Source organism: Pseudoclavibacter sp. AY1H1 (genome assembly GCF_002931055.1).
Classification (GTDB): Bacteria; Actinomycetota; Actinomycetes; order Actinomycetales; family Microbacteriaceae; genus Pseudoclavibacter.
Window position 1 is genome coordinate 1 of record NZ_PSXX01000014.1, and the last position, 104,883, is coordinate 104,883.

At 68.3% G+C, this 104,883-nt stretch carries 97 protein-coding genes; 43 read left to right on the forward strand and 54 right to left on the reverse strand.

Annotation, left to right across the window (positions count from 1 at the left end):
- The 9 genes from C5E05_RS16985 to C5E05_RS17025 all read right to left on the reverse strand — a co-directional run.
- The coding region (locus C5E05_RS16985) for a GntR family transcriptional regulator (RefSeq protein ID WP_104342588.1) at window positions 1–756 on the reverse strand (756 nt) is incomplete at its 3' end.
- A gap of 9 nt (window positions 757–765) precedes the next feature.
- Window positions 766–2,139, reverse strand: a complete 1,374-nt coding sequence (locus C5E05_RS16990) for an MmgE/PrpD family protein (RefSeq protein ID WP_104342589.1) — start codon at window positions 2,137–2,139, stop codon at window positions 766–768.
- Window position 2,140: 1 nt separating this feature from the next.
- Window positions 2,141–3,292, reverse strand: coding sequence for a CaiB/BaiF CoA-transferase family protein (locus C5E05_RS16995; RefSeq protein ID WP_104342590.1), 1,152 nt, complete (start codon window positions 3,290–3,292; stop codon window positions 2,141–2,143).
- Window positions 3,289–4,128 (reverse strand): CoA ester lyase, encoded by an 840-nt coding sequence (locus tag C5E05_RS17000; RefSeq protein ID WP_104239752.1) that lies wholly within the window; start codon window positions 4,126–4,128, stop codon window positions 3,289–3,291. Before C5E05_RS17000 ends, C5E05_RS16995 begins: the two co-directional genes overlap by 4 nt.
- Window positions 4,125–4,655 carry a MaoC family dehydratase gene (locus C5E05_RS17005; RefSeq protein WP_104342591.1) on the reverse strand — a complete coding sequence of 177 codons (531 nt, stop codon included), beginning with the start codon at window positions 4,653–4,655 and terminating at the stop codon, window positions 4,125–4,127. The genes C5E05_RS17000 and C5E05_RS17005 overlap by 4 nt, the downstream gene beginning before the upstream one ends.
- Before the next feature lie 8 nt (window positions 4,656–4,663).
- Window positions 4,664–6,109: an aldehyde dehydrogenase family protein gene (locus C5E05_RS17010; RefSeq protein ID WP_104342592.1), complete on the reverse strand. Its 1,446-nt coding sequence runs from the start codon at window positions 6,107–6,109 to the stop codon at window positions 4,664–4,666.
- 91 nt (window positions 6,110–6,200) lie between these two features.
- On the reverse strand, window positions 6,201–7,331 hold the full coding sequence (locus tag C5E05_RS17015) for a zinc-binding dehydrogenase (protein WP_104342593.1): 1,131 nt from the start codon (window positions 7,329–7,331) through the stop codon (window positions 6,201–6,203).
- On the reverse strand, window positions 7,328–7,777 hold the full coding sequence (locus tag C5E05_RS17020) for a zinc ribbon domain-containing protein (protein WP_181059705.1): 450 nt from the start codon (window positions 7,775–7,777) through the stop codon (window positions 7,328–7,330). Before C5E05_RS17020 ends, C5E05_RS17015 begins: the two co-directional genes overlap by 4 nt.
- Window positions 7,774–8,592, reverse strand: coding sequence for an N-acyl homoserine lactonase family protein (locus C5E05_RS17025; protein ID WP_104342594.1), 819 nt, complete (start codon window positions 8,590–8,592; stop codon window positions 7,774–7,776). The genes C5E05_RS17020 and C5E05_RS17025 overlap by 4 nt, the downstream gene beginning before the upstream one ends.
- A gap of 214 nt (window positions 8,593–8,806) precedes the next feature.
- On the opposite strand from C5E05_RS17025, the gene C5E05_RS17030 reads away from it, so the two are divergent.
- Together C5E05_RS17030 and C5E05_RS17035 are read left to right on the forward strand one after the other, a co-directional pair.
- Window positions 8,807–9,973: an acyl-CoA dehydrogenase family protein gene (locus C5E05_RS17030; RefSeq protein ID WP_104239746.1), complete on the forward strand. Its 1,167-nt coding sequence runs from the start codon at window positions 8,807–8,809 to the stop codon at window positions 9,971–9,973.
- A gap of 55 nt (window positions 9,974–10,028) precedes the next feature.
- Entirely contained in the window at window positions 10,029–11,138 is a 1,110-nt protein-coding gene (locus tag C5E05_RS17035; protein ID WP_104342595.1) for an alcohol dehydrogenase catalytic domain-containing protein, read from the forward strand.
- A 203-nt stretch (window positions 11,139–11,341) separates the two neighbouring features.
- Here the strand turns inward: C5E05_RS17035 and C5E05_RS17040 are convergent, their stop codons facing one another.
- From C5E05_RS17040 to C5E05_RS17050, 3 genes are all read right to left on the reverse strand, one after another.
- Window positions 11,342–12,532, reverse strand: coding sequence for a hypothetical protein (locus C5E05_RS17040; protein ID WP_104239744.1), 1,191 nt, complete (start codon window positions 12,530–12,532; stop codon window positions 11,342–11,344).
- A 103-nt stretch (window positions 12,533–12,635) separates the two neighbouring features.
- Complete coding sequence (locus C5E05_RS17045; RefSeq protein ID WP_104239743.1) at window positions 12,636–13,163, reverse strand: hypothetical protein; 528 nt, start codon at window positions 13,161–13,163, stop codon at window positions 12,636–12,638.
- A gap of 234 nt (window positions 13,164–13,397) precedes the next feature.
- On the reverse strand, window positions 13,398–15,569 hold the full coding sequence (locus C5E05_RS17050) for an ATP-dependent Clp protease ATP-binding subunit (protein ID WP_104239742.1): 2,172 nt from the start codon (window positions 15,567–15,569) through the stop codon (window positions 13,398–13,400).
- 188 nt (window positions 15,570–15,757) lie between these two features.
- Between C5E05_RS17050 and C5E05_RS17055 the strand changes: the two genes are divergently transcribed.
- Entirely contained in the window at window positions 15,758–16,309 is a 552-nt protein-coding gene (locus C5E05_RS17055) for a methylated-DNA--[protein]-cysteine S-methyltransferase (RefSeq protein ID WP_104239741.1), read from the forward strand.
- Window positions 16,310–16,312: 3 nt separating this feature from the next.
- On the opposite strand, the gene C5E05_RS17060 is transcribed toward C5E05_RS17055, so the two are convergent.
- Window positions 16,313–17,401, reverse strand: a complete 1,089-nt coding sequence (locus C5E05_RS17060; protein WP_104342649.1) for a substrate-binding domain-containing protein — start codon at window positions 17,399–17,401, stop codon at window positions 16,313–16,315.
- 240 nt (window positions 17,402–17,641) lie between these two features.
- Here C5E05_RS17060 and C5E05_RS17065 point away from each other — a divergent pair, with 240 nt between their 5' ends.
- Both C5E05_RS17065 and C5E05_RS17070 read left to right on the forward strand, forming a co-directional pair.
- Window positions 17,642–23,044 carry a fibronectin type III domain-containing protein gene (locus C5E05_RS17065; RefSeq protein WP_181059707.1) on the forward strand — a complete coding sequence of 1,801 codons (5,403 nt, stop codon included), beginning with the start codon at window positions 17,642–17,644 and terminating at the stop codon, window positions 23,042–23,044.
- 188 nt (window positions 23,045–23,232) lie between these two features.
- Entirely contained in the window at window positions 23,233–24,087 is an 855-nt protein-coding gene (locus C5E05_RS17070) for a hypothetical protein (protein ID WP_104342597.1), read from the forward strand.
- A gap of 16 nt (window positions 24,088–24,103) precedes the next feature.
- Here the strand turns inward: C5E05_RS17070 and C5E05_RS17075 are convergent, their stop codons facing one another.
- The gene (locus C5E05_RS17075; RefSeq protein ID WP_181059709.1) at window positions 24,104–24,481 is read right to left on the reverse strand and encodes an META domain-containing protein; all 378 of its coding nucleotides are present in this window, start codon (window positions 24,479–24,481) and stop codon (window positions 24,104–24,106) included.
- Window positions 24,482–24,610: 129 nt separating this feature from the next.
- Window positions 24,611–25,198, reverse strand: a complete 588-nt coding sequence (locus tag C5E05_RS17080; RefSeq protein ID WP_104239738.1) for a TetR/AcrR family transcriptional regulator — start codon at window positions 25,196–25,198, stop codon at window positions 24,611–24,613.
- Between the two features lie 23 nt (window positions 25,199–25,221).
- Here C5E05_RS17080 and C5E05_RS17085 point away from each other — a divergent pair, with 23 nt between their 5' ends.
- Window positions 25,222–26,496 (forward strand): MFS transporter, encoded by a 1,275-nt coding sequence (locus C5E05_RS17085; protein ID WP_104342598.1) that lies wholly within the window; start codon window positions 25,222–25,224, stop codon window positions 26,494–26,496.
- Here C5E05_RS17085 and C5E05_RS17090 read toward each other — a convergent pair.
- Window positions 26,432–27,382 (reverse strand): hypothetical protein, encoded by a 951-nt coding sequence (locus C5E05_RS17090; RefSeq protein ID WP_104342599.1) that lies wholly within the window; start codon window positions 27,380–27,382, stop codon window positions 26,432–26,434. The genes C5E05_RS17085 and C5E05_RS17090 overlap by 65 nt on opposite strands.
- A gap of 145 nt (window positions 27,383–27,527) precedes the next feature.
- Here C5E05_RS17090 and C5E05_RS17095 point away from each other — a divergent pair, with 145 nt between their 5' ends.
- Window positions 27,528–28,307 (forward strand): L-threonylcarbamoyladenylate synthase, encoded by a 780-nt coding sequence (locus tag C5E05_RS17095; RefSeq protein ID WP_104239735.1) that lies wholly within the window; start codon window positions 27,528–27,530, stop codon window positions 28,305–28,307.
- Between the two features lie 88 nt (window positions 28,308–28,395).
- On the forward strand, window positions 28,396–29,733 hold the full coding sequence (locus C5E05_RS17100; RefSeq protein ID WP_104239734.1) for a hypothetical protein: 1,338 nt from the start codon (window positions 28,396–28,398) through the stop codon (window positions 29,731–29,733).
- Window positions 29,734–29,752: 19 nt separating this feature from the next.
- On the opposite strand, the gene C5E05_RS17105 is transcribed toward C5E05_RS17100, so the two are convergent.
- The 6 genes from C5E05_RS17105 to C5E05_RS17130 form a co-directional block, all read right to left on the reverse strand.
- Window positions 29,753–30,907, reverse strand: a complete 1,155-nt coding sequence (locus C5E05_RS17105) for a zeta toxin family protein (RefSeq protein WP_104342600.1) — start codon at window positions 30,905–30,907, stop codon at window positions 29,753–29,755.
- Window positions 30,904–31,164, reverse strand: coding sequence for a hypothetical protein (locus tag C5E05_RS17110; protein ID WP_104342601.1), 261 nt, complete (start codon window positions 31,162–31,164; stop codon window positions 30,904–30,906). The genes C5E05_RS17105 and C5E05_RS17110 overlap by 4 nt, the downstream gene beginning before the upstream one ends.
- Window positions 31,165–31,213: 49 nt before the next feature.
- A complete protein-coding gene (locus tag C5E05_RS17115) occupies window positions 31,214–31,552 on the reverse strand; it encodes a hypothetical protein (protein ID WP_104239731.1) in 339 nt (112 codons plus the stop codon).
- Between the two features lie 130 nt (window positions 31,553–31,682).
- On the reverse strand, window positions 31,683–33,233 hold the full coding sequence (locus C5E05_RS17120) for an aminoglycoside phosphotransferase (protein ID WP_104305634.1): 1,551 nt from the start codon (window positions 33,231–33,233) through the stop codon (window positions 31,683–31,685).
- 77 nt (window positions 33,234–33,310) lie between these two features.
- Window positions 33,311–34,432 (reverse strand): class I SAM-dependent methyltransferase, encoded by a 1,122-nt coding sequence (locus C5E05_RS17125; RefSeq protein WP_104342603.1) that lies wholly within the window; start codon window positions 34,430–34,432, stop codon window positions 33,311–33,313.
- Window positions 34,433–34,434: 2 nt separating this feature from the next.
- Entirely contained in the window at window positions 34,435–34,875 is a 441-nt protein-coding gene (locus tag C5E05_RS17130; RefSeq protein WP_104239728.1) for a pyridoxamine 5'-phosphate oxidase family protein, read from the reverse strand.
- Window positions 34,876–35,029: 154 nt separating this feature from the next.
- On the opposite strand from C5E05_RS17130, the gene C5E05_RS17135 reads away from it, so the two are divergent.
- Window positions 35,030–35,278, forward strand: a complete 249-nt coding sequence (locus C5E05_RS17135) for a DUF6458 family protein (protein ID WP_104239727.1) — start codon at window positions 35,030–35,032, stop codon at window positions 35,276–35,278.
- A 37-nt stretch (window positions 35,279–35,315) separates the two neighbouring features.
- Here C5E05_RS17135 and C5E05_RS17140 read toward each other — a convergent pair whose 3' ends face one another.
- A complete protein-coding gene (locus C5E05_RS17140; protein ID WP_104342604.1) occupies window positions 35,316–36,692 on the reverse strand; it encodes an aldehyde dehydrogenase family protein in 1,377 nt (458 codons plus the stop codon).
- A gap of 128 nt (window positions 36,693–36,820) precedes the next feature.
- Here C5E05_RS17140 and C5E05_RS17145 point away from each other — a divergent pair, with 128 nt between their 5' ends.
- Complete coding sequence (locus C5E05_RS17145) at window positions 36,821–38,383, forward strand: CoA-acylating methylmalonate-semialdehyde dehydrogenase (RefSeq protein WP_104342605.1); 1,563 nt, start codon at window positions 36,821–36,823, stop codon at window positions 38,381–38,383.
- A 193-nt stretch (window positions 38,384–38,576) separates the two neighbouring features.
- Window positions 38,577–39,056 carry a hypothetical protein gene (locus C5E05_RS17150; RefSeq protein WP_146081158.1) on the forward strand — a complete coding sequence of 160 codons (480 nt, stop codon included), beginning with the start codon at window positions 38,577–38,579 and terminating at the stop codon, window positions 39,054–39,056.
- 13 nt (window positions 39,057–39,069) lie between these two features.
- On the opposite strand, the gene C5E05_RS17155 is transcribed toward C5E05_RS17150, so the two are convergent.
- The gene (locus C5E05_RS17155) at window positions 39,070–40,680 is read right to left on the reverse strand and encodes a PucR family transcriptional regulator (RefSeq protein WP_104342607.1); all 1,611 of its coding nucleotides are present in this window, start codon (window positions 40,678–40,680) and stop codon (window positions 39,070–39,072) included.
- Window positions 40,681–40,788: 108 nt separating this feature from the next.
- Here C5E05_RS17155 and C5E05_RS17160 point away from each other — a divergent pair, with 108 nt between their 5' ends.
- Entirely contained in the window at window positions 40,789–42,108 is a 1,320-nt protein-coding gene (locus tag C5E05_RS17160; protein ID WP_104342608.1) for an aspartate aminotransferase family protein, read from the forward strand.
- A 202-nt stretch (window positions 42,109–42,310) separates the two neighbouring features.
- Here the strand turns inward: C5E05_RS17160 and C5E05_RS17165 are convergent, their stop codons facing one another.
- From C5E05_RS17165 to C5E05_RS17180, 4 genes are all read right to left on the reverse strand, one after another.
- Window positions 42,311–42,892 (reverse strand): hypothetical protein, encoded by a 582-nt coding sequence (locus C5E05_RS17165; protein WP_104342609.1) that lies wholly within the window; start codon window positions 42,890–42,892, stop codon window positions 42,311–42,313.
- A 56-nt stretch (window positions 42,893–42,948) separates the two neighbouring features.
- Complete coding sequence (locus C5E05_RS17170; protein WP_104342610.1) at window positions 42,949–43,626, reverse strand: CE1759 family FMN reductase; 678 nt, start codon at window positions 43,624–43,626, stop codon at window positions 42,949–42,951.
- A 116-nt stretch (window positions 43,627–43,742) separates the two neighbouring features.
- A complete protein-coding gene (locus C5E05_RS17175) occupies window positions 43,743–44,909 on the reverse strand; it encodes an LLM class flavin-dependent oxidoreductase (protein ID WP_104244763.1) in 1,167 nt (388 codons plus the stop codon).
- Window positions 44,910–45,003: 94 nt separating this feature from the next.
- Entirely contained in the window at window positions 45,004–45,987 is a 984-nt protein-coding gene (locus C5E05_RS17180) for a DMT family transporter (protein ID WP_104342611.1), read from the reverse strand.
- A 70-nt stretch (window positions 45,988–46,057) separates the two neighbouring features.
- On the opposite strand from C5E05_RS17180, the gene C5E05_RS17185 reads away from it, so the two are divergent.
- Window positions 46,058–46,945: a LysR family transcriptional regulator gene (locus C5E05_RS17185; protein WP_104244759.1), complete on the forward strand. Its 888-nt coding sequence runs from the start codon at window positions 46,058–46,060 to the stop codon at window positions 46,943–46,945.
- Window positions 46,946–46,952: 7 nt separating this feature from the next.
- Here C5E05_RS17185 and C5E05_RS17190 read toward each other — a convergent pair whose 3' ends face one another.
- The 7 genes from C5E05_RS17190 to C5E05_RS17220 all read right to left on the reverse strand — a co-directional run bounded on the left by C5E05_RS17190 (window position 46,953) and on the right by C5E05_RS17220 (window position 53,678).
- On the reverse strand, window positions 46,953–47,516 hold the full coding sequence (locus tag C5E05_RS17190; RefSeq protein ID WP_258064907.1) for a gluconokinase: 564 nt from the start codon (window positions 47,514–47,516) through the stop codon (window positions 46,953–46,955).
- Entirely contained in the window at window positions 47,513–48,583 is a 1,071-nt protein-coding gene (locus C5E05_RS17195) for an L-idonate 5-dehydrogenase (protein ID WP_219819574.1), read from the reverse strand. Before C5E05_RS17195 ends, C5E05_RS17190 begins: the two co-directional genes overlap by 4 nt.
- 34 nt (window positions 48,584–48,617) lie before the next feature.
- Window positions 48,618–49,355 (reverse strand): fumarylacetoacetate hydrolase family protein, encoded by a 738-nt coding sequence (locus C5E05_RS17200; RefSeq protein ID WP_104342613.1) that lies wholly within the window; start codon window positions 49,353–49,355, stop codon window positions 48,618–48,620.
- A complete protein-coding gene (locus C5E05_RS17205) occupies window positions 49,355–50,152 on the reverse strand; it encodes an SDR family oxidoreductase (protein ID WP_258063559.1) in 798 nt (265 codons plus the stop codon). Before C5E05_RS17205 ends, C5E05_RS17200 begins: the two co-directional genes overlap by 1 nt.
- Window positions 50,149–51,606, reverse strand: coding sequence for an MFS transporter (locus C5E05_RS17210; protein WP_104305620.1), 1,458 nt, complete (start codon window positions 51,604–51,606; stop codon window positions 50,149–50,151). The genes C5E05_RS17205 and C5E05_RS17210 overlap by 4 nt, the downstream gene beginning before the upstream one ends.
- Before the next feature lie 133 nt (window positions 51,607–51,739).
- Window positions 51,740–52,552 (reverse strand): IclR family transcriptional regulator, encoded by an 813-nt coding sequence (locus C5E05_RS17215; protein WP_258064908.1) that lies wholly within the window; start codon window positions 52,550–52,552, stop codon window positions 51,740–51,742.
- A gap of 67 nt (window positions 52,553–52,619) precedes the next feature.
- Window positions 52,620–53,678, reverse strand: coding sequence for a D-2-hydroxyacid dehydrogenase (locus C5E05_RS17220; RefSeq protein WP_104244749.1), 1,059 nt, complete (start codon window positions 53,676–53,678; stop codon window positions 52,620–52,622).
- 111 nt (window positions 53,679–53,789) lie between these two features.
- Here C5E05_RS17220 and C5E05_RS17225 point away from each other — a divergent pair, with 111 nt between their 5' ends.
- A complete protein-coding gene (locus C5E05_RS17225; protein ID WP_104342651.1) occupies window positions 53,790–54,686 on the forward strand; it encodes an NAD(P)-dependent oxidoreductase in 897 nt (298 codons plus the stop codon).
- Here C5E05_RS17225 and C5E05_RS17230 read toward each other — a convergent pair.
- Together C5E05_RS17230 and C5E05_RS17235 are read right to left on the reverse strand one after the other, a co-directional pair.
- Window positions 54,683–55,750, reverse strand: coding sequence for a hypothetical protein (locus C5E05_RS17230; protein ID WP_146081159.1), 1,068 nt, complete (start codon window positions 55,748–55,750; stop codon window positions 54,683–54,685). The two genes, C5E05_RS17225 and C5E05_RS17230, sit on opposite strands and share 4 nt — an antisense overlap.
- A 119-nt stretch (window positions 55,751–55,869) precedes the next feature.
- Complete coding sequence (locus C5E05_RS17235; RefSeq protein WP_219819575.1) at window positions 55,870–56,265, reverse strand: GreA/GreB family elongation factor; 396 nt, start codon at window positions 56,263–56,265, stop codon at window positions 55,870–55,872.
- A 600-nt stretch (window positions 56,266–56,865) separates the two neighbouring features.
- Between C5E05_RS17235 and C5E05_RS17240 the strand changes: the two genes are divergently transcribed.
- On the forward strand, window positions 56,866–57,219 hold the full coding sequence (locus C5E05_RS17240; RefSeq protein ID WP_104342616.1) for a hypothetical protein: 354 nt from the start codon (window positions 56,866–56,868) through the stop codon (window positions 57,217–57,219).
- Between the two features lie 11 nt (window positions 57,220–57,230).
- Here the strand turns inward: C5E05_RS17240 and C5E05_RS17245 are convergent, their stop codons facing one another.
- Window positions 57,231–58,208 (reverse strand): YafY family protein, encoded by a 978-nt coding sequence (locus C5E05_RS17245; RefSeq protein WP_181059713.1) that lies wholly within the window; start codon window positions 58,206–58,208, stop codon window positions 57,231–57,233.
- A gap of 142 nt (window positions 58,209–58,350) precedes the next feature.
- On the opposite strand from C5E05_RS17245, the gene C5E05_RS17250 reads away from it, so the two are divergent.
- A complete protein-coding gene (locus C5E05_RS17250; protein WP_104342618.1) occupies window positions 58,351–59,829 on the forward strand; it encodes an MFS transporter in 1,479 nt (492 codons plus the stop codon).
- Here C5E05_RS17250 and C5E05_RS17255 read toward each other — a convergent pair.
- Entirely contained in the window at window positions 59,826–60,194 is a 369-nt protein-coding gene (locus C5E05_RS17255) for a nuclear transport factor 2 family protein (protein WP_104244737.1), read from the reverse strand. The genes C5E05_RS17250 and C5E05_RS17255 overlap by 4 nt on opposite strands.
- A 121-nt stretch (window positions 60,195–60,315) precedes the next feature.
- Here C5E05_RS17255 and C5E05_RS17260 point away from each other — a divergent pair, with 121 nt between their 5' ends.
- The 3 genes from C5E05_RS17260 to C5E05_RS17270 all read left to right on the forward strand — a co-directional run bounded on the left by C5E05_RS17260 (window position 60,316) and on the right by C5E05_RS17270 (window position 62,268).
- Complete coding sequence (locus tag C5E05_RS17260) at window positions 60,316–60,774, forward strand: Lrp/AsnC family transcriptional regulator (RefSeq protein ID WP_104342619.1); 459 nt, start codon at window positions 60,316–60,318, stop codon at window positions 60,772–60,774.
- A gap of 28 nt (window positions 60,775–60,802) precedes the next feature.
- The gene (locus C5E05_RS17265) at window positions 60,803–61,468 is read left to right on the forward strand and encodes a VOC family protein (RefSeq protein ID WP_104342620.1); all 666 of its coding nucleotides are present in this window, start codon (window positions 60,803–60,805) and stop codon (window positions 61,466–61,468) included.
- A 137-nt stretch (window positions 61,469–61,605) separates the two neighbouring features.
- Window positions 61,606–62,268 (forward strand): hypothetical protein, encoded by a 663-nt coding sequence (locus C5E05_RS17270; protein ID WP_146081160.1) that lies wholly within the window; start codon window positions 61,606–61,608, stop codon window positions 62,266–62,268.
- Window positions 62,269–62,296: 28 nt separating this feature from the next.
- Here C5E05_RS17270 and C5E05_RS17275 read toward each other — a convergent pair whose 3' ends face one another.
- Window positions 62,297–62,758, reverse strand: coding sequence for a VOC family protein (locus C5E05_RS17275; protein ID WP_104342621.1), 462 nt, complete (start codon window positions 62,756–62,758; stop codon window positions 62,297–62,299).
- Window positions 62,759–62,868: 110 nt separating this feature from the next.
- Here C5E05_RS17275 and C5E05_RS17280 point away from each other — a divergent pair, with 110 nt between their 5' ends.
- From C5E05_RS17280 to C5E05_RS17290, 3 genes are read left to right on the forward strand one after another with little or no spacing between them, the layout of a single operon-like run.
- Window positions 62,869–63,858, forward strand: a complete 990-nt coding sequence (locus C5E05_RS17280; protein ID WP_104342622.1) for a YafY family protein — start codon at window positions 62,869–62,871, stop codon at window positions 63,856–63,858.
- A gap of 34 nt (window positions 63,859–63,892) precedes the next feature.
- Window positions 63,893–64,492 (forward strand): NAD(P)H-dependent oxidoreductase, encoded by a 600-nt coding sequence (locus C5E05_RS17285; protein ID WP_104342623.1) that lies wholly within the window; start codon window positions 63,893–63,895, stop codon window positions 64,490–64,492.
- Between the two features lie 24 nt (window positions 64,493–64,516).
- On the forward strand, window positions 64,517–64,792 hold the full coding sequence (locus tag C5E05_RS17290) for a DUF1905 domain-containing protein (RefSeq protein ID WP_104342624.1): 276 nt from the start codon (window positions 64,517–64,519) through the stop codon (window positions 64,790–64,792).
- Between the two features lie 7 nt (window positions 64,793–64,799).
- Here the strand turns inward: C5E05_RS17290 and C5E05_RS19895 are convergent, their stop codons facing one another.
- The 3 genes from C5E05_RS19895 to C5E05_RS17300 form a co-directional block, all read right to left on the reverse strand.
- Window positions 64,800–64,991, reverse strand: coding sequence for a glycine zipper family protein (locus C5E05_RS19895; protein WP_146081161.1), 192 nt, complete (start codon window positions 64,989–64,991; stop codon window positions 64,800–64,802).
- Window positions 64,992–65,163: 172 nt separating this feature from the next.
- Window positions 65,164–65,601: a hypothetical protein gene (locus C5E05_RS17295; protein ID WP_104342625.1), complete on the reverse strand. Its 438-nt coding sequence runs from the start codon at window positions 65,599–65,601 to the stop codon at window positions 65,164–65,166.
- A gap of 115 nt (window positions 65,602–65,716) precedes the next feature.
- On the reverse strand, window positions 65,717–66,397 hold the full coding sequence (locus C5E05_RS17300; protein WP_104342626.1) for a hypothetical protein: 681 nt from the start codon (window positions 66,395–66,397) through the stop codon (window positions 65,717–65,719).
- Between the two features lie 170 nt (window positions 66,398–66,567).
- Here C5E05_RS17300 and C5E05_RS17305 point away from each other — a divergent pair, with 170 nt between their 5' ends.
- From C5E05_RS17305 to C5E05_RS17345, 9 genes are all read left to right on the forward strand, one after another.
- Window positions 66,568–68,763 carry a hypothetical protein gene (locus C5E05_RS17305; RefSeq protein ID WP_146081162.1) on the forward strand — a complete coding sequence of 732 codons (2,196 nt, stop codon included), beginning with the start codon at window positions 66,568–66,570 and terminating at the stop codon, window positions 68,761–68,763.
- Window positions 68,760–70,382, forward strand: coding sequence for a class I SAM-dependent DNA methyltransferase (locus C5E05_RS17310; RefSeq protein WP_104342628.1), 1,623 nt, complete (start codon window positions 68,760–68,762; stop codon window positions 70,380–70,382). The genes C5E05_RS17305 and C5E05_RS17310 overlap by 4 nt, the downstream gene beginning before the upstream one ends.
- Complete coding sequence (locus C5E05_RS17315) at window positions 70,379–71,551, forward strand: restriction endonuclease subunit S (protein WP_104342629.1); 1,173 nt, start codon at window positions 70,379–70,381, stop codon at window positions 71,549–71,551. The genes C5E05_RS17310 and C5E05_RS17315 overlap by 4 nt, the downstream gene beginning before the upstream one ends.
- Complete coding sequence (locus C5E05_RS17320) at window positions 71,548–74,817, forward strand: type I restriction endonuclease subunit R (RefSeq protein ID WP_104342630.1); 3,270 nt, start codon at window positions 71,548–71,550, stop codon at window positions 74,815–74,817. The genes C5E05_RS17315 and C5E05_RS17320 overlap by 4 nt, the downstream gene beginning before the upstream one ends.
- Before the next feature lie 38 nt (window positions 74,818–74,855).
- Window positions 74,856–75,833 carry an EcsC family protein gene (locus C5E05_RS17325; RefSeq protein WP_258064909.1) on the forward strand — a complete coding sequence of 326 codons (978 nt, stop codon included), beginning with the start codon at window positions 74,856–74,858 and terminating at the stop codon, window positions 75,831–75,833.
- A gap of 55 nt (window positions 75,834–75,888) precedes the next feature.
- Entirely contained in the window at window positions 75,889–77,319 is a 1,431-nt protein-coding gene (locus tag C5E05_RS17330; protein ID WP_104342632.1) for a DUF2130 domain-containing protein, read from the forward strand.
- 70 nt (window positions 77,320–77,389) lie between these two features.
- Window positions 77,390–78,577, forward strand: a complete 1,188-nt coding sequence (locus tag C5E05_RS17335; protein ID WP_104342633.1) for an ATP/GTP-binding protein — start codon at window positions 77,390–77,392, stop codon at window positions 78,575–78,577.
- Window positions 78,574–78,918 carry a hypothetical protein gene (locus C5E05_RS17340; protein ID WP_104342634.1) on the forward strand — a complete coding sequence of 115 codons (345 nt, stop codon included), beginning with the start codon at window positions 78,574–78,576 and terminating at the stop codon, window positions 78,916–78,918. The genes C5E05_RS17335 and C5E05_RS17340 overlap by 4 nt, the downstream gene beginning before the upstream one ends.
- A gap of 61 nt (window positions 78,919–78,979) precedes the next feature.
- Window positions 78,980–80,044 (forward strand): hypothetical protein, encoded by a 1,065-nt coding sequence (locus C5E05_RS17345; protein WP_146081163.1) that lies wholly within the window; start codon window positions 78,980–78,982, stop codon window positions 80,042–80,044.
- Window positions 80,045–80,127: 83 nt separating this feature from the next.
- On the opposite strand, the gene C5E05_RS17350 is transcribed toward C5E05_RS17345, so the two are convergent.
- The 4 genes from C5E05_RS17350 to C5E05_RS17365 form a co-directional block, all read right to left on the reverse strand.
- Window positions 80,128–80,823: a hypothetical protein gene (locus C5E05_RS17350; protein WP_146081164.1), complete on the reverse strand. Its 696-nt coding sequence runs from the start codon at window positions 80,821–80,823 to the stop codon at window positions 80,128–80,130.
- A 1,065-nt stretch (window positions 80,824–81,888) separates the two neighbouring features.
- On the reverse strand, window positions 81,889–82,296 hold the full coding sequence (locus C5E05_RS17355; protein WP_258064910.1) for a cupin domain-containing protein: 408 nt from the start codon (window positions 82,294–82,296) through the stop codon (window positions 81,889–81,891).
- Window positions 82,293–83,726, reverse strand: a complete 1,434-nt coding sequence (locus tag C5E05_RS17360) for an FAD-binding oxidoreductase (protein WP_104342637.1) — start codon at window positions 83,724–83,726, stop codon at window positions 82,293–82,295. The genes C5E05_RS17355 and C5E05_RS17360 overlap by 4 nt, the downstream gene beginning before the upstream one ends.
- 43 nt (window positions 83,727–83,769) lie before the next feature.
- Window positions 83,770–85,230, reverse strand: coding sequence for an APC family permease (locus C5E05_RS17365; RefSeq protein ID WP_228496656.1), 1,461 nt, complete (start codon window positions 85,228–85,230; stop codon window positions 83,770–83,772).
- Between the two features lie 197 nt (window positions 85,231–85,427).
- Between C5E05_RS17365 and C5E05_RS17370 the strand changes: the two genes are divergently transcribed.
- The 4 genes from C5E05_RS17370 to C5E05_RS17385 all read left to right on the forward strand — a co-directional run bounded on the left by C5E05_RS17370 (window position 85,428) and on the right by C5E05_RS17385 (window position 89,360).
- Window positions 85,428–86,888: an aldehyde dehydrogenase gene (locus C5E05_RS17370; protein WP_258064911.1), complete on the forward strand. Its 1,461-nt coding sequence runs from the start codon at window positions 85,428–85,430 to the stop codon at window positions 86,886–86,888.
- A gap of 124 nt (window positions 86,889–87,012) precedes the next feature.
- The gene (locus C5E05_RS17375) at window positions 87,013–87,465 is read left to right on the forward strand and encodes an Lrp/AsnC family transcriptional regulator (RefSeq protein WP_258064046.1); all 453 of its coding nucleotides are present in this window, start codon (window positions 87,013–87,015) and stop codon (window positions 87,463–87,465) included.
- 129 nt (window positions 87,466–87,594) lie between these two features.
- The gene (locus tag C5E05_RS17380; protein WP_104342640.1) at window positions 87,595–88,227 is read left to right on the forward strand and encodes a DUF937 domain-containing protein; all 633 of its coding nucleotides are present in this window, start codon (window positions 87,595–87,597) and stop codon (window positions 88,225–88,227) included.
- 206 nt (window positions 88,228–88,433) lie between these two features.
- Window positions 88,434–89,360 carry a hypothetical protein gene (locus C5E05_RS17385; RefSeq protein WP_104342641.1) on the forward strand — a complete coding sequence of 309 codons (927 nt, stop codon included), beginning with the start codon at window positions 88,434–88,436 and terminating at the stop codon, window positions 89,358–89,360.
- 45 nt (window positions 89,361–89,405) lie between these two features.
- Here the strand turns inward: C5E05_RS17385 and C5E05_RS17390 are convergent, their stop codons facing one another.
- Window positions 89,406–89,738: a nuclear transport factor 2 family protein gene (locus C5E05_RS17390; protein ID WP_104301405.1), complete on the reverse strand. Its 333-nt coding sequence runs from the start codon at window positions 89,736–89,738 to the stop codon at window positions 89,406–89,408.
- 202 nt (window positions 89,739–89,940) lie between these two features.
- Here C5E05_RS17390 and ectB point away from each other — a divergent pair, with 202 nt between their 5' ends.
- Together ectB and C5E05_RS17405 are read left to right on the forward strand one after the other, a co-directional pair.
- Window positions 89,941–91,266 (forward strand): diaminobutyrate--2-oxoglutarate transaminase, encoded by a 1,326-nt coding sequence (gene ectB, locus C5E05_RS17395; RefSeq protein WP_104342642.1) that lies wholly within the window; start codon window positions 89,941–89,943, stop codon window positions 91,264–91,266.
- An 811-nt stretch (window positions 91,267–92,077) separates the two neighbouring features.
- Complete coding sequence (locus tag C5E05_RS17405) at window positions 92,078–92,302, forward strand: hypothetical protein (protein ID WP_104342644.1); 225 nt, start codon at window positions 92,078–92,080, stop codon at window positions 92,300–92,302.
- On the opposite strand, the gene C5E05_RS17410 is transcribed toward C5E05_RS17405, so the two are convergent.
- Complete coding sequence (locus C5E05_RS17410) at window positions 92,280–93,014, reverse strand: SDR family oxidoreductase (RefSeq protein WP_104244697.1); 735 nt, start codon at window positions 93,012–93,014, stop codon at window positions 92,280–92,282. The two genes, C5E05_RS17405 and C5E05_RS17410, sit on opposite strands and share 23 nt — an antisense overlap.
- A 178-nt stretch (window positions 93,015–93,192) precedes the next feature.
- On the opposite strand from C5E05_RS17410, the gene C5E05_RS20400 reads away from it, so the two are divergent.
- Window positions 93,193–93,978 carry an HNH endonuclease family protein gene (locus tag C5E05_RS20400; RefSeq protein ID WP_219819576.1) on the forward strand — a complete coding sequence of 262 codons (786 nt, stop codon included), beginning with the start codon at window positions 93,193–93,195 and terminating at the stop codon, window positions 93,976–93,978.
- A 61-nt stretch (window positions 93,979–94,039) separates the two neighbouring features.
- Here the strand turns inward: C5E05_RS20400 and C5E05_RS17420 are convergent, their stop codons facing one another.
- On the reverse strand, window positions 94,040–95,581 hold the full coding sequence (locus tag C5E05_RS17420) for a serine hydrolase (protein WP_104342645.1): 1,542 nt from the start codon (window positions 95,579–95,581) through the stop codon (window positions 94,040–94,042).
- 184 nt (window positions 95,582–95,765) lie between these two features.
- Here C5E05_RS17420 and pdxY point away from each other — a divergent pair, with 184 nt between their 5' ends.
- On the forward strand, window positions 95,766–96,617 hold the full coding sequence (gene pdxY, locus C5E05_RS17425; RefSeq protein WP_104244693.1) for a pyridoxal kinase PdxY: 852 nt from the start codon (window positions 95,766–95,768) through the stop codon (window positions 96,615–96,617).
- Between the two features lie 147 nt (window positions 96,618–96,764).
- Here pdxY and C5E05_RS17430 read toward each other — a convergent pair whose 3' ends face one another.
- The 3 genes from C5E05_RS17430 to C5E05_RS17440 are packed head-to-tail and all read right to left on the reverse strand — an operon-like array spanning window position 96,765 to window position 99,876.
- Window positions 96,765–97,973 carry an amidohydrolase family protein gene (locus tag C5E05_RS17430; protein WP_104299977.1) on the reverse strand — a complete coding sequence of 403 codons (1,209 nt, stop codon included), beginning with the start codon at window positions 97,971–97,973 and terminating at the stop codon, window positions 96,765–96,767.
- On the reverse strand, window positions 97,970–98,479 hold the full coding sequence (locus C5E05_RS17435; RefSeq protein WP_104299980.1) for a hypothetical protein: 510 nt from the start codon (window positions 98,477–98,479) through the stop codon (window positions 97,970–97,972). The genes C5E05_RS17430 and C5E05_RS17435 overlap by 4 nt, the downstream gene beginning before the upstream one ends.
- Window positions 98,476–99,876, reverse strand: a complete 1,401-nt coding sequence (locus C5E05_RS17440) for an MFS transporter (RefSeq protein ID WP_104244687.1) — start codon at window positions 99,874–99,876, stop codon at window positions 98,476–98,478. The genes C5E05_RS17435 and C5E05_RS17440 overlap by 4 nt, the downstream gene beginning before the upstream one ends.
- Window positions 99,877–100,047: 171 nt before the next feature.
- On the opposite strand from C5E05_RS17440, the gene C5E05_RS17445 reads away from it, so the two are divergent.
- Window positions 100,048–100,944 (forward strand): MurR/RpiR family transcriptional regulator, encoded by an 897-nt coding sequence (locus C5E05_RS17445; protein ID WP_104305591.1) that lies wholly within the window; start codon window positions 100,048–100,050, stop codon window positions 100,942–100,944.
- An 85-nt stretch (window positions 100,945–101,029) separates the two neighbouring features.
- Window positions 101,030–101,764, forward strand: coding sequence for a VIT1/CCC1 transporter family protein (locus tag C5E05_RS17450; RefSeq protein WP_104342647.1), 735 nt, complete (start codon window positions 101,030–101,032; stop codon window positions 101,762–101,764).
- A gap of 3 nt (window positions 101,765–101,767) precedes the next feature.
- Here the strand turns inward: C5E05_RS17450 and C5E05_RS17455 are convergent, their stop codons facing one another.
- Window positions 101,768–102,139 (reverse strand): nuclear transport factor 2 family protein, encoded by a 372-nt coding sequence (locus tag C5E05_RS17455; RefSeq protein ID WP_104299986.1) that lies wholly within the window; start codon window positions 102,137–102,139, stop codon window positions 101,768–101,770.
- A gap of 213 nt (window positions 102,140–102,352) precedes the next feature.
- On the opposite strand from C5E05_RS17455, the gene C5E05_RS17460 reads away from it, so the two are divergent.
- Window positions 102,353–103,825, forward strand: coding sequence for a sensor histidine kinase (locus tag C5E05_RS17460; RefSeq protein ID WP_104342648.1), 1,473 nt, complete (start codon window positions 102,353–102,355; stop codon window positions 103,823–103,825).
- 107 nt (window positions 103,826–103,932) lie between these two features.
- Window positions 103,933–104,559 (forward strand): response regulator transcription factor, encoded by a 627-nt coding sequence (locus tag C5E05_RS17465; RefSeq protein ID WP_104342654.1) that lies wholly within the window; start codon window positions 103,933–103,935, stop codon window positions 104,557–104,559.
- Window positions 104,560–104,883 lie beyond the last annotated feature (324 nt).

Below are 104,883 nucleotides of genomic sequence, written 5' to 3' on the forward strand. Positions count from 1 at the left end.
GGCGTGGATGCTCGCGCTAGTTGAGTGCCGGGGTGTCGGTCGGGATGACCCCGTTGCCGTACAGGTCGAAGCCGAGGCCGTCGCCGACCTGAAGTGCGCGGCCAGCAGCTCCCCGGAGTGGATGATGTGCTCGCTCGCGGCATGCCTCGCCGCCTCCGCGTCCCTGGCCTTGATGGCGTCGATGATCTGCGTGTGGTCCGCACGGGTCGCCTCGGGCCACCCCTCGATCTGCGCGTAGAAGTTGCGGGGCACGTACTTCGAGAAGAGGGCGACGAGCCAGCGGAGCCTCGGAGCATCCACGATGTGGTTGAGCAGGTGGTGGAACTCGTTGTTGCGGGCCTCGAGCGCTTCGACGTCCCCGCGCACGGCCGCGGCGAGCAGCTCGTAGTGCAAGGCCTCGAGCACTCGCAGCTGCTCATCGGAGATGCTGCGCGCGGCACGCGCGGCGAGCTCTCCGGCCACGTTGGCGTGCACGAGGAAGACGTCTTCGATGTCCGCAGCCGTGATCGGGTGCACGCGGAACCCCTGGCCGCGCACGCCGTCGACGAAGCCCTCCACGCGGAGCGACTGCAGCGCCTCGCGAACCGGAGTCGCCGACACCTTCAGCCGCTGCGCGATCTCGTCGATCTGCAGGGATTCCCCGGGCAGAAGCACCCCGGAGATGATGCGCTCTCGGAGGTACTCGGCCGCGAACGAGCGCATGCTGCCGTAGCGACGGGCTGCGTCTTCGAGGCGTTCGTCGGGTGGGAGCGGCACGGGGACATCTTACTGAGCGGGCAATTCGGGCCGCGGCATGGCTTCCATGAGCCCCGCGACGGATGCGGTGCGGTCGCGTTCCACGAGCGCCCAGAGCGCGTTCGCGCACGTCTCGCCGACGAGCCCCCTCGCCTTGGCGTGCAGGTCCTGTCGGGATGCGCGTGCGCCGGGCGAGCCGCGATAGGCGCTCGTCGAAGCCTCGTGCACGGTGCCGTCCGTGAAGGTGACCCGCACTTCGGCGGTCCAGTCTGCCGGGAACGCCGCTTCGACCGCAGGCGAGGTCACACATCTCACCTTCCTCATGAGCGGGAGCAGCTCGTCCGCGAGCTCCGCCGCCCGGTCGAACTGGTCGACGGTCGCGGTGCCCGTGGTGAGCGCGAGCGCTGCGCCGAACGGCATGTTGAACTGCGCATCCACGGCCGATTCGACGCGCAGCTTCGCGTCTGCTGGCACGCTGACGAGGCGCGCGCCCGCTTCGATAACGGCCACCTCGACGTCGTCGACGTCGTCCGCGGACAGGCCTGGCCGCTGCGAGGCGACGTCGAGGAGCAGGTCGATGTTGCCGTGCATGTAGCGGCAGCAGGGGTAGAGCTTGATGCTCGTCCGCCAGGCGTATTCGCCTGGCGTGATGGTGCGCACACGATCGGGGTGGAAGCCGTCGCCGTAGTTCGCGAGGAACCCGTCGCGTCCTTCGAGGGCCGCGGCCGGCGCGACGAAGCCGACGGCGGCGAGCCGGGTCGCGCGGATTCCGACGGCCGCGGCGTGACCCGCGTTGAGGCGCTTCGTCCAGGCGCCGTCGGAGAGGAACTCGAGCGAGCCCGCCGCGAGGTTCGAGGCGAGGCCGATGGCGTCGACCGTCTGCGACTCGTCGAAGCGGAGGAGGCGGGAGACGGCTGCGGCGGCTCCGATGGCGCCTGCGACTCCGGTCGGGTGGAAGCCGCGGCCGTAGCTCTCGGCGGCTCCGAGGACGACCCCGATGTCGCACATCACGTCGTACCCGACGACCGCGGCATCGAGGAGGGCACCGTAGCTCGCCTCGTGCTCTTCCGCCGCGGCGAAGAGGGCCGGGAACAGCACAACGGCGGGATGCAGTGACGCTTCCTCGAAGGTGTCGTCGAGCTCCAGCCCGTGGGCGGTGATGCCGTTGACGAGCGCCGCATCCTCAGCGGACAGCCGGATCGCAGCCCCGAGCACGGACGACGGCGCAACGTCCGTGGCGAGCCCTGCGTAGGCGTCGCGTGCAGCTCGGGCCGACTCGCGTCCGCTGCCTCCGAGCGTCACGGCGAGGGCGTCGAAGAGCAGCGCGCGCATCCACGCGGAGCGCTCCCCGCCGAGGTCAACGGGGCCGAGGGCATGCTGCGCGTAGCTGCGGGCGAGTGACATGTCAGTTCCGTTCTTCGGTGGCGGCGAATTCGTGCCGGATGCGTTCGGTGTGCTCGCCCGTGTCGGGCACTGGCTTCATCGCCGGCCGGTAGGAGCCTGCTGTCACGGGGGGAAGGAGCGAGCGGGCTGACCCCCCAGGGGTCTCGACCTCGACCCACCTGTCTCGCTCCGCGAGCTGCGGATGCGCGGAGAACTCCGCCATCGTCCGCATACGCGCGTTGGCGATCGCCAGGGAGTCGAGGCGTCTGATCACCTCATCGCTCGGGGTCTCGGCGATCGCCGCTCCGATGAGCTCGCTGAGCGCGTCCCGGTTCGCGACTCGATGCTCGTTGAGGCTGAACCTCGGGTCGTCGGCGAGCTCCGCCGCCCCCAGGACGTCGCGGCAGAAGCCCGCGAACTCCGTCTCGTTCTGGATGCCGATGAACACGGTCCCGTCGGAGGCTTCGAACGGGCCGTATGGGGCGATGGTGGCGTGGGATGCACCGTGCCGCTGGGGCGGGTGGCCGCCGTACTCGGCGAACAGGTAGGGCTGCTGCATCCATTCGCCGAGCGCCTCGAGCATGGAGACCTCGATGCGGTCGCCGACGCCGGTCCGTCCGCGCTGGATGAGCGCGGCGAGCACACCGGAGTACACGTACATGCCCGCCGCGATGTCGGCGACGGAGGCCCCGACCTTCGACGGCTGCTCCGGGGTGCCGGTCACCGAGAGGAGGCCGGCTTCGCACTGCACGAGGAGGTCGTAGGCCTTCTTGCGCGTGTAGCTGCCGCCCGTGCCGTATCCGGAGATCTCGGCGTAGATGAGTCGGGGGTTGCCTGCCGCGAGTGCGTCGTAGCCGAGGCCGAGGCGGTCGAGCGCGCCTGGTGCGAGGTTCTGCACGACGACGTCGGCGGTCGCGGCGATGCTGCGGAACAGCTCGGCGTCCGCCTCGTCCTTGAGGTCGAGCACAACCGATTCCTTGCCGCGGTTGAGCCAGGCGAAGAAGCTCGACGTGCCGTGCACGGTGGAGTCGTAGCGGCGCGCGAAGTCGCCACCTGCACGCTCGATCTTGATGACGCGGGCGCCGAGGTCGGCGAGCTGTCGCGTCGCGAAGGGGGCGGCGACCGCCTGCTCGACGCTGAGCACGGTGATGCCGTCGAGCGGCCTGCCGTTCATGATGCTTCCCCGAGCGCGGCGAGCAGGCGCCGCGCTCGCCGCAGCACGGGTGCGTCGACCATGGCCCCGTCGACCTGCACGGCGCCGGAGCCTGCGCCGACCACGCGGCGGGCCCAGTCGATCTGGGCGTCGGTCGGCCGGAACGCCGAGGCGATGGCGGGCAGCTGGGCGGGGTGGATGGCGAGCATGCCGCCGAAGCCGAGGGCGACGGCGTGCGTGGCGGCGGACTCGACGGCCGCGACGTCGCGGATGCTGGCGCTCGGGGATTCGACTGGGGCTGGTGCCCCGGTGAGGCGCGAGACGAGGACCAGCTCGACGCGTGCCGCATCGAGCAGCGAGTCCGCGTCGCCGCCCGCATCGACCGCGAAGTCGAGCGCCCCGAAGGCGAGGCGCACGTCGAGCTCGGGCTCACCCGGGCCGCGGGTGACGAGCGTCTCCGCCACGCGAAGGCCGCGCACGGTCTCGACGAGCGCGAGGAGCGGCGCGCCACCCGAGGCGTCGCTCACCTGCCGGAGGTAGGCCCGCGACTCGGCCTTCGGCACGGCGACGCCAGCGAGGGCGCCGGGCGACCTGGCGGACACATCCTCCAGCAGCGCGAGGTCGGGCGCGCTGTCGCCCGTGTCCGCCGGGTTGACCCGCACGAGCACACGACCGGGTGCGGCCGTGGCCAGCAGATCGCGGATGGCGGTCCGCGCCCGTTCCCGGTTGTCGGCCGCGACCGCATCCTCGAGGTCGAGGATCACCAGGTTGGCCCCGGAATCCAGCGCCTTCGAGAAGCGGTCGGGCCGATCCCCCGGGACGAAGAGCAGCGTCTGCGCTGCCGCGAGGGCGCTCATCGCTCGACCGCGTCGGGCAGCGACGACTCGTCGGGGCGTGGCGTCGGGGAGACGGGCAGGAACCCGCGTCTCGAGACCATGAACGTGCGTCGGAAGCTGATGACGACGACGCCCTCCTGGTTGTACCCCTCGGTCGCGACCTCGACGATGCCGACCGAGGAGCGCGAGCGCGACTCCCGGAGCGAGAGCACCTTGGAACGCGACGAGATCGTGTCTCCCACGAAGACCGGATGCGGGAGCCGGACCTCGTCCCAGCCGAGGTTCGCGAAGACGTTCATGGACAGATCGATCGTCGACTGCCCGGTGACGAGGGAGAGCGTGAAGCAGGAGTTCACGAGGATGCGCCGGAACTCGGTGCTCTCCGTGAGGCGCGCGTCGACGTGCACCTTCGCGACGTTCTGCGTCATGAGGGTCGACGTCATGTTGTCGTCCTCGGTGACGGTCTTGGAGAACGGGTGGTAGTAGAGGTCTCCCGGGGTGAAGTCCTCGAAGACCCGCCCCGTCCACCCTTCGACGATCTGCGTCATGATGCTCCCTACAGTTTGACGATGACGGTCTTGGTCTCGGTGTATGCGTCGAGCGACTCGACGCCCTTCTCTCTGCCGTAGCCGGACTTCTTGAAGCCGCCGAACGGGTACTCGACGCCGCCGCCCGCCCCGTAGGCGTTGACATACACCTGCCCGGCCTCGACGCGCGCGGCGAGGCGGTGTGCCCTGGAGATGTCGCGGGTCCAGATCGCCGCCATGAGCGCGTAGTCGGTTCCGTTGGCGATGCGGACCGCCTCGTCCTCGTCGGCGAAGGTCGTGGCGACCAGCACGGGGCCGAAGACCTCCTTCTGCGCGATCTCGGAGCTCGGGTCGACGTCGGCGATGAGCGTCGGGGCGAAGAAGGCGCCGGCCCCGTGCCCGTCTGGCACGTGCCCGCCGGTGATGACGCGGCCGTCGGCGCCGTCGACGAGGCCGCGTACCCGGTCCTGCTGCTTGACGGACACGAGCGGGCCGAGGTCGCGGTCGTCGGAGCCCGGGCCGATGGTCACCCGCTCGAAGGAGGTCTTGAGCTTCGCGAGAAGCTCGTCGGCGACATCCTCGTGGACGATGAGTCGTGAGCCCGCCGAGCAGGTCTGACCCGCGTTCTGCAGGATGCCCTTCGTGATGAACATCATCGCCTCATCGAGGTCGGCGTCGGGGAACACGACGTGGGGGCTCTTTCCCCCGAGCTCGAGCACCGCCGGGATCACGTTCTGCGCGGCCGCGGTCGCGATCGACGTACCGACCGCAGTCGAGCCGACGAAGCCGATGTGGTCGATGCCCGGATGCTCGGCGAGCGCGGCACCGACCTCGACGCCGATGCCGGTGACGATGTTCAGCACCCCGGCGGGGATGCCGACCTCGACCGCGAGCTCCGCGATGCGCACCGCGGTGCGGGGCGTCTCGTCGGCCGGCTTCAGCACCACGGTGTTGCCCGTGGCCAGGGCGGGCGCGACGGCCCGACCGAAGAGCTGCATGGGGTAGTTCCAGGCGATGACGCTGCCGCAGACGCCGAGCGCCTCCCGCCGCGTGTACACGTGGAACGCCGGATCGACGGGCAAGGACAGGCCGTAGTAGGAGTCGATGGCCCTGCCGTAGAAGGTGAAGTACCGAGCAGCGACCGTCGCATCCGTTCGCGCCTGGGTGAGCGGCTTGCCCGTGTCCTGCGATTCGAGCAGCGTGAGCTCCTCGCGGTTCGCGATGATGGCCGCCGCGAGCGCCTGCAGCAGGTCGGCGCGCACCTCCGGCTTGGTGGCGGCCCATCCGGGTTGCGCGGCCCGGGCGGCTGCGACCGCGGCATCCACGTGGGAGGCATCGCATCGCGCGGTGAGGCCGAGCACCTCCCCCGTCGCCGGGTCGATGTTCTCGTAGCTGCGCTCGGAAGCTACGCGCTCGCCGCCGATGTAGGCCGTCGTCGTGGCAGCTCCCGACGCGGTGTGCACTGATTGGGACATGTCTCTCCTGGAATCTCTGCTGGCCTGGAATCTCTGCTGGCCAAAAATCTCTGCTGGTCGTCGGCGGATGTCGACGTGGTGTCGCCGGTGATCAGTCGTCGATGACGATGCCGGCGCGGGTCACCTGCCGCGCCTCTGCGGCGGCGAGGGCCTCTGGCACCTGATCGAGGGTGTAGTCGGCGTCCACGAGCGACTCCCACGGGAACTGCGGCGTCGCCTCGATGAAGCGCACGGCCTTGCCGAGCACCTCGAGCGGGTAGCGGATGGCGGCGCGGATCTGCACGCCGGTCCGGGTGAAGAGGCCAGGGTCGAAGTCCGTGAACTTGTTCGGAGAGATGTTGCCGATCTCGACGACGATGCCGCCGGATCTCGCCGACCGCACCGACTCCGAGAACGCGGACGGCACGCCGGTGAGGTCGATCACGACGTCACCGCCCCCGCCCGTCGCGTCGCGGACGAGCTGCACGCGTGCCGCGCCGTCAGCGGCCTGCGAGAGATCGATCGTGTGGTGGGCGCCGAAGTCCTTGACCTTCTCGAGGCGACTCGGCGTCATCTCCGCCACGTAGACCTCCGCCCCCAGCACCGAGGCGACGGCGGAGGCGCAGACACCGAGCCCGCCGGCGCCGAAGATGACGACCTTGTCCCCGTAGGAGACCTCCCCGAGGAGGCACCCGTAGTAGACCTGCGACAGGGCGCAGTTGGCGGAGGAGGCAGCCTTCGAGGTGACGCCGTCCGGCACCTTGTACACGGCCTGGTTCGGGCCCACCGCATAGTGCGTGCCGAACGTGCCGAAGAAGTGCGGGGCCTCGTCGGCCTGCTTCGACCATCCCGTGTAGGCGTTGCGGCAGATGTTGCCGTGCCCGTTGTTGCACTCGGGACAGCGGCGGCATGCCTGGAAGTACGTGGCCACGACTCGGTCTCCCACGGCGAGCGGCTCCCCCGCGAAGTCGGTCGTGACGCCGTCTCCGAGGGCGGCGACTCGGCCGACGCCCTCGTGTCCCATGACGCAGCCGGGTCGAACCAGCGGGTGGCTGCCGTGCAGGATGTGCACATCGGAGCCGCACACGTTGGCGCGGATCATGGACAGCACGACCCCGCCCGGCACGGGGGAGGGCACCTCGTAGGACCGGGACGCGGTGCGGTCGATGTCGTCGAGGATCGTCGTCGTGCCGTGCGCCTGCTGCGCATCGGTCTGGGCGTGCGTGGAAGCTGTCGCAGTCATGCTCCGGCCCCTCTCCTGGTGGTTGTGTTCGCCGTCGAGGCTTGCGATTCCGTTGCGCGAGCCGCGGCGGCCGTCGCGGAGGCGACCGATGCGCCGATGTCGTCGCCCGCACGCAGCGGGCGCCCCTGGAAGATCCCCTCGTGGGCGAGGATCGGGCGCCGGTCACCGGCGAGCTCCGGGTACTTGGCCTCGAGCTTCTCGCGCTTCTCGATCTTGGAGCGCCAGTGGGCGACCGCTTCGGGGCGGCCGCGATCGATGCCCTGCCAGCTGTGCGGCATCTCGGCGCGGCTGGGTCCTGCGTCGGCGGCGCCCCCGATGCGCACCGCGGAGGGGACACGGCTGGTCGCCGTCCCGCATCCGGGGCAGGCGGGGTTGTCGGCAAGCATCGACTCGATGCCGGCCTCGAAGCGATGGCCTTCCTGGCAGCGGAAGTCGTAGAGGATCATGAGTAGAACCCGTTCGGCGCGAAGGTGAGCTCCTTCTTCTGCTCTTCGTCGTGGCCGAAGATCACCTGGGCGTCGGTCTCCTGGGCGATGCGGCGGAGCTTCTCGACCGACTCGAGCCACGCGAGGTTGTTCCACACGATGGCCGCTCCGACCGCGGGCGGCCCCCAGGAGTCGGCGAGGTAGACGGCGTCGGAGGTGAAGATCTTCGTGCCGTCGTTGGGCAGGTCGACCTTGAGCGACATGGTTCCCCACGTGTGGCCCGGCGTCTGGATGACGCTGACGCCCGGCAGGATCTCGTCGTCACCGGCGATGCCGCCGATGTTGAGGCCCTTGAAGTCGTCGGGGATGTGCGCGCCCAGGTTGTACCCGGTGATGGTGGCGACTCCGTCGAGCTCGGCCTGGCTCGTGACGATGCGGGTCTTGCCGTTGTCGAACATCCTGGCGTTGGCGGCGTGGTCGAAGTGCAGGTGCGAGAGCACGAGGATGTCGATGTCGTCCGGGGTGAGCTCGAGCTGCTTGAGGCTGGAGTCGAGGTAGCCGGTGTCTGCCTGTGGGTCGTCGATGACGGGGAAGAACTCGTCGAAGCCGGTCGGGGCCCAGTGCTCAGCCCAGTTGCGTGGGACGCCGGTGTCCCACAGGATGCGCCCGTCCGGGTGGTCGATGAGCACGGCGTGCGTCGGCACCTGACCCCATGCGCGTTCGTCGTGGCGGTGGTCGCGGGTCTTGATGACCCTGCCTGGCTTGAGCAGCAGCCAGGTGAGGTCGGCTTCCATGGTTCCTGACTCCAGGATGTGGAGCTTGATGTCGTTCGTCACTTGCCATCTCCTTTGATTGGCCCAGCGGGGGAAGGCGCTCGGGCTCTGGGTGGCGAGCGTGAGGAGCGCTTCCCGATTACCGTAAGCGAATATATTCAAGGGGTCAATACCTTGTAGCCCGCTCTCAGCCTTGCTATGTTGGCGAACATCCTAAAAATATTTGACGGCCTGTCGCCCTGTCGCGAGTGCCGCCCCTGATCGAAGGAGAGCCGCTGTGACAAGCCGGACTGCCAGCGACGACAGAACAGCCCTGCGTGCGCGCACTGAAGCGGTCTGCGACGAATTCGACGACACCTACTGGCGTGAGACCGACCGCGAGCGCCGCTATCCGCAGGAATTCGTGGACGCCATGGGAGCTGCCGGCCTCCTCTCGGTCATGATCCCCCGCGAGTACGGCGGTGGCGGCTACGGCATCGACGCCGCCACGGGAGTCATGGAGGCGATCAACCGCTCCGGAGGACACTCCGCCGCCTGCCACGCGCAGATGTACACGATGGCCGCACTGCTGCGGCACGGCACCGACGCGCAGAAGGACCGCTACCTCCCCGGCATCGCGGACGGCAGCATCCGCCTCCAGGCGTTCTCGATCACCGAGGACGCCGGCTCGGACACCCTCGCCATCACGACCACCGCGACGCCCGACGGCGACAGCTATGTGATCGACGGCCACAAGACCTGGACGAGCCGGTTCGAGGAGTCCGACCTCGCACTCGTGCTCACCCGCACCTCCGAGACCCCGAAGGGAACCACGGACGGCCTCACGCTGTTCCTGCTCGACCTTCGCGAGATCCGCGCACAGCAGCCGGATGCCCTGCTCGTCACCCCCGTGCGCACCATGTTCAACTACGCCACCAACCAGGTCACCTACCGAAGCGTCCGCGTGCCCGCCGACGCGGTCATCGGACGCGTCGGCAACGGCTTCCGGCACGTGCTCGACGGCTGGAACGCCGAGCGCATCCTGCTCGCCTCCGAAGCCATCGGCGACGGCTACTGGTTCATCGAGCGCGCCGTCTCCTACGCCAAGTCCCGCCACGTGTTCGGACGCGCCATCGGCACCAACCAGGGCGTCCAGTTCCCCATCGCCGACGCCTACATGAAGGTTCGCGCGGCCGAGCTCATGCGGGACGAGGCGACCGCACGCTTCGATGCGGGTGAGCCCGCCGGCGCGGAGGCGAACATGGCGAAGCTGCTCAGCTCCGAAGCGTCCTGGGCGGCCGCCAACATGTGCCTCGACACGCACGGCGGCTACGGATTCGTCGACGAATACGACGTCGAACGCAAGTTCCGGGAGACTCGGATGTTCTCCGTCGCACCCATCAACAACAACCTGGTCCGCAGCTTCGTCGCCACGAAGGTGCTCGGGCTGCCGAAATCGTACTGAACCGAGCCCACCCCGGGCCGCAGCATCCACCGCATGTATCGACGAAGGAGTCAGCATGAACATCCAGGGAGCAGTTCTCGAGGAGATCGGCCTGCCGCGGCCGTACTCGGAGTCGAAGCCGTTGAAGGTCGTCGAGCTGGAACTCGACGATCCGGGACCCGACGAGGTCCTGATCCGCATCAGGGCGGCAGGGCTCTGCCACTCCGACCTGTCCGTCGTCGACGGGAACCGGGTACGGCCGACGCCCATGCTGCTCGGCCATGAGGCTTCGGGGATCGTGGAGAAGGTGGGTTCGAACGTCACCGACCTCGAGATCGGCGAGCAGGTGACGACGGTCTTCCTCCCCCGCTGCGGTAAGTGCGACAACTGCAAGACCGACGGGAAGCTGCCGTGCACTCCCGGCAGCGTGGCCAATAACGCCGGCTACCTGGTCGGCGAGCACTTCCGGCTGCACCGCGACGGGAAGGACATCTTCCACCACGTCGGCGTCTCCGGATTCGCGACGCACGCGGTGCTCAACCGCCAGTCGGTGGTGCCCATCGGGCACGACGTGCCCCCGGAGATCGCCGCCGTGCTCGGCTGCGCGGTGCTCACCGGTGGCGGCGCCGTCATCAACGCGGGCAAGCCGCAGGACGGCGACACCGTGATGATCGTCGGCCTGGGCGGCGTCGGGATGGCGGCGCTCCTCACGGCCGTCTCGCTGGAGAAGGGCAAGGTCATCGGCGTGGACGCGAACCCCGAGAAGCTCACCCGAGCCCTGGAGCTTGGCGCGAGCGAGGTCTACACGCCAGCGGAACTCGCCGAGAACGGCGTGAAGGCCCCCATCGTCATCGAGGCGGCTGGCCATCCGCGCGCCTTCGAGACCGCAGTCGCCGCTACCGGCGTCGGCGGCACGACGGTCACGGTCGGCCTGCCCTCACCGGATGCGCGTTCATCGATCGCTCCGCTCGGGCTCACCGGGGAGGCACGGACCATCGTGGGCTCCTACCTGGGATCGGCAGTCCCGGCTCGCGACATTCCCGTCTACGCGCAACTCTGGCGCGACGGGAAGCTGCCCGTCGAGGAGCTCATCTCGGGACGCATCCGACTGTCGGAGATCAACGATTCCCTCGACAAGCTCGCCGACGGGCAGGCCGTGCGACAGGTCATCATCTTCGACGAGTAGAGCGATCGCCGCCGGGCTCCGACCGGGGCGAGCCCCAGAGCTGACTTGTGGTCGTCAACCCTCAAGGTTGACGACCACAACTCAGCTCTCGGCGTTCAGGGGGACGCGAGCGCCGGGTGCCGGGTGCCGGGCGGCGGGCGGTGGCCCGAGGAGTTACGCGTCACTCGGACGCGGGCCCGGACGGCGGACCGCGGGGTTACGCGTCACTCGGGCGCGGGCGCGGACGCGGGCTGGAGAGCCTCCGCGGCGGCCACGAGGTCGGGGTGCCCCGCGAGCCCACGGACCCCGTGCATCGAGTACGTCGCCATCATGATCGCGACCGGCACGTGATCGCCGACGAGCATCAAGGGCTCCGCCCCCTCGAACTGCAGCACCAGCGACCGCTCGCGCAACGACGGGTAGCTCGCGACGACCCCCGAGTACCAGAACGACAGCCACCGCCCGCCCGCGAAGCAGATCAGTCGCTGGTTCGAGACCAGGACCCTCGCCGTCTGCCACTCTCGCCACTGCTCCGCGGCTTCTCGCTCAGCGCTCGACCGGGCGGATGCGTTGCCGAGCGCATTCACTGCAAGCCCGGCCGCGACGAAGGCCGGGCTGCCGAAGAAGAAGCCGGAGGTGGTGGAGTAGCTGACGTCTCGCCCGTAGTAGCGGGCGTAGGTCGCTGGCGCATCCTGGAAGAACACCTCGTCAGGTGAAGCGCGGAAGTCCCACACTTCGACGGTCTGCGGGATGCGCTGCTCGAGCAGCTCATCCCGGAAGCGAAGCGCAGCCGTGAGCCGGTCGTGGGAGTAACGCTGCGCGTCGAGCCGCTCGCGCTCTCGGCTCGTGTACTTGCCGCGGCGGTGCCTGCTCTCGCGGCGATTCACGGCGGCCCCTCGGAGCGCCGCGCGGCCAAGGCCCAAGAGGAGGAGGACAGCGAAGAGCATGCATGCCCAGAAGAGCAGCGAAAGGCCGAGTCCCGTGAAGGAGCGGCCGACCTCGTCGTCCGCTGACGGAGCCCCCTCGAATCCGGAGAGCACCGGGGTGACGATGGCCGCGATGAGCACGAACACGGCCCCGAGGACGAGCAGCGGCACGAGCCAGCGCCCTCGCCGCTTCCACCGCTCGGCCTCACCACCCTCACCGTGCTTCCGCGCTGCCCAGCGTCGTTCGACGGCGCGCAGGAGGTCGACTCGGACGACGTACGTCGACAGGATCACCAGGGCGAGCAGCGCGGCAGGGAGGAGCAGGAAGTACGCGAGTGTGGCGAAGCTGAACGCGAGCTCGTCCGCCGATTGCGCTATGTGGAGCCGTTCGAGCGACTGGGGTGCAGCACCGAGCCCGAATGCGACCAGGGCGACGAGCAGCCCGAGCCAGATGAAGCGGCCTACCTGTGAGCCCCGTTTCGTCGTCATGACGCCAACGTACGACGATCCACCGACGTTCGGCCAGGTCAGTCCTCCCCCGCCAGGCCGCAGAAGCGAACGCACCGGCCGAGTGCGGGATCGAGGACGAGGGTCAGGCGGTGACGCCCACCTCGCCGGTCGCGGTCGCATCGGCGACGGCGCGCCTGCTGGCGCGGGCACCGAGGGTACCGCGGAACCACAGCGCGCCCGCGACCGCGAGGCAGACGAGGAAGGCGCCGAGTGCACTCACGACGGGCACGAGCGCCTCGCTCGGTCCTGCCACGAACGGCATGAAGGCGACGACGAAGAACACGACGACGGCGATGGGCGGCGAGAAGAGCAGCGGCAGCGTCCAGGTCGCGAAGAGCGGTGTCTCGCGCAGTGCGATCCACCCGAACGTGGTGCCGACGGCGTACACGGCGTAGGCGATGAGACCGACGATGAACGCGAGGAGCACAAGCGGCACGAGCGTGCCGAGGAAGAACTGGTAGGCGTCGCGCCCGAACAGCACCATGACGTCGTCGCTCGCGACGGGCGTGGACGTGAGCCGTCGCAGCGAGAGGGCGATGACGCCGACGATGCCGAGCACGGCGACGACGGGCGCGGCGATGAGTGGCAGTATCCAGCGCAGGTGCTCCATGCCGCTCAAGATAAGCGCGGTTGCGGATGCGCGCGGCGAGCGACGCGCCCGAGTTACCCACCAGAGACCTCCCGACTGCGTCTCCCTGCCGCCTCACTCGGCGCTCACCCGGCGCAAGAGTGAGCCAGATGCAGGCTCCAGCGAACTGGAACCTGCATCTGGCTCACTCTTCTGTCACCGGCGCCGGCGCCGGCACTGATACTGGCGCCAACGCAGGCGCCAGGCGCCAGCGCCCTACTCGATGGCCGCGGAGTGCGGCGTGGTGGACTGCACGTTGAGAGACTCGCCGTCGCTCGCCACGACGACGGAGATCGTGTCGCCGTCGCGGACCGTGCCCGCAAGGAGTGCCCTCGCGAGGCGGTCGTCGATCTCGCGCTGCATGAGCCGACGCAGCGGCCTGGCCCCGTAGATGGGGTCGTAGCCTCGCTCAGCGAGCCAGGCCCTGGCGTCGTCGTCGACCTTGATCGTGAGGCGACGCTCGCCGAGCCTGCGCTGCAGCCGCTCGATGTACAGCGCCACGATCTGCGCCAGCTCATCCTGCGAGAGGGCGCTGAACACGACGATGTCGTCGAGTCGGTTCACGAACTCCGGCTTGAACGAGTGCCGGACGGCTGCCATGACGCTCTCCTCCCGATCCTCGGGGGTGAGGAGCGGGTCGATGAGGTACTGCGAGCCGAGGTTCGAGGTGAGGATCAGGATGACGTTGCGGAAGTCGACCGTGCGTCCCTGGCCGTCGGTGAGGCGCCCGTCGTCGAGCACCTGCAGGAGGATGTCGAAGACCTCGGGATGCGCCTTCTCGACCTCGTCGAACAGCACGACCGAGTACGGCCTGCGTCTGACGGCCTCGGTGAGCTGCCCGCCCTGCTCGTAGCCGACGTACCCGGGAGGGGCGCCGACGAGCCGGGCGACGGAGTGCTTCTCCCCGTACTCGGACATGTCGATGCGGATCATGGCCTTCTCGTCGTCGAAGAGCAGCTCGGCGAGCGCTCGCGCGAGCTCCGTCTTCCCGACTCCGGTGGGACCCAGGAAGAGGAAGGAGCCCGTGGGGCGGTCGGGGTCTGCGATGCCCGCGCGCGTGCGGCGGATCGCATCCGCGACCGTCGCCACGGCCTTCTCCTGCCCGACGAGTCGCTTGCCGAGTTCGGCCTCGAGGTGGAGGAGCTTCTCCATCTCGCCTTGCAGCAGCCTGCCCACGGGGATGCCGGTCCACGCGGCCACAACCCCCGCGATGTCCTCGGCGGTGACGTGGTCGTTGACGAGCTTGGGCCCGCCGCCTTCCGTGGCCTCAGCCTCGTGCAGCTGCTTCTGGATGCCGGGGAGCTCCCCGTAGAGCAGCCGGGAGGCGAGCTCGAGGTTGCCCTCGCGCTGCGCACGGTCGGCGCGCACGCGGATGTTGTCGAGCTCCTCGCGGAGCTCGCCGATGCGGTTGAGGGATGCCCGCTCGATGCTCCAGCGCTCCTTCAGCTCGCCGAGGCGCGCGTTCTTCGTGTCGAGGTCGGCACGGAGCGTGGCGAGGCGCTGCCGCGAGGCGTCGTCGTGCTCCTTCTTGAGCGCGAGCTCCTCGAGGCGGAGACGGTCGACCTGCCGCTGGAGGGTGTCGACCTCGACCGGCGAGGAGTCGATCTCCATCCGCAGGCGCGAGGCCGCCTCGTCGATGAGGTCGATCGCCTTGTCTGGCAGCTTCCGGCCCGTGATGTAGCGGTTCGAGAGCGCGGCTGCGGCGACGAGCGCCTGGTCGGCGATCGACACCTTGTGGTGCGCTTCGTACCGCTCCTTCAGACCGCGGAGGATCGCGATCGAGTCCTCGACGCTTGGCTCACCGACGAACACCTGCTGGAAGCGTCGCTCGAGCGCCGCATCCGATTCGATGAACTGGCGGTACTCGTCGAGTGTCGTCGCGCCGATGAGGCGCAGCTCGCCACGAGCGAGCATGGGCTTCAGCATGTTCGCTGCCGAGATGCTCGACTCTCCGCCCCCAGCACCCATGAGGGTGTGGAGCTCGTCGATGAACGTGATGATGCGCCCGTCGGATTCGGTGATCTCCTTGAGGACGGCCTTGAGCCGCTCCTCGAAGTCGCCGCGGTACTTGGCGCCCGCGATGAGCGCCGACATGTCGAGGCTGACGAGCTCCTTGTCCTTGAGGGATTCGGCGACGTCGCCGGCGACGATGCGCTGGGCGAGGCCCTCGACGACCGAGGTCTTCCCGACGCCGGGTTCGCCGATGAGCACTGGGTTGTTCTTGGTGCGCCGGGTCAGCACCTGGCTGACGCGTCGGATCTCGGAGTCGCGGCCGATGACCGGGTCGAGCTTGCCCGAGCGGGCGATGTCGGTGAGGTTGATTCCGTACTGTTCGAGTGCGCTCTTGGCCTCTTCGTCTGGTGCCTGAGCGCCTTGCATGTTTGCCATGGGGCTCCTTCGTCAAAGTTGCTTCCGACCCAGATGGATCAAAAGTTGAGTCGGAATGGCTCAAGTTTAGATTCCGAGACGGAATAACACCACCCAAAGCTGGGTGGCTCAGCCAACTCCCAGCGCAACCTCGACGCCTCCGCACCGCCTCTGACCAGGACTTCTCCTAACGTGGCAGAGTTCCTGTTATGCCAGAAGCACCCGAAGAGTCGCCGCTCGACGTCAACGCACTCCGCGTCGGCAGCGTCGAGCTGCTCGGCGAGCGATTCTCGATCGTCAAGGCCGGGCCGTCGGAGGCCGTGCGCGCCTCAGGATTCGGGAGCCCGAACTCGCTCGCCTACGCGGTCTTCGGCCGCCGATCCGAGCTCCTCGAGGTGCAGGAGCTCGATGACGCCGACGCCGCACTCGCCGCCGTCCGAGCCTTCGATGACGGCGACCCGTCGCTCCTCGACGCCATCGACGTCCACCAGGACGGCACCGAGCTGCGCCGCGCCATGTGGAGGGCGGCCAGGCTCGTCGAACCCGGCACCCTCGCGAGCTACGGCGACGTCGCGACCATCGCCGGGCATCCACGCGCCGCCCGCGCCGCCGCGAGCGCGTGCGGCGCCTGCCTCGTGGGCCTCTTCGTGCCCGTGCACCGCATCGTCCGAGCCAGCGGCAAGCTCGCGGGGCACGCTGACGACATCGCCGTCCGGCAGGCGCTCATCGACCACGAACGCGCGACGGGGATGCGCGGCTGACGGTCAGGAGCGCGCCGCGGTGGAGCTCCGCGCGTGCAGCACGGGGAGGACACGCGTGCGCTGCACGGGTCGACGGGGACCCTCCTCGAGGCGCGACACCATCGTCTCGACGGCCAGCCGGCCGATGTGCTGCTTCGGGGGACGCAGCGCCGTGATGGGCGGCTCGGCGTTCTGCGCCACCTCGTCGTCGTAGGCGATGACGGCAAGGTCGTCGGGGATCGACCAGCCGTGATCGCGGGCGTACTGCTGCACGAGCACCGCTTGAGGGTCGGAGTGGATGAGCAGGGCCGTCGCCGATGCCCGGCGGCAATCATCGAGCACTCGAGCGATGAACGCCTCCCTCGACTGCCCGTCCATGTCGTCGAGGTTCGCGTCGACGTCGACCACCGATTCGAGGCCGAGCTCCTCGACGGCACCGCTCCAGCCCTGCCGGAGCTGCGCGGAGGTCGGGGAACCGGTCGAGGTGAGGATGCCGACCCGGCGGTGCCCGAGCGCCGCGAGGTGGTCGGCAGCGAGTGAGCCGCCGAAGACGTGGTCCGTGGTGACCCATTCGAGGCTCGTGAGCGTGGCGACGGAGGAGGCGTGGCGCTCGGCGAGCACGACGGGCACCGGGAGGGACTCCAGCCAGTGCAGCAGCGCCCGTCCGTCTGCACCGCCCGTCTCCGGTGCGGCGATGATGCCGTGGAGGCCGCCCGATTCGACGAGGGAGGAGATCTGCCTGCGCTGATCGTCGACGGAGTAGCTGGCACCCCTGAGCACGAGCTGCACGCCGAGGTCAGTGGCCGCGGCCCGTGCGCCGACGATCACCTGCGGCCAGTAGTAGCTCAGAGACGGCGTGACCATGCCGACCCTGAAGCGAATCGCGGTCGCCTGTGCGGCGACCGATGGCACCGAGGTGTCGAGGCGGCTCCGCAGCGTCGCGCCGCCGTGGACTCTGGTCAGGAGACCGCGATCGGAGAGGTGCGTGATGTCGCGGCGGATCGTGAGCTCGGACACCTCGAGCTGCCGCGCGAGCGCGGCGACGCGGACGGACCCTGACCGCCGCAGTTCGTTGAGGATCCGCTCTCGACGCAGGAGACCGAACGGCGGCATGTCGTCCACGGATCCGAGCGTACAGACATGTTCGCATCGCGTCGAGCATGAACGGTTCTGTTCGCTTTGCTGGCCTTTTCACCGACCCCACTCCAAGATCAGCTCGGAAGCACACAGTCGTGCCCGCCGCGCACTCAACGAACGAGCCCGCGCGGACAGCGCACAGAACGGAGAGCGCACATGCCTCAGGACCATCGGCTCGGTCGAGTCACGAGCACGAGCAGGGTCCGCAGGCGGCGGATGAGTCTGGCATTCATCGCGGCCACGGCGGTGGCGATGATCGCGCCGGTTCTCGTCGCCCCCACGTCCGCGCAGGCCGCGGGATCGGATCCCGTCTCGGTGACCGTGGACGGCGCAGACGTCGCGGCAGCCGCAGAGAACGTCAACGGCCTCACGTTCAAGGGCTTCGGCGTGCTCACCGCCAACTCGACGAGCGCTCTGCTCCTCGACTACAAGGCGCAGCATCCGGAGAAGTACTGGGAGCTGATCGAGACGCTGTTCGGGGGCGACCGCCCGATCATGAACACCATCAAGATCGAGATGGGCAACGACCGCAACACCTCCACCGGGCCGAACGCAGCCACGATGCGCACTCGTGACGAGTACCCGAACGTGCAGCGCGAGCCCGGCTTCCAGCTCGCGGCCGACGCGCAGCTCGTCGCGCACGGCGACGTGCACGTCAGCATCCTGCGCTGGAATCGGCCGGCCTGGGCCACCACGCACGCCGCCCAGTACATCTGGTTCAAGAACACCGTGCTCGCCGCGTACCGCGAATACGGCATCATGGTCGACTCGATCAACCCGGACGCCAACGAGACGAGCAACCCCGAGGTCCAGCTCTACAAGGACTTCTCCGGGTGGCTCCGCGGCGACGACAAGGGCTACGAGAGCGCGAGTGCGGGCGACCCGAACAGCGGCTTCGCCTCGGATCAGGAACGGGACCTCTACCGATCCATCGAGACGGTCGCCGCCGACACGGTCGGGACTCCGCCGGTGTCCTTCGGCAACCAGATGACTTCCCCGAGCGACTCCTCGCTGCGTGACGCCGTCGACATCGTGGGCTTCCACTACTCGAGCGCCGACGACAACGCGGGCAACCTCAAGAAGGTTGCAGAGGAGCTGGACAAGGAAGTCTGGAACTCGGAGGGCCAGTCCACGTTCTCCAACTCGGCCGACCGGCCGAACAACACCAACAGCGACGAACGGGGCGGAACGGGCACCGAATTCGGCGGCCCGAACAGCGCCCTCGAGATGGGCAACTGGGTCACGACCGGATTCGACGAGTCCCGACGCACCCTCAACATCTTCCAGCCCGCGATCGGCTCGTTCTACGACGGGTTCCAGTACTCCTCCAAGGAGCTCGTGAGCGCGCGCGACCCGTGGTCCGGCTGGCTGTACTACGACGGCGGCCTCGCGATGATCGAGCAGTTCACGAAGTTCGCGAAGCTCGGCTGGGAGAACGACGACAACACGGCGGGAATCTGGCGGGCGATCCCCCAGGCGTCCGACAGCGAGCTGGGGAAGGGCAATCCGCCGAGCGGTGCCCGCCTCGGTGGCGCATCCTTCACGACCCTGGCGGCACCCGACGCCAGTGACTTCTCGACCGTCATCATCAACGACAGCAGCTTCACGAAGACGTACCGCATCACGGCCAAGGACATGGAGCTCGGGGCCGACCGCACGGCCGAGCTCTGGGAGACGCGCGCCGCGGACGACGGTCAGGCCTACAACGACAACTACCTCACCCCCATCGGCGAGATCTCGCCGGATGGGGACGGGCTCTACACCGTCGAGGTCAAGCCCTGGTCGTCGTTGACCCTCACGACGCTCGACCAGGCGACAGCAGCAGCCGACGGCAGCCTCGCGCCCAGGGACGGCTACGCCAGCTCGCTGCCGACATCCCCCGAATACACCGACCAGGACGGGGGCCGCGACGTTCTCGACACCGACCCGACCGGCGCCCAGAACGGTGTCACCGATGACGAGGTCCTGTACGCCGACGACTTCGAGTACGCCGGCGCAGGCAACATCAGCGGCTACGACCCTGCCACCGGAGCGCTGGTCGATTCCGGAGCGTCGTTCCTGGACAGCCGCGGCGCCAAGCAGAAGCCGAGCGGAACCCCAGCGCTGCAGCCGGAGGACCAGGGCGTGACCCCGCGCTACACCAACGACACCAACGGCGCATTCGAGTCGGTTGCCACATCCGATGCGACGCACGGCCGGGTGCTCAGGCAGCAGGTCGGCCCCGGCATGGCCGGCGGCGCGTGGAACAGCGGCGACCCCAAGACGACGATCGGCGACGCCCGGTGGGCGAACTACACCGTCTCGACCGACGTGCTCTTCGAGGCGGCGGGAGCGCAGTACGCGACCATCGGCGCCAGGGAGCAGGGTGGCACGGCGAACGGGCAGAACGTCTCGGCGGCCGAGCTCAAGGTCGACCCCACCGGCGCGTGGACCTTCAGCCGCTACGGCGCGACGCTCGCGAGCGGCACCGTGGCAGGCAACGCGGAGGTTGCGTTCAATGCTGGTGCCGGCGTCTGGAACAGCATCGCCGTGACCGTCGCAGGCGACACCTCCACTGCCTCGATCAACGGCGTGCAGATCGCGTCGCACACGGATACCGCGCCGCAGGCCGCAGGGCGCATCCAACTCGGGTCCAGCTTCAACTTCGTGCAGTTCGACAACCTGCGGATCCAGACACTGCCCGGGTACACGCCCTACTACACGCAGATCATCGACGGGATGCACCAGAGCAGCTGGTCGAACACGTCGACCCCGGTGCTCGAGTTCGACGCCAACTGGAGCCACGTCAACGGACAGGGCATGTTCGAGTGGCAGCGAACCGCATCCAAGAGCACGGCCAAGGGAGCCGCACTGAGCTACTCCTTCACCGGAACGGGCTTGGACATCATCGGCGCCAACCCCGGCACCGCGACGCTCGATGTCGAGGTGGACGGGATCCCCGTCGCGCTCGCAGCTCCAACCTGGAGCGCCGGCAGCGCCCGAACGACCTTCACGCTCCGCGGGCTCGCGAACGGCGCCCACACGGTGGTCATCAGGACCGCCAACGACAGCGCACTCAACGTCGACTCGGTCGCCACGATCAGTGCGGTCGCCGACTCCGCGCGCGTCGACACGGGAGCACTCACCGAAGCCGTCTCCGCCGTCGCGCAGCTCGTCGAGGCAGATTACGGCCCCCAGTCGTGGGCCCCGTTCGCTGCCGCACGGACGGCCGCGCAGGCCGCGATCGCCGACCCGGTCGGCTACGGACTCGACGTCGAGGGCGCCACAGCGCTCGAACGGCGTCTTGACTCCGCGGCAGACGCGCTCACCCCCAAGGATGTGAGCGCCGACGTGACGGACCTCGGCTCCCTGGCCATCACGACCGCCGAACGTGCCCTGCCCGGCACACTCCTCCTCTCGGGTAGCGAGGAAGAGGTCATCTGGACTGCCGCGTCGAACGCCGGCGCCACGACCACCGGCGAGCTCGCGAGCTTCGCCGCCAGCGGGCGCACCTCGGAGAAGACCGAGGCCGGCGTCTACCAGCGCTTCTCGGCGACGGTGCTCGTCGTCCCCGCCGATCTCGACTACTTCATCGACTCCGGCTCGAGCGGTTCGGAGGCAGGCTCGGCCCACGCGGCCGCGGCAGGCGTCTCGCCTGAGCTCCGCAACGAGACCGCCGACGAGAAGTGGGACGGCACCGCCCCGGGCAGCACGTGGGGGTACTCGACCGCGGCGACCACGCTCGCGAGCGGAGCACCGCAGGATTGGGGTTCCTCCTACATCGGCGCCGACTTCAACAAGCCGGTTACCTACCACCTGACCCTCCCCGCCGGTTCCTACAACGTCGTCGGAGTTCAGGCGCCCCGTGCTGGACTCACGACGAACCTCTCCGCGAAGCTCACGGCGAACGGCGAGACCGTCTCGAAGACGGCGACCTCGACAGGGTCGGCGACGCCGATCGCGCAGACGCTCACGCTCGACGAGGAAGCCGTCGTCCAACTGGAGTTCGGCACCAACGGAACGAGCGGCTACAACGCACGACTCGCACTCGTCTACGTGCAGACGCTGCCACGCGACCTCGGCGTGCAGGGCGTGCTCGACACCGACGATCCGCTCCCGAGCACGGTGAAGGTCGCAGACGCCGAACGCGCCGTCACGTGGGAGCCCGCAGCCCACGAGCAGCCCCGCACCGAATACGAGACGATCACGGCCAATGGACGCCTCGACGAGAGCGACGCACCGGTCGTCGCGCAGTTCGAGATCGTGCCACCCGGGCTCGTGTACTTCATCGACGCCGGAACGGACGGCGCCGCCTCGCCCCAGTACTCGGCAGTGTCAGCCGCCGTCGATGGACTGCGCAACGACAAGGTCGACCAGGTCTCCACATCCGCCACGCAATGGGGGCACCTCTCTGACGGCATGAAGCTGAAGACGGGGACCGATATCAAGGACAAGTACTCGACGGGGCTCTACCAGGACACCACCAAGCTGAGCTACCGGCTTCCTCTCGAGGCTGGCACCTACACGCTGACCGGCGGCTTCACCGAGTGGTGGAACCTCAGCAGGACCATGTACCAGACCGTGTCGGTCGACGGCACGGAACTCGCGAAGGGGAGCATCCCCCTCTCCGGTTCAACACCCAAGCTCTCCGCCGGCCTGACCTTCACGCTCTCGGAGGCGGCGACGGTCGACTACCTCGTGACCAACGAGGGCGCGGGCGGCGAGAAGCCGGTCATCTCCTGGCTGGCCGTCGCCGACGAGACGCTGCCGGGGACTCCGCAGAACGCCGTCGCGACGCAGGAGGGCGACACCTCCATCGCCGTCTCCTGGGATGACCTCGCCAACCCCGGTGCGGGCTTCGCGGGCTACCGCGTCTACGAGGCAGGGGAATCGGAACCGGTCTGTGCAGCGACCGAGACGAGCTGCACCGTCACCGGACTCGCTCCAGGTTCGACCCACTCCTACGAGGTGACCGGCGTCAACGCCTCCGGCGAGGGTCCTCGCTCGGCGGCGACCGCACCCGTGACGCTGCCGGAGGCGCCGACGGACGACGGCGCGACGAAGGCGCCGGGAAAGGGAGTGCTCTCCTCCAACGACGGCTGGAACACCGGTCTCCGTGACGGCGAGTTCCAGCTGACGATGAACCTGTGGTGGGGCGAGAACGGCTCCACCTTCCGGCTCTACCAGGACGGCCAGCTGGTCAGCACGACACCGCTCAGCACGAACTCGCCAGCGGCGCAGTCAGCCGTCGTCGACATCGCCGGCCTGGCGAACGGAACCTACGTCTTCACCGGCGAGCTGGTGAACTCGAAGGGAACGACCGCAACGGAGTCACTCACGGTGACGGTGACGAACGCCTCCCCCGGCGCCCCGTCCCTCTCCTCGGACAACTGGGACGGCGACGGCACCTACACCGTGACGGCGAACCTCTGGTGGGGTACGAACGCCACCGCCTACCGCTTCCTCGAGAACGGCGTCGAGGTCGGCACCGGCGAACTCACCGCGGCGAGCCCCGCCGCCCAGAAGGCGACGCTGCAGGTCGAGGGCAAGGCGCCGGGGCAGTACGCCTACACGGTCGAGTTCATCAACGCCGCAGGCACCACCGTGAGCACAACCCACGAGGTGTCGGTCACGAAGTAGCTGCACGCCCGAGTGGGCTCCGCGTCGGACACGAACGCGGCGCCCGCTCGGCGGCGTTCGCCGGGCCCGCGGCCGAAGCGCTCACCGAGGGCACCACCCAGTTCCCGGCCGTGCCCGTTCGATAGCGTCGTCGTCGACCCAGAAGCCGGCAGCGCCTGCCGAAACGCGACGCGACAACGGGGGCCTCGATGCCAAAGAACCGCAACCGCAAGGGAGTGCTCGCAGTCCTCGCGAGTGCTCTCCTGCTCATCGGCCTCGTGACCGCTGCTGCGCTGCTCGGCCTCCCGACCGGCTGGGTGATCTTCATCGCCATCGCTGGTCTCCCGCTCGTCCTCGTGCTTGCCGCTTTTCTCGGGCTTCGCTGGGGCGACGCCCGGATGGCCAAGGCTGGGCCCGGCGTCCTGACTGCCCTCGGCCCGGGGGAGATCCACGAAGTGGACATCGCTGAGACGTCCGTCGCGAAGCTCGGCTGGCGGGCCGCCGTGCAGCATCTCCCCGCTCAGCTGCCGCCGGCACGCATCCGCACCCTGGTGGTCGCTGGAGTCGTCGGCGCGGTCGCGGGCGTGTGGTTGACCGTGACACTCACCGAGGCCCCCGAACCGTGGCAGACGACCCTCGGGGCAGCGCTCCTCGGCGTGACCGGGTCAGCGGCCCTCTGCCTCGCACTGCTCCTCGCCTGGCTGGTCATGACTCGCCGAGACACCCCACTTGATCGGAGCTCGCGCAGGCTCCTGGAACAATCGATCAACCCGGTGAATGATCGAATCCGCATCAACATCGCGAGGATCGATGAGCTGCAGGAGGCGATCGATCAACGACGCACGGTCACCCCACTGCTCCTACCCATCGCAGCCGGCACGACGATAGCCTTCTTCACCGCTGCCGCCGCCGAGCTCGTCCTCACGGGCGGCGAGCAGTTCCCCCGCCTGGCGTCATTCGCATCACCGCCGATCATGCTCTGGATGGGCCCCACGGTTCCCGGCAGAGTCGAGCAAATCGCCCTGGCGCTGGAGGAGCTGCGGTCGCGCGAGGGGGCCGCCTGACGTCCGCACCAGGGGTTCAGCCCTCGCGAATGAAGCGAGCTTCTCCAGCAGACGTCGGCATGACGATCTCCTCACCATCGACAGACAAGCCCGTGAAGCCGCTGTAGAGCAGGTCCTCCACTTCGTGGAGATTCGGATCGCAGCCGACCTCGGACGCGGCCCAGAAGTCGATTCGGATCCGGTTCCCAACCACGGAGTACGGGCCGGATGCACCGTTGCAGCCAGCTCCGGCGAAGGCGTGCTCGTCGGTGAACTCGATCGTCGCCGAACCGAACTCCGCAGGGACGTCGGCTGGCGACTGGCTCACGACCCAGGTGCCGATCAGCTCCTCCTGCGAGAGCGTCGGTGCCGTGCAGGCTGCAAGAGCGAGAACGACGAGGGCAAGCGACGACAAAGCCACTCGGGTGCGGCGGGACGTGTGCTGCAAGATACCTCCGGTGTGGTCGAGTGCTCGTCGAGCATCCGCTCACCATCACCCTACGAAGACCACGCGCTGCAGACCAGGCCGACTGAGCCTCAGCCGCTACGCCGAGTCGCGCCTCGAGTCGGGTTCGGTCGTGGCGGCACGGATGAGGCCCGACGCCATCCGCCGTGCCGTGGCCGTCGAGTACCGCTCATCGCGGAGACGCATCGCGAGGTAGCCCGTGACGAGCAGCAGCAGCTCCTCAGCGAGGGACGCTGACTCGTCGAACGGGCTCGCGAGGTGCGTGAGCCGCGACCGCAGCGACTCGGTGTCAGTCTGCACCGCTGCACGGACCTCGGCGGGAGCGTCGGCGTACTCGGCGGAAGCCCCGAGGAAGGCGCACCAGCGAGAGCCGAGAGGCTGCTGCCGAAACGCGTCCAGGGCATCGAAGACGGCGAGCAGCTGCTGCTCGTCATCGCGATGCTTGGCGATCTCCGCATCCCACAGCTCGATCCAGGCACGGTGTCGGCGCTCGAGGGCCGCCGCGACGAGGGCCTCCTTGCTGGCGTATCCGCGATAGAGCGTGGCCGCCGAGACCCCCGCGCGCTCGAGGACGGCGTCGATCGGCGTCGCGTGGATGCCCGCCGTGAAGAACAGCTCGTCCGCGGCGTCGAGCAGCTTGGTCTCGGTCCTGGAGCGGATTGCCATGCCAACACTCTAGAGTCGTAAATATGAAACGATCGTTTTCGTTACGGGGTCGCCGCCCACTCCTGCTGGCCGCCTCGGGGACCGCCCTGATCGCAGCCACCTACGGGCTCGTCCGCCTCGCCTACGGACTCTTCCTCCCCGATGTCCAAGCGGAGCTCTCACTGAGCGCATCCGCCGCCGGACTCATCTCGAGCGGCGCCTCCGCCGCCTACTGCGCAGCCGCGCTCGCCAGCTTCCTGCTGGCGGCCCGCGCCCCGCACCTCTTCGCGGCCCTCGCGACCGTTACCGCTGCCGGCGGCGCGCTCGGCATGGCCCTCGCCGCTGACGGAGGCGTCTTCGCGGCCTCGGCGATCCTCGCGTCGAGCGGAGCCGGCTTCGCGTCACCCGCCCTGGTGGAGCTGCTGCACAGGACAGTCAAGAAGGAGCACGTGGGACGGATGCAGGGCGTCGTCAACGCGGGCACCGGCCCCGGCCTCGTCGCAGCAGGCCTCCTGGCGCTCGTCCTGCTGCCCGACTGGCGACTCGCCTGGACGCTCGCCGCGGGGGCCAGCATCGTGGCCGGCGGCTTGGTCATCGCCTCGACCTGGCGAGGAACCACCGCCACCACCGCGCGACCGGATGCTGCGCCCCGCCTCGCCCCCGTTCCGCCGCGATCGTGGTTTCGCCAGCACCTGCCCGTCATCGCCGCGGCGCTCTTCCTCGGCGCAGGCTCAGCCGCCGTCTGGACGTTCGGGCGCACCGCGCTCGTCGACGCAGGCGCAAGCCAGGAACTCTCCGCCGGGGCCTGGATCGCGCTCGGTGTGGGAGGAGCGGCGGTCATCGCCTCAGCCGGCAGACTCCAGAAGCTGACCTCTCGACGGGCCTGGCTCATGACCAGCCTGCCCGTCGCCGCGGCGACGGTCCTGCTCGGCACCTCCGCGGGGGTGTGGCCACTCGCCTTCGCCGCCTGCATCGCCTTCGGCTGGGGGTACACGGCCGGCACCGGCGTGCTCATCTGGTGGACGACGCGACTCGATCCCACCCGCGCGCCGGCAGGGACGGCGCTGCTGTTCGTTGTCCTCGTCCTTGGCCAGGCGCTCGGCTCGGCACTTGTCGGGCAGGCCATCGAGCTCGTGGGCATCCCTGGCAGCTTCATCGCATCCGCCCTGCTCGTGGTGATCGGCATCCTCGCCGCCTCGAAGCAACCGGCAGCGAGCTCACCGGCGCGCGCCTCGGACGCGCCTCCCGCGCAGGTCAGTCGTACTGCAGGCGCAGACGCAGCCGCTCACCGACCTCGAACTGCGCATCCGCCAGCTTGAGCGGATCGAGCTGCAGGTCACGGAGATCGATCGGGTCCTTGAGCTCCTCGCGGATCTGACTGCGGACCGCCAGCAGCAGCAGGCCGATGAGCGGGTTGCGGCTCGTGAGGCGAGGGTTGATGAGCTGCAGCTTCAGGTCGTCGCCGAGCTGCGCCTCCGTCGTGAACAGCAGACTCGCGCGCAGGAAACCCCGCCGGACCTTGCCGGACGCGTGCAGGTGCGCGCCTCGGGGGCCGGCCTGCGTGAGCTCGAGATCGACATCGGACACGTGGATGCCCTGGCTCTCCCCCGACTCCGTGACGATGGACACGAGCGCATCCACCACCTCCCGCTGCCTCGCGGAGACGTCGATCAGCAGCGTGTCGACGGGGAAGACCGTCGCGGCCTCACCACCCGCGATGCCCTGCCTCAACGCCAGCGCGAGCTGCCCGCGATCATCCTCCGCCCAGTCGACGTGCACACCGGCGGCAGTGATCGATGCCTCGACTTCGGCGCCCTGGATGCGAACCGGGAGGCCCCGCACCCGCACCTCGGCGACGCGGGCGTCGGTCCTCGCGACCTCGGTGCCGAACTCGGGGAACTCCGGGAGCGGCGGCGCCTCCTCGACCGTGGCGTCGAAGGTGACCTCGATGCCCGTGAGATCGATGTCGATGCCGAGGAGGTCGCCCGCGAGCGGATGCGCGGTGACACGCGCCAGGTCAAGGCCGCGCACGTCCATGGTGTTGTCCGCATCGAAGATCGGCGGCACCACCTCGCGCACGAAGCGCTCCAGCACTCGGGAGACCGCCTCAGGCGTCGTCGGCCGCGGGGTCGTTGCGATGACCAGCGCCTCGGGTTCGACCTCGGAGGATGCGTCGCCTTCTGGGCCCTGCTGAGGAGTCTCCATGCCCTCAACCCTACGGGCGAGCGGGTGCACGACCCTGGCTGCGGGCCAACACCAAGTAGGATCGATCCTCGACGCGACCCAAGCGGACGCGACAGTTCACTCCGGCTCGACGAGCCCGAGCACCAATTTCGAGAGAAACGCAGCTATGGACAGCAAATTGATCGCGTGGAACGGCGACGTGCAGCCAGAAGCCGTCGAGATCCTCACGGGAGACGGCGGACTCGTCGTCGTCCCGACGAAGGTCGGCTACATCATCATGACCTCCGACAAGGAGGGACTCGAGCGGAAGTTCGAGGCGAAGGAGCGCAACCGCAACAAGCCTGGCGTCGTGCTGTGCGGTTCCCTCGAGCAGCTGCGCGAGCTCGCGCAGCTCACGCCGGAGATCGACGCGTTCTACGAGCGCCACTGGAACGACGACATCCTCCTCGGCTGCATCCTCCCGTGGAAGGAAGAGGCCGTCGCGGCCCTTCCCGACGACGGCACGAAGGAGCTCATGATGGACGGGCGCGGCACGAGCTGCTTCGTCATCAAGTTCGGCGTCCCCGGCGAGAAGCTCGCGAAGGAGCTGTACGAGAAGCACGGACGCTTCGCGTTCGCGAGTTCCGCGAACCCGTCCGGCAAGGGCAACCGTGGACTCGTCGAGGGCATCGGCGAGCGCATCCACGACCGCGCCGACCTCATCATCGAGGCGAACGACTACGTCGCATCCATCCAGCCTGAGGCCACCACGGAGACGCGCCACGAGCAGGGCGTCATGATCTCGATGGTCGACGCCGACGGAACGCTCATCCCCGAGCAGGGCGGCCAGCGTTCCATCTCGCCGGCTCCCGTCGTGATCCGCAAGGGCCTCGACATCAACCGCATCATGGCGATCCTCGCTGAGTCGTTCAACAGCTGGGACTTCCGCCAGGGCGAGTACTACTGATTCCGGCTCGCACCGGGGGCTGAGCGCCTCTTGTGCGTACGGCAGATTCACGACGTGATTTGTCGGACGGGCTCGCTACGCTTTCCGCGTGCGAGCCCGTTCTTCGTCTGCTGACCTCACCCGCCTCATCGCGTCGCGGCCCATCTCGCGTGGGCGCCTGCGTCGTGTGCTGAACGCGCCTCCCACGGCCGCGACGACGCGGGAGTGGTGGGGCGCCTTGTCGGAGGCCGAGCGCGCGCGTCTCCTGAAGCAGGTTCCGCTGCTTGTCGGCAACCTCGATGGCATCCCGTGGTCGGTTCGCGTGCGGGCCAACCGGGAGTCGCTCGGGCGTGCGATCGGTGCTTTGGAGTCGGGCGCCTCCATCGAGCGTGCGCTCGGCAGTGCGAGTGCGTTCGCGGGTGGTGAGATCAAGAGCATCCTGGCGGATGCGAGCCGCGGGGAGCTGCGCGACCGCGAGCGGCTCGTGCACCAGCTGCGGGAGCTGCACGGGGGCCGTGGCTTCGTCGACCGCGGCGGGAAGCCGCGCTTCGTGCTCGCGTTCGATCCCGAGCGGGACTCGATCGTCGAGTACGTGGGCGCGGCGATCTCGGAGTCGGAGGACCCGTTCGCGTCTCCGTTCGCGGAGGGGGTCACGTCGGTGGGGGTGTTCGTGCCCGGCAACGAGTCGCGGCTGCTCGACTTCGAGGGCAAGGCGCACACCATGTCGGAGCTCATCACGCTCGCGCCCGCTGGCACGGCCGGGCTCGTCGTGTGGCAGGGCGGGCGGTTCCCGCGTGGCCCGTTGGCGTTGTCGGCGGCGATGGCGGATGGGCTGGCGCGCAAGCTGGGTGGGTTCGTGAACTCGATCCCCCGTGACGGGCGCGTGGAGCTGACGGCGTTCGGGTTCAGTTTCGGCGGCGGCGTGACGGGGCGGGCGATGGCACTCGGGATGCGGGTCGACCGGGTCGTGCACGTGTCGAGTGCCGGGCTGGGGCACGGTGTGGCGTCGCTCGACGATCTGCCCGTGTCGGCTCGCGTGCCGCATTACTCGCTGCTCGCTCCCGTCGATCCCTCCGTCGGTCCGATCCTGGGCATCAACGTGCACCTGCCGTTCCTGGGGCGGGTCGGCCATTTCGGGCATGGTGTGGATCCGGCGCATGCGCCCGGGGTGGTTCGATTGGAGACGGGGGTGCTCGGTGCGGCGCAGGGGAAGCGCGCTGCGGGTGCGGCGCTGTCGCTCGGTGACGTGCTGACGGGGCACTCGGCGGTTCTGGAGCAGTGGGGGACGACGGCGAAGCGCAACATGGTGGCGGTTCTCATGGGTGGTGGCGCTGAGGTCGAGTTGGCGGCCGACGGCGGCGTGCTCGGCCGCATCGCGCAGCGTCTCGTCGTGCCGTACGTGCCGTTCCTGCGGGTGCGCGAACCGGAGCTGCGCAGCGTCGCCTGAACGGGTGCGGTGCCGGAGGTCAGCGTTCGTCGCGTTCGTGCTGCGGGGAAGCCTGCTGCGTGCGCGCACGGGTGGACGTGTGGGAGCGGGTTGGGTCGGCGAGTGGGCTGGTGGTGTGTCCGAGCGCCGTGGCGAGCTCGGTGGTGAGGCGCGGGCCCTGCGCGCGCTCCTCGACCGCGCCCGCTCGAGTGGGCCGCTCGCCGTGGCTGAGGGCTTCGCGTGCGGCGCTGGTGCGGGCGCCGAGGGCCGCGAGCGCTGCCGACGTCTCCGCGTGGGCGGGGCTCTGCGTGGTGTGGGCGCGGGCCGCGATGTGGGGTGCGTCGGCTCGGAGGTCATCGATGGTGGCGAGCACGTCGCCGCCGAGATCGGCTTGTCTGAGCACGAAGTTCGCGTCTCGGTCGAGTGCTGCGAGCCAGGTGTTCGCGTCGCTCGGGGTGAGGTTGTCGAGGCCCCTTCCGGCGATGACGGCTGCTCGGGCGTCGGCGCCGTCGCGCGCGCCGGTTGTGCTCGCAGCGTTCGTGTCGATGTCGGCTGCGTGGAGGGCACGACCGCCGCGGTCGACGACAAGCACCCGGTCGACGCGCCCCTCGGCGATGACCCGTTCGAGCGACTTGGGCATCTGCTCGGCGGCGACGTCGTGGAATGCCTGTGGGGTCCACCTGCCGGCCCCTTGGTCGCGGACCTGTTCCGCGTACCGCGAGAGCACGCCGAGCCGCGAGACCGCTTCGGGCACGGCAAGCGCGCGCACTTCGACGCGGTAGCCGGCATCGCGAAATTCCTTGGCCGTCGCGACGACGGCGTCCGGCTGTCGGAACGTCGTCTCGAACACCACGGATGCCTGACGTTCCCGCAGGTAGTCGCTCGACATGCGCGCCCACGCGCCAGCAGCCTGCGCCGTCACCTCCGGCATGCGAAGCGGGTCCTCCCGCATCACGCTCACGTAGTCGGGATGAAAGACTCGCAGGTCGTCCCCGATAACCGGGATAGCCCCTCGGAAGTCCTTCTGCACGCGACCCACCGTTCGCGTTTTCCCGGCACCGGGTTGTGCTCCAACAAGCACGAGCGTCGGCTCCGAGGCTCGTTGGGAAGATCGGAGAGCATCGAGTTCCGGCCGAATGGACTTCTCAAAGATCTCGCGCAGTTGCTCGCGGGTGACCTCTGACTCCGAGCTCAATGGTCCTCCGCCTTGAGCCGTGCGACGAACGACGCCCGGAGAGCTTGCACCGCATTGAGCGAGTACGTGTCGACTTCATCCGCCTCGATCCTGACGGCGATCTGCTTCTCCAGCCAGTGCTGTCGCTGTTGTTCAGAGGCGGCTTCATTCTGTCGAGCAACATAAAGACCCCTGAGCCGGTTCGCGGCTTCGCGCATGGCGTCGTAGATCATCGGGTCGTAGTCGTCGATGGGCTCGTCGCTGGGCATGTCGGTCATGTTCGTCCTCTCGTGGTGCGTGTCTGCCGTGGCGCAATCACCGTCGCGTTCATCCGGTGCCCCGGACTGCCCTGCCGCTGCCGCGCCCGCTGGCGACGATGCTCGCCTCTGCCCGGTGCCGCTCCAGCAGCTCGTTGCGCTTCCGGACGACGCTCACGTTCGACTGGGCGTCGACGCCCGCGACCTCCTCGCGGAGTTCGGCGAGCTTCCCCAGCCACCGCCTGGACTCGAGGTCGCTGCGGGCACGCGCTGCTCGCGCGGCATAGAAGGCGGCCAGCCTGCCGCCAGCATCCAGCAGGAGGTCGTACACCTCAGGCGAGTAGCCTCCCGTGCTCGGCACCCCTCGCGGGTCGCCGGGTGAACTGTCGAACGTCGTGGTGCGCGGCACGTGCATCCTCCCGATTGCGTACTCGCGAACCTACTCGCGGCGCGGCGCCCGAAACGGTGGAGGGGCGAATCTGTGGACAACGGCAGCCGACCACGCATCGCGGTCGGCTCCGTCGAGACCGGCAGCGCCCCTAGGCGAGGATGCGCTGCACCGCGCGCACGGGAATCCTGAGCCAGGCCGGCCGCTGAGATGCCTCGTAGATCACTTCGTACAGTGCCTTGTCGAGCTCGAAGACCCTGATGAGCGCGGCTGACTCCGCAGCGCTCAGCGGCAGCGAGCTCGACTGACCCCCTTGCGAGAAGGGACCAGACCCACCTCTCGCGTCGCGCGTGCCCCTGGCATCGTCGAAGTCACGCGCCTGCCTGCGCGCGGCCCGGCTGTCGAGCGTGATCGCGCCCGTGTGACGCCCGATTCGCTCCTGGCCGCTCACGGCCGCGGCGTAGCCGTTCAGGAACGACTGCCGAGCACGGGCGGCCCAGTCACCGGCGACATCCCGCCCAGTCGTCATCTCCAACGACCCGGCGACGTAGTCGAACGATCGCAGGATGCCGGCGATGTCGCGTTGCGGGGCATCCGCCGTATTGCGCTGCTCGATGCTGCGCAGCGGCTCTCCCTCGAAGTCGAGGAACACCCAGCCGCTGCCCTCCACGGCAAGCACCTGACCCAAGTGCAGGTCGCCATGCACCCGCTGCAGCGTCGGCCAGTGCATCTCGGCGGCGTGCGCGTAGACCTCCTCCGCTGCACCCCGCAGGCGCTCGAGGGCCGGGGCGACGGCGATGGCCGCATCCAGGCGCTGCCGCATCGCGTCGACCTCAGCCTGCACCTTCAGGGCGCTCGCCTCGACGCTCGGCAGCACCTCGCGGAGCGTGCGGTGCACCTCAGCGGTCGCCTCCCCGAGCGTGTACGCGGCGTCACCGAAGTCGTCCCCAGTCTCGGCGGCGCGCAGCGCCACCCGCCACGCATCCTCGACCCCGGGGAGGAACTCCTGCGCGAACACGAAGTTGCCAGAGGCGCGCCCGCTGCTGACGCGCGGGTCGGGCCAGTAGCCCGACAGGTGGCCGATGGCGGGCGGCACACGCACGGAACCGGCCGCGGCGAGCGCCGACTGCAGCGTCACCTCCGGGTTCTCGCCATCGTGCAGCATGCGGAAGACCTTGAGGATGAGCGGGGCAGCGGCGCCCCCATCTGGCATGCGCATCTCGCAGATGATCGACGAGTTCGACTGCTCCCCAGACAGCACCCGACTCGTCACGAAGCTGCCGAGCACGGCCCCGGGCATCGGCAGTCCGTACGCAGCGATGTCCGTCCGCCCACCGGCCCCCGCCGCGTGCCCCTCGCGCTCGAGCAGCGCCAGGAGCGCCCGAGCGAACGCGATGTCGTGCGGACCATCGACGACGGCGCTCACACGCCCGGCTGCGTTGCTGATCGACCCGATGTACCCGAGCGCGGGAACGCGCGCATCCACCTCGCGGAGCACGATCGGCACCTGGTACACGACCGGGACATCGCCGGAGGAATCGAGGATGCACGGCACCGTGACGAGATGTACCCCGGCCTCCCCGTTCGGGTTGGCGAGCACGTAGCTGCCGAGGTGCGTGAGCTGCGGCGTCCGACCCTCACCGCCCGAGTACCAGCGCTGCTTCGGCATCCAGTCGCGAAGCATGTGGATGAGATCGGTCATTGCGCCTCCGGTTCAGTTCCCCAGCCTACCGACCGGATGCCCGCCCGGAGGCGCGAATCCGCCACTTCTCGTCGCGATCAGCCGCGCCTGCGACTGAGCACCACCGTGAACTTGGCACCGCGCGAGATCTGCGTGCTGGGGCCGACGATCCGCTCGAGCGCCGCACGGTGGGCCAGACCCGAGTTGAACACCGTGAGCATGCTGGCGCCGGGCTTCAGCATGCGCGCGGCCTGCTCGAACAGCGGATGCGCCATGTCCTCGACCACCTCGTGCCGGTCGTGGAACGGCGGGTTGAGGAGCAGCACATCCACCGAACCGGTCTCGATGCTCGACCCCGCGTCCTCGCGGCGCACCTCGACCCTGTCTTCGACGCCCGCGATGCGCACCGTCTCGCGAGCAGAGGACACGGCAGCCCAGGATCGATCGCTCGCGATCACCTCGAGCTCCGGTCGGAGCCTCGCGAGCGCGACGGCAAGCACGCCCGTGCCGCAGCCGAGGTCGACGGCGAGGCCCGCCTCCGGGAGCTCGTCCGCGGGGAGGTCACGCAGGGCTCCGAGCAGCTCGCGCGTGCCCAGATCGAGGCGCGGGCCCGCGAACGCACCACCGTGGCTCGCGATCGAGAAGCCGAGCTCGTCGGAGCTCTGCACGATCGGGTACGCCGACGCCGCGCCTCGCAGCTCCGCCTTCGGGGCGCTCGCGTGCAGCACCCTCGACTTCTGCCTGCCGAGGCTCGCCGTCACACTCTCGAACGAGCGCTCGAGGGTCTCGTTCATTCCGCGGCTCATGTGCTTGATGCGTCCGCCAGCGACGATCCGCACCTCTGGATGCGCGTGCGCCGCGACGAGGCGCGCGATCTCATCGAGTTCCGCGAGCGACTTCGGCAGGCGCAGCAGCACGAGGCGAGCGCCGTCGAACAGCGCCGGCTCCAAGCCGAAGCGAACGGCCTTGAGCGAACGGAAGCTCGCCCGCACTGCATCGTCGCTGGCCCGCTCCTCCGAGACGGCGTCGTGGAAGGTGCGCACCGTGTCCAGGTCGAAGCGCTCAGCGGCCGCAACGGCCAGCGCACCCGTGGCGTCGCCGACGACCGCGAGCGGCACATCCACCACACCCAGCTCGGCGGCTTCATCGAGGATGAGCCGGTCGACGGGGTCGGGCTCCGTGACGCCGGAAGCTGCGGCACTCAACAGGGGATCCGGCATGCCTAGGCGATGGTGTCGATGAGGGGCTCGGCCTCTTCACCGGTGATGTAGCGGCGGCCAGAGACCTCGACGACCGTGATCGCCACGTACTCGTTCTTGGGTGCCGCGATGAGCGGGCGCACGCCGAGCGCTTCCGCCTTCTCGAGCTCAGCCTCCGTGCTGAGCACCCGGGCTCCCCCGCGTGCCACGAGGCTCGTCGCGAACCCGTCGCCGAGGGCGTCGGATTGGAACACGACCTCCTTCGCGATGGAGGCCCCCGCGAGCTTGAAGCCGGGCGCCGACTTGAAGACGATCTCACCATCGCGCTCGCTGAACACGACGTTGATCGGATAGATCTCCACACGGCCGTTCACGGCGAACGCGATGCGACCGAACGTCGTCGCGCGCAGCAGAGCGCGGCTTTCCTCGTCACTCAGGACGGTGATCAGTTGCTCGTCTTCCATGCGTCCATCATGGCCTGATCGGCGCCCCCTCGCCTGACCGATTCTCGTCGCCGCGCACGAATCGACATCTGGGAGTCGAGTTACGACGCGAGCGGTGCGAAACTTGAGGCATCCCCCGAGCGACGTCCGCTCGATCCGACACGGAGGTCATCCAATGGGCTACGGCAGCGGCATCGCACTCATCGTCATCGGCGCCATCCTGGCGTTTGCCATCAACATCGACCTCGACGGCTTCGTCGACCTCAAGACCATCGGCTACATCCTCATGGGTGCTGGCGTCGTCGTCTTCATCCTGAGCCTCGTCACGGCGCTGCGCCGCAAGCAGTCCACGTCGACGACCCGGAAGGTCATCGACCCCAACACGGGCCAGGAAGTCATCGAGCGCACGAACCGCAGCAACTGACCTGAACGGTCAGCGCTGAGTTCGGCACCCGCTGCGCTCAGGCGGAGACGAAGAACAGGCGCTTGTTGGCGAACTCGCCGATCCCGATGGGGCCCATCTCGCGTCCGAAGCCCGAGTTCTTGACCCCGCCGAAGGGCAGCTCTGCCGCCTCCGCCGCGATCGTGTTGACGTGCGCCATGCCCACCTCAAGGCGCTGCGCGATACGGGTCGCGCGCGCTTCGTCGCTCGAGAAGACCGAGCCGCCGAGGCCGAGCGCGCAGTCGTTCGCAAGGTCGAGCGCCTCCTCGTCACTCGACACTCGGTAGACCGTCGCGACGGGACCGAAGAGCTCGACGCCGTACGACTCGGAGTCGCGTGGGACGCCGGTGAGCACGGCCGGCGAGTAGTGGGCTCCCGGGCCGTCGGACAGCACTCCGCCGATCTCGAGCGTCGCGCCCTCCGCGACCGCCTTCTGCACCTGAGCATCCACGGTCTCGGCCGCCGTTCGGCTGGACATCGGCGCGAACTGGCCCTCGGCCATCTCGAGCTGGTCGCCGGGGACGAGTCCCGTCGCGAGCTTCTTCAGCTCCTCGACGAACTCGTCGTAGATGTCGTCCATGACGATGAGACGCTTGTTCGAGTTGCAGACCTGGCCCACGTTGTAGACGCGGAAGTCCCACGCCTGCTTCGCGACAGCCGCGACGTCATCCGAGTCGAGCACGATCATGGGGTCGATGCCGCCGAGCTCGAGCACGCACTTCTTCAGGTTCCGGCCCGCCTGCGCCCCGATGATCGCCCCAGCACGTTCGGAGCCCGTGAGCGAGATTCCCTGCACGCGCGAGTCGGCGATGAGTGTCGCGATCTGATCGTGCGACGCGAAGACGTTCTGGTAGCCCCCGACCGGGACGCCGGCCTGCTCCATGATCTCCTGAATGGTCAGGGCCGACCGCGCGCAGATGTCCGCGTGCTTGAGCAGGATGGTGTTGCCCAGCACGAGGTTCGGTGCCGCGAAGCGCGCCACCTGGTAGTAAGGGAAGTTCCACGGCATGACGCCGAGCAGGGTGCCGACGGGACGATGCTCGATGAACGCCTTGCCGGGAATGGTGCTGGGGATCTCGGCGTCGGTGATGAGGCTCGGGCCGTGCACGCCGTAGTAGTCGATGATCGACGCAGCGAACTCGACCTCGTCGATCGACTCCTGCACGGACTTGCCCATCTCGACGGCGATGAGGTGGGCGAGCTCGTCCTTGCGCTCGAGGAAGATCGCGGCGACGCGTCGCACGACAGCGGCCCGCTCTTGCACGCTGCGCTCACGCCATTCCCGGTACACGGTGTCGGCGCTCGCGACGGCCTGCTCGATCTGCGCATCCGTCGCGTCGTCGAACGTCTCGATGATCTCGCCGGTCGCGGGATTCTGCACTCGGTACTCGGACATTTCGCTCCTCGGTCGCACGGTTCGTCGGTGCCAGTCTGTCGCAAAACCCGCTGCCAGTTTGGTCGAATACCGGGACGCGGCTCTACAAAGCCGCCATTCGAACGTCGGTGCCCGTCCGTAGGCTGACCATGTTTTCAGCCAGAACAAGCCCGCACCCCGAGGAGCATCACGTGGACTCTGCCCTTCCCACGATCCAGCACTGGATCGACGGCGCCTGCTCGACCTCGACGCCCGCGCGCACCTCGCCGGTCTTCAACCCCGCACTTGGCGTCGCCACCAAGCAGGTCGCGCTCGCCGAGCAGGCGGAGATCGACGCGGCGGTAGCGGCGGCGAAGGCGGCGTTCCCTGCGTGGTCGAACGCCTCCGTCGCGAAGCGCCAAGGGGTGCTGTTCCGCTTCCGTGAGCTGTTGAACGAGCGGAAGCTCGAGCTCGCGCGCATCATCACCTCCGAGCACGGGAAGGTCGTCTCCGACGCCGCTGGCGAGATCCAGCGGGGCCTCGAGGTCGTGGAGCTCGCGACCGGGTTCCCCCACATCATGAAGGGCGACTTCACCGAGAACGCCTCGACCGGCGTCGACGTGTTCTCCATCAAGCAGGCCCTCGGCGTGGTCGGCATCATCAGCCCGTTCAACTTCCCCGCCATGGTCCCGATGTGGTTCTTCCCCATCGCGATCGCGGTCGGCAACACCGTCGTCCTCAAGCCGAGCGAGAAGGACCCCTCCGCAGCGATCTGGCTCGCGGAACTCTGGAAGGAAGCGGGCCTGCCCGACGGCGTCTTCAACGTCCTGCACGGCGACAAGCAGGCCGTCGACGGCCTCCTCAACCACGACGACGTCGCCGCGATCAGCTTCGTCGGCTCGACCCCCATCGCGCAGTACATCTACGAGACCGCCTCCAAGAACGGCAAGCGGGTGCAGGCCCTCGGCGGCGCGAAGAACCACATGCTCGTGCTCCCCGACGCCGACCTCGACCTCGTCGCCGACCAGGCCATCAACGCCGGCTACGGGTCCGCGGGCGAGCGCTGCATGGCCATCAGCATCGTCCTCGCGATCGAACCCGTCGCGGACCAGCTCATCGAGAAGGTGAAGGAGCGCATCACGAAGCTCCGCATCGGTGACGGCACCCCCACCGACACGCACGCCGAGCCCGACATGGGCCCCATCGTCTCGGAAGTGCACCGCGACAAGATCGCCTCCTACATCCAGATCGCCCACGACGACGGCGCCGACGTGCTCGTCGACGGGCGCGAGATCAGCGCAGAAGGCGCCGAGGGCGGGTTCTGGCTCGGCCCGACCCTCATCGACAACCTCCCCACCACCAGCCGCGCCTACACGGAAGAGATCTTCGGCCCCGTCCTGGGCATCGTGCGCGTGAAGAGCTTCGAGGAAGGCGTGGAGCTCATCAACACCGGCCAGTTCGGCAACGGCACCGCGATCTTCACCAACGACGGCGGCGCCGCCCGCCGCTTCCAGAACGAGATCCAGGTCGGCATGATCGGCATCAACGTGCCCATCCCCGTCCCCGTCGCCTACTACTCCTTCGGCGGTTGGAAAGACTCCGCGTTCGGCGACTCCAAGGCCTACGGCCTCCAGGGCTTCCACTTCTACACCCGCGAGAAAGCCGTCACCAGCCGCTGGCTCGACCCCGCCAAGCACGGCGGCATCAACCTCGGCTTCCCCGAAAACGACTAGGAGGCGGAGGAGGCGGGGCGCCCGCCCCGTGGGCGCCCTGTGTCCGCTTCGCGCCCGCCCCGTGTCCGCTTCCCCGCGCCGGAGTTGTGGCGAGATGCGCTTCGGTACCGCGGCAGCAGCATCAGGCCACAACGCTGTCGCGGACAGGCGAGACGTGCAGGTGCCGCGCGGAGACACGAGGGAGGATGCACACGTGCGAATCCTCCTCAAGCTCAAGCTCGACTGCCCAACCGAACTGCTCGCCGACGCCCTCCAGCGGCCGGAAGCCTTCCGCGCAGTGGCGGGCCCACTCGCGGAAGTGCGCTCGCTCGAACCCGGCGGCTTCCCCGAACGCTGGTCACCCGAGCGCCCGCACCGCGTCGAGATCCGCCTGCTCGGCGTGGTTCCGCTCGGCACGCAGATCATCGACGGCCAGTACCGCGACCTGGGAGACGGGATGCACGAGCTCCGCGACCGCGGGTACCCGGAGTCGGGACTCATGGCCGTCATGACGACGTTCGAGCACACGATGGTCGTCTCGCCGCTGCCCGGCGGTCGCACGCTCTACCGCGACCAGCTCAAGCTGGGTGCTGGCCTCCTGACCCCGTTCGTGTGGTTCGGGATGTGGACCTTCTGGCAGAAGCGCGCCCTCAGCATGCGGCAGCTCGCAGACCGGCTCCGGAACGGGCAGTAGCCGCCGCGCTGAGTCAGGCGTCGTCGAGGAGGCGCATCGCCGACCACACCTCGGCCCGCCCCGCGAAGGACTGCAGGTCGATGCCGAGGAGCTGCTCTGCCGTGGTCACGCGGCTGCGAAGCGTGTGCCGGTGGATGCCGAGTGACTTCGCGACCGGGTCCCACGCGCAGTTCCCCTCCGTCCAGGCGGCGAGCGTGTCGAGCAGCAGGCGGCCCTGCTCCCCATGCTCGAGCAGGGGCTGCAGGACGCGGCGCGCGGTGACTCGGCCGTCGGCCGCCTCGAGCGCGCCGAGCATCCCCGTCGTGGCGAGGTCCTCGAACCGCACGGACGGCCGGTTCGGCGTGCTGCGCTCCGCGGCCTTGCGCGCCTCCGCGAGCAGTCGCGGCAGCTCGGGCCAGTCGCCGGGCGCGGAGGCGCCGGCCGAGAAGCCAGCCTCTGTGAGCGCCTCGAGCAGTGCCGCGCCCCCTCGTGCTGGCACGATCGCCACGAGGTCGTGGTCCCGTGCGGCGAAGAAGATCGGCTCGGGACCGGACCCCGCGAGCCGCTCGAGCCGGTCGAGCAGCGCCTGCCCGGGTTCGCCGCCCCGCGCCTGCATGACCCGGATCGGAGCCGCGGGGAGCTTGCCCCACACCGTCTCGGCAGTGCGCGTCGCCACCTCCATCTCGCCGGCGAGGAGCAGCTCGAGGAGGCCGACGCGCAGGTGCCCGCGGGCCGCATCCAGCTCCCGATTCTGCTCGAGCGCGATCGACGCGTGACCGATCGCGCTCGCGACGAGGTCGTTGCCCGCCAGATCAAGCGGGGCTCGCCCGCCGACCGCGAGCACCCCGCGGAGCTGGCCGTGCTGGCCGACGGTCTGCAGGGTCACGTCACCGCTCTCGCCGTGCAGGTGCGCCCCCGAGCGACCGCCGCGCGCGAGGAGGCTCTGCACCATCCGCTCGATCTCAGGGGCTTCGTTCTCCGGCACCCGGATGCGCGTCTGCGCGTCCACGCGGAGCCCCGTCGAGTCGTAGAGCGCCACCCAGCTCTCCAGCTGCCGTTCGAGCTCGACGAGGATCGCGCCGAGACCGCCGGGCCTGAGGGCGGCCCTCGCGAGCTTGCGCTGCGCCTGCAGCGACCATTCGAGCCGTGCTCGCTGCTCAAGGGCGCGCTGGTCCGCGAGGTAGCGGATGATGCCGATGAACGGGGTGCGTTCGGCGACCTCGACGAGCGTCAGGCCGTGGCGCTCGCAGGCGGCGACGAGGTCAGCGGGCACCTCCGCGTGGATGACCTCGGTCGCGAAGCCGAGCGCCGCGATGTCGGCCGCCCGCAGTCGGGCGACATAGGCGTCGAAGACGTCCTCGCTGGCGAGCGCTTGGAATCGAACGGTCGCGGTCGCGGAGACCGGCGAGCGCAGTCCGTTCGCGGCGCTCTGCGGCTGCGCTCCGGGGCCCGGCACCTCGGACACCGCGAACTGCATGCCATCGGTGAGCAGGAGCTGGCCGGCTTCGAGCCACGGTGTCGGGTCGCCGAGGTCGGAGCTGTGCGCCCACACGAGCTCGCGGTCCAGTGCGCTCGCGTCCGCGGCGTGCAGCACCCGCAGCTTGAACTCGGTCTCCTCCACGAGCTCGCGCAGCGTGACACTCACGCCAGCCCCCTGGGCGCGGAACCATGCTGACGCTTTTGTCGAGTCATGGCACCCATTCTCACCGATTTGACCACGAACGCGACGCATTCCGGGCCGCAGAGTGGAGACATGACCGCTCCCACCCTCAGCCCCCACCTCAGCAACACGGACGTTCGCGAGCGCGACCTCGCCTCGGTGTTCCACTCCTGGTCAGCTCAGGGGAAGATCTCGCCGCTGCCCATCGCCCGCGGCGAAGGCGCGAGACTGTGGGACTTCGACGGCAACGAGTACCTCGATTTCTCGAGCCAGCTCGTGAACGTCACGATCGGCTACCAGCACCCGAAGGTCATCGCGGCCATCCAGGAGCAGGCCGCGAAGCTCGTGACGATCGCCCCGGCGCACGCCAACGAGACCAGGGCGAAGGCGGCGGAGCTGATCCTGTCGCACGCCCCAGAGAGCTTCTCGAAGGTGTTCTTCACGAACGGCGGTGCGGATGCGGTCGAGAACGCGACTCGCATGGCCCGCCTCTCGACGGGGCGCGACAAGGTCGTGTCCCTGTACCGCAGCTACCACGGCAACACGGGAGCCGCGATCGTCGCGACCGGCGACTGGCGACGCATCCCCAACGAGTACGCGCGCGGCCACGTGCACGCCTTCGGCCCGTACCTGTACCGCTCGGAATTCTGGGCCGAGACGCCCGAGCAGGAGAGCGCACGGGCACTTCGACACCTCGAGCGCGTCGTCCAGGCGGAGGGCCCCGCGTCCGTCGCGGCCATCCTCATCGAGAGCATCCCCGGAACCGCTGGCGTGCTCGTGCCGCCGCCCGGGTACCTTGCCGGCGTGCGGGAGATCTGCGACCGCTACGGCGTCCTGCTCATCCTCGACGAGGTCATGGCCGGGTTCGGGCGGACCGGCGAGTGGTTCGCGTTCGATGCCTACGATGTCCGTCCCGACCTCATCACCTTCGCGAAGGGCGTCAACTCGGGCTACGTGCCGGTCGGCGGGGTCATCATCTCCGAGGAGATCGCCGCGCGCTTCGACGAGGAGGTCTTCCCAGGCGGGCTCACGTACTCGGGGCATCCACTGGCCGCCGCATCCATCGTCGCGACCCTCGAGACCATGGAGGAGGAGGGCATCGTCGAGAACGCGGCCCGCCTCGGACGCGAGGTCATCGGCCCCGAACTGCACGAGCTTGCCGCACGTCACGACGTCGTCGGCGAGGTGCGCGGCAAGGGTGTCTTCTGGGCGGTCGAGCTGGTCAGCGACCCGCTGACGCGCGCCCCGCTCGCCGCGGCCGACATGGCGACCATCAAATCGCAGCTCGTGGCCCGCGGCCTGCTGCCGTTCGTCGCCGACAACCGCATCCACGTCGTGCCACCCGCCGTCATCACCGACGCCGATGCGCTCCGCGGCATTGCCATCATCGACGAGGTGCTCGCCGGATTCTGAGCGCTGGGCCTCGGCGCCGCCGCGCTCCTGCACGACTGGACTGCTGCGGCAATGGGTGTCGCCGCGAACGGAATCGCGTTTCCTGTCCAACTTCCGTGACGATTCGGCACCGGCGGACCGCCGGGGCGTCAGCGCAAGCACGGCGTCACGGAAGTTGGACAGCCGCGGCTTCGCGCCGCAGGGAACGCCCGCGGCCGAGGGCCTACTTGTCCTCTGGCGGCGGAATCAGCGCCATGAGCGCAGTGAGGCCGCCGATCACGAGGCCCGTCTTGGTGTGCGCGGCCGTCACCCCGCCGTTGGCGCGACGCTCGCCGAAGCGGTAGATCCACCGCTCGCCGGCGACAGCGGCGAGGATCGCCCCGGCTCCAGCAGCCGTGGCGAGCCCGCCGAGGGCGACCCGGCTCGCCGGAGAGAGCGAGATCCAGAACTGGGAGAAGCTCTGCGGCTTCCCGTCTGCACCGTCTTCACCGTTCGGTCGCTCGCCCGACGCCGGGTGTGGCGCATCAGCCTGCTCGCCTGGGCCGCCGATGAGCTCGCCCGGTGCCTGCGCCGCCGGCTGCACGAGCAGGTCGGTGTCTTCGGCGCGGCCGCGCTTGCCGATCTTCAGCTCGTCGTACTCCGACGCCGCGAGCCCGCCGACGCCGAGGGCCAGCATCGTCTTCGCGACTCCGCGACCAGCCCTCGACGAGATCACGTCAGGGGTGGCGTAGTAGAGGGCGGTCAGCGCGCCCTGTCCCGCTGCCAGGATCGCGCGCTTGCGGAGGTCGGTTCTCGGAGAAGTCATGCCCCCATTGTCCCGACTCGGTCTGATCAGAGCCTCAGCGGCGAACCGCAGCGCGGCTAGGCCGCGCCTCCACCTGCGGCCATGCGCATGAGGTCGGAGTTCAGCTCGATGCCGAGCTCGGTTCCGCCTGCGCTGCCGAGCTCGTGCTGGTAGCCGCCCCAGTTGTCGCCGCGGATCGTCTGCTCGACGCCAGCCTCCATCAGGGCGAGGAGCTCGACGGATGCGCGCTCGATGCGGGACCCGAGGCCCGCATCCTGCCAGTCCTCGGTTGAGGCGAAGAGCGACGTGGGCGCGGTCATGGTGCGCAGGTACGCGAACATCGACCGCATCTGCTCGTCCACGACAAGCGCGTGACGCGCAGTGCCGGCGGTTGCGGCGAGCACGACGGGCTTGGCGATGAGGAGGTCGTTGTCGAGGGTCTGGAAGAACGACGTGAAGAGTCCGCTCGGCCCGGCCTTGTAGACGGGGGCGGCCGCGATGATGCCGTCGGCGTCGCGGAGCGCCGCGATGGCGCGCTCGAACTGGGGGCCGAAGCTCTGCGAGCCGAGGGCTGCTGGCAGTTCGGGGAGGAGCATCCGCAGATCGATGTGCGTCGATACAACGTCACGGCCTCGTGTCGCCGCGAGCTTGGAGACGCCACGCTCGATGCGGTCTGCGAGCAGCTTCGTCGACGACGGGTCGCTGATACCGGCGTTGACGACGGCGACGCGGTAGGCGCCTTGTGCGTTGGTCATGGAAGTCCTTCCGAACGGGTTGGAGCTGAGGAGAGAGCGAAAAGCAGAGGCGAGGAGCCGAACGGATGCGCGGGGCCGGTCGAATGGGCCGGCCCCGCGCACTCGCTTCGCGGTCGCTAGGCGACGAGCGCGGTGTCCTGGTAGGGCGAGGAGCCGGTGACGTTGTCGCCGCGGTTCTCGTTGGGGCGCGGTTGGCGCGGCGCGGCGTCGCCGTACTTCGCGAGGACAAGCGACTCGTGCGTGGGCGCGTCTGGGACCTCGGCGGGGCGGAGCGCCTCGAGCTCGCGGCGCAGCACTGGAACCACTTCGGAGCCGAGGAGCTCGAGCTGGTCGAGCACCATGCCGAGCGGCAGGCCGGCGTGGTCCATGAGGAACAGCTGGCGCTGGTAGTCGCCGAAGTGCTCGCGGAACGTCAGGGTCTTGTCGATGACCTCCTGCGGGCTGCCGACCGAGAGCGGGGTCTGCTGCATGAAGTCCTCCATCCGCGGCCCGTGGCCGTAGACGGGTGCCTCGTTGAAGTAGGGGCGGAACTGGTCCTTCGCATCCTGCGAGTTCTTGGCGATGAACGCCTGCCCGCCGAGGCCGACGATCGCCTGCGATGCCTTGCCGTGGCCGTAGTGCTCGTAGCGCTGGCGGTAGAAGTCGATGAGGCGCATGTAGTGCTCCTTCGGCCAGAAGATGTTGTTCGCGAAGAACCCGTCGCCGTAGAAGGCGGCCTGCTCGGCGATCTCCGGGGTGCGGATGGAGCCGTGCCACACGAACGGTGCCACGTCGTCGAGGGGGCGGGGCGTCGAGGTGAAGCCCTGCAGGGGGGTGCGGAACTTGCCTTCCCAGTCGACGACGTCCTCGCGCCAGAGGCGGTGGAGCAGATTGTAGTTCTCGAGGGCGAGGGGCAGGCCGGAGCGGATGTCCTTGCCGAACCACGGGTAGACGGGGGCGGTGTTGCCGCGGCCGAGCATGAGGTCCATGCGGCCCTTGGAGAGGTGCTGCAGCATCGCGTATTCCTCGGCGATGCGCACGGGGTCGTTGGTCGTGATGAGGGTCGTCGACGTGGAGACGCGCAGCGTCTTCGTGAGTGCCGCGATGTGCGAGAGGAGCACGGCGGGCGAGGAGGAGAAGAAGGGCGGGTTGTGGTGCTCGCCGATGGCGAAGACGTCGAGGCCGACCTCTTCGGTCTTCTGGGCGATCTTGACGATCGCGTCGATGCGCTCGGCCTCGCTCGGCGTCTCGCCGGTGACCGGGTTGCGTGTGATGTCGCTGACGGAGAAGATTCCGAACTGCATGTTCAGCCCTTTCGTTGTGGATGCACGGGCCGGGTCGGTCCTGGTTCTGGATTCCCAACTCCATGCATATGCATACAACGTAGCGCGTTCGGATCTATTCCCGCGTGCTCGACTCCACTGGCAGCACACCTTCGCCGGGAGCAGCGACAGGGGCGGCGACGGCGGTTCGAGCCCGCATCCCGGGCACGCGCCCCTGGCTCGCGAGCACCCCCACCACAACGATCAGACCGCCGAGCGGCTGGTTCCAGTGCACCGACTCCCCCAGCACCACGACCCCCAGGATGACGCCGACAACTGGCGAGAGATAGGTGACGGTGGATGCGCGGGCCGGGCCCCAGTCACGCAGGATGCGGTTGTACCAGATGTAGGCGAGTCCGGTCCCGAGCACGCCGAGCCCCGCGACGGCCAGGAGCACCGGCAGGTCGATCGCGACCTCGCCCCGCGCGGTGAGGGGCGCGAGGAGCCACACGATGACGGCGGCCAGGCCGATCTGGACGGTCGACAGGGTGATCGTGTCGTATCCCGAGCTCGTGAGGAACCGGCGCATGTAGAGCCCGGCGAATCCGTAGGAGATGGTGGCGCCGAGGCAGGCGAGCTGGGCTGGCAGCAGCTCGGGTACCTGGCCCGTGCCGATGAGCTGCCAGGGAGCCGCGAGCACGACGACCCCGCTCAGGCCGACCACGAGGCCAACGACCTGCGTGCGCGTGAGCCGCTCGCCGACGAGCACAAGCGGCATGAGCAGGAGCGTCATGATGGGTGTCGTCGCGTTGTAGATGCTCGAGAGGCTGCTCGGCATGTACTGCCCAGCCCAGGCGAAGAGCGAATAGGGCACAACCGCGAGCGCGAGGGACACGACGAGCATGTGCACCCAGATCTTCCGCCCCCTGGGCCAGCGTCGCCGAGTGACCAGCATGATCGCGACGAGTGCCGCGGCCCCCAGCGTGAGGCGTCCCAACACGAGCTGCGCTGGACTGAGCCCCTCGAGCCCGACTTTCATGAAGAGGAAGCTCGCACCCCAGACGAGGGAGAGGACGACAAAGGCGGCGACGGTGCCGCGGGTGTTGCCGGTAGGTCTCATGGGACTTATTGTTGGCGGCACCCCCACATGAGGCAAATGCATCTGCTTCATCCCCACATGAGGAGACCTCATGAGCGTCACCATCGCCCAGCTCCGTGCGCTGGTCACGGTCGTGGATCGCGCGTCCTTCACCGTTGCCGCCACCGAGCTGGGGGTCAGTCAGTCGGCGATCTCGCACTCCGTGACGGGCCTCGAGAAGGCTGTCGGCGGCCGGGTCCTGCGCCGCGACGGCGGGATCACCCTCACCGCGCTCGGCCTCGGCGTGATCGAGCACGCCCGAGCCGCACTGGCCTCCGTCTCAGCGCTGGAGAGCGCCGTGCGCCGCGACGAGACCCTGTCCGGCACCGTCCGACTCGGGGCGGTCGCGACGGTCTGCCAGGGACTGGTCCCTGACCTGCTGGCCCTGTGGTCCGCGCGGCTGCCCAACATCGCCGTGTCGATCTACGAGGGCGACGACGAGGAGATGCCCGAGTGGCTCGAAGCGGGACTCGTGGACGCTGCGGTCCTCGTCGAGCCATCCCCCGCGCCGCCAGGCGGGCTCCTCGTCGCCACGGACGAGTTCGCCGCGCTCGTGCCTGCCGACCACCCGCTCGCGCAGCAGGACTCGATCCCGCTCGACGAGCTCGACGACGACGGCCTCATCGTGTCGACGGGCGGATGCGAGACGCACGTCAGGAAGATGCACGACGAGCTCGGGCTCCCCTACGTCTTCTCGCACCGCGTCCGCGAGATGAGCACGATGTTCCGCATGGTGCAGCAGGGCATGGGTGTCGCCGTCATCCCGTCCCTGGGGCGCGGGATGCTCCCGGACGACCTCGTGATGCGCCCGCTCACGGCACGCAGGCCGCGGCAGCTCGTGCTGTCCGGGCCCAACACTCGCCCATGGCACCCGCTTGTGGGGGCACTCGTCGATGCGACTGGCGTCGACTTCGCGAGCACGGTGAAGGTCGAGCTCTGATGGCCCCTCAGGCCTCGGAGGGTTCGGCTCCTTCGAGGTACGCGACGATCGCGTCCACGATCTCGACTGGCGTGCCCGCGACGGGAACCACGACCCCCGCCTCCCAGGGCGCGAGCGGTTCGAGCACCTCGAACTGACTGTCGAGCAGCGTCGTTGGCATGAACTCGTGCTGTCGCGTTGCGAGGCGTGAGGCGACGAGGTCGCGCTGGCCTGACAGGTGGATGAAGCGCAGCTCTGGCACGCTCGAGCGCAGCAGCTCCCGATACCAGCGCTTGAGCGCCGAGCAGGCGACGATCGTCACGCGCCCTTCGGCGGCGTTGGCGGCGATCGTCGCGCCGATGACCTTGAGCCAGGGCACACGGTCTTCGTCGTCGAGGGGGTTCCCTGCCGCCATCTTGGCCTTGTTGGCGGGCGGGTGCAGGTCGTCGCTGTCGATGAAGGTCACGTCGAGTCGCGTTGCCAGTGCCGAGCCGATCGTGGTCTTGCCCGTGCCCTGCACCCCCATGACGACCATGGGCGGATGCGCAGGAGCGGGACGCGCGGCGCCTTCGGCGGCCTCCGCAGCGCTCACGACGCGGCCCCGTCCACGCGAGCGTCGGCGTCGGCGAACGAGAGCAGCACCTTCGACGATCTGGAGGCGTCGCCTGCGACGGCAAACGCCTCGAGCGCCTGCTCGACCGAGAACTCGTGCGTGAGCACTGCATCCACGACCAGTGAGCCGTCGGCGAGCGCGCCGATCACGGCGTCGATCTCGTCGGTGAAGCGGAACGAGCCGACGAGGGTCAGCTCGCGAGTGATCGCGAGCGACAGCAGGGCGGGGACCTCACCGCTGCGCTGCAGACCGAGCAGGACGACGCGGCCCGCGCGACCGGCGCCACGGATGGCACTGGCGAGCCCCGGCACCGTGCCAGACGACTCGATGACGACGTCGGCGTGCACGGCGGCGATCGCCGCCGCATCGCGCGCGTCGATGACGCGATTCGCCCCGAGCTCGGTGGCGACGGCGAGCGGCAGCTCGTGGAGGTCGCTCGCGATGATCTCGGCGGCGCCGTGGTGCTTCATCACGGCGACGACAAGCGCACCGATCGGGCCGGCGCCGATGACGAGCACCCGCTTGCCTCGCACGTCTCCAGCCTGCCCGACTCCATGCCAGGCGACGGAGGCCGGCTCGGCGAGTGATGCCAGCTTGAGGTCGAGGCCCGCTGGCAGCGCGCGGAGCATGCGTGCTGGCAGGGCGACTCGACGCGCGAATGCCCCCTGGGTGTGCGGGATGCGCGCGGCGGAGCCCAGATAGGTGCCGGCAGGAGAGAGGTTCGGTCGCTCGGCCGGGTAGGGCGTCACGCCATCGTCACCCTGCGTGGCGGGGTGGACGGCGACTCGCTGGCCGACCCGAGGGCCGCTCCCGTCAGCCGCTGCCTCGAGCACGGTGCCGACGATCTCGTGGCCGAGGAGGAGCGGGTCGCGCAGGATCGACTCCCCCGCGGCCCCGTGCATCCAGTAGTGCAGATCCGATCCGCACACGCCGCCATACGCGATCGCGACGACGGCCTGATCCGGGGTCGGCTCCGGTTCCGGCAGCGCATCGAGCCGCAGGTCGTCCTTGCCGTGGGCGACGACTCCGAGGTTCTCCTGGGTCACTTGCGATCTCCTTGCACGTCGAATGGTTCGTGAGTCAGACGCACGGCGTCACCAGCGGCACGCCCGCGACGGTGATCTCGATGAGGTCCCCGGGTTCGGCTGCGAACCCCGACTTCGGGGCGCCCGTCATGATGATGTCGCCGGGGCCGAGCGGCACCCAGCTCGTGACGTAGGCGACGCACTCGGCGATGCCCGCTGGCAGCTCCTGGCTTCCGGTGAGCACCTTCCGCTCGCCGTTGATGCGCACCTCGAGCTCGGCGGCGGCGAAGTCCGCTCCTGTCTCGATCCAGGGGCCGAGCGGCGTGTAGCCGACGCCGCCCTTGCCCTCGAAGTTCCGGGGGTCGATGCTGCCCCGGTCTGGGTTCGAGATGTCGTTCACGGCGGTGAGACCGAGGATCACGGTGTGCGCGTCCTCCGCAGACACGTCGACCGCGCCACGGCCGATGACGACGCACACCTCGCCCTCGATGACGACCTTGCCGACGCCTCGGCGCAGCGCCACCGGGGTTCCGCTCGGCACGACCGTGCGGGGGCTCTTCAGCCAGGCCTGCACCGGAGAGGGATGCTCTGGGCCGTTCTGCGCGATCCCGACGACGATGCGCGGCTCGCTCGGAGCGAGCAGCGTCGCATCCGCGACACCCCCGCCTTTGCGCGTCGGCTCGACGCCGCGTGCGAACGCCTCGTAGGGGTCGCTGCAGGGCACCCACGAGTCGCCATCGGCGAACGCGTGCGTGACGGTGCCGTCACTGGTCTGGATCCTGGAGATTCGCATCACACAACCGCCGTCATTCCGCCATCGACATAGATCGTCTGGCCGTTCACGAACGCCGAAGCGTCACTGGAGAGGAACACGAGCGTGCCGACGAGCTCGTCGACCTGCCCCCAGCGCCCGGCGGGCGTCCTCTGGGCCACCCAGGCCGAGAACTGGGCGTCGTCGACGAGCGCCTTCGTGAGCTCGGTCGCGAAGTAGCCGGGTGCAAGCGCGTTCACGGTGATCCCCGCCGGCGCGAGGTCGGCGCAGAGCCCCTTCGTGAGCATCACGATGGCGCCCTTCGTCGCACTGTACGGCGCGATCGAGGGGCGGGCGATCTGCGACTGCACGCTCCCGATGTTCACGATCTTGCCGGTGCCGCGCTCGAGCATGCCGCGAGCCACGCGGCGCGAGAGCAGGAACGCGCTCGTGAGGTTCGTGGCCAGCAGCTCATGCCAGTCGGAGTCGGTGAACTCGGCGATGGGGGCGCGCCGCTGGATGCCCGCGTTGTTGACGAGGATGTCGACCGTTCCGATGCTCGCCTCGAGTTCGCCGATGCCGGCATCCACGGCTGACGCATCCGTCACGTCGAAGGTCGAGACGATCGGCTCGGCCGTCGTTCCCTCGAGGCCGAGGGCCTCGGCGATGGACGCCGCCGCGCGCTCGGCTTTCGCCCGGTCCCGTCCGTGCACCACGACCCTGGCCCCCGCGGCGGCGAGACCGCCCGCGAGTGCCCGGCCGATGCCCTGGCTCGACCCCGTGACGAGGGCTGTCCGACCCGTGAGGTCGAACGCCTTCAGCCCGGCGGGGAGGCTCACGACTTGGCCCCCACCGCGGCGGATGCGCTGCTCGCAGTGCCTGCGGCAGGTGCGGCCTCGTAGATGTCCTGCAGGTCGATGAGGCCGGTGTCCTCCTCATCGGTGGAGACGCGAATGGCGTCTTCCTTGCGGAGCAGGTCGCGGCCCTTCGTCTCTGGAACGAGGAACGTCGCTGCAGTGGTGATCGCGGCGAGCGTCGCGAGGTAGAGCCCCATGACCACCCAGTTGCCGCCGGTGAGCGTGAGCAGCCACGTGCCGACCACGCCGGCCAGGCCGCCGGCGAGCACGGCAGAGAGCTCTCGGGCCATGGCCACGCCGAGGTAGCGGTGCTTGTTGCCGAACAGCTCAGGGAGCATGGCGCACTGCGGCCCGAGCATCGAGTTGACGGCCACACCGATACCGACGGCGATGACGGCGATCGTGAGGGGTCCGTTGCCGAGCGAGAGCATCCACCATGCGGGGAATGCGAAGAGCAGCATGAAGACGGCGCCGAACCGGTAGACGGCGCGGCGGCCGAGCTTGTCGGAGAGGTGCCCGGAGAGCGGCACCGAGAAAATGCCGATGAGCGAGCCGATCGTGACACCCCAGGTCGCGATGCCGCGGTCGACGGGGTTCGCGATGAACGTGCCGGCGACGAACGCGAGCGACACGTTCTGGAAGATGTACGAGCCGCCGTTCTCGGCCATGCGCAGGCCGATGCCCGTGATGACGCCCGGCATGCCGCGGGTGAAGATCTCACGGATCGGGTGGTCGGCGACCTGGTCGCTCTTCTCGAGCTCGACGAACGTCGGGGTCTCACGGAGGCGCATGCGGATGAACAGTGCGACGAGGATGAGGGCGAACGACCCGAGGAACGGGATCCGCCAGCCCCACGACAGGAACGCCTCATCCGGCATGAGCGTCAGCAGGCTGAAGACCACGGCGGCGAGGAGCGTGCCGGCCTGGATGCCGACGAACGGGAGCGCGGAGAAGAACCCGCGGCGCTTCACGGGCGCGTACTCGGCCATGAGCACCGTGGCACCGGCCTGCTCGGCGCCGGCACCGAAGCCCTGCGCGAGTCGGAGGAGCACGAGCAGCGCTGGGGCCCACAGCCCGATCGTCTCGTAGGTGGGGAGGAGGCCGATGGCGGTGGATGCGCCGCCCATGAGCACGATCGTGATGACAAGCACGCCCTTGCGGCCGAGGCGGTCACCCATCGTGCCGAAGAAGAGCCCGCCGAAGGGTCGGGCGACGAAGCCGACGCCGTAGATGGCGAAGGCCCCGATGACGGCGACGGCCGGGTCGCTCTGGTCGAAGAAGAGCTTGTTGAAGACGAGCGCGGTCATGAGGCCGTAGAGCGCGAAGTCGAAGTACTCGAGGGCGGAGCCGATGCTCGAGGCCAACGTCGCGCGGCGCAGGTTGTCTGCGTACTCCGGGTCGTCGGTCGGCACTGGAGGCCGGGTGTTCTCAGTCACGAAACATCTCCTTTGATGTGCGGTGCACCGAGGCCGTGGTGAACCCGTCGGTGCATGCTTGCTGACCACAAGCTAACACTCCAGTGGACGACGTTCAACACTTTGAACGCACGAGATGTTGCCGAGGCCTGAGCTACCGCCCTGCCAGCGGGTTCGTGAGCTCCCGCGCAGCCTCGATGAGCGCCGCACCGACGCGAGCGACGTGCTCAGCATCCGCGAGCTCCGTCGGCAGAGCCGCCCCGAGCGCAAACGGGGGATCACTCGGCGACCAGGAGGCGAGCGGCACCGCGACGCCCGTCACTCCCCCGACCGAGCCGTTCGAGTCGATCGAGTAGCCGCGCTCCCGAGCGACGGCGAGGCAGTCGAGCAGCTCCCTCGTCGTCCCGATGCTCTGCGGCGTCAGCTTCGGGAAGGAGGCGGAGGCGCCGACGAGCTCCACGACCTCCTCGTCGTCGAGACGCATGAGCAGCGCACGACCCGAGGCCGTGAGCGCCGCCGGCAGGCGCGAACCCAGCGGCGTGCCCAGCTGGTAGCGCCGTCGACCCTCGTGACGAGCGAGGTAGACCGTGTCCGGGCCGTCCAGCATGACCACCTGCACGAGCTCGCTGCGAAGCACGGGAGACGCATCGCATACCCCGAAGAACTCTCTGATCTGGTTGAACTGCTGCGCGAACGCGCCGCCGAGCTCGGCCGTGCGCCTGCCCAGCTGGTACCCCTGCGGCACACGCTGCAGCATCCGCCCGTCTTCGAGCACGGCGACCAGATTGGCGGTCGACGATTTCGCGATACCGAGCGCCCTGGCGATATCGCTCAGCGTCATGGGCGCGCCATCAGCGTCGGCCAGCAGCGACAGGATGCGCAGCGAGCGCGTCACCGCCGGCGCGAGGTCGCGCTCCGGCGCGTCCTGCGCGCCCGCCTTCGTTGATGCATCCGCAGCTTCTGGCACGGTGCCGCTCCTCGCCTCGTCACGCCTGCCGGCCCGTTGACGTCGCAACGGGCCCACAGGTGGGAAATCAGTAGAACTCGACGATATCGACAACGTTCTTGAGCGGCTCACCGTCGAGGAGCCGGCGCGCGTTCTCGGCGAAGAGCTTCGCGATCCGGGGCTCCTCCGCGCTCGAGAGCGCGGCCGTGTGCGGGCTGACGAGCACGTTCGGGTGCGCCCAGAGCGGGCTCTCGGCTGGCAGCGGCTCCACCTCGAAGACGTCGAGGGCCGCGAACCCGACGCGGCCGTCGTCGAGGGCCGCGAGAAGCGCGGATTCGTCGATGACCGTGCCGCGCCCGACGTTGGAGACGATGACACCCGGCTTCACGTTCGCGAAGACCTCCTCACCGAGGAGTCCCGTCGTCGCATCGGTGCCGGGGAGCGTGACGACGATGGCGTCAGCCTCGGACACAGCCGAGGCGAGCTGGTCGATGGGCACGAGCCTGTCGACACCCTCGACGGCCTCGCCACTGCGCGTCGTGCCGAGCACGGTGGCACCGAGGGCCGAGAACTTCAGCGCCGCCGCCTTGCCGATGCCGCCGAGGCCCACGATGAGCACGGTCATCTCATCGAGCTGGCGCATCTCCCAGCGGCCCGTCCACTGCCGGGCCGACTGCTGCTGCTGCAGGCGCGGAAGATCCTTCGCCCCGGCGAGCACGCCGAAGAGCGCGAACTCGGCGAGGGTCCCGCCGTGGACTCCGGCACTCGTCGTGAAGACGATTCGCTCGAGCGCATCTTGGCCGAGGCCCGCCGCCTTCACCTGCCCTCCACCGCCCGCCGCCGTCGCATGCACCCAGCGGAGTCGCGGGTTGGCCGCGACCGTGCGCGCGAGGGAGGCGGAGTCGACATCCGGGAGCCCGAAGAGGACGTCGGCCGAGTCGATCAGCTCGTCGAACGCGGCCTGCTGCTCGGGAGTTCGAGTCACGCTCGGATCTCCGGACCAGTCGGCGGGCCCTCGCATAGGCCGGTAGAACGTGTGGTCCCGCACGACTTCGAGTCGAGGCTCGAGGCGCTCGACGAGCTGGCAGAGCTCCTCGCTCAGGTCGACGGCGACGACCGCGCGCAGTTTCTGGGGGCTGTCAGTCATGGGATCCTCTTCGATTCGTGGCGACAGGTGCAGTCTCTCGTGGTGAAGTCTACGTCGATTCAACACTGTGGACACTGTCCCACACAATGATCAGCAGGCTAGGGTGTGCTCATGACCACTGCTGCTCACACTCCTCGCGTCGGCGTACTCGGCCTCGGCGCCATGGGTCTCCCGATGGCCGGCCACCTGCTCGCCGCGCACGGCACCCTCCAGCTCACGGGGCGCCACCCCGACCGGGCAAGCGCCCTCATCGAAGCGGGCGCCACCTGGCACGAGTCGCCACGCGAACTCGCCGCGGCCAGCGACGCGATCCTCGTCATGCTCCCCGACCTCCCAGAGCTCGAGGCCGTGCTCGCCGGGGACGACGGCCTGCTCGCTGGCGCAGGAGAGCTGCTCATCATGGTCGGCTCCACCGTGTCGCCAACCGGGCTCCGCGGGCTCGCGGAGCGCCTCACCATCGAGACCGAGGGCCGCGTTCGCGTCATCGACTCCCCTGTCTCCGGAGGCGAAGATGGCGCGAAGGCTGGCACGCTCTCGATCATGCTCGGCGGAGGTGACGACGAGGTCGCGACGGCCACGAGCATCCTGAATGCCTGCGGACGCCCCGTGCATCTCGGGCCGCTCGGCGCCGGCGAGGTCGCGAAGGCCTGCAACCAGATGATCGTGTCGTCCACGATCCTGGCACTCGGCGAGGCGAGCGTGCTCGCCGAGCGCAGCGGCATCGATCTCGCCGTGCTCTGGGACCTGCTCGGCGGCGGCTACGCCGGATCCAGGCTGCTCGAGAGCAGGCGCGAGAAGCTCGTCACGGGAGACGACTCCCCCTCCGGCGTCGCCAAGTACATGGTGAAGGACCTCACCTTCGCAGCCGACGTCGCCGACGCGACCGGCACGCATCCAGTGCTGCTCCCCACCCTGCGGGCCGCCTTCGACGAACTCGTGGATGCTGGCCTGGGCGAGCGGGACATCGCCGTCACCAGACGCTTCGTCGCGGAACGCTCCGAGAACTAGACCGCGAGCGACGTCCGCGGCGCGAGGAACTGGATGTCCTCGCGAGGAACGCGCTGCTTCCCGCCGCGCAGGTACCCGTAGGCGAGCGAGGTGACCACGCCCTCCTCGGCGTTCGGGCCTGCTGAGAACGTGAAGTCGAGGGTGAGCGTCGAGCCGACGGGAATCTCCTGCGTCGTGGTCCACACCTTGCTCGGCGCCGTGGCCCAGTCCTCTTCGTTCAGGAAGCCGGGGCGAGCAGCCCCGTCGATCGCCACCGTGGCGACGTCGAACGCGGTGATGAAGTCGGTCGGCTGGCTCGCGAACGAGTACTCGATGGTCTCGCCGGCAGGGATCGGGTTGGGTCCGGTGGACGTGATCGTGAGCTGCCGCGGGAAGGAGTAGCTGTACTCGCTTCCATCGATCGTGACCGGATGCACTCCCCACACGGTCGAAAGCGTCGCATCCCACGGCTCGATGTCCTCGATCTGGGACGTGTACGTGACGGTGTTGTTGCTCAGGTCCGGGTCTCCGCTGGTGATCACCTCGACCTTCCAGGGGGCGAGGTCGGGGAGCATCTCCGTCAGCGCGCTCGGTTGAGTGGGAAGGACACGGAGCCGGCCCTCCGCCCCAGCCGCGATCGACTCCGGGTGCTCGGCCGACTGGGTCGAGACGTTCCCGACCGTCGTGATCGGTCCCGGAACCGAGCCTTCGGTCCATTCGACTGCCGTCGCCCAGCGGGCGTCCCAGCTCGCGCGCGCCGTGAATCCCGTCGGCGCTGGCGCCGTGCTCAGATTCGTGACGGAGAACATGGTCCCGACCGTGAGCGACTGGAGCTGCAGACCGTCCTCGCTGTACCAGGAGTCGGTGTAGCCAGCTCCGTTCGTGAGCTGGAGGTCTGCGCCGGTCGCGCCACTCGCGGAGGAGGCCGGGGCGGCACTGGCCAGAGCGATGACCGGAAGAGACCAGGCTGCTCCGGTGAGGATGCTGCGGCGGCCAATCTCGCGTCGCTCGCTGTTCGAGGCGCCGGCGGCGTGTGTGGAGGGTGTGGTGCGGGGCATGGCGGGGGTCCAATCTGCGGAAGCCATCGGGGAGGTCGTACGGCTACGGCTCTCGCACCGAGGTGCGGAGAAGAGGCGCTTACGATACCCGGATTTCCCCGGTGAATTCCCGCTATCGCCCGGGGAGTTCTCCCCGGGCGAGAGCACTACCAGGAGAACGGCACGGCAGACAGAATGGTGACGCGCTGCTGACCGGCCGGTGGCGTGAAGGTCACCGTGCTGCCGACTCGGCTCCCCAGGATGGCCTCCCCGAGGGGCGAGTCCGACGAGTAGACGTCGATCGCGACGCTCGGGTCCAACCCGGCGAGCACTCTGCTTCCGAGCAGGAAGGTCGCCTCGCGCCCGGCGTCGTCGAAGCGAACCGTGACCTGCATACCGGCCTCGACGAGCCCATCGTCGGGCTTGGCGGTGACCTCGGCATGATCGATGAGCTTTCGAATCTCCCTGCCGCGCGCCGACGAGTCGGCGCCCACGCGCAGCAGCGCCTCGAGCTCGTCCTGCAGGGCACGCAATGCCGTCGGCGTCATCCAGACCGTTTCCACGGGAACCTCCTCTTTCATGTCGCGAGGCGACAAAAGGGTAAACGATCATGATAGCCCAAAAGCCCCCTGAAAAGCCATTTACCCCGAGGATGAGAACGCGCAGGAAATGGACTATGGTCGTCCGGATACCCGCCAGCTGAGAAAAGGGAAGCGAGTAAGAGAATGGCAGACAGAAAGTCCAAGGAAAACGCGAAGAAGGCACCACAGCTCACGCTGAAGGAGCGACGCGCACTCAAGCGAGACAAGACCCAGGCAGAGGACCCGTTCAAGCGAAAGAGCTAGAACGACAGGCCACACGGGACACCTGAGACCACCGGAGGCTCCCATGCGCCTCCTTCGCAGCTCTGAACGAGGTATCAAGCCATGTTTTCGTCGAACCCCGGCGCCTTTTCGGCGCCGGGGCATCGTCACGCAGGAAAAGCAGCCAAGAAGATCGTGCCCAAGCTCATTCTTCGGGGCGACGCGTTACCATGCCTTGCCGCCCTTGATCCACGTTTTCGGACAGATGAAAACGAAGCCTCGACATTCGAGGGACTGGCGGATTCTCCTGTCTCCCTGGTTATCGGAAGGGACGCCTCTCGAAGAGAGAATCGCCGAAGCTTGTCCGACCTCCTCCAGGAGGTCATGCACGACTGCGTCGCGCTCTCCTCGAAGCTGCCGAAGCTGCGCCACGTCATCGTGGTGCTCGCGGACCCGGGCCTCAGTGATTCGATCGTTCTCACCGCCTGCGAGCAGGCCGCCTCGCGACTCTGCGAACGGGTCGCGAGAGAACACGGCGACTACCTGGTCACGACATTTCTCCTCGTCGCCGATTGCGACGACCCTGAGTTGCTCGCTCGACGCATCCGCGACCGAGCCGCGCAGCCACCGGCGACCGATTCCGCCTGCGCACTCACCTGGGACGACATCAGGGACGTCTCCATCGAGTTCGCGGCCATGAATCGCTACGTCTGACACCGGCGCAGTCACTCAGGGGCGTCCGCCTCCTCTGGGAGGCCGACGCGCAGCAGCCGGCGACCCCAGGCTCGCAGCGCGTCGACGAGTTCAGGTGGTCCGACGACCTCGCACCGGGCATCGAGCCTGGCGAGGAGGTAGACGACGTAGTCGAGGTCGTCCGTGCGCATCCGCACCTCGCTCCACCCTTCTTCGAGCTCGAGGACCACACCCCACTGGCCAACCTCAGCCCGTGCGTCCTCGGCTGGCACCTCGACTCGCACGACCGCCTCGTAACGGGTGGGCAGGTTGCGGATGCTCGACTGCACGAACGCGTCAGCATCGCCTCCCGGAATGGGCCGCGAGCCGAAGCTCTTCGGCAAGGACTCGACGCCGCGCATCCGGTCGAGGCGGAACGTGCGCCAGCCGCCCGCCCCCTCGTCGAACGCGACGAGGTACCAGCGGCGGGCGACCGGAACGAGCGCATGCGGCTCGACGAGCCGACTCGAGAGGGCACCATCACGCTTCTCGTAGTCGAACGCCAGCATCGTGCGGTCCCGGCAGGCCGTCGCGACGCTGGCGAGCACGGCGACCTCGACCTGGGGCGCCCCCTCGCGCGCCTGCCCGGCACCGACCGTCGAGCCGATACCAGCAGCGAGCTTGCGCACGTGCATCGGCAGCACTGGCACGATCTTCGCGAGCGCGCCGACCGCCGCGTCCTGCACCCCTTGGACCCCACTGGCAGTCACGGCCCTGAGTCCGAGCACGATCGCCAGGGCCTCCTCGTCGCTGACCATGAGTGGCGGCAGCGAACCGCCAGCGCTCAGCCGGTACCCGCCCCCGACGCCGCGCGTCGTCTCAACCGGGTAGCCGAGCTCCCGGAGCTGCTCGACGTCACGCCGCAGCGTGCGCGGGCTCACCCGGAGCCTCGCGGAGAGCTCATCGCCGGTCCAGAACCGGTGGTTCTGGAGGAGCGTGAGCAGCGTGAGCATGCGGGATCCGGTGGACATGGTCTCATCGTAGAGAGATAGCGGCCAGTATCCGTCCGCAATTACCGTCATCGTGAATCCTGCAAGCATCACCCGACCCGCTTCCGAATGTCGGAGGACAGGTGGATGATGAGAACACCGATTCAGGAAATCAGGGATACGCATGGCCGACACCACACCCCCGTCCACACCTGAAGAACGCTCCTCGGCTCCAGAGGCCTCGCCGCGAGCGCTGCCACATCAGGACGTGCCGACGCTGGCGACCCTGCGCAGCTTCTACCAGGTGCTCGTCAACACGCTCATCGCCAACGTCACGACGAGTTACCTGTGGTTCGCGCTCACCTTCTGGGCGTACCTCGAAACGGGTTCGGTGCTGGCGACGTCCATCATCGGCGGCAGCTACATGCTGCTCGTGGCGGTCTTCGGCATGATCTTCGGCGCGATCGTCGATCACATGAAGAAGAAGGCCGTCATGCTCATCTCGAGCGCGGTGACCCTCATCACCTACCTGCTCGCCGGCGTGCTCTACCTGAGCTTCCCGGAGGAGGCGCTCGTCGACTGGAACGGCATCTGGTTCTGGCTCTTCGCCGGCGTCATCCTGGTCGGCGGGGTCGTCGAGAACCTGCGCAACATCGCGCTGTCGACCACCGTCACGCTACTGGTGCCCGCCGACCGGCGCGACCGGGCGAACGGCCTGGTCGGCACGGTGCAGGGCATCGCGTTCATGGTCACCAGCGTGTTCTCCGGCCTGTCGATCGGCCTGCTCGGCATGGGGCCGACCGTGCTCATCGCGATCGTCGCGACCGCAGTCTCGTTCGCTCACCTCCTCTTCGTGTCGATCCCCGAACGCGGCATCGCCCACGACCCAGAAGCAGGCGCCGCGAAGATCAACTTCCGCGGCGCGATTCCCGCCGTCATGCTCGTGCCCGGCCTGCTCGCGCTCATCCTCTTCACGACGCTCAACAACCTCGTCGGCGGCGTCTTCATGGCGCTCATGGACCCGTATGGCCTCACCCTCTTCTCGGTCGAGATGTGGGGAGTCTGGCTCGGCGTCACGAGCATCGGCTTCATCGTGGGCGGCGGCCTCGTCGCGAAGTTCGGCCTCGGGAAGAACCCCGTCCGCACCCTCCTCATCGTCAACATCGGCGTCGCCCTGCTCGGCGCGACGTTCACCATCCGCGAGTACGGCTGGCTGTTCATCGTCGGCATGTTCATCTTCATGGCGATCATGCCCATCGCGGAGGCGGCAGAGCAGACCGTCATCCAACGCGTGGTGCCGTTCGAGAAGCAGGGACGCGTGTTCGGCTTCGCGGCCACCGTCGAGTCGGCCTCGACGCCCATCAGCGCGTTCATGATCGGCCCCATCGCGGAGTTCTGGCTCATCCCATACATGGAGTCCCGCGAGGGCCAGGAGTCGCTCGGGTGGATGCTCGGCGACGGCGATGCCCGCGGCATCGCGCTGGTGTTCCTGGTCGCGAGCGTCCTGCTGCTCAGCCTCGTCATCGTCGCGTTCGCATCCCCGCAGTACCGTCTCCTCTCGAAGTCGTACGCGGAGACTCCGCCGCCGAACTCGGAGGCAGCCGAGGCCGCTGAAGGGGCTGTCGCCGCGGAGGCACCCGAGGAGGCCGAGCGGCAGCGTTAGGCGTCGCGCCAGGTCTTCGCCACGACCCGGAAATCACCGTCGATATTGGCGAGCGACAGGTGGTCCTCGAAGACCTGGTCGAGGATCCGCAGCCGTACCTTCGCGACGACCAGGTCGGCGGAGAGGAAGTCGAGCGACAGCAGCTCGTCCTCGCGCGCCTGCCCGACCGACTGCGGCGACGGTCGATTGGCGACGATCTCGCGCCACTCGGCGAACGGCATGGCCGTGAACGTCCCGTCGGTGACGTCGAACAGGCTCGCGGAGCTGTCGAAGACCCGGTCGAGCTTGGTGACATCGCACTCGTGCAGCGCTTGGAAGTAGAGGTCGATGGCGGCGGTCACGGCGGGGACTGCGTGGAGTGACATGAGGCGAATCCTTCGGTCGTTGGTGTACCCCTCAATTCAAGCCAGGACGGCGTGGAGACTGAAGGCTCGCTCAACGGACCTGAGCTCTCGAGAGAACAGATTCCACGGTAGTTTCGGTCTCATGCCACCCGATCAACGGTCCAGCCTCGACGGCACCGATCATGCGATCCTCGCGCACCTGCAATCGGACGGTCGTGCCAGCATCGCCGATGTCGCCAGGTCAGTGCTGCTGTCGCCCAGTGCGACGGCGGAGCGGGTGCGCCGCCTCACGGACACCGGCGTCATCACCGGCTACTCGGTCACCGTCGACGCGGAGGCGCTCGGGTACACGGTCATGGCGTTCGTGCGACTCGCCTACCCCTCCGGCAACTACAAGCCGTTCCACGACCTCGTCGCGACGACACCGGAAATCGTGGAAGCCCACCATGTGACCGGGGCAGACTGCTTCATCATCAAGGTGCTCGCCAGGTCGATGCGGGACCTCGAGCGGATCACGGGCCGCCTGGCGACGCTCGGCGGCATCACGACGAGCGTCGTCTACTCCAGCCCGCTCCCTACACGCCACATCTCACCGGCATAACTCACCCGCTTCGGCGAGAATCGCCGTCATGAGCGATCGAGTCTCCCCCAGACAATTTCGGCAAGCGGACGGCACCGCCGACTGGCGGGTCGTGGGTGACGGCGCCCGCGCGAACTTCACGACCGGCGACTTCGCGAGAGGCGCCGCGTTCGTTGCTGAGATCGCCCGCGCCGCCGACGAGGCCGACCATCACCCCGACGTGGACCTCCGCTACGGCTCGGTCATGGTGCGCCTCATCAGCCACGACGTGGGCGACATCAGCGAACGAGACACCGCCCTCGCCGCGCGCATCTCCGAGATCGCCCGCGGGCTGGGCATCGAGGCGAGCACGGGCGCCGTGCAGAGCATCCAGATCGCGATCGACGTCGTCGACCTCGACGCCGCGCTCCCCTTCTGGGAAGCAGTCCTCGCGTACGAGCGGCGCGGTGGCGAAGACCTCGCCGACCCGATCGCCGTCGGACCGAACGTCTGGCTGCAGCAGATCGACGCGCCCCGCGCCGAGCGGAACACGATGCACGTCGACGTGTACGTTCCACGCGACCAGGCTGACGCTCGCGTCGCAGCGGCGCTCGCCGCCGGCGGGCGCATCGTCGACGAAACCAACGCCCCGGAGCACTGGACGCTCGCCGACCCGGAGGGCAACGAAGTCGACGTCGCCCCGTGGCGCGACGACAGCCCATGGAAGCCCGAGTAGCGCGCATCCGCCACCGCAGCGCAGTGCGACGGAAAGTTCAGACCCGAGACGCCCCGAGTCAGCGACCGTTTCGCAGCTGACGACGCCCGCATAGCTTGGCCCGAATACGCCAGGTACCAGCGAGGTGAGGAGTCCCGATGTCCGCGCAACCCAAACCCTCAGCAGTGATGTCGATGGGCACGCTCCGGCTCGTGGAGGCGGGCGAGCAGGTCGAGCCACGAAGGCTCGCGCATGCCAGGACCGACGCGCAGCTCCTCCAAGAGCTGCGCGCACTCCGCCGGGAGAACAGCGACCTCGCCGAGAGACTCCACGAGAGTGAGGCGCGACTCCGGGGCGTTCAGAAGCGACTTCGAGTCCTCCAGAAGGCCCGGGATGAGCGCGTCGGGAGCATCGACTTCGCCGACCAGGAGGAATGGGCTCGCCACCAGATCCACGTCAGCTGGCTGCAGAACTCCTCCGCGATCGACCGGTCCGCGCATCCGCTCGGCGAGTACCTCGTAGGCCCCGCCTTCGCCGCCTCGGTCAGATCACTCGCGCCGCAGCTCCAGGCGAAAGTGTGGCGTGCGGCCGTCGACGTCGTGACCGGACGCGGTCGGCACCTGCACTCGAGGGGCGCGCATCCGCTGCGCAGCGGCAATGGCGCGCACGCCCACGACGTCGTCCGCGACGACGGCGCGAGGTGCTTCCGCTACTCCGTCGGCTTCAAGGCGGCGGGTGCCAGACGCCTGCACGCCTGGCACCTGCCGGACGGGCGAGTGGAGCTCTGCCGCGTCGTCGCCCACGGCGACATGTCACCGTGAGCCGTGGCCGACACCCCGGTCCGGCGGCTCAGACGGCAGCCGCGACATCGAGCACCCAGGTCACCCCGAAGCGGTCGCGGAGCATCCCGAAGCCCGCCGACCATGCCGAGGCGGCGAGCGGCTCGATGACGGCGGCCTCCACGGACAGGGCATCCCAGTAGGCGGTGATCTCGTCGAGCGTGTCCCCGCTCGCCGCGAGGAAGAAGGGCTGGGTCGTCACGGTGGCGCCCTGCTCCCGCCGCGTCTCCCCCACCGCGCCCGCGAGCCCCTCGGCAGCTTCGCCGAGGGTGTCGTAGGCGAGCACGCGGAAGCCGTTGGGGGCATCCACTCTGCCGAACACGACATTGGATGCGCCCGGCAGCTCGGCGGGCATCCCGAACTGCGCATAGGTGGCGATCGAGACCTCGCCGCCGAAGACGCCCGCGTAGAACTCGAGTGCCTCGCGCGCGGTGCCGGCGAAGTTGAGGTGGGTCGTCGTGGTGATGCTCATGGTGTTCCCGCTTCCTGACTGGATTCGAAGGTGCGCGGCTCGTGCCGCTGCGGCGAGGATGACAGCAGTAGCGGACGGGTTCGGTCCTCTACTCGGGGGACACTGATCGCATGACCTCGGCAACCTCCTCGCGCATCCTCACCCTGCTGTCGCTATTGCAGACTCGGCGAGAATGGTCGGGCCTGGAGCTCGCCGAGCGTCTCGACGTGACCCCGCGCACCGTTCGCCGCGACATCGACCGGCTGCGCGAGCTCGACTATCGGATCGAGGCATGGAAAGGGCCCGCGGGCGGCTACCGCCTCGCGGCCGGCTCGGAGCTGCCACCGCTGCGGTTCGACGACGAGCAGGCCGTCGCGATCGCGGTGGCACTGCGCGGTGCGCCCGCACTGGGGGTCGACATCGACGATGCCGCCGCGCGTGCCCTGGAGACGGTGCGACAGGTCATGCCGTCCAGGTTGCGGCACCGGGTCGATGGCATCCGCTTCACGGGGTCGGCCGGCGCGCGGGCCGGGGAGCTCGTCGACCCAGACGTGCTCGAGCTCGTGAGCCGAGCGGCCCAGGAGCACCGCGTGCTGCGGTTCGACTATGCGGGCGGCTCGTCGCACGTCGCCGTCGGCGCGGCGACCCCGACGCCCCCTCGGCGGGTCGAACCGCACACGGTGCTCGCACGGAACGGGCGCTGGTACCTCGTCGCCTGGAACCTCGACCGGAGTGTGTGGCGCGTCTACCGAGTGGACCGGATCGTGCCGCGGAGCCAGCTGGGCGCCCGCTTCGAGGAGCGGCAGCTGCCGAGCGGCGACGCCGCCGCCTTCCTCGCGGCGCGGTTCACAGGCTCGAGCGCGGAAGACCGGTGGCCGTGCACGGGCGACCTGCTCCTCCGCGTTCCAGCGCGCGAAGCCGCGAAGTGGTTGCCGGATGCGGTGGTCACCGAAGTCGACGACTCCTCCTGTCGGCTGCTGCTCGGCTCGTGGTCGTGGACCGGCATCCTCGCGTCGATCACGAGGTTCGATGCCGACTTCACGGTGCTCGGCCCGCAGCAGCTCGTCGAAGCATCCACGGCTCTCGCCGAGCGCCTTGCAGCGGCGAGCCGGCGTCCCTGAGCGTGGTCGGAGGTGGGACCCCGAGAATGATCGGATGCCTACGCTCATCGTGACCGCGCATCCCGACGAAGATTCCCTGACCCACGCCGCGGCGCTGCAGCTGCGCGAACGCCTCGAAGCAGACGGCGTGGAGGTGGAGCTCGCGCACCTCGCGCAGGAGGGCTTCGACCCGCGGTTCACCGCGCGCGACCGCGCAGATTACAAGGGCGGGGCGATCACAGGTCCCGACGTGCTCGCCGAGCAGGCGCGACTCGACCGCGCGAGCGATGTCGTCCTTGTGTTCCCCGTCTTCTGGTGGTCGATGCCGGCGCTGCTGAAGGGGTGGATCGACCGCGTCTTCATCACCGGGTGGGCCTTCGAGCTGGGCGACGACGGCCGCGTGCTGGGGAAGCTCGGGCATCTGACGGCGCACCTGCTGCCGGTCTCCGGCTTCTCGGAGGCGTCCTTCGCGCGGCATGGCTACGAGGAGTCATTCAGCACGCAGATCGAGCACGGCGTCTTCGACTACTGCGGCATGTCGCGCGGGGCGAAGGCGTTTATCCGCGAGTCGGAGGATTCGGCTTCGGTGAAGCTGGGCCTCGAGGCCGCCGTCGCAACGGTAGCCGCGGCGGTCGGAGCACCGAGCAAGGTCTGACACGAGCGGGCTACGCTCACCCCCATGACCGACAAGCTCGTCTTCAGTGGTGAAATCGTGAACCCGGAATGGATGCCCTCCTGGTCCGTCATCGAGGTGCCCGGATCCAAGGAGTTCTTCGGCACCGGCAAGTCGGTGAAGGCCGACACGACCGTCGACGGGGTGGCCGTGACCTCCGCGCTCATGCCGACCGGGCAGGGGGACCATTTCATCTCGGTGAGCGCGGCGCTCAGGAAAAAACTCAAGAAGGACGTCGGCGACCGCGTCGACGTGGTGATCGGGCGGCTCCCGGGGAAATAGGCCCCCGCTACTTCGATCTCGCCTGGTAGGCGGCGCCGATGACGATGCCGACGAGCATCCCGAGGCCAGCGCCGAGCGCGAGGTTGTCGAACAGGAGCATCCCGATCGCCGCGCCGAACGGCAGGCCGAGCGCGATCCCGGTGCCAACCGCGTTCGCGGACTTCATGCCTGAGCCTTCCGAGCGTTCCGGTTCCGTCATGCAGGCAACGGTACGCAGAGTTTCTGTCGCGAACCCTGGCTATGCACCGTTGTGCCCGCCGGTGAGCGCAATTTCCAGGGCCTCCCACGCGCTGCGGCATTCGATCGGGTCGTCACCCCACCACTGAAGCGGTGTCTTCGACACTGCTTCCGGCCCGCGCACGGCACAGCCTTCAAAGGAGCCGCTGAGTCTCATGCTCTTCAAGCTCGCCCTGGTAGCGCCATCTGAGAAGCAATCGCTCTGCACCACCCGCCATAGTGCGGATCGAGTTCACGCTGAACGCGTCACCGTGCTCGACGACGAACGGGCAATCACGATCAAGGCTCACGAGTCCGTCGTACTCGGGTGGGTCCGCGGTGAAGCTCAGCACCTCGATGTGTTTCGAAGACTGGTTGGCGAGAGTGAAGTTGCTCCCATCGGCTGACTGCAGCGCTGTCCATTCAGGAGGGAGCGCCCGCCGCTGCGCTTCGAGCGACAGCTCCGCGATCTCGTTGCCCTCACCGGAGATGCGGTTGGCCTGGATCGCGCGCCGGTTGGCGTCCAACGCGATCACCAGCGAAACTGCGGCGACGACCGCCGAGACCAGGGCGATCCACTCGGATGCGTTCATGGCTGACTCCAAGTTGTACTCGGTAGCCCGAACTCGGGCGTCGCTGTGTTGGTGGTGGTGAACATGAGGTTCCTCCTGGTTGTTCTCATGAAGACAGACGGTCGCGGTGCTCCGCTCAGCTGGTAGGCACGGCCCACTCCCAGCCCGTTGGCGCATGCGGTGCGAGTACGACCGATGATGTCCCGATCGGCACGTCGAGTACGACGTAGCCGGAGACGCTCTGCCCCGGGCCGATCTCACCGGGCAGGCGCTGCGCCTGGTCCATGCAGCTGTACCCATTGCCCATGACGTCGTTGACTCGCTTGCCTTCGGCGTCATATGCCTGCCATGCCCACTCACTGAAGCTGACGGACGGGTAGGGCTCGCTGACGAGTTCCGGCATCGTCTCGACGTTCATCTGCAGAGCGACATACTGCCCACTCGCTGGCGTCGAGGAGTACGGCGCGTCACACGTGTAGTTGGGAATGATGTCGGTGACGACGAACTTCGCGACGGAGATGTCGTCCTTCTTCGAGGAGGTGAGACCGGCGAGCTGTCCGATCTGCTTGACGAGATTGCCTCGGTCGTTGGTCTCGACAGGCCCGAATTCGCCGTTCGTTGTTTCAGCAGCCTCGCTTGTCGGTGTGACGCTGGCAGGTGGCGTTGACGCCGGGCTTCGGTGCGCAGCGCTGGATGCGGTCGGTGCCTGCGACTCCGGAGTTTCGGTCGTGCATCCGGTCACGGCCAGCAGGCTAAAGCCGAGGCTAGCCGCGAAGGCGAGACGAAGGATGGTGGTCTTGTGGGTGGTGTTGTGCACGTTAGCTCCTCACGTCGTGGCGCCAGGGTGGCGCGAATGAACTCAGAATGAGCTAGTGAAGACCTCAATTTTACAATTTGACGATAACCCGGGTTATCACAGCTTGGTTTAGCGATGATCGACCTTGGGCTTACGCTCGTGTCATCAGCCCAACCGGGAAGGAGCAGCGCATGCACGACCTCATGTCTCTCGGCGACGTTGCTCGTCTTGCGGGTGTTCAACGACCCGTGGTCTCGGTATGGCGCAGCCGTTTCAAGACGGGGCCGAACGCTTTCCCTCCACCCACCACCGGTGGCCCTGATCTTCATCAACCCGGGCAACGGTCGGGTGCGCGCCGTCCGTTCTTTGATCGCACGGCAGTGGCCGAGTGGCTACGGGAGACAGGCCACGGGCACAACGTCGAGGCAGAGCTCGACTCTCCTGCGTTCTCGATTGCCCGTGTCGTGGAGACGCCAATGGGCAAAGATCGGCTGCTCGCATTGCTCGCGCTCAGAGCCGTTACTGGGGAAGACGTTGGCGGTAGGTCAGCAGACGAGCTCCTGGGCCTCGCCGATGGATGCCGGCTTGCGACCGATCTCTTCCCAGACGCATGCACGCTGTTTGACGGCGACGCGGAAACGCTTGAGCTGGCATCGCTGGCCGACGAGCTCAGCGACGCGGCTTTCAGCACGGCGCGCGCTGCGGACCGAGTTGTTGAAGAGCGTGTGCGCGTGTCTCGGGAGCCACCGTTGATCGATAGGGCGGCGCAGTCATGGTTTGCCTCGCTGATTGCACAGCTCCTTGTTTCCCAGGCGACTGACACTTCTTCGCTGGTGCTGCATGCGGATGGGGCCATGGCGTGCACGCTCGCACTGGCCGCCAGCGAGCAGGTCCCCGAGCACGCGTCAGTCACCTACCGCTTTGAGGGAGATCAGGCCTTGGCTTCGCGCCGCCAGGCCGCGACCCGCGAGCTATGGATTGGCCCGGCCGGCAACGCGGAGGAAGTCGCGGACGGACAGACCTCGCGGGGCAACTCCCGGGCCACCACGTCAACCGTGCGCATCGTGGACCTAGCCTCGACGGCTGCGTTGACCGACCTCGAAAGCGCGTTTGAGCGCCCACCGGGCGACGTCCTCTTGATTCTCGGTGCGGCATCATTGTTGACCGCAGCGCTGGCGACCCCGAGTGAAACTGCTCAACGTGCGGCGTTGCTCCGCACGGGCCGCGTTCGCGCGGTCGTGGCCCTACCTGAGGGCATCGACCCTCGCGCTCCGCGCCGCAGACTCGCCATGTGGCTGGTGTCGACCGCTCAGGACGATCAGGACGCAGACCGCCGCTGGACGAGTCTCGCTGACCTGCGTGGTCGAGCAATTTCGCTGCGATTGGACTCCGCTGATGCGGCAGCCCTCGCGAGCGACCTTCTCGCAGTTTCAGGCGGTACAGGGGCCTTGCGCTCACGCGCCTTCACCTACCTTCGCCCCGCGTCGCTCCCATTGGTTCTCGCTCGCCGTGGAGCCTTGACGGAGTCAGCTGAAGAGCTCTCGCATGCGGCTCGCCCGGTCGAGCTTGCCCCCTCGCAGGCGGCTTCGACCGCGTCGAGACTTGCTGAGCTCGCGGACGCGGTGCGCAGGCGTTCCGGGGAAGCGGAGCTGCTCCGAACCGTTGAGCTGGCACCTGAGACTGCCCCGGCGGCACTACCCTCAGCGACACTGGGCCGGTTGCGAACGGATGGGCACGTGCGCTTGGTACAGGGCACCCGTCTTGTGGTTCCCATCCGATCAGACCGGCGAGCTGGCCACTCGCCCAGCGCGATCGAATCGAGTGGCACCACAGTGCTCGGCCTCGCGGAGCTCCTTGGGGAAATGCGACCAGGATCGCGTCGAGTGGATCCGTTCGATCTTGCAAGCGAGCATCCACGCTCCCGCCTGACGGAGCCGGGCGACGTCGTGTTCGCGACTTCGCCGAGGCCGTTGGCGCTCGTCGACTCGGACGGATATTCCGTGGTCGAGGCTCCGGCACGCATTCTGCGGATCAACGAGTCAGACTCGGCGGGACTCCTGCCCCGAGCACTTGCTCTGGAGATCACACAGCAGGCACCCGACGGGACGGACTGGATGCAGTGGCGCGTGCGCCGTGCTGTCCCGAAAGCTCGCCCACTGCTGGAACGAACGCTGGAAACGGCGAACGCAGCCCGAGCCGCGCTCGAAGCGGCTCTGGCCTCACTCGCGGAGTGGGAGAAGCTGGCGACCGCTGGCATCACGGGCGGCATGCTGACCGACGCGAGCCTCCCCGAAGCCGAGGGCATCGAACAAGACCACCTCTCGCGGGGCGCGAAGCCGCTCGCCGGAACAGACATATCGAACACTGAGAGAAACGAGGCCCGATGATGGCGAAGGTCAAAGCGGACGCGAACGCGCCGACGAGCATGAAGGAGCTGAAGGACACGCTGTGGAAGGCGGCCGACAAGCTCCGCGGGTCGATGGACGCGTCGCAATACAAGGACATCATCCTGGGCTTGGTCTTTCTGAAGTACGTATCGGATGCGTTCGAGGAGCGTCGCGGACAGATCTTCGCCGAGCTCGAGGCGGAGGGGTATGAGGTGTCGGCAATCGAGGAGATCGCAGCGGACCCCGACGAATACCTGGGCAGCGGGGTGTTCTGGGTGCCAGAGCAGGCCCGTTGGACGTTTCTCGCACAGAACGCTAAGGGCTTCACACCGGCACCTGGTGAGGCGGAGCAGTCGATCGGTGAGCTTGTGGACGCGGCGATGGAGATGATCATGCGCCGCAACCCGTCGTTGCAGGGCACGCTGCCGCGCATCTTCAACCGCGACAACGTCGACCAGCGTCGCCTGCGCGAGCTGGTCGACCTGTTCAACTCGTCGCGCTTCACGGGTGAGGGGCAGACGAAGGCCCGCGACCTGCTGGGTGAGGTGTACGAGTACTTCCTGGAAAAGTTCGCGAAGGCAGAGGGCAAGCGGGGTGGCGAGTTCTATACGCCGGCCGGTGTCGTTCGAGTACTGGTGGAAATGCTGGAGCCTGATCATGGTCGCGTGTACGACCCGGCGTGCGGGTCGGGCGGCATGTTCGTGCAGGCGGAGAAGTTCCTCGCCTCGCACAACCGTGAGGGCAGCGAGATCTCCGTCTTCGGACAGGAGCTGAACGAGCGCACGTGGCGGATGGCGAAGATGAACCTCGCGATTCACGGCCTGCACGGGAACCTCGGGTCCAGGTGGGGTGACACTTTTGCGCGGGACATCCACCCAGATCTGCAGGCCGACTTCGTCATGGCGAACCCGCCGTTCAACATCAAGGACTGGGTGCGCAACGAGTCCGACCCGCGGTGGCGGTTCGGGGTGCCGCCGAAGAACAACGCCAACTACGCGTGGCTGCAGCACATCGTGTCGAAGCTCGCGCCGGGCGGTTCCGGTGGTGTGGTGATGGCGAACGGGTCGATGTCGTCCAACTCGGGCGGCGAGGGCGAGATCCGCGCGCAGCTTGTTGAAGCTGACCTGGTGTCGTGCATGGTTGCGTTGCCGACGCAGCTGTTCCGATCGACGGCGATTCCCGTGTGCGTGTGGTTCTTCGCGAAAGACAAGAGCGCAGGCAAGGGCGGGTCTGTTGACCGTCGCGGTCAGGTGTTGTTCCTGGATGCGCGTGGCATGGGCCACATGGTCGACCGCGCTGAGCGTGCCCTCAGTGATGAGGACATCGCGAAGATCGCGAGCACCTTCCACTCCTGGCGGGGCAAGGTGGATGCGGACGGCGTCGAACCCGCCCCCTATGAGGACGTGCCCGGGTTTGCCTACTCGGCGCCGATCGATGAGATCAAGGCCGCGGACTACGCGCTCACCCCGGGCCGGTACGTTGGTGCCGCCGCTGTCGAAGAGGACGCGGAACCGCTCGAAGCCAAGCTCGCGCGCCTCACGGATGAGCTGGAAACGCAGTTCGCGGAATCCGAGCGCCTCGCGGCGGTCGTGCGCGAGCAGTTGAGGAGGGTGAAGTGAGCGATCTCAACCGCCCCCTAGGAGAACTGATCACTCTGCAGCGAGGAAACAGCTACAAGAGCGAGTTTATCGGACAGGCCGGCCCCGTTCTTCTCGGGCTAGGCACTATCGAGCGTAACGGAGGGTTCAGGGCCGACAACCTCCGAACGTATGGCGGCCCAACCTCGGACAAGATTCTGCTCGACCCTGGGGACCTCTTCATCTCGCTCAAAGATGTGACCCACGCAGCCGAACTTTTGGGTTCCGTGGCCAGAGTCCCGGAAGGCTTCCCCAAAGCTCGCCTTACACAGGACACAGTGCGAATCACTCTCGTCGGTGACACGATCAATGCCGATTATCTCTACTGGGCCTTACGCACGCCGCAGTATCGCGCCCACTGCCAGGCGCGCGGGACCGGCACCACTAATCTCGACCTGAGCCGCGCTGATCTCTTTGCATATCGTGTTCGCGTCCCGCAACTTGCTGAACAGTGCGCGATCGCGCAGGTGCTGGGTGCGCTCGACGACAAGATCGCCGCCAACTCGAAGCTTCTCGCCTCGGTCGATGACCTCCAGCGCACGTCATACCTGAGCGCATCTACCAATGGCGCCTCGGTTCCGCTGAGTTCTCTAGGACGCTTCGTCAATGGCCGCGCACTCACCAAAGGCGCGTCGGGAACTGGCCGAGTCGTTATCCGCATCGCGGAGATGAACAGCGGCCTTGGTGGTTCCACCGTTTATTCGGATGCTGAAGTACCAGCAGACCACGTGGCCGCACCTGGCGACATTCTGTTTGCTTGGTCGGGTTCGTTGACGCTCGCGAGGTGGTTCCGGGACAGTGGGATTATTAATCAGCACATCTTCAAAGTGCTCCCCAACGCGGATGTTCCCGCTTGGTTGATTTTCGAAGCCGTCCGCTCGAAACTCATCGATTTCAAACAGATTGCTGCGGACAAGACCACGACCATGGGCCACATCCAGCGACGTCACTTGGACGAACCCGTGCAAGTCCCGACGCCGCACCACGTGGCGGCGATGGATGAGCGCATGCAAGCTCTCTGGGCGCTTGCGCTGACGCTGGAGCGGGAAAAGCTCACCCTGGCCGAAACGCGGGACGCCTTGCTCCCACACCTGATGTCAGGCCGTCTCACCGTACGCGACGCTGAGAAGACCGTGGAGGACCTCGTATGAGCGCGCACGCATCCGCTGGCCGCGGTGGGTACAGCGAGAACGACCTCGAGCTCCTGACCGTCGACAGTCTCGGGGAACTTGGCTGGAAGCCTGTCGACGGCGACAGGATCGCGCCCGGAACCGGGGAGCGCGAGGCGTGGGACGAGTTGCACACCCGCCCTCGTCTGCTCGATGCGATGCTGCGCCTCAACCCTGACGTGCCCACCGAGTATGTGAAGCAGGCGCTCGCCGAGCTGCTCACGCCGAGCTCAGCCGACGCGATAACGGAGAACTTCCGCCTCCACCGCGCCCTCACGGAGGGCACACGCATCACCTACTACGACGAGGCTGGCGTCGAGCACACGCCAACACTGCGCGTCGTCAGCACACGCCCCGAGGAGAACGACTGGCTCGTCGTGCGGCAGGTCACGATCCGCAACCGCGAGTATCAGCGTCGATTCGACGTCGTGCTGTACCTCAATGGCATGCCCGTTGTCGTGGTCGAACTGAAGCGGCCCAGCGCGAAAGCGGCGACCGTCGCATCCGCTCGCAACCAACTCGGCACATATCTGTCTGAATTCCCGCTCGCGTTCCGCTTCTGCCTGCTCACCATCGCGAGCGACGGCTACGGCGCGCTGTACGGCACCCCCTTCACGCCACTCAATCACTTCTCGCCCTGGAACGTCGACGACGACGGGCGCCCCCTCGAACCGAACCGCACGGAAGACGGCGAGACGGTGCTGGCCCTCGAAGACCTCCTCAACGGAGTCGGCAACCAGGAGCGCTTCCTACAACTGCTGCGCAACTTCACCGCGTTCGACGAGAACGCTGCAGGTCTCACGAAGCGCATCGCAAAACCGCACCAGTACTTCGCCGTTGCGAAGGCAGTCGCGGCGACGATCAACGCTTCAACCACGAACGGCAAGGCCGGTGTCGTCTGGCACACGCAGGGTTCCGGCAAGTCCATGGAGATGGAGCTGTACACGCATCTCGTCATGGCACGCCCCGAACTGCAGAACCCCACCGTCGTCGTCGTCACCGACCGCAACGAGCTCGACGGGCAGCTCTACGACGGGTTCAAGCAGAGCCGCCTTCTCCCCGAGGTGCCCGCGCAGGTCGGTTCGCGCGAGCAGCTGCGCCGCGAGCTCACCGAGCGTCGCACCGGAGGCATCCTCTTCACGACGCTGCAGAAGTTCTCCATCTCGAAGGATGAGAAGGACGCGGGGCTCAAGCATCCGCTGCTCACCGACCGCCGCAACGTCATCGTCGTCGTCGACGAGGCGCACCGCAGTCACTACGACGACATCGACGGCTACGCCGCACACCTGCGCGACGCTCTCCCCTACGCGACGCTCATCGCATTCACGGGCACGCCCATCTCGTTCGACGAACGCGATACCCGCGACACGTTCGGCGATTACATCGACATCTACGACCTCACCCGCTCCGTCGACGACGGAGCGACGGTGCCGGTCGCGTTCGAGCCGCGCCTCATCAAGGTGACCAGGGCCGAGGAACTCACAGAAGAAGACCTCAACCGGGCCGCCGACGAAGCAACCGTCGGCATCGACGACACAGAGCGTGCACGCCTCGAATCATCCGTGGCGGTCGTCAACGCCGTCTACGGCGCGCCGGAGCGCATAGAGGAGCTAGCGCGAGACATCGTCGAGCACTGGGAAAACCGTCGCGCGCAGATGGAGCCATTCATCGGCGGACCAGGAAAGGCGCTCATCGTGGGCGCGACCCGGCAGATATGCGCCGACCTGTACGCGGCGATCGTGAGCATCCGCCCCGACTGGCACAGCGATGCTCTCGATGGCGGAGTGATCAAGGTCGTCTACTCGGGCAACGCTTCCGACCCAGCCCCCATCCAGAACCATGTTCGGCGGGAGTCGCAGAACAAGGCCATCAAGGCGCGTCTCAAGGACGGCTCCGACGAGCTCGAGCTGGTCATCGTGAAGGACATGATGCTGACCGGGTTCGACGCGCCCGCCCTGCACACCCTGTACCTCGACCGGCCGCTGAAGGGGGCGCTGCTCATGCAGACCCTCGCCCGCGTGAACCGCACGTACAAGCAGAAAAAGGACGGCCTGCTCGTCGCGTACGCGCCGCTCGTCGACAATCTGCAGGCAGCGCTGTCGGAGTACACCGTCGACGACCGAAACACGAAGCCCGTCGGGCGTAATACGGAAGAAGCCGCCGAGGTGGCGCAGAAGTTCTTGTCGCAGCTGCGGTCACTTCTGTCGGGGTTCCCGTGGCGGGAGACCCTCGACCGGGGCGGACCGAAGGCGTGGCTGAACGCCGTGTCGGGGTCGGCGTCGTACCTGCGGCGCCCGGAGAACAACCCGACTCCGCGGGTCGTGGAGTTCGTGGCAATGGATGCAGCTGGTCCTGACGCCGCTTCTGACAATGGTGAGTTTGAGGGACTCGCTTCGCAGTTCCGCACTGCGGCGAGCGGCCTGGCCCGGTCGTGGGCACTTGCATCTGGCCTGACGACCCTGGCGGAGGTGCGCGACGAGGTGCGTTTCTTTGAGGACGTGCGCGTCACGATGGCGAAATTCGACGCGAGCGAACGACAGGCGAGCGGTGAGCCGATCCCCGAGGATGTGCAGCTGCTCCTGAGCTCGCTGATCGCTTCGGCGACGGCGGCTGGCGGTGTCGTGGATATCTATGACGCAGCCGGCATCGACAAGCCACGCCTGCAGGACCTGACGCCGGAGTTCGCGGCGAGAGCGCAGGAGTCCCGAAACCCGCACCTCGCGTTGGAGGCGCTGCGCGATCTCCTGGTAGGCGAGACGAAGGTCGTCACGCGTGGCAACGTGGCGCGCGAACGCGCCTTCGCCGAGCGCATTGCCGAACTGATGTTGAAGTACACGAACCAGCAGCTCACGGCTGCTGAAGTCATCGCCGAGTTGGTGGCGCTGGCCGGTGACGTGTCGCGTGAGGCGTCTCGAGGTGAGTCGTTCACGCCGCCGCTCAACAACGATGAGCTGTCGTTCTACGACGCGGTCGCGACTAACGAGGTGGCAGTGGATGTGCAGGGCACCGACGTGCTCGCACAGATCGCCCGCGAGCTTGTCGCAGTGATGCGCCGCGACGTGCGCACCGACTGGACTGTGCGCGACGACGTGCGCGCAAAGCTGCGCTCCTCCATCAAGCGTTTGCTCATGAAGTACAAGTACCCACCAGACAAGCAGCCGGAGGCGATCGGCCTCGTCATGGAGCAGATGGAAGCGATGGCCCCGAGGTTCGCGGATGAGCGGGCGGACAGGACTGAGGATCGATGACGTCACAACTTGAGTGCAACGACTCCGACGCGTCACAGATGAGCAACTACGACCGCCAGACATGGGTCTCCCTCCAGAAATACTGGACGCGCCACGGTAACCGACGCGGGATGCCCAACTGGGCGAGTAAAGCAATCGATCACACCGGGGACTTTGCGGGAAACGTCGCATCGCGGGTGGCGAAAGCCACTCCAGAGGCGATAGCCGAGCCGATTCGCAAACTTGGTGGAGCTGTGGGCGAACATGCCCTGCAACCTGCCCTCAAAGCGGCGACCGGCCTTCTCGACCTTGTCAACGACTGGGCCCTTGAGCTGAACAATCCCAAGATCGTTGAGAATATCGCACGAAAGCACGGCTTGGAGATTGAAACTTTCGAAGATCTTCGTCGCTTCGATCTTAAGGATTGTGACCGCCTGCTGACGGCAAACACGCTGAAGTGGCGCACGAATGGCGCCCTCGAAGGCGGGGCAATGGGGTTGTTGGCCATGGTGCCAGTTGCTGGCATACCTGCCGCTTTGACGGCGGACATGCTGGTCATTCAGGTCTTGAGCACCTCCATCGCTGCTCGAACGGCGCACTCGTATGGCTACGACGCGAGGGACCCGGAGGAGCAAGAGTTCATCCACAGACTTGTTCGGCGATCGTTTATGGCGCAGGCAGCGAAAGTAGGCCCGCTTCGCGATACCGCGCGCGCGGCAGAGGCACTAGCAGGACGCGTTAACTGGTCACAGAAGTTGCGAGCAAACCACCAGCTCATTGCCTCGCTAGAAAAACTGCTTCAGCAGTTGGGGCCGCAGGGAGCTCGAGTTCCCGTCCAACAGGTTGCCAAGGTAGTTCCCTTCGTCGGGGTACTCATCGGGGCCGGAGTAAACGCAACCGTACTGGGGAACGTCGCGGCCGACGCGAAGCGCTACTGCCAAACACGCCATCTCTGCGATAAATACAACCTACCGTTGCCGGCAGCGCTTCTCGTCAATGACGAACCTACGCCGCCCCCTACCGCCGCGACCCAATAGAAGACCCAAGTACAAGCAGACCGCAGCCCCTCAACGCAAGCAAGGAGCATCAAACGTGCACGAGATCACCTGCCCCCACTGCCACAAGGCGTTCAAGGTCGACGAGGCTGGATACGCGGACATCGCGAAGCAGGTCCGCGACGGCGAATTCGAGAAGGACCTCCACGAGCGGCTCGAGCTCGCCGAGCAGGCGAAGCGTGCCGAGATCGAACTGGCCGAGTCGAGGGTCGTGCAGGAGTTCGAGGCGGCCGCCGCGAAGAAGAACGCCGAGCTGCAGGAGCTGAAGGCGAAGCTCGAGGCGGGTGAGGTCTCGCAGAAGCTGGCGATCGCCGAAGCAATGCAGAAGATCGAGAAGGAGCGCGACACACTCGCGAACGAACTCGCGACGGCACGACAGGAGCGCGAGGCCGCAGAGCAGCTCGCGGAGGCGCGGCGTGCCAGCGAACTGCAGCAGGCCGCATCCGCCAAGGAGACCGAGATCCAGGAGCTGAAAGCGAAGCTCGGCGCGCTCGAGACGCAGAAGAAGCTGGCCGTGAACGAAGCCGTGGGACGCGTCGAGAAGGAACGCGACGAGCTGAAGAACGGCCTGCAGCGGGCGGAGCTCGAACGCCAGCTCGTCGAGAACTCCCTCAAGGACAAGTACGAGACGCAGCTGCGCGACCGCGACGACGCCATCGAGCGCCTCAAGGACATGAAGGCGCGCCTGTCCACGAAGATGCTCGGGGAGACCCTCGAGCAGCACTGCGAGACGCTCTTCAACCAGCTCCGCGCCACCGCCTTCCCGAACGCGTACTTCGAGAAGGACAACGACGCTCGCAGCGGCAGCAAGGGCGACTACATCTTCCGCGACTCCGACACCGACGGCACGGAGATCGTGTCGATCATGTTCGAGATGAAGAACGAAGCAGACGGCACGGCCACGAAGAAGCGCAACGAGGACTTCCTCAAGGAGCTCGACAAGGACCGCACCGAGAAGGGCTGCGAGTACGCCGTCCTCGTCTCCCTCCTCGAGCCCGACAGCGAGCTCTACAACACGGGCATCGTCGACGTCTCCCACCGCTACCCGAAGATGTACGTCGTTCGGCCGCAGTTCTTCATCCCCCTCATCAGCCTCCTGCGCACGGCGGCCACTGGCGCCCTGAAGTACAAGGCGGAGCTGGCATCGGTGAAGGCGCAGAACGTCGACGTCACGAACTTCGAGGAGCGACTCGACGAGTTCCAGCACGCCTTCGGCCGCAACTATGAGCTCGCATCCCGCCGCTTCGGGGAGGCGATCGACGAAATCGACAAGGCCATCGCCCGGCTCCAAAAGGTGAAGGATGCGCTCCTCGGCTCCGAACGCAACCTGCGCCTCGCGAACGACAAGGCGCAAGACGTCACCATCAAGAAGCTCACCCGCGGCAACCCCACGATGACGCAGAAGTTCGCGGAGCTGGGAGGCGGCGACAGCGACAGTTCCCAGGACGCCGCCCAGGCGAACGCCTAGGCTCGACGCTCCGCGCACCACTTCCGCGAGACCCGCGGAAACCCGCCCCCGACCCGCAGGAGACGCGCCCATGGCATCAGCGAAGAGCAGGACGCGAGAGCAGCACATCGCTGTCTTCGGCGGCAGCGGAAGCGGGAAGACGGTGCTCGTCTCCTCGTTCTACGGCCCGACGCAGGAGCCGCAGTTCGCGAAGGACAACCTGTACGAGGTCGTCGCCGACGACACGGGGCAGAGCGACAAGCTGTACCAGAGCTACCTCGGCATGAAGAACGCAGCGAAGGTGCCCGCATCCACTCGCTTCTCGCACACCGCCTACTCGTTCATGGTTCGGCCGAAGGCCTGGTCCCAGCAGCGGGCGAAGCAGTCGAAGCCGTTCGACGCGCTCCGCCTCGTCTGGCACGACTACCCGGGCGAGTGGTTCGAGGAGTCCGCGGTGGGCACCGAGGAGACCCGTCGGCGAGTGGAGACCTTCACGGCGCTGCTCAGCTCGGACGTCGCGCTGCTGCTCGTCGACGGGCAGCTGCTCCTCGAGAACGAGGGCTCTGAGGAGCTGTACCTGAAGTCGCTCCTCACCAACATCCGCTCCGAGCTGCTCCGCCTCAAGCCCGAGCTCCTCAAGGACGGGAAGCCCCTGACGCAGTTCCCGCGCATCTGGGTGCTGGCGCTGTCCAAGTCCGACCTGCTTCCCGAGATGGATGCGCACAGGTTCAAGGCGCTCCTCGTCGAGAAGGTCAGCGACGAGCTCGACCAGCTGCGCCAGGAGCTGCGCGGCTTCGTGGAAGCGCCCGAGGCGATGTCGTTCGCCGAGGACTTCATCCTGCTCTCCTCCGCGAAGTTCGAGCCAGGGAAGATCGAAGTGACCCAGCGCGTCGGAGTCGACGCCGTCCTCCCTCTGGCCGCCATCCTCCCCTTCGAACGCCACGTCAAGTGGGCCAAGACGCTGCACGACGGCGGCAAGGTGGCCGAGAAGATCTTCGGCAAGGCCGGCAACGTGGCCGGCGTCGCGGCAATGGGGGCCTTGTTCGTCATCAAGAAGGTCAAGCTGCCGGGACCGCTCGGCCTGCTCGCCGGGCTCGCCGCATCCTTCGTCTCGAAGGATGCGATCGAACGCGGAGCCTCGCTCGCGGGCGACAAGCTCAAGGCAGTGAACGCGGAGGCGCTCGCCAAACGCGACTACCTCACGGCGATGCTGACACGCTTCAAGCTCGACCTCGAAGACGCCGAACGCAAGGGCATCCTCCTCCGGAGCAAGAAGTGAAGCTCATCTGGGCCACCCGGGGCCGCACCTGGGGGCATCGCTTCCTCCTCGACGGCGGCTACGCCGACCCCCTGCCCGAGTACGACAAGGCGTTCTCGAGCCTCGGCGACAACTCCGAACTCTGGCATCTCGGGGAAGACCGGGCGGCGCTGCGCTTCCCCGATCCCGAAGGACGCACTGACCGCGCCGGCCGCCCCATCTCCCACGAGTTCGTGGTCTTCGCCCCTGAACTGAACAACATCTCCTCCGCAGCGACCGGACTGTCGCTGATCTGGACCCAGCCAGCGATCGCGTCCAGGTTCGCCGACATCTGGGACCTGCCCGCCCCGCCCCTCGCATGACCGCGCTCGCCGCGAGCGACCGAAGCTGAACTCGAGAAGCACTCGGGAAGAAGGAGCCACGATGCAGCACCACGCTTTGGAACCCGAAGCGACCGGAACCGTCGGCGCCGGAGCCGGATGGATGCACGATGCGAATGGCGCGCGCTCGCAGGCAGACCCGCTGCGCTGCGAGTTCGCGGGCTGGCTCGGGGATGAGCTCGTCAGCGTGCTCCCGGACTTCGTCGTCACCGGCGCACTCGCCGACGCGTTGCGCGCCTCGGACCTCACTGGGTTCGAGCTGCGCACGGCGACCGTCACGAAGTCGCCGGAGTTCGTCTCGTACGCTGGCGCGTTCCCGGAGCGATGGGAGCGGCTCGCGCCCACCGGCCGTCCGGACACGGACGACGACTTCGCCCAGCGAGATGGGATGCTGCTGGTCAGCGAGCGAGCCCTCTCGCTCCTCAACGGACACCGCATCGTCGAAGCGCAGCTCGCGGCGGCCGGAGAGACCGCCGAGGCGTCGCGGTTCGCGCGGCACCGCGACGAAGCACGAGCAGCCGCGCTGCTTCGCGAGCAAGCCGCGCAGGATTCCGAGGCCGACGACGATGCCCGGGAAATCGCCCGCCTCACCGCGCTCGTCGACGCGCTCGGCCCAACCGCATCCACGCCGCCGACGATGCGCGTCAACGGCGACGCGAAGCGCACGGTGGCCGGAGACCTCACGCTTGCGGCGGCCGCGCTTGGCAAGAAGATCGAGGATCCCGCGGCCCTCGCGCTGCTCCGGCTCATCGACGGACCGATCGAGATCAACCGCTCGGGCGCGTACCAGTGCGCCTACCGGAGCACCGACCGTTCCCTCATCGTGGGCATGAGGGGCGGCGCGGTGAAATGCGTCGAGCTCGTCTTCCACCCGCACCGCAACGCCCCGGAAGCCAACTACCCGCGCACGGCGCAGCTGATCACGGGGCTCTCCCCGTTCACGCGCGAAGGAGTCCTCGAGCACCTCGGTGCCCCGAAGGAGGCCCTCCCTCCGGACGAAGACGAGCGAAGCCGCGACGAGTACCGAATCGGCCGTCAGCGCGTGATGCTGTACTGGAGGGGCCAGGACTACTCGCCGCGGTCGGTGATGGTCGGCCGGAAGGGCTGAGGGCTGCGGGCTGAGGGCTGCGGGCTGCCACCAGCACCAGCTTCGACGTCGTGCCCGCTGGCGCCGGGCCGAGCCGCAGCCCGCTACGCACCACGAGCCTCAGCTCTCTGCAGCGCGGCGCGCACCTGGTCCACGAAGCGTGTCGGCGTCGGCCAGAGCTGCGCCGCGGTGGCCCTGATGGCAAACCAGTCGATTTCCTGCAGACGGTTGACGCGCCCGATGTCCTTCCGCCACTGTCGCTTGTCGGTCCGATGATGGTCACCCTCATATTCGATGGCGATTCTCTGCGCCCGATAGGCGAGGTCGACCCGTCCCACGAACTCCGGACCATTCCACACTTCGACGCCGACTTCCGGCTCCGGCAGGCCGGCGGCGACGATCACCAGCCGGGTCCAGGTCTCCATCGGAGATTCCACTCCGCAGCGAATCCGCGCGGCGGCGACCCTCAGCGACGCTCCCCCTTCGCGATTGCCCCAGGCATTCGCGATGCCCGCCAGCTCTTCGAGTGATGCAAGCGCCGGGGCTGTCCGCGCGCCGTCGGGCGTGACGTCCGGCCGGACCAGCCGCTCGTAGTTCGTGGAGGTCGCGACGAGTGCATCGCCGAGCACGACCAGCTCGGAGACCTCGAGATGTCTCGCGGCGGTCGCCCAGGTCAGCGCCGGCGGGGCGACTGGCACGCCGTGCAGGTCGCGGGCATCCCACAACCGTTCATGGATGCTTCGCGACCGGATTCCGCGCCCCAGCGGCCGGTTCCGGCCCGCCGGGACGAGGACGTGCACCGTGGAGTCGCCGTCCAGGCGACGCGGGACGGGGAGACCCCAGACGCGGGCAGCGCTCACGCCGCCAAGAACACTCCGTTCCCTGAGGCGCGGCACGAACGCCTGCGCGATCTCGAGGGGCGTGGTTGCGATCCCGCGCATTCGCACGCCTCGGTGCGGGCTCGTGAACTCCGCTGAGTTCAGCTGGCCCGCCGTCATTCCCGCGCGACGCCCGTCCCGGACGCTGAAGGAACCGGCTGCGGCGCCATCCGGCAGATTCTCGGGTCCAGACATGCGGCCAGAGTACGGACGCGCGCCGTCTCCTCCGCGTTATCCACAGCCGGGATACCGCCCGCGTCGCACCGGTGCGCCGGTGGCGCGGGCGCGGGCGCGGTGCCCCGGTCCCCGGTCCCCGGTGTCCCCGTCCCCGGCGGCTCGGCGGCTCGGCGGCTTGGTGGTTCGGTGACTCCGTGGCTCGGTGGCTCGGTGCCGGCTCAGGAAAGGCTCGTGCGGGGTTTTTGCGACGCTGATGGGTTTCTCGGATGCACGTGATGGGTTCTGGCGACCGGTGATGGGTAAAAACCCATCACGGTCACCGAAAGCCATCACGGGCCCGGCGTCAGCGGCAGGCGCGGCACGGGACAAAGGGAGGCGCGGGGCCGGTGCCGGCGGCTCGTGCCGCTGCCTGAGATCCGCCTTGGCAGCACGCTGATGGGTTTTTGCGACGCTGATGGGTTTCTCGGATGCACGTGATGGGTTTCGGCGACCGGTGATGGGTAAGAACCCATCACGGTCACCGAAAGCCATCACGGGCCCGGCGTCAGCGGCAGGCGCGGCACGGGACAAAGAGAGGCGCGGGGCCGGTGCCGGCGGCTCGTGCCGCTGCCTGAGATCCGCCCTTGGCAGCACGCTGAAGGGTTTTCGCGACACGGATGGGTTTTCGCGACGCTGATGGGTTTCTCGGATGCACGTGATGGGTTTCGGCGACCGGTGATGGGTAAAAACGCATCATGGTCACCGAAAGCCATCACGGCCAAGGCAGGGCGGCGGAAGCCGAAGCGGCGGCGGAAGCAGCCCCCGCCGCCGCTAGCTGCCGCTCTCCACGAGGTACAGCTTGCGCAGGGGCGCGCCGGTGACGGTCCACCGGGTGCGCATCCCTTCACCGAGTCGCACGATGGAGCCGGGTTCGAGGTCGATCGAGGGCAGTTCCGGCTCGAGGAACTCGACCGTCGCCGTGCCGCTGATGACGAGGAACACCTCGTCGACCTCGACGTCGAGCATCGACCCAGCAGACATCTCCCACAGCCCGAACTCCGCGCCCGCGAAGGCACCGAGGTCGAGGGCGGCGGTCGTCGGCTCGCCGCTCACCTTCTGCCAGCCCTCGACGGAGTCGTGCGACAGGGATGCACCCCGCGCGTGCACGACCGAACCGGGGAGCATCCCACTCACGGCTGCGGCCTCGGCATCCGCCTCACGAGCACCGTCGCCGCTCACGAGTCGAACCCCAGCCCGACTGCATCCATCGTCTTCAGCCACAGTCCGCGCTTGCCTTCGTTGCGGTCGGCGCGCGCCATCTCGGCGAGCGACACCTTCGCGCCGAACGACGCGAACGGCTCCGGCGGGAACGGCAGCGGCTTCTTCTTCACGAAGTCCATGCGCGTGCGCTCGGTCTCCTCGCCGCTCAGCAGGTCGAGGAGCACGTTCGCCGCGTACCTGGTCGCGCCGACGCCGAGGCCGGTGAAGCCGGCGGCATGCGCGACGCGGCCGTCGTACTCGGTGTCGAAGAACGAGAAGAAGCGCGTGCACGTGTCGATGACCCCGCCCCACTTGTGGGAGAAGCCGAGCCCCTCCAGCTGCGGGTAGGTGGCGATGAAGTGCGCCGCGAGCTTCTCGAACGTCTTGGGGCGCTGGTCGTACTCCTTCTTGATGCGCCCGCCGTAGTTGTACACGGCGTCGTACCCGCCGTAGAGGATGCGCGTGCGGCCATCCGCATCCGTCACCAGTCGCGAGTAGTGGAAGCGGTTGTTGAGGTCGGTGATGCCCTGGCGCCGCTTCCAGCCGATCGACTCGAGCTGCTCGTCGCTCAACGGGTTCGTCATGAGCACGTAGTCGTAGACGGGGACCGTGTAGAAGCGGTCGCGCTTGATGAGCGCGGGGAACGCGTTCGTGCCGAGGGCCACGCGCTGCGCGTAGACGCTACCCTCGTCGGTCTCGACCGTGACCCCGCCCCCGTCGGCGTCGAGCGAACGGACCGGGGTGTTCTCGAAGATCGCGACACCCATGCCGAGCACCACGCGCCGCAGCTCCCACACGAGCTTCGCGGGGTTCACGAGCGACGTGCCCTCGCGTTCGTAGGCTCCCGCCAGGTAGAGGGGCGACGCAGCTTCGGCTTGCACCTGCTGCCGGTCGAAGAACTCGACGCCCGAATCTCCGACGGCCTCGTCCTCGAGTTCCGTGACCTGGTGGGGCTCGGTGGCGACGCGCAGCACCCCGGTCTCCTCGTAGTCGCAGTCCATGCTGTACCGCTTGACGGTGTCGCCGATCTCGCGCAGGTTCTCGAGGCCGAGCGCCTGCAGCTTCGCGAACTCATGCGGCAGGCGGTCCTTGCCGTTCGAAGCGCCGTGCGTGAGGCTCGCCTCGCAGAATCCGCCGTTGCGACCGGATGCCGCCCAGCCGACCCGCTGTCCTTCCAGGAGCACGACCTTTCGCTTCGGGTCGCGCTCCTTCGCCAGCAGGGCGGTCCACAGTCCCGTGTATCCGCCACCCACGATCACGAGATCGGCCGTGTGGTTGCCGCGCAGCGGGGGCAGTGCCTCCGGGCGGCCCGGATCGTCGAGCCAGTAGGTCGTCGCCTTCGCACCGGCGAGGGATGCTGCGACGCGTTCCTCGCTGATCTCGGCTTCTGCTCGATCGAACGTGGTCATGGTGTCCTCCGTTTGGGGGTGATGGCCATCTGTCTGCTGGTGCCTAGTCGTGTCTACCCTGCGTACCTACCGTTTGGGTGGACGCACTGTCGGGTGTTGATGGAAGCTCTCGACGATCCGTCCCCCGCTGCACGAAGACCCAGATGACGACACCGAGCGCGAGCAGACCGAGAGCGATGCCGAGCTCGAGGAAACCGCCGTAGCCGGTGACCGAGAAGCCCGTTGCCCCCACGACCAGGATGATGGCGAGGATCACGGACAGGACGATCGAAAGCGGGACGAAGAACCGGGGAAGCTTGATGGGCCTCTCCGCGTCGGGCCGGTCCTTGCGAAGCAGGAAGAAGCCGGAGACGGCGAGCAGGTGCGTGAGGATGTAGCCGAGGTTGCCCGTGACGATGATCGCGAGCGGGTTCTGCAGCACCACGAGGATGACGACGTTCATGACGAGCATCACGTTGAGCGAGCGGAGCGGCACGCCGCGCTTGTTGAGGACACCCAGGCCGCGGACCGTCACGCCCTCCTTGCCCATGTTGAAGAGAACGCGCGACGCATCCGCCACCGACGTGGTCATGATGAGCAGCAGCGAGGCGATGAGGCACACGACCATGAAGTCGGACGCGCCGCCCACCAGGTCGGCGAAGCTCGCGATGAAGAACGTGGCCGGGTCTTCGGCGATGGCGGCCTCACCGGCGTACCCGCCGAGGGTGAGCGGCACGAGGAAGAACACGCCGAGGCAGAAGAGGACGGATGCCTTGATCGCGCGCGTCGTGTCCTTTACGGAGTCGCGGTACTCGGGTGCGAAGGTGGCGCACACTTCGATGCCGAAGGTCGTCCAGGCCATGATGTACAGCCACACGATGGCCGTGTGGAGGCCCTCGATGCCGTGCAGGTTCCACGTGAGATCCATGGGCGCCCAGTCGGACTGGAACAGCGGGAACACGATGAAGACGAAGAGCGGGATCATGAGGATCGCCGCGGTCACGTAGACGAAGGTCATCGTCACGCGCACGCCGATGACGTTGATCAGGTACATGACGCCGATCACGATGAGCCCCACCATGACGGGGAACGTGATCGAGACCGGGCCGAGCTGCAGCACCCAGTCCTGGTCGGGGAACCACTGGGCCATGACGAGGGAGCCCGTTACGGCGCCGTAGGTGGCGAGGTTCGTGCCCCACGGCAGCCAGTAGCCGACGCCGGCGAGCGGTGCGACCCAGGGCGCGCGCTTCTTCCAGGCCTCCGCGGCGTAGTGCGCGATACCGCCGGACGAGTCGGGGAACATCGTCGCCAACTCCGTGTAGATCCAGTTGACCCCCATCGCGAGCAGCATCGAGATGGCCCACAGCACGGCGGCACCCCAGCCGCCGAGGCCGGCGATGGATGCGCCGAGCGTGGCGATCAGCGCGGCCGGCATGGTCATCGCCATGGCGAAGCCGTCGAACCAGCGCATTCGCTTGGGGAGGTGTTCCGCCTGGACCGCGGCGGGGATCTGTTCTGTCGACATGCGTGACTCCATCGATTCGGGGGCGGCGATGCTCTCGCCGTCGCACTGCGCCCACTCTGGCCCCGACTTCTTCGTCGGCGCAAGATATAGGCGCTCAAGTTGCTGAAAACGTAACTCTTGCGAAACATAACTGCTTGTTCGTGAGAATGCAACGCCGTAGGGTGAAGGGGATCGTTCACCACACAAGGAGGTGCGGAGTGACAACTCTGCCTGCAGCAACCCGTACCCAGCTCTTTCTCGCTGGAGACTTCGTCGATGGCTCCACCGGGGAGCAGACCGACGTCGTGAGCCCCGTCACCGGTCAGGTCATCGCATCCATCGCAGTGCCAGGCCAGGCCGACCTCGACAAGGCCGTCGAGAAGGCCCGGACGGCGCAGAAAGCCTGGCGCAAGCTCGGGGTCTTCGAACGGGCGAAGGTCTGCCACCGCATCGGCGACGCCATCGAACGACGCGTCGACGAGCTCGCGCGACTCCAGACGCTCGAGCAGGGCAAGCCCGTCGCCGAATCGATCGCCGACATCAAGGAAGCCGCGCAGCTCTTCCACCTGCACGCCGAGGATGCGCTGCGCCTCTACGGCGAGACCCTGCCATCGAGCGACATCGACAAGCGCATGTTCACCTACCGGGCACCCGTCGGCACGTGGGGCATCATCACCCCCTGGAACTTCCCCCTCCTCATGTTCACGGAGTTCGTCGCCCCGGGCCTCGCGACCGGGAACGCCTGCATCGTGAAGCCGCCGAGCAACACCCCGCTTGCCGTGCTCGCAGCCATGGACTGCCTCCTCGAGGCCGGCGTCCCCGACGGCCTCGTCAGTGTGCTGCCCGGCGACGGGCCGTTCGGCGCGCAGCTCGTGTCGCATCCCGGCATCGACGCGATCGGCTTCATCGGCTCCTCGGCGACCGGCGCGAAGATCGTGCAGACCGCCGGCCTCAAGCGCTCGCTGATGGAGTGCTCCGGCAACGGCCCCATCGTCGTCCTCGAGGACGCGAACATCGAGCGCGCCGCGAAGGCCGCCGTCGATTCTGCCTTCTACTGCGGCGGCCAGGTCTGCTGCGCGACCGAGCGCCTCATCGTGCACCACCGCGTCCACGACGCGTTCGTCGAATCGGCGCTCGCCTACGCGAGCTCGCACGTCGTCCTCGGCGACCCGTTCGACCCGGCCGTGAACCTCGGGCCGCTCAACAACGAGGGAGTGGCCGCCAAGATGGACAGGCACCTCGACGAGGCACGCCGCCTCGGCTTCGACGTCCTTCTCGGCGGTGGCCGAGCGGCAGGCCACCCCACCGGGCTGTACTACGACTTCACGATCGTCGACGGGGTCAGCGAGGCCAGCCTGCTGTCGCAGGAGGAATCGTTCGGCCCAGTGCTGCCGATCCTCACCGCGAAGGACGATGACGACGCGCTTCGGATCGCGAACGCCGACCGCCTCGGTCTGCAGTCCGCTGTCTTCACGGAGAGCCTCAGCAAGGCCTACCGCTTCATCGAGGAACTCGAGACGGGCCAGGTCATCGTCAACGACTCCAACGGCTGGTGGGACATCAACATGCCGTTCGGCGGCGCAGGCGGCAAGGGCACCGGATGGGGACGCATCGGGGGCATGTACACGCTGCACGACATGACCGATCTCCGCACCGGCGCCATCCACGTCGGCTCCTAGTCCGACCCCACCTCGGTCGGGTCCTGCCTCAGCATGCGCGCTGCGGCAGGACCCGCCCCATCGTGCGAGCATGAAAGCAGGTCAGAACGTGATGACACCGCAGCACAGGAACCGAGGAGCAGCCGTGAACGAACTCGACGACATCGATCGGCAGCTCATCGCGATCCTGCAGAAGGATGGCCGGCGCTCTTTCAAGGACATCGCCGACGAGACCGGGCACCCCGCGTCGTCGGTCAGATACCGAGTCCAGCGACTTGAGGATTCGGGCATCCTGCAGATCGTCGGCATCGCGAACCCGCTCTCGATCGGCTTCGACCACCTGGCCATGGTGGGCATCCACTGCGAACCCGGAGCTGCGCGCAGCGTCTGCGAGTCGCTGTCCGCGCTTCCTGAGACGAGCTACGTCGTGCTCACGAGCGGTGGCTTCGATGTCATGGTCGAGGTGATCTGCCGCGACATGGAGCACTACAAGGAACTCCTGCTGGAGCGCCTCCAGACGACCGTCGGCGTGCGCCGCACTGAGACCTTCTTCGTACTGGAAGCGCACAAGCTCGCCTACGGGTGGGGCGTCGGATAGTCGGCGCCACTCCCCTGGTCTCGCGCTCGCACCGCATCCGGATCTTCCGGCGGATCCACCGCCTCCACCGCTACCCTCGGGCTCACGCGGCCCCACGATCGGTGCTGCGCCATCGATCAAGGGGAACTCATGACCGACATCACTGAACTGCTCGCGCTCATCCCGGTGGACGACATCGCCGGCAAGCTCGGCGTCGACAAGCAGACCGCGCAGCATGGGATCCAGGCAGCGTTGCCGACCCTCATCGGCGGGCTGCAGGCCAACGCGGCTGACCCCGCCGGGGCCGCATCGCTCGAGCATGCGCTGGCGAAGAAGGACACGACCCTCGTCGACGGCCGTGTCTCGCTCGCCGACATCGACACGAACGACGGCCAGAAGATCGTCGACAACGTGTTCGGCAGCAACACCGACCAGGTCGCCGCCGCCCTCGGCTCGGCACCAGGCGGCCAGACCTCCGGCCTCGTGCAGAAGCTGCTCCCGATCCTCGCGCCCATCGTGCTCGCGTGGCTCGCGAAGAAGTTCCTCGGCGGCCAGCAGGGCGCATCCATCACGGCGGGCGCGAGCTCCGGCGGCGGCCTCGAGGACCTCCTCGGTGGGATCCTCGGCGGCGGTTCGGCGTCCGGCAGCAAGGCGGGCGGCGCGACCGGTGGCGGCGGACTCGGTGACATCCTGGGCGGAATGCTCGGCGGCTCGGGCAGCACGACGGGCGGGGGCGGGCTCGGCGACATCCTCGGCGGGCTGCTGGGCGGCGGCAAGCGCTAGGCGAGGAAAGACGCGGATGCGCGGGAGGGCCCGCATGCTCGGTTCGCCCTCCCGCGTGCCCGCAGCCTGACGCCAGGCACGTTCCGATCCGACCGCTGCTTCGAAACGAGACCGCCATCACCAACGCCGGTACCGAGGACCTCTGGGCAGCAATTGCGCTCGCCGCCTTCCTGATCATCGCCGCGTCCGCGATCGCGCTTCTCCTGATGAAGCTGCCGATCTCTCCGAGCTCGAGACTGCCGCTGACGCCGCTCGCCGCGCAGCACCGCCTCAAACGACTCGACGACGACAGCCGGGGCTGGGAGACAGCCTTCGCTGGCGAGCTCCTCTGGCTGGCGCACCGCGGGGTGCTGCGCATCCACGAGGTCGACGACGCGGGTGCCGTGGCGAGAATCACCGACGCGGGCTACCGACCCCCGGGCGCGACGGGGTGGGAGGTCGAGTTCCTCTGCGACGATCCACTGCTGCCCACCTGGTCGCAGGCTCTCGTGGACACCTACTTCCCGTCGGGGACACGAAGGCCAGCGGATCGGGCGCGAGTCGATCGCACCGGCAGCGATGATCCCGCCCGCAGAGCGGCGCTGAAGACGAGCGTCATCGCCGAACTCGACCGCCACCGCGTCGACACGTCGGCCCGCGGCACCTGGGTGTCGCGGCTCCTCGGGAGCCCATACAGCCGCGCCTTCGCGGGCCTCCTGGTGGTGCCGATCGGCCTGCTGCTGCTGGCCCCTCTGCTCCCCGCCTGGGCGGTGCCCGTCTACCTCGCGGCGCTCGCCGTCGTCGTCGCACTCACCTTCGTGCGGTCTCCCCTGCAACGCCGCTGGTCGAAGCTCTGGGACCGATACCGCGAAGAGAGCCAGTACCTCCACGAACTACCGCTCGGCGAGCGCGGCGCGGGACCCACGAGAGTCGTCTACCTCGAAACGTTCGCCGAGAACCTCGGCTTCGCCGACGTCGTCCTGTACGGCCTATCGGAGGATGTGGCCCGCGGATACGCGCAACAGGCCGACATCATGGTGCGAGAAGGGCTGCTGGAGAGCATCCAGCCAGCCTGGCTGGTCCCTCAGCGCCAACGGGTCACGCCGAGCGAGCTCACCGATCTCGTCGACGGATTCCTCTTCACCGTTCGCTGAGCGCTCTCCTGCAGTCTCGTCACCGCCAGGCGGCGCATCCGCCGACTACCGGTGCGACGGGATGCTGAATCGCTTGATCTTGTCGCCCTCGACGGTCACGAACGCGCGCGAGGTGCCGTTGAAGCGGTTGCTGCGCCAGTCGAAGAACAACTCGGTCGTGTCGCCCTCGGTCGTCGCCTCCTTGATGACCATCTGAGCGCTCTGCCCGATGGCGTCACTCTGCGCCCAGCTGCTGACACCCTCTCGCCCCTCGAGCACGCGGCCCCAGTCATCGACGCAGCCGTCTTCGGCGAACGCGTCGACGAACGCCTGCTCATCCCCGTCGTTGATCGCATCGACAAGGGCCTGCACCGGCGCAGGCACTGTGATCTCAGTCATGGAACCCCCATCTCGTTGCGGACGATCGCCGCCCGAACGGCCACAATGTAGCAAGCCAGCCTCCGGATTCCCGGGCATAGCCGTAAGCTCAGAATCTCAGGATGCGCGGCGACCAGCCCCACGCATCCGCCCTGCGGCTCCATAAAGGCAAGCCCGGCCCGTCACAAACGGGCCCCGTCAACAAGCAGAAGGTGAACTGAGCATGAGCGACTTCTCGCCCCTTGAAGTATTTGACCGTCGCGAGTCAGAAGTCCGCGGATACATCCGCTCATTCCCCGTGGTGTTCGACCGCGCATCAGGTTCGACCCTCGTGACGGCAGACGGCGACGAATACCTCGACTTCTTCGCGGGAGCGGGCGTGCTCAACTACGGGCACAACAACCCGCTGTTCACGAAGGCTCTTGTCGAGTACATCGAGCACGGCGGCATCCTCCACGGCCTCGACATGGCGACCTCCGCGAAGCGGGCGTTCATCGAAGCGTTCGAGCAGTACGTGCTCGAGCCGCGCGGCTACGACTACAAGATCCAGTTCACGGGTCCCACCGGCGCCAACGCCGTCGAGGCGGCCCTCAAGGTCGCACGCCAGGCGACGGGGCGCACGAACGTGGTCGCGTTCACGAACGGCTTCCACGGCCTCAGCCTCGGCGCGGTGGCGGTCACCGGCAACAAGAAGTACCGCGACGCCGCCGGGACGACCCTCAGCGACGTCACCCGCCTCCCCTTCGAGGGATACCTGGGCGACAAGCTCGACACGCTCGGCCTGTTCGAGAAGATGCTCGATGACACCGGCAGCGGCCTCGACCTGCCCGCCGCCGTCATCGTCGAAGCCATCCAGGGCGAGGGCGGCATCAACGTCGCGAGCCCCGAATGGCTGCGACGCCTCCGCACGATCACGGAAGAGCGCGGCATCCTGCTGATCCTCGACGAGATCCAGGCGGGCATCGGCCGCAGCGGATCCTTCTTCGCGTTCGAGGAGTCTGGCATCGTCCCCGACCTCGTCACGGTGTCGAAGTCGATCTCCGCATCCGGCCTGCCCATGTCGCTGGTCCTCCTCCGCCCCGCAGTGGATGTGTGGAAGCCGGGCGCCCACACAGGAACCTTCCGCGGCAACAACCTCGCATTCGTCACGGCACGCGTCGCGCTCGAGCAGTACTGGGCTGACGACGTGTTCATGACGACGGTCGCGGAGCGTTCCGCCGAACTGCGCGCTGGCCTCGAGAGCATCGCCGCCGACTACCCGCAGCTCGGCCTCACGGTGCGCGGCCGCGGCCTCATGTACGGCATCGTCAGCCTCGACGACCGCGACCTGCCTTCGCGCATCTCCGCCGAGGCGTTCCAGCGTGGACTCGTCATCGAGACCGCGGGCGCTTTCGAAGAGGTCCTCAAGTTCCTCCCGGCGCTCACGCTCACCAGCGATGAACTGCAGACGGGTCTCCGCATCGTGCGCGAGAGCCTCGACGCGGTCCTCTCCGGTGACGACTCCGAAGCCGAGCACGCCGTGGAAGACCACGCCGCCTCGCACGCGTAGCTGCTCGCAGCGCTCGACAGACGCGCCCCCGGCCCGACCTTCATGGTCGCCGGGGGCGCGTCTCTGTCTCTGCGCCCCGGGCACAGACAAGTCACCCCGAAACACCCTCCGCGCGCCGGCAACATGCTTCTGGCTCGCTCCTGTGGCTGTGGCTGTGGGGGCGGGGGCGGGAGTGGGAGTGGGAGTGGGGTCAGCTGCTTCGGGGTCCGCGGCCGCTGAACGTCGAGCCGTACTGGTGCGGCGCTGGAACGGAGGTTTCTGGATCAGACGCTGCGGCAGGCGCTGGCGCAGGAGGGGCAAGGTCAGGCGCGGCAGGTCGTTGAGCAGACTCGACCGGAGCTGGCGGAGCTGGCGCGTACCGAGGCGGGGCTGGAGGAGCCTGCGCCCCTCGGTCCTGCGCCCCTCGAGCCTGCGCCCCTAGGTCCTGTGCCCCTCCGCCATGGGCCGTGAGCCCCGGAACTCCAGACTCCGCGACGCCGGGCGCGCGCACCGCAAACCCCTGTCCTGCAGCTCCCTCTCTTGCAGCTCCCTGTCCTCCAGACCACGGAGCTCCGGGCACCGGCGCTCCAGGCCCGCGCACCCCAGACTCCGGCACCGCAGACTCCGGCACACCAGACCCCGGCAACCCAGACCCCGGGGTTCCAGACGCGCGCTGCACTGAAGCCGACAGCCAGGCGGCCTGCCGTTCGGCAGGGCGCGGCGCCGCCGCCCAGGGCGATGGCTTCGCGGGTGCGCCGCTCGGGGCATCCGGTACCGCTTGCTGCACAGAGAGCCCAAGGAGGGAGATGCCGCCGCTCGTGTCGGTGTCCTCGTGCAGGCCTGCGATGCCCGCATCGACGGCCCTGCGGCGCTCAGCCTTCCGGAGGTCCGACGCGGCCTTCGCCTTCTTCGCCCGGTGTCGCTGCATGAAGATCGCGACGAGCAGGCCGAGGCCGAGCACGAGCACGACGAGCAGCGCGAACGCGACGATGGTGAAGATCTGGTTGGTGCCGCCCATGGTCTGGTCCGCGTCCTCAGCGCATCGGGCGGATCTTGAGCTCGTCGACCGCCCCGCCAGCTGGAGTGTCGACGGCGAGGCGCACAGCTTGGGCGACGGCCTGGGGGGTCAGGTAGCGCTCCCGCTCGTAGCTGCCGTGCTCGAGCTGGCGCAGCTCCCGCTGCATGTCAGTGTCGACGCGCCCCGGGTGGATGCTCGACACGCGGACGCCGTGTTCGCGTTCCTCCTCGCGGAGCGCGTCCGTCAGCGCGCGCAGCGCGAACTTCGTGCCGCTGTAGACGCTCGTGCCCGCGCCGCTCGCGTAGCCGGAGCCTGAGTTGATCATGACGATCGTGCCCTCGCTCGAGCGGATGAGCGGCAGCAGGAGGCGGGTGAGGTCGGCGACCGCGAACACGTTGAGTTCGAAGGCGCGGCGGAAGCGCTCGCGTGAGCTCTCGGCGATCGCGTCGTGCCCGCCGAGCACGGCCGCCGAGTGCACGAGCACGTCGAGACGGCGGATGCTGCGGGTCGCCTCGGCAAGTTGACGCTCGTCGTAGAGGTCGGCAACGAACGGTGTGGCTCCGGGAATGCGCGCCGCGGCTTCGGCAACCGCGCGCGGCTCCCTGCCGCCGACCAGGACGTGGTGGGTGCGACCGAGCTCTTGCGCGATGGCCTCGCCGATGCCGCGCGTTGCGCCCGTGACGAGGGCAACAGGTCGCTGGGAGTCGCCTTCGGACCCAGCGGGTGAGCCGGTCTGGCCTACTTCAGTCATGGATGTTCCCCCGGGGGTGTGCGGCGTGTGACCGCGGGCAGCCGCGGCTCCCACATTCTGCCACCGTCATGCCAGGCGCTCCCTCTGAGTCCGCGCACGAGGAGAGGAGGTGAGCTTCGTGCTCGGTGCCCCGCCCTGTGGCAGTCTTGAGCGGCAGACCCGCTCGAGAAAGCTCCAAGTGCCTCCCACCTCCTCGCCCACCGCGCGCCGCTCCGTTCACCGTTCCGGACGCCGTGCGCTCGCGGCCGCGGCGCTCATCGGCGTCGCGGCTCTGCTCGCGGGATGCACGCCCCTCGCCCCTCCGGCGACGTCGCCCGCAGACGGCAGCACCGCTCCCGAGTCCAGCCAGCTCGTCGACCTCGCCGGCGAGGTCGAGGCCGCCGCCGAGGGTGACGATCCGGCATCCTTCGCCGCTGATGCCCTCGACGTGCTCGGCAAGCTCGACGTCGCTCCACGCGACGAATGGCAGGAGTTCGACCGCGAGGGCTCGTTCGGCGAGGGCTGGCAGGACCCGGACAGCAACGGCTGCGACGCTCGCAACGACGCACTGGCCGCATCCATGACCGAGGTCAACCGCAACCGAGACGGCTGCCGAGTCGACACGGGCGTCTTCGTCGACCCGTACTCGGGGGACGAGATCGACTTCCAGCGGGGTCCCGACACGAGCCCGCTCGTGCAGATCGACCACGTCGTGGCGCTCGCGAATGCGTGGCGCACTGGCGCGAAGGATCTGTCGTTCGAGGAGCGGGTGGAGCTGTCGAACGACCCCATGAACCTGCAGGCGACGGCGGGGTGGGTGAACGACGACAAGAAGAGTCAGGATGCGGCGAACTGGCTGCCACCCCAGGAGTCGTACCGCTGCACCTACGTTGCACGGCAGATCGTCGTGAAGGCCACCTACCGCCTCTGGGTGACGCAGGCCGAGCACGATGCGATGCGCGACGTGCTTGAGGGCTGCGCGTAAGCGCGACCTCGAGCACGCCGCGCCGGTCGGGTGCGGCCCGCCGGTGCACTGACGTCTCAGCTCAGATGACGAGCAGCGTCGACCCGAGGATGAGCAGCACCACGGCGAGGCCGACCCAGCTGAGCCAGGCCCATCTCTTGGGCTGGAAGCGGAGCGCTGGAGAGCGCAGCACGCCGACCGCGACCGCCGCGAGCGCTGGTGCCAGAGCGAGCCCGAACACCCAGCCGCCGACGCTCGCCCATGTTCCAGCGAACCAGAGGCTGACGAGGCCCGCGGCGGCGAGCAGCAGCCAGTTCACGATGGGCAGCGCCGCCTTCGAGCGGAACGCGAAGAGCAGGGCGAGACCCGAGGCGAGCACAGCGAATCCGAACGTCACCCACAGCAGGAGCGAGCCCTGCGCGCCGAGGTCGGGCACCTCGGCTCCGCTGAGCAGCGACACGGCGATGGGGTCGACGACCTGCTGCGTGTTCCCCAGCACGACGACCGCCTTCTGCGCTTCGCGGTCGATCATGACGACGGAGGCGAACCCACCGGTTCCGCCGCTGTGCCAGGTGAGCGTCGGATTCGAGTCGGCCGTGGGGTTCGTGACCTGCGTGCTCTGCCAGACCCAGCCGATGTCGCTGCCTTCGGCGAACTGAGCAGTCGGCTCGAGCGCCGACGCGCCAGGTGCGGAGCCGTCGAGGTTGGCGGCAGCCCACGCGGCGAGGTCGTCGATGTCGGTTGTCGTCGAGGATCCGGTCGGCGCGTACCCCTCGCCCCACCAGTGATCGGTCGAAGCGCCGTTGGCGAGGAAGCCTGGGGTGGTCTCGGCCGGCACCTCGGCCTCGGTCGTGGCGATGCTCGTCGACTGCATGCCGACGGGCCCGAGCACGCGCTCCTCGAGCAGCGACGGGTAGCTCTCGGCGCCAGACGCGTTGACGAGGGCCGTGCCGAGGAGCGCCACTCCGAGGTTCGAGTAGACGGGGCCCTGCGCGGGGTCGACGGGAGCGGAGGCCGCGTCGGTGATCATGGCGTCGCGCGTCTGCGGGCCGTAGGGGTTGCCTCCGGAGAGGGAAGCCGCGAGCGACTCGATGGCGAAGGCGGGGCCGAGGCGTGGGAGGCCTGAGCTGTGCTGGGCGAGGCTCGCGAGCGTCACCTCGCCGGCCGGAGTTCCCTCGAGCTCGGGGATGTGCGTCGAGAGCGGGTCTTCGGCGCCCACCTCCCCGCGTTCGATCGCATCGGCGAACAGCGCGGCGGTGAAGGTCTTCGTGACCGAACCCAGCTCGTAGAGCGTCTCGTTGGTAGGAGCCGGCCCGTTGCGGCCATCACCCGTCTTGCCCACCCCGGCCCACGTCGTGCTCTCCGGTGTGACCTCGGCGACGACGACGGAGCGGAAGCCGCCGTGCCCGCCCACCGCATCCACGACCCTGGCCGCGAGCGCCTCATCGCCGGTGACCTGCGTGCCGAGCGACTGACGCTGCGGGCCGACCACCATGCCGAGCACCACCGCGACGATCCCTGCCACGAGTGCCGTGATGACGAGGATGCGCTTCGCCGGACCTCGCGGTGCTTCTGCGATCTGCGGCGCCCCGGCAGGGTGCTCCTGCTGACGTTCGTGTGACATTCGCTTCCCCAGTTCTCGGCCGTGTTCCTGTCCCGTCCTCCAACGCTATGGGCAGCCACCGACACCGGCCTCGGCCGTGGGCGGGAGATGCATCCGCCCCACGTGGGAGATGCGGCGAGCAGCCGAACCCGTCGCATGGCGTCGCCCGAGCGCGCTGCAGCGCTCGGCGTGGCAAGATCGGGGGATGAAGATCCTGTCGATCCAGTCGTCGGTCGCCTACGGGCACGTGGGCAACTCGGCCGCCGTGTTCCCGCTGCAGCGCCTCGGACATGAAGTGTGGCCGGTTTCGACGGTCGTGTTCTCGAACCACACGGGCTACGGCGCGTGGCGCGGTCCGCTCCTTCCTGCGTCCGATGTGCGCGACGTCATCCTCGGCATCGAGGAGCGCGGCGCGCTCGCCCAGGTCGACGCGGTGCTGTCTGGCTACCTGGGTGGCGAGGAGATCGTGGATGTCGTCGTCGACGCGGTCAAGCGCACCAAGGAGCTCAACCCGGCGGCGAGCTACACGTGCGACCCCGTCATGGGCAACGCGAAGTCGGGCTGCTTCGTCGCTCCCGCGATCCCGGAGCTGATCCGTGAGCGGGTCGTGCCGGTCGCCGACATCCTCACCCCCAACCAGTTCGAGCTGGGTTTCCTCACGCGCACGACACCCGCGACGATCGAGGAGACCCTCGACTCGGTGCAGCGCGCCCGCGACCTCGGGCCGCGCACGGTGCTCGTCACGAGCGTCGAGCGACCCGACCGACCTGAGGGCACGATCGAGATGATGGCCGTCGACGATTCGGGGGCGTGGATCGTACAGACCCCGTACCTGCCGTTCAAGGCGAACGGCTCCGGCGATGTCACGTCGGCCCTCTTCACGGCGCACTACCGCACGTCGGGCTCGGCAGCCGAGGCACTCTCCGCGACCGTCTCGAGTGTCTTCGATCTGCTGCAGACCACGCTCGACTCCGGCGAGCGCGAGCTGCAGATCGTCGCGGCTCAGGATGCGTTCGCGAACCCGCGCATGCAGTTCGAGGTGCGCGAGATTCGCTAGACAGCTGACGCGCGTCCGGGTACCCGCGCGCGCCCGGGCTGTCCTTCGCGTCCGAAGTTGTGGCGAAGTGCATCCGGTCGACGCCCGGACAGCACTCCGCCACAACTCTCGAGCCCCGAACCGCCGGGCCGGCCGGCGCCCGCCGTCCTAGACGCGCGTCCCGCCCTGCATGACCCAGTCGAGGCGCGACTCAGCGAGCACGCTCACGTCGTCGAGCGGGTCGGTGGATGCGGCGATCAGGTCGGCGTGTGCGCCCGGCGCGATCACGCCGAGCTCACCTTCGCGCTGGAGCAGGCGGGCGGCCGTGGTCGTCGCGCTGCGGATGATGTCGATGACGGGCATGAACTCGGCGCGCACCTCGAACTCGCGGGCCTGGTGGCGCTGCATGCCGCCGAGCAGGTCGCTGCCGTAGCAGAGGTTGACGCCGCCCTTGTGGGCCTTCTCGAGCGCGACCTTGCCACCTTCGAGCACGTCGGAGACCTTCACCCAGTTGTCCTGCGGCAGGCCGTGCTCGCGACCTTCCTCCATGAGCGCCCAGTAGGTGACGAGGTTCATGGTGAGGTAGGCGTCGTGCTCGAGGAAGAGCTCGATCGACTCGTCGTCGAGGAGGTTGCCGTGCTCGATGCCGCGCACGCCTGCCCGGAGGGCGCGGTTGATGGCGCGCGCCGTGTAGGCGTGTGCGGTCACGTAGCGGTTGGCGGCGGTCGCCTCCTCGACGACGGCCTCGATCTCCTCGACGGAGAACTGCGTGGAGTCGACGCGGTCGGTGGGCGAGGCGACTCCGCCACCGGCCATGATCTTGATGTGGTGCGCGCCGCGGCGGATCTCGTCTCGGGCGGCGTGCCGGACGGCGGAGATGCCATCCACGACCCTGCCGATGTGGGAGCACGTGTACTCGCCGTCATGGCTGTCGCGGCCCCGCGAGCGCGGGTCGCCGTGCCCGCCGGTCTGCGAGAGCGCCTTGCCGCCGAAGAAGAGCCGTGGGCCTCGCACGAGGCCGTCGACCTGCGCGTCGTGCAGGCCGAAGTCGGCGCCGGCGACGTCGCGCACGGTCGTGAAGCCGCGGTCGAGCATCTCGCCCATGAGCTTCGCCGCCTGGAGCGCGACGTAGTTCGGCGATTCCTCACCCATCGAGGGCAGGTCTGCCGTGTGGGCGGTGACGTGCACGTGGCAGTCGATGAGGCCGGGCAGGAGGTATCGACCGGCTGCGTCGAGCTCCTCGACGCCGTCCTGCGCTGCGATCTGCCCGCCGACCCGTTCGAAGCGCCCGTCGCGGATCGAGAGGTCGCCCGTGCGGTACTCCCCCGCGTCGACGTCGAGCCACGTGGCGTTGCGGATGATCAGGTTCGAGGTCATGCGGATGCTCCCTGCTGCTCGGCGCTCTCCACGCCGGTGTCGATGATCTGCACGGCGCGTTCCTGCGCCGTCGGCGTGTAGGTGCCCTCCGGGGCGCACATGTTGACGGTGGCGAGCGGGGTGCCGTCCGGGCCCGGGATGGGCACGTTGAGGATGGAGCCGCAGCCGAGGGCCTTGATCGTGCTCGCGTCGTCGAAGATGCGGTCGAGGTCTGCCGGGGTGGCACCGAGGAACGGCTCCCCCGAGTCGCGGCAGGCGGCGACCCAGTCTGGGGACACCTGCGTCGCGACCTGCTTCGTGCCGCCGACCGGGTACTCGTCGGCGTGCGACGAGTAGATGCGCTCCATGACGGCCCCGCCCTCGGTGAAGCGAAGGACCGTGAACAGCACGACCCCCACCTCCTGCTCGATCGTGTGGTGGATGCTCGCCCAATCCACCGCTTCCAGTGCCACCTCGCTGTTCCGTCCGAGTTCTCCGTTGCGCACTCGTTCTCCATTCGGGGTCATGCGTTGCTCTCCTTCTTCTCGATTGCCTGCTTGTCCGTGCCCTTGCCGCTTCCCGTGATGTCCTCGAGCGAGCGCCCGGCGGTGCGGACGGCGAAGAGGAGCGTGCAGGCGACGCCGATGACGAGCACGGTCGTGGTCATGCCGAACACTCCGACGAAGCCCCACTGGGCGGCGAAGGTGCCGATGATGATGGGGGCCGTGATCGAGCCGATGCGGCCGAACGACGAGCTCATCCCGACGCCGGTCGCGCGCAGCCAGGTCGGGAAGACCTCCGGCGTGTAGGCGTAGACGCCGGCGTAGGTGCCGTTGAGGAAGAACGAGAGGACGATGCCGGCGACCGTGACCATGATCGGGTCGTTGGCCTGGCTCATCCACAGTGCCGCACCGGCGGAGCCGATGAGGTAAAGCGCGATCGTGAACTTCCTGTCGAGCTTCTCGTTGAGGTACGCGGCGCTGAAGTAGCCGGGGATCTGTGCGAGGTAGATGTAGAGCGAGTACGTGAAGCTCGTCGTCACGTCGATGCCGCGGTCGACGAGGAGCGTCGGGATCCAGGTGAAGAAGCCGTAGTAGGAGAACGTGATGACGAACCAGATGAGCCAGGTCGTCGCCGTGATGCGCCACATGGTGCGGCCCCACAGGAACTTGACGGCCTTGATGAAGCCGAACTTGACGGGCGCTTCCTCTTCTGGCGCGTTCGGGTCGACAGCCGGGAGGTCCTTGCCGGTGGATGCACGCACTCGGTCTTCGAAGCTCGCGACCACCGCTTCCGCTTCCGCGTGCCTGCCGACGCTGGCGAGGTAGCGCGGCGACTCGGGGAGCGAGCGTCGCCACCAGAGCAGCATGACGATGGGCAGGAAGGTGAGGACCTGCGCCCAGCGCCAGCCATCCTCCGACGCGGGGACGACGAAGCGCCCGATGAGTGCGGCGGCGACGAACCCGAAGGAGAAGAACCCTGCGAGCGTGCCCACGAACCAGCCGCGTCGGTGCTTGGGCACGAACTCGGAGAGGAAGGGCGCGATGATGGCGCTCTCGGCTCCGGCTCCCATTCCGGCGAGGATGCGCATGAAGAGGAAGATCTCGAAGTTCCAGGAGAGGGCCGCGACGAGGGATGCGACCGCGTACAGCACCAGCGACCACATCATGACCTTCTTGCGGCCGATCTTGTCGCCGAGGTAGCCGGCGAGGAGGGCCCCGAAGAGGAACCCGAAGGGGGCGGCGGAGCCGACGAGGCCGAGCTGCGCGGCCTCGAGGCTGAAGACGTCGCGGACGCTCGGCATGAGGAAGGCGACGATCGCGCCGTCCATGCCGTCGAAGGTGTAGCCGAGCCCGCCGATGAGGAGGAGCGCGTAGTGGGGTTTGCTGATCGGCAGGCGATCGAGCCGTGCTGTGAGTGACAACGGGGTCTCCTGAGGGATCGGAACGTCGGTGTTCGAGAAAGCATGATCCAGCCGCATCCATCATGCAACAGAGATTGCAGAAATGTAACCCGCGCGAAATCTCTTGCAGGATTGTCCGGGGAACCGAACCGCGGCACGCGACCCCCAGCGGATCCGTGCTGAAATGAACACATGCCAGCCGTCGAACCGCCCACCGACGACGAGACCCGACTCTCCCCCGACGCGTGGCTGCGGGGCGTCCTCGCCGGCAGCAATCTCGGCCCCACCAGCCAGAAGCTGGCGAACTACCTCGTCACGAACATCAACGCCGCCAGCTACGCGCAGGCCTCCGAGATCTCGGCGTCGGCGAGGGTGAGCGCGTCCACGACGACGCGCCTCGCCCAGCAGCTCGGCTTCAAGGGCTGGCCGGACCTGCAGCAGGCCCTGCGAACCCGCTACCTAGCACAGCTCTCGATGGTCGACATCGCCGAGATCCACGGCCTCACGGACACTCCGTTCCAGAACGCGCTGCGCAACGACGCCGCACTGCTCGCGGCCACGATGCGCGACATCGACGACGTCGCGATCGCCCGCGTCGCGTCGGCCGTGCAGTCGGCGAAGCGCGTGCACGTCACGGCGATGGGCAGCTTCGCCGCGGTTGGCCAGGCGCTCGTCCACAACCTGCAGATCGCCGGCTACCACGTGCACGCGCTTCTCGACCGCGACAGCGCGCTCTCGAACAGCGTCGCCCAGATGGGGGCCGGGGACCTGCTCATCGTGTGCAGCTACTGGCGGCACTACCGCACCATCGTTGCGGCCGCGAACGCCGCCCACCGGCAGGGCGCGACGGTCGTGGCGCTCACCGACTACCTGCCCCCGCAGCTCGAGGGCGCCGTTGACGACCTCATCAAGATCCCCGCAGAGGGAACATCGTTCTTCCCGTCACTCACCGTTCCCATGGCGGTGCAGCAGGGCCTCGTCGCAACGCTCGCGCAGCTCGACCCAGAGGCCACCAAGGTGCGCATCGACGCCGCCGAGCGGCTGTGGAACGAGCTCGACATCCTCATCGACCCGCGCGCAGCCGAGTAGGCACGAGGTCTTCGAAGGTCGCACTCACCAGAACGCCACCGTCGAACCGCTCAGACACGGCATCCTGCGTGCTTGGATGACGCCCATGACCGCACCCGCCGCGCCTGCCCCCGGCGCCCACGCGAACGAACCGCACGACGCGTCCATCCACGGCCGCCTGAACTGGCTACGCGCCGGAGTCCTCGGCGCGAATGACGGCATCGTGTCGGTCGCGGCGCTCGTCGTCGGCGTGGCCGGGGCCACCACCGCGACGCCCGCGATCCTCACGGCGGGGGCCGCGGGACTCGTGGGCGGCGCGATCTCGATGGCGCTCGGCGAGTACGTGTCCGTCAGCAGCCAGAGCGACAGCCAGCACGCGCTCATCGCGAAGGAGCGTCGCGAGCTCGAGGAGGAGCCCGAGGAGGAGCTCGCCGAGCTCGCGGGCCTCTACGAGCAGAAGGGGCTGACTCCGGAGACCGCGCAGCAGGTGGCCATCGAGCTCACGGCACGAGACGCGCTCGCCGCCCATCTCGAGACCGAGCTCGGACTGAGTGAGGAAGCCGTCGCGAGCCCGCTCGCCGCGGCTGCCGCATCCGCACTCGCCTTCACGACCGGCGCACTGCTGCCACTGCTGTCGATCCTGCTCCTGCCCGAGAGCATCCGAGTGCCAGGGACCTTCGCCGTCGTACTGCTCGCCCTAGCAGCGACCGGCTACTTCAGCGCTCGCATCGGGCAGAGCCCACTCTTGCGACCGACGATCCGCGTCGTCGCCGGAGGCGCGCTCGCGCTCGGCGCGACGTTCCTGATCGGCTCGCTGCTCGGCACCTCCGGCATGGTCTGAGCCTCAGAACATGGGGTGGTCGTGGATGCTCGTGGCCGGCACCTGCTGGAGCACGTCCCAGTGCTCGACGATGCGGCCACCCTCGAAGCGGTAGATGTCCGCGACCGCCGCGTCCGGGGCGCCGGGGCGGGAGGCACGCACGTGCACCATGGCCAGGTCGCCGTCGACGATGATGCGCTCGACGCTGAAGGTCGCATCCGGTGACCCGTCGAACTTCGGCGTGAGCGCCTCGACGGCAGCCGCGGGCCCGTCGGCGATGTTCGGGTTGTGCTGGCGGTAGTCGGAGGAGACCAGGGAGTCGAAGGCGTCAGCCACGCGCTTGCGCGTATAGAACAGCTCGACGAAGTGCTCGAATGCGGCGCGGTTGTCAGTCATCGGTGGGGTCACGACCTTCGGTTCGCGGGGCGCGCCGGTGCCGACGCTGGCGATTCCAGCTTGGCGGCCGACGGCCCGAAGCGCACATCACGGGTGCGGATGCGCGGCATCAGCGCCGCGAGCACCGCGCCCGCTCACCCCTTCGGATGAAACGGGACACCGCAGGCGCCCACGTCCTCCTCCCCAACCGGAATCGCCCCTAGCTTGGTGAGCATGCTCCGAATCCTTGATCGCCTCTCCACCGCCCGACTGCGCTGGCTTCTCGAGCCCGCAGTGGGTGCGCTCTTCGTCGCACTGTGGTGTTTCGCGGAGGTTGGGCGGTGGAACAGCCACCTGCCGTTCTACGCGGCACCGGTCATCTACGGCGTTGCCATCGGCATCTCGCGACGCTTCCCGCGGGTCGCCCTGGGCATGGGGCTGCTGGTCCCGGTCCTGCAGCTGTCGTGGGCGATCCCGATGGCGGACTCCACGGGCTGGCCCATCCACTTCGGGATGCCGATCGTGGTGTTCTTCATCGCGCTCAACGCCGTTGGTCATACCCGCTCGATCGCACTGGGAGCCGGCGTTCTGCACGGCATCGGGATCGCGTTCCTGTTCGTCTATGTCGGAGGCTGGCTGCAGTGGGCGGGACCGATGCCGGGAAGCCGATTCGCCGTGCCTGGGGCCGAGTTCCCGTCCGTCTCTGACGTGATCGCGAGCCAACAACAGAGTTCCGTCGCCCAGGACGATGGCTCGGTACTGACCTCCACCACGTTCTTCGAGGGCGCCGAGAGTGAGCCGGTCGCGATCGTGGAATCCTACGGCCCGCCTGAGTCCGAGCTCATGCTGCAGACGGCCGCCCAGCTGGCCTTCCTCTTCGCGCTCTTGGCGGTCGCAGCCTGGGTTCTCGGCGTGGCCATTCAGTACGCGGTCAAGCGGCGACGCGATCAGGCGATGCGCGTAGCCCTCGCCGGCGAGCTCTCCGCGTCTTCCGCCGAAGTGCTAGTCCTGCAAGAGCGCTCTAACATCGCTCGCGAAGTGCATGACGTGCTCGCGCACTCGCTGACCGTGACGATCTCGATGGCGGACGGCTCGAGGCTGCTTCGCGAGTCGCGCGGCGAACCCGCCGACGACCTGCAGAAGATCGCCGACAACGCTCGGAGCACGCTCCTCGAACTGCAGGGCCTCCTCGAGGACATCGGCGGGGCGGGCTCAGCCCCGCAGCCGAAGCTCGATGAGCTGGGCGCCCTCATCGATCAGGCCTGCGACGCCGGGCTCGAGGTCGAGCTGCGACACCTCGGCGAACGCAAGCGGCTCTCCCAGGTGCAGGAGCTGAGCGTGTTCCGGATCGTGCAGGAGAGCCTCACGAATGCGATGAAGCACGCGGGCTCCGAAGCGTCGGCAACGGTCTCCCTCGACTGGCGCGGCGCCGGGCTCTCCCTCAACATCGTCAGCACCGGGGCCAGCAGTTCGGGTTCCGCAGAGGATCCGCCGCAGCGCAGCGGCCTCGGGCTGACGGGAATGCGCGAGCGTGCGCGCCTCGCGGGCGGCTGGCTGACCGCGGGGGCCGAGCCGAGCGACGGCGAGGCGAAAGAGCGCCAGGTCTTCGTGGTGACGGCCTTCATCCCGACGCAGGACATCGTGCCGCGGGTCGCTGCGACCGAGGACGCCCACCTCGCCGCCAGCCGCAAGGAGGACGCGCAGTGAGCGACGACACCGCCACCCAGCCCGTGGACATCCGCGCCGCTCGATCAGACTCAGACCCGCGCATCCGCATCGCCCTCGTGGATGACCAGGAGCTGTTCGTCTACGGCATGCGGATGCTCGTGGAATCTCAGCCCGACCTCGAGCTGGTCGGCACGGCGAGCGACGGCGGCGAAGCCGTGGAGCTCGTCGTCGGAGAACGCCCCGACGTGGTGCTCATGGACATCCGCATGCCCGGCCTCAACGGAATCGCCGCGACCAGGCGCATCCTGGAGGCGGCCCCGTACGCCGACGAGACGGGCCCGCGCCCGCGCGTCGTCATGCTGACCACGTTCAGGCAGGACGAGGCGGTGCTGCAAGCCATGCACAACGGCGCGAGCGCGTACGTCACGAAGGATGCGACGCCCGAGATGCTGCTGGACACGATCCGCGCCGTGCACGCGGGCGATGCCCCGGCGATGCCGGTGGGGCGCATCGCTCGCGGGGCGTCTCCGGCCCCGGAACCGACCGCGATCGCCCCACGCCCCGACGTCGCGATCGCCGCACTGTCCCCTCGAGAGCGGGAGATCTTCCTCCTCGCCGCGAAGGGGCTGCGCAACAGCGAGATCGCGGCCGCCGCGTTCGTGAGCGAGGCGACCGTGAAGACGCACGTCCGCAACGTGCTCGCGAAGCTCGAGCTGTCGAGCCGCGCCCAGATCGTCGTGTTCGCCTACGAGCACCGCCTCGTCACCGGGTAGCCCGCGCGCGGCTCACGCCGCCGGGTCGCCTGGCGCGGCTCCGCGTCACCGCCCCACTCATCCGCCTCCTCCTCCCCCCCCCGTCTCTGCAGCCGTCCGGCAAGATTGTGGCGGAGTGCTGCCCGAGAGCTCTCGAACAGCACTCCGCCACAACTCCTCGAGCATCCGTCCGCGTGCGACGGAGCGCGGGCACCCACTATTTCTCGTCGCAACGCTTGCGCCTCACTGCGACAACCGCGCCGCATCCCACGCTCACCGCGCCGAGTCCAGCGGTGACCGCGCCAACCCCCGGCCCACCCAGCCGCCGCGAGTCCCGCATCCCAC

What these genes read in the sequence shown, in the direction of transcription:
- C5E05_RS16990 (WP_104342589.1), bottom strand. Translation starts at nt 2,139, where the DNA reads ATGTCACTCGCCCGCAGCTACGCGCAGCATGCCCTCGGCCCCGTTGAC.
- C5E05_RS16995 (WP_104342590.1), bottom strand. Translation starts at nt 3,292, where the DNA reads ATGAACGGCAGGCCGCTCGACGGCATCACCGTGCTCAGCGTCGAGCAG.
- C5E05_RS17000 (WP_104239752.1), bottom strand. Translation starts at nt 4,128, where the DNA reads ATGAGCGCCCTCGCGGCAGCGCAGACGCTGCTCTTCGTCCCGGGGGAT.
- C5E05_RS17005 (WP_104342591.1), bottom strand. Translation starts at nt 4,655, where the DNA reads ATGACGCAGATCGTCGAAGGGTGGACGGGGCGGGTCTTCGAGGACTTC.
- C5E05_RS17010 (WP_104342592.1), bottom strand. Translation starts at nt 6,109, where the DNA reads ATGTCCCAATCAGTGCACACCGCGTCGGGAGCTGCCACGACGACGGCC.
- C5E05_RS17015 (WP_104342593.1), bottom strand. Translation starts at nt 7,331, where the DNA reads ATGACTGCGACAGCTTCCACGCACGCCCAGACCGATGCGCAGCAGGCG.
- C5E05_RS17020 (WP_181059705.1), bottom strand. Translation starts at nt 7,777, where the DNA reads ATGATCCTCTACGACTTCCGCTGCCAGGAAGGCCATCGCTTCGAGGCC.
- C5E05_RS17035 (WP_104342595.1), top strand. Translation starts at nt 10,029, where the DNA reads ATGAACATCCAGGGAGCAGTTCTCGAGGAGATCGGCCTGCCGCGGCCG.
- C5E05_RS17040 (WP_104239744.1), bottom strand. Translation starts at nt 12,532, where the DNA reads ATGACGACGAAACGGGGCTCACAGGTAGGCCGCTTCATCTGGCTCGGG.
- C5E05_RS17045 (WP_104239743.1), bottom strand. Translation starts at nt 13,163, where the DNA reads ATGGAGCACCTGCGCTGGATACTGCCACTCATCGCCGCGCCCGTCGTC.
- C5E05_RS17050 (WP_104239742.1), bottom strand. Translation starts at nt 15,569, where the DNA reads ATGGCAAACATGCAAGGCGCTCAGGCACCAGACGAAGAGGCCAAGAGC.
- C5E05_RS17055 (WP_104239741.1), top strand. Translation starts at nt 15,758, where the DNA reads ATGCCAGAAGCACCCGAAGAGTCGCCGCTCGACGTCAACGCACTCCGC.
- C5E05_RS17060 (WP_104342649.1), bottom strand. Translation starts at nt 17,401, where the DNA reads ATGCCGCCGTTCGGTCTCCTGCGTCGAGAGCGGATCCTCAACGAACTG.
- C5E05_RS17065 (WP_181059707.1), top strand. Translation starts at nt 17,642, where the DNA reads ATGAGTCTGGCATTCATCGCGGCCACGGCGGTGGCGATGATCGCGCCG.
- C5E05_RS17070 (WP_104342597.1), top strand. Translation starts at nt 23,233, where the DNA reads ATGCCAAAGAACCGCAACCGCAAGGGAGTGCTCGCAGTCCTCGCGAGT.
- C5E05_RS17080 (WP_104239738.1), bottom strand. Translation starts at nt 25,198, where the DNA reads ATGGCAATCCGCTCCAGGACCGAGACCAAGCTGCTCGACGCCGCGGAC.
- C5E05_RS17085 (WP_104342598.1), top strand. Translation starts at nt 25,222, where the DNA reads ATGAAACGATCGTTTTCGTTACGGGGTCGCCGCCCACTCCTGCTGGCC.
- C5E05_RS17090 (WP_104342599.1), bottom strand. Translation starts at nt 27,382, where the DNA reads ATGGAGACTCCTCAGCAGGGCCCAGAAGGCGACGCATCCTCCGAGGTC.
- C5E05_RS17095 (WP_104239735.1), top strand. Translation starts at nt 27,528, where the DNA reads ATGGACAGCAAATTGATCGCGTGGAACGGCGACGTGCAGCCAGAAGCC.
- C5E05_RS17110 (WP_104342601.1), bottom strand. Translation starts at nt 31,164, where the DNA reads ATGACCGACATGCCCAGCGACGAGCCCATCGACGACTACGACCCGATG.
- C5E05_RS17120 (WP_104305634.1), bottom strand. Translation starts at nt 33,233, where the DNA reads ATGACCGATCTCATCCACATGCTTCGCGACTGGATGCCGAAGCAGCGC.
- C5E05_RS17125 (WP_104342603.1), bottom strand. Translation starts at nt 34,432, where the DNA reads ATGCCGGATCCCCTGTTGAGTGCCGCAGCTTCCGGCGTCACGGAGCCC.
- C5E05_RS17130 (WP_104239728.1), bottom strand. Translation starts at nt 34,875, where the DNA reads ATGGAAGACGAGCAACTGATCACCGTCCTGAGTGACGAGGAAAGCCGC.
- C5E05_RS17135 (WP_104239727.1), top strand. Translation starts at nt 35,030, where the DNA reads ATGGGCTACGGCAGCGGCATCGCACTCATCGTCATCGGCGCCATCCTG.
- C5E05_RS17140 (WP_104342604.1), bottom strand. Translation starts at nt 36,692, where the DNA reads ATGTCCGAGTACCGAGTGCAGAATCCCGCGACCGGCGAGATCATCGAG.
- C5E05_RS17145 (WP_104342605.1), top strand. Translation starts at nt 36,821, where the DNA reads ATGTTTTCAGCCAGAACAAGCCCGCACCCCGAGGAGCATCACGTGGAC.
- C5E05_RS17160 (WP_104342608.1), top strand. Translation starts at nt 40,789, where the DNA reads ATGACCGCTCCCACCCTCAGCCCCCACCTCAGCAACACGGACGTTCGC.
- C5E05_RS17165 (WP_104342609.1), bottom strand. Translation starts at nt 42,892, where the DNA reads ATGACTTCTCCGAGAACCGACCTCCGCAAGCGCGCGATCCTGGCAGCG.
- C5E05_RS17170 (WP_104342610.1), bottom strand. Translation starts at nt 43,626, where the DNA reads ATGACCAACGCACAAGGCGCCTACCGCGTCGCCGTCGTCAACGCCGGT.
- C5E05_RS17175 (WP_104244763.1), bottom strand. Translation starts at nt 44,909, where the DNA reads ATGCAGTTCGGAATCTTCTCCGTCAGCGACATCACACGCAACCCGGTC.
- C5E05_RS17180 (WP_104342611.1), bottom strand. Translation starts at nt 45,987, where the DNA reads ATGAGACCTACCGGCAACACCCGCGGCACCGTCGCCGCCTTTGTCGTC.
- C5E05_RS17185 (WP_104244759.1), top strand. Translation starts at nt 46,058, where the DNA reads ATGAGCGTCACCATCGCCCAGCTCCGTGCGCTGGTCACGGTCGTGGAT.
- C5E05_RS17200 (WP_104342613.1), bottom strand. Translation starts at nt 49,355, where the DNA reads ATGCGAATCTCCAGGATCCAGACCAGTGACGGCACCGTCACGCACGCG.
- C5E05_RS17220 (WP_104244749.1), bottom strand. Translation starts at nt 53,678, where the DNA reads ATGACTGACAGCCCCCAGAAACTGCGCGCGGTCGTCGCCGTCGACCTG.
- C5E05_RS17225 (WP_104342651.1), top strand. Translation starts at nt 53,790, where the DNA reads ATGACCACTGCTGCTCACACTCCTCGCGTCGGCGTACTCGGCCTCGGC.
- C5E05_RS17230 (WP_146081159.1), bottom strand. Translation starts at nt 55,750, where the DNA reads ATGGCTTCCGCAGATTGGACCCCCGCCATGCCCCGCACCACACCCTCC.
- C5E05_RS17245 (WP_181059713.1), bottom strand. Translation starts at nt 58,208, where the DNA reads ATGTCCACCGGATCCCGCATGCTCACGCTGCTCACGCTCCTCCAGAAC.
- C5E05_RS17250 (WP_104342618.1), top strand. Translation starts at nt 58,351, where the DNA reads ATGGCCGACACCACACCCCCGTCCACACCTGAAGAACGCTCCTCGGCT.
- C5E05_RS17255 (WP_104244737.1), bottom strand. Translation starts at nt 60,194, where the DNA reads ATGTCACTCCACGCAGTCCCCGCCGTGACCGCCGCCATCGACCTCTAC.
- C5E05_RS17260 (WP_104342619.1), top strand. Translation starts at nt 60,316, where the DNA reads ATGCCACCCGATCAACGGTCCAGCCTCGACGGCACCGATCATGCGATC.
- C5E05_RS17265 (WP_104342620.1), top strand. Translation starts at nt 60,803, where the DNA reads ATGAGCGATCGAGTCTCCCCCAGACAATTTCGGCAAGCGGACGGCACC.
- C5E05_RS17270 (WP_146081160.1), top strand. Translation starts at nt 61,606, where the DNA reads ATGTCCGCGCAACCCAAACCCTCAGCAGTGATGTCGATGGGCACGCTC.
- C5E05_RS17275 (WP_104342621.1), bottom strand. Translation starts at nt 62,758, where the DNA reads ATGAGCATCACCACGACGACCCACCTCAACTTCGCCGGCACCGCGCGC.
- C5E05_RS17280 (WP_104342622.1), top strand. Translation starts at nt 62,869, where the DNA reads ATGACCTCGGCAACCTCCTCGCGCATCCTCACCCTGCTGTCGCTATTG.
- C5E05_RS17285 (WP_104342623.1), top strand. Translation starts at nt 63,893, where the DNA reads ATGCCTACGCTCATCGTGACCGCGCATCCCGACGAAGATTCCCTGACC.
- C5E05_RS17290 (WP_104342624.1), top strand. Translation starts at nt 64,517, where the DNA reads ATGACCGACAAGCTCGTCTTCAGTGGTGAAATCGTGAACCCGGAATGG.
- C5E05_RS19895 (WP_146081161.1), bottom strand. Translation starts at nt 64,991, where the DNA reads ATGACGGAACCGGAACGCTCGGAAGGCTCAGGCATGAAGTCCGCGAAC.
- C5E05_RS17295 (WP_104342625.1), bottom strand. Translation starts at nt 65,601, where the DNA reads ATGAACGCATCCGAGTGGATCGCCCTGGTCTCGGCGGTCGTCGCCGCA.
- C5E05_RS17305 (WP_146081162.1), top strand. Translation starts at nt 66,568, where the DNA reads ATGCACGACCTCATGTCTCTCGGCGACGTTGCTCGTCTTGCGGGTGTT.
- C5E05_RS17310 (WP_104342628.1), top strand. Translation starts at nt 68,760, where the DNA reads ATGATGGCGAAGGTCAAAGCGGACGCGAACGCGCCGACGAGCATGAAG.
- C5E05_RS17320 (WP_104342630.1), top strand. Translation starts at nt 71,548, where the DNA reads ATGAGCGCGCACGCATCCGCTGGCCGCGGTGGGTACAGCGAGAACGAC.
- C5E05_RS17325 (WP_258064909.1), top strand. Translation starts at nt 74,856, where the DNA reads ATGAGCAACTACGACCGCCAGACATGGGTCTCCCTCCAGAAATACTGG.
- C5E05_RS17335 (WP_104342633.1), top strand. Translation starts at nt 77,390, where the DNA reads ATGGCATCAGCGAAGAGCAGGACGCGAGAGCAGCACATCGCTGTCTTC.
- C5E05_RS17345 (WP_146081163.1), top strand. Translation starts at nt 78,980, where the DNA reads ATGCAGCACCACGCTTTGGAACCCGAAGCGACCGGAACCGTCGGCGCC.
- C5E05_RS17360 (WP_104342637.1), bottom strand. Translation starts at nt 83,726, where the DNA reads ATGACCACGTTCGATCGAGCAGAAGCCGAGATCAGCGAGGAACGCGTC.
- C5E05_RS17365 (WP_228496656.1), bottom strand. Translation starts at nt 85,230, where the DNA reads ATGTCGACAGAACAGATCCCCGCCGCGGTCCAGGCGGAACACCTCCCC.
- C5E05_RS17380 (WP_104342640.1), top strand. Translation starts at nt 87,595, where the DNA reads ATGACCGACATCACTGAACTGCTCGCGCTCATCCCGGTGGACGACATC.
- C5E05_RS17385 (WP_104342641.1), top strand. Translation starts at nt 88,434, where the DNA reads ATGAAGCTGCCGATCTCTCCGAGCTCGAGACTGCCGCTGACGCCGCTC.
- C5E05_RS17390 (WP_104301405.1), bottom strand. Translation starts at nt 89,738, where the DNA reads ATGACTGAGATCACAGTGCCTGCGCCGGTGCAGGCCCTTGTCGATGCG.
- ectB (WP_104342642.1), top strand. Translation starts at nt 89,941, where the DNA reads ATGAGCGACTTCTCGCCCCTTGAAGTATTTGACCGTCGCGAGTCAGAA.
- C5E05_RS17410 (WP_104244697.1), bottom strand. Translation starts at nt 93,014, where the DNA reads ATGACTGAAGTAGGCCAGACCGGCTCACCCGCTGGGTCCGAAGGCGAC.
- C5E05_RS17420 (WP_104342645.1), bottom strand. Translation starts at nt 95,581, where the DNA reads ATGTCACACGAACGTCAGCAGGAGCACCCTGCCGGGGCGCCGCAGATC.
- pdxY (WP_104244693.1), top strand. Translation starts at nt 95,766, where the DNA reads ATGAAGATCCTGTCGATCCAGTCGTCGGTCGCCTACGGGCACGTGGGC.
- C5E05_RS17430 (WP_104299977.1), bottom strand. Translation starts at nt 97,973, where the DNA reads ATGACCTCGAACCTGATCATCCGCAACGCCACGTGGCTCGACGTCGAC.
- C5E05_RS17435 (WP_104299980.1), bottom strand. Translation starts at nt 98,479, where the DNA reads ATGACCCCGAATGGAGAACGAGTGCGCAACGGAGAACTCGGACGGAAC.
- C5E05_RS17445 (WP_104305591.1), top strand. Translation starts at nt 100,048, where the DNA reads ATGCCAGCCGTCGAACCGCCCACCGACGACGAGACCCGACTCTCCCCC.
- C5E05_RS17450 (WP_104342647.1), top strand. Translation starts at nt 101,030, where the DNA reads ATGACCGCACCCGCCGCGCCTGCCCCCGGCGCCCACGCGAACGAACCG.
- C5E05_RS17455 (WP_104299986.1), bottom strand. Translation starts at nt 102,139, where the DNA reads ATGACTGACAACCGCGCCGCATTCGAGCACTTCGTCGAGCTGTTCTAT.
- C5E05_RS17460 (WP_104342648.1), top strand. Translation starts at nt 102,353, where the DNA reads ATGCTCCGAATCCTTGATCGCCTCTCCACCGCCCGACTGCGCTGGCTT.
- C5E05_RS17465 (WP_104342654.1), top strand. Translation starts at nt 103,933, where the DNA reads ATGCGGATGCTCGTGGAATCTCAGCCCGACCTCGAGCTGGTCGGCACG.